This window comes from Enterobacter sp. Res13-Sevr-PEC09-46 (genome assembly GCF_015672585.1).
In the GTDB taxonomy this organism is placed as follows: domain Bacteria; phylum Pseudomonadota; class Gammaproteobacteria; order Enterobacterales; family Enterobacteriaceae; genus Enterobacter; species Enterobacter hormaechei_C.
The window spans coordinates 114,879-228,397 of record NZ_JADABR010000017.1 but is presented as its reverse complement, the minus strand read 5'-3'; the positions used below and the strand labels follow the sequence as shown (position 1 = coordinate 228,397).

General features: G+C 55.4%; 107 protein-coding genes and 7 tRNA genes (2 of these 114 cut by a window edge). 47 read left to right on the top strand and 67 right to left on the bottom strand.

Going from position 1 to position 113,519, the window contains the following annotated elements; genetic code table 11:
• From IMQ56_RS10455 to IMQ56_RS10435, 5 genes are all read right to left on the bottom strand, one after another.
• Positions 1 to 223, bottom strand: the 5' portion of a protein-coding gene (locus IMQ56_RS10455; protein ID WP_015572265.1) for a transketolase family protein. It extends 731 nt beyond the left edge of the window; the window shows 223 of its 954 coding nt (coding positions 1–223); it begins with the start codon at positions 221 to 223; the stop codon falls past the left edge of the window.
• A complete protein-coding gene (locus IMQ56_RS10450) occupies positions 216 to 1,046 on the bottom strand; it encodes a transketolase (RefSeq protein WP_039270261.1) in 831 nt (276 codons plus the stop codon). Before IMQ56_RS10450 ends, IMQ56_RS10455 begins: the two co-directional genes overlap by 8 nt.
• A complete protein-coding gene (locus tag IMQ56_RS10445; RefSeq protein ID WP_017383437.1) occupies positions 1,043 to 2,434 on the bottom strand; it encodes a PTS ascorbate transporter subunit IIC in 1,392 nt (463 codons plus the stop codon). The genes IMQ56_RS10450 and IMQ56_RS10445 overlap by 4 nt, the downstream gene beginning before the upstream one ends.
• Positions 2,435 to 2,455: 21 nt before the next feature.
• Positions 2,456 to 2,728: a PTS sugar transporter subunit IIB gene (locus IMQ56_RS10440; protein ID WP_003861447.1), complete on the bottom strand. Its 273-nt coding sequence runs from the start codon at positions 2,726 to 2,728 to the stop codon at positions 2,456 to 2,458.
• 79 nt (positions 2,729 to 2,807) lie between these two features.
• A complete protein-coding gene (locus tag IMQ56_RS10435) occupies positions 2,808 to 3,251 on the bottom strand; it encodes a PTS sugar transporter subunit IIA (RefSeq protein WP_017383438.1) in 444 nt (147 codons plus the stop codon).
• Positions 3,252 to 3,487: 236 nt separating this feature from the next.
• Here IMQ56_RS10435 and IMQ56_RS10430 point away from each other — a divergent pair, with 236 nt between their 5' ends.
• Complete coding sequence (locus IMQ56_RS10430; RefSeq protein WP_017383439.1) at positions 3,488 to 4,507, top strand: LacI family DNA-binding transcriptional regulator; 1,020 nt, start codon at positions 3,488 to 3,490, stop codon at positions 4,505 to 4,507.
• Between the two features lie 3 nt (positions 4,508 to 4,510).
• Here IMQ56_RS10430 and yfcD read toward each other — a convergent pair whose 3' ends face one another.
• The 3 genes from yfcD to yfcF are packed head-to-tail and all read right to left on the bottom strand — an operon-like array spanning position 4,511 to position 6,385.
• Positions 4,511 to 5,077, bottom strand: coding sequence for an NUDIX hydrolase YfcD (yfcD, locus tag IMQ56_RS10425; protein WP_006811396.1), 567 nt, complete (start codon positions 5,075 to 5,077; stop codon positions 4,511 to 4,513).
• A gap of 55 nt (positions 5,078 to 5,132) precedes the next feature.
• A complete protein-coding gene (gene yfcE / locus IMQ56_RS10420; protein WP_017692997.1) occupies positions 5,133 to 5,684 on the bottom strand; it encodes a phosphodiesterase in 552 nt (183 codons plus the stop codon).
• A 56-nt stretch (positions 5,685 to 5,740) separates the two neighbouring features.
• A complete protein-coding gene (gene yfcF, locus IMQ56_RS10415; RefSeq protein ID WP_017692996.1) occupies positions 5,741 to 6,385 on the bottom strand; it encodes a glutathione transferase in 645 nt (214 codons plus the stop codon).
• A 140-nt stretch (positions 6,386 to 6,525) separates the two neighbouring features.
• Here yfcF and yfcG point away from each other — a divergent pair, with 140 nt between their 5' ends.
• From yfcG to IMQ56_RS10395, 4 genes are all read left to right on the top strand, one after another.
• On the top strand, positions 6,526 to 7,155 hold the full coding sequence (gene yfcG / locus IMQ56_RS10410) for a GSH-dependent disulfide bond oxidoreductase (RefSeq protein WP_003861434.1): 630 nt from the start codon (positions 6,526 to 6,528) through the stop codon (positions 7,153 to 7,155).
• A 75-nt stretch (positions 7,156 to 7,230) separates the two neighbouring features.
• The gene (gene folX / locus IMQ56_RS10405; protein WP_003861432.1) at positions 7,231 to 7,599 is read left to right on the top strand and encodes a dihydroneopterin triphosphate 2'-epimerase; all 369 of its coding nucleotides are present in this window, start codon (positions 7,231 to 7,233) and stop codon (positions 7,597 to 7,599) included.
• A 13-nt stretch (positions 7,600 to 7,612) separates the two neighbouring features.
• Positions 7,613 to 8,506, top strand: a complete 894-nt coding sequence (locus IMQ56_RS10400; RefSeq protein ID WP_017692995.1) for a TIGR01777 family oxidoreductase — start codon at positions 7,613 to 7,615, stop codon at positions 8,504 to 8,506.
• A 44-nt stretch (positions 8,507 to 8,550) separates the two neighbouring features.
• On the top strand, positions 8,551 to 9,051 hold the full coding sequence (locus IMQ56_RS10395; protein WP_017383443.1) for a GNAT family N-acetyltransferase: 501 nt from the start codon (positions 8,551 to 8,553) through the stop codon (positions 9,049 to 9,051).
• Positions 9,052 to 9,191: 140 nt separating this feature from the next.
• Here IMQ56_RS10395 and hisP read toward each other — a convergent pair whose 3' ends face one another.
• The 15 genes from hisP to pdxB all read right to left on the bottom strand — a co-directional run bounded on the left by hisP (position 9,192) and on the right by pdxB (position 23,262).
• Positions 9,192 to 9,965, bottom strand: coding sequence for a histidine ABC transporter ATP-binding protein HisP (hisP, locus tag IMQ56_RS10390; protein WP_003861426.1), 774 nt, complete (start codon positions 9,963 to 9,965; stop codon positions 9,192 to 9,194).
• Positions 9,966 to 9,974: 9 nt separating this feature from the next.
• Complete coding sequence (locus IMQ56_RS10385; RefSeq protein ID WP_003861424.1) at positions 9,975 to 10,688, bottom strand: ABC transporter permease; 714 nt, start codon at positions 10,686 to 10,688, stop codon at positions 9,975 to 9,977.
• Complete coding sequence (locus tag IMQ56_RS10380) at positions 10,685 to 11,371, bottom strand: histidine ABC transporter permease HisQ (protein ID WP_015572256.1); 687 nt, start codon at positions 11,369 to 11,371, stop codon at positions 10,685 to 10,687. Before IMQ56_RS10380 ends, IMQ56_RS10385 begins: the two co-directional genes overlap by 4 nt.
• Positions 11,372 to 11,459: 88 nt before the next feature.
• The gene (hisJ, locus tag IMQ56_RS10375; RefSeq protein ID WP_032619306.1) at positions 11,460 to 12,242 is read right to left on the bottom strand and encodes a histidine ABC transporter substrate-binding protein HisJ; all 783 of its coding nucleotides are present in this window, start codon (positions 12,240 to 12,242) and stop codon (positions 11,460 to 11,462) included.
• Positions 12,243 to 12,468: 226 nt separating this feature from the next.
• Entirely contained in the window at positions 12,469 to 13,251 is a 783-nt protein-coding gene (gene argT, locus IMQ56_RS10370) for a lysine/arginine/ornithine ABC transporter substrate-binding protein ArgT (protein WP_015572255.1), read from the bottom strand.
• Between the two features lie 290 nt (positions 13,252 to 13,541).
• A complete protein-coding gene (locus IMQ56_RS10365; RefSeq protein WP_015572254.1) occupies positions 13,542 to 14,111 on the bottom strand; it encodes a UbiX family flavin prenyltransferase in 570 nt (189 codons plus the stop codon).
• 89 nt (positions 14,112 to 14,200) lie between these two features.
• Positions 14,201 to 15,718, bottom strand: coding sequence for an amidophosphoribosyltransferase (purF, locus tag IMQ56_RS10360; RefSeq protein WP_006811407.1), 1,518 nt, complete (start codon positions 15,716 to 15,718; stop codon positions 14,201 to 14,203).
• Positions 15,719 to 15,751: 33 nt separating this feature from the next.
• Positions 15,752 to 16,240 carry a colicin V production protein gene (gene cvpA / locus IMQ56_RS10355; RefSeq protein WP_000262116.1) on the bottom strand — a complete coding sequence of 163 codons (489 nt, stop codon included), beginning with the start codon at positions 16,238 to 16,240 and terminating at the stop codon, positions 15,752 to 15,754.
• Positions 16,241 to 16,461: 221 nt separating this feature from the next.
• Positions 16,462 to 17,157 carry a cell division protein DedD gene (dedD, locus tag IMQ56_RS10350; RefSeq protein WP_017383444.1) on the bottom strand — a complete coding sequence of 232 codons (696 nt, stop codon included), beginning with the start codon at positions 17,155 to 17,157 and terminating at the stop codon, positions 16,462 to 16,464.
• Positions 17,147 to 18,415: a bifunctional tetrahydrofolate synthase/dihydrofolate synthase gene (gene folC, locus IMQ56_RS10345; RefSeq protein ID WP_045343830.1), complete on the bottom strand. Its 1,269-nt coding sequence runs from the start codon at positions 18,413 to 18,415 to the stop codon at positions 17,147 to 17,149. The genes dedD and folC overlap by 11 nt, the downstream gene beginning before the upstream one ends.
• Before the next feature lie 70 nt (positions 18,416 to 18,485).
• The gene (accD, locus tag IMQ56_RS10340; RefSeq protein WP_014884667.1) at positions 18,486 to 19,391 is read right to left on the bottom strand and encodes an acetyl-CoA carboxylase, carboxyltransferase subunit beta; all 906 of its coding nucleotides are present in this window, start codon (positions 19,389 to 19,391) and stop codon (positions 18,486 to 18,488) included.
• Between the two features lie 154 nt (positions 19,392 to 19,545).
• Positions 19,546 to 20,205 carry a DedA family protein gene (locus tag IMQ56_RS10335; protein WP_196063814.1) on the bottom strand — a complete coding sequence of 220 codons (660 nt, stop codon included), beginning with the start codon at positions 20,203 to 20,205 and terminating at the stop codon, positions 19,546 to 19,548.
• A gap of 28 nt (positions 20,206 to 20,233) precedes the next feature.
• Positions 20,234 to 21,046 (bottom strand): tRNA pseudouridine(38-40) synthase TruA, encoded by an 813-nt coding sequence (gene truA, locus IMQ56_RS10330; RefSeq protein ID WP_048219725.1) that lies wholly within the window; start codon positions 21,044 to 21,046, stop codon positions 20,234 to 20,236.
• Positions 21,046 to 22,059 carry an aspartate-semialdehyde dehydrogenase gene (locus tag IMQ56_RS10325; RefSeq protein WP_015572252.1) on the bottom strand — a complete coding sequence of 338 codons (1,014 nt, stop codon included), beginning with the start codon at positions 22,057 to 22,059 and terminating at the stop codon, positions 21,046 to 21,048. The genes truA and IMQ56_RS10325 overlap by 1 nt, the downstream gene beginning before the upstream one ends.
• Positions 22,060 to 22,125: 66 nt before the next feature.
• Positions 22,126 to 23,262 carry a 4-phosphoerythronate dehydrogenase PdxB gene (pdxB, locus tag IMQ56_RS10320; RefSeq protein WP_047057273.1) on the bottom strand — a complete coding sequence of 379 codons (1,137 nt, stop codon included), beginning with the start codon at positions 23,260 to 23,262 and terminating at the stop codon, positions 22,126 to 22,128.
• Positions 23,263 to 23,372: 110 nt separating this feature from the next.
• Between pdxB and flk the strand changes: the two genes are divergently transcribed.
• Complete coding sequence (gene flk / locus IMQ56_RS10315) at positions 23,373 to 24,377, top strand: flagella biosynthesis regulator Flk (protein WP_017383447.1); 1,005 nt, start codon at positions 23,373 to 23,375, stop codon at positions 24,375 to 24,377.
• A gap of 86 nt (positions 24,378 to 24,463) precedes the next feature.
• On the opposite strand, the gene IMQ56_RS10310 is transcribed toward flk, so the two are convergent.
• Complete coding sequence (locus tag IMQ56_RS10310) at positions 24,464 to 25,642, bottom strand: MFS transporter (protein WP_039270236.1); 1,179 nt, start codon at positions 25,640 to 25,642, stop codon at positions 24,464 to 24,466.
• Between the two features lie 68 nt (positions 25,643 to 25,710).
• Entirely contained in the window at positions 25,711 to 26,928 is a 1,218-nt protein-coding gene (gene fabB, locus IMQ56_RS10305) for a beta-ketoacyl-ACP synthase I (RefSeq protein ID WP_017383449.1), read from the bottom strand.
• 158 nt (positions 26,929 to 27,086) lie between these two features.
• Here fabB and mnmC point away from each other — a divergent pair, with 158 nt between their 5' ends.
• Entirely contained in the window at positions 27,087 to 29,084 is a 1,998-nt protein-coding gene (gene mnmC / locus IMQ56_RS10300) for a bifunctional tRNA (5-methylaminomethyl-2-thiouridine)(34)-methyltransferase MnmD/FAD-dependent 5-carboxymethylaminomethyl-2-thiouridine(34) oxidoreductase MnmC (protein WP_165746921.1), read from the top strand.
• Between the two features lie 58 nt (positions 29,085 to 29,142).
• Here mnmC and IMQ56_RS10295 read toward each other — a convergent pair whose 3' ends face one another.
• From IMQ56_RS10295 to prmB, 6 genes are read right to left on the bottom strand one after another with little or no spacing between them, the layout of a single operon-like run.
• Positions 29,143 to 29,421: a YfcL family protein gene (locus tag IMQ56_RS10295; protein WP_017383451.1), complete on the bottom strand. Its 279-nt coding sequence runs from the start codon at positions 29,419 to 29,421 to the stop codon at positions 29,143 to 29,145.
• Positions 29,422 to 29,434: 13 nt separating this feature from the next.
• Entirely contained in the window at positions 29,435 to 29,980 is a 546-nt protein-coding gene (locus IMQ56_RS10290) for an elongation factor P hydroxylase (RefSeq protein ID WP_003861390.1), read from the bottom strand.
• Positions 29,980 to 30,789 (bottom strand): sulfite exporter TauE/SafE family protein, encoded by an 810-nt coding sequence (locus IMQ56_RS10285; RefSeq protein ID WP_003861386.1) that lies wholly within the window; start codon positions 30,787 to 30,789, stop codon positions 29,980 to 29,982. Before IMQ56_RS10285 ends, IMQ56_RS10290 begins: the two co-directional genes overlap by 1 nt.
• Entirely contained in the window at positions 30,789 to 31,613 is an 825-nt protein-coding gene (gene mepA / locus IMQ56_RS10280) for a penicillin-insensitive murein endopeptidase (RefSeq protein WP_003861385.1), read from the bottom strand. The genes IMQ56_RS10285 and mepA overlap by 1 nt, the downstream gene beginning before the upstream one ends.
• Before the next feature lie 2 nt (positions 31,614 to 31,615).
• Entirely contained in the window at positions 31,616 to 32,701 is a 1,086-nt protein-coding gene (gene aroC, locus IMQ56_RS10275) for a chorismate synthase (protein ID WP_015572247.1), read from the bottom strand.
• 60 nt (positions 32,702 to 32,761) lie between these two features.
• Positions 32,762 to 33,694 (bottom strand): 50S ribosomal protein L3 N(5)-glutamine methyltransferase, encoded by a 933-nt coding sequence (prmB, locus tag IMQ56_RS10270; RefSeq protein WP_003861381.1) that lies wholly within the window; start codon positions 33,692 to 33,694, stop codon positions 32,762 to 32,764.
• Between the two features lie 145 nt (positions 33,695 to 33,839).
• Here prmB and smrB point away from each other — a divergent pair, with 145 nt between their 5' ends.
• The gene (smrB, locus tag IMQ56_RS10265) at positions 33,840 to 34,391 is read left to right on the top strand and encodes an endonuclease SmrB (RefSeq protein ID WP_017692984.1); all 552 of its coding nucleotides are present in this window, start codon (positions 33,840 to 33,842) and stop codon (positions 34,389 to 34,391) included.
• 46 nt (positions 34,392 to 34,437) lie between these two features.
• Here smrB and sixA read toward each other — a convergent pair whose 3' ends face one another.
• From sixA to IMQ56_RS10245, 4 genes are all read right to left on the bottom strand, one after another.
• A complete protein-coding gene (gene sixA, locus IMQ56_RS10260) occupies positions 34,438 to 34,923 on the bottom strand; it encodes a phosphohistidine phosphatase SixA (protein WP_003861375.1) in 486 nt (161 codons plus the stop codon).
• A 209-nt stretch (positions 34,924 to 35,132) separates the two neighbouring features.
• Entirely contained in the window at positions 35,133 to 37,280 is a 2,148-nt protein-coding gene (fadJ, locus tag IMQ56_RS10255) for a fatty acid oxidation complex subunit alpha FadJ (RefSeq protein ID WP_017692983.1), read from the bottom strand.
• Positions 37,280 to 38,590, bottom strand: coding sequence for an acetyl-CoA C-acyltransferase FadI (fadI, locus tag IMQ56_RS10250; protein ID WP_180260655.1), 1,311 nt, complete (start codon positions 38,588 to 38,590; stop codon positions 37,280 to 37,282). The genes fadJ and fadI overlap by 1 nt, the downstream gene beginning before the upstream one ends.
• Before the next feature lie 228 nt (positions 38,591 to 38,818).
• The gene (locus tag IMQ56_RS10245) at positions 38,819 to 39,103 is read right to left on the bottom strand and encodes a YfcZ/YiiS family protein (RefSeq protein WP_017383455.1); all 285 of its coding nucleotides are present in this window, start codon (positions 39,101 to 39,103) and stop codon (positions 38,819 to 38,821) included.
• Positions 39,104 to 39,475: 372 nt separating this feature from the next.
• Here IMQ56_RS10245 and fadL point away from each other — a divergent pair, with 372 nt between their 5' ends.
• Entirely contained in the window at positions 39,476 to 40,759 is a 1,284-nt protein-coding gene (gene fadL / locus IMQ56_RS10240) for a long-chain fatty acid transporter FadL (protein ID WP_017383456.1), read from the top strand.
• A gap of 44 nt (positions 40,760 to 40,803) precedes the next feature.
• On the opposite strand, the gene mlaA is transcribed toward fadL, so the two are convergent.
• The gene (gene mlaA, locus IMQ56_RS10235; RefSeq protein WP_003861365.1) at positions 40,804 to 41,556 is read right to left on the bottom strand and encodes a phospholipid-binding lipoprotein MlaA; all 753 of its coding nucleotides are present in this window, start codon (positions 41,554 to 41,556) and stop codon (positions 40,804 to 40,806) included.
• 314 nt (positions 41,557 to 41,870) lie between these two features.
• Here mlaA and IMQ56_RS10230 point away from each other — a divergent pair, with 314 nt between their 5' ends.
• Both IMQ56_RS10230 and IMQ56_RS10225 read left to right on the top strand, forming a co-directional pair.
• Positions 41,871 to 42,800 carry a formate/nitrite transporter family protein gene (locus IMQ56_RS10230; RefSeq protein ID WP_015572241.1) on the top strand — a complete coding sequence of 310 codons (930 nt, stop codon included), beginning with the start codon at positions 41,871 to 41,873 and terminating at the stop codon, positions 42,798 to 42,800.
• 75 nt (positions 42,801 to 42,875) lie between these two features.
• Positions 42,876 to 42,947 (top strand) — tRNA-Arg (locus IMQ56_RS10225).
• Between the two features lie 13 nt (positions 42,948 to 42,960).
• Here the strand turns inward: IMQ56_RS10225 and IMQ56_RS10220 are convergent.
• A complete protein-coding gene (locus IMQ56_RS10220) occupies positions 42,961 to 44,340 on the bottom strand; it encodes a diguanylate cyclase (RefSeq protein ID WP_023304167.1) in 1,380 nt (459 codons plus the stop codon).
• Positions 44,341 to 44,608: 268 nt separating this feature from the next.
• Here IMQ56_RS10220 and lpxP point away from each other — a divergent pair, with 268 nt between their 5' ends.
• Positions 44,609 to 45,529 (top strand): kdo(2)-lipid IV(A) palmitoleoyltransferase, encoded by a 921-nt coding sequence (lpxP, locus tag IMQ56_RS10215; RefSeq protein WP_026080619.1) that lies wholly within the window; start codon positions 44,609 to 44,611, stop codon positions 45,527 to 45,529.
• Between the two features lie 358 nt (positions 45,530 to 45,887).
• On the top strand, positions 45,888 to 45,959 hold the full coding sequence (gene ypdK / locus IMQ56_RS10210) for a membrane protein YpdK (protein ID WP_099458937.1): 72 nt from the start codon (positions 45,888 to 45,890) through the stop codon (positions 45,957 to 45,959).
• Between the two features lie 60 nt (positions 45,960 to 46,019).
• Here ypdK and alaC read toward each other — a convergent pair whose 3' ends face one another.
• Complete coding sequence (alaC, locus tag IMQ56_RS10205) at positions 46,020 to 47,255, bottom strand: alanine transaminase (RefSeq protein WP_017383460.1); 1,236 nt, start codon at positions 47,253 to 47,255, stop codon at positions 46,020 to 46,022.
• Positions 47,256 to 47,641: 386 nt separating this feature from the next.
• Between alaC and IMQ56_RS10200 the strand changes: the two genes are divergently transcribed.
• Positions 47,642 to 49,378 (top strand): sensor histidine kinase, encoded by a 1,737-nt coding sequence (locus IMQ56_RS10200; RefSeq protein ID WP_165746923.1) that lies wholly within the window; start codon positions 47,642 to 47,644, stop codon positions 49,376 to 49,378.
• Positions 49,353 to 50,084 (top strand): LytTR family DNA-binding domain-containing protein, encoded by a 732-nt coding sequence (locus IMQ56_RS10195; protein ID WP_196063813.1) that lies wholly within the window; start codon positions 49,353 to 49,355, stop codon positions 50,082 to 50,084. Before IMQ56_RS10200 ends, IMQ56_RS10195 begins: the two co-directional genes overlap by 26 nt.
• A gap of 35 nt (positions 50,085 to 50,119) precedes the next feature.
• On the opposite strand, the gene glk is transcribed toward IMQ56_RS10195, so the two are convergent.
• A complete protein-coding gene (gene glk, locus IMQ56_RS10190; RefSeq protein WP_003861352.1) occupies positions 50,120 to 51,085 on the bottom strand; it encodes a glucokinase in 966 nt (321 codons plus the stop codon).
• A 205-nt stretch (positions 51,086 to 51,290) separates the two neighbouring features.
• Between glk and IMQ56_RS10185 the strand changes: the two genes are divergently transcribed.
• Positions 51,291 to 52,526 carry an ion channel protein gene (locus tag IMQ56_RS10185; RefSeq protein WP_032648992.1) on the top strand — a complete coding sequence of 412 codons (1,236 nt, stop codon included), beginning with the start codon at positions 51,291 to 51,293 and terminating at the stop codon, positions 52,524 to 52,526.
• On the opposite strand, the gene ipdC is transcribed toward IMQ56_RS10185, so the two are convergent.
• Complete coding sequence (gene ipdC / locus IMQ56_RS10180; protein ID WP_196063812.1) at positions 52,527 to 54,185, bottom strand: indolepyruvate decarboxylase; 1,659 nt, start codon at positions 54,183 to 54,185, stop codon at positions 52,527 to 52,529.
• Positions 54,186 to 54,371: 186 nt separating this feature from the next.
• On the opposite strand from ipdC, the gene mgrA reads away from it, so the two are divergent.
• Positions 54,372 to 55,370 (top strand): L-glyceraldehyde 3-phosphate reductase, encoded by a 999-nt coding sequence (gene mgrA, locus IMQ56_RS10175; RefSeq protein ID WP_063137133.1) that lies wholly within the window; start codon positions 54,372 to 54,374, stop codon positions 55,368 to 55,370.
• 126 nt (positions 55,371 to 55,496) lie between these two features.
• Entirely contained in the window at positions 55,497 to 55,844 is a 348-nt protein-coding gene (locus tag IMQ56_RS10170; RefSeq protein ID WP_015572233.1) for a DUF2502 domain-containing protein, read from the top strand.
• A gap of 33 nt (positions 55,845 to 55,877) precedes the next feature.
• Here the strand turns inward: IMQ56_RS10170 and IMQ56_RS10165 are convergent, their stop codons facing one another.
• Positions 55,878 to 57,116 carry an Nramp family divalent metal transporter gene (locus IMQ56_RS10165; RefSeq protein WP_023295104.1) on the bottom strand — a complete coding sequence of 413 codons (1,239 nt, stop codon included), beginning with the start codon at positions 57,114 to 57,116 and terminating at the stop codon, positions 55,878 to 55,880.
• 345 nt (positions 57,117 to 57,461) lie between these two features.
• Between IMQ56_RS10165 and nupC the strand changes: the two genes are divergently transcribed.
• Entirely contained in the window at positions 57,462 to 58,649 is a 1,188-nt protein-coding gene (nupC, locus tag IMQ56_RS10160; protein WP_006811440.1) for a nucleoside permease NupC, read from the top strand.
• A 46-nt stretch (positions 58,650 to 58,695) separates the two neighbouring features.
• On the opposite strand, the gene IMQ56_RS10155 is transcribed toward nupC, so the two are convergent.
• The 3 genes from IMQ56_RS10155 to IMQ56_RS10145 all read right to left on the bottom strand — a co-directional run bounded on the left by IMQ56_RS10155 (position 58,696) and on the right by IMQ56_RS10145 (position 61,290).
• Positions 58,696 to 60,885 (bottom strand): EAL domain-containing protein, encoded by a 2,190-nt coding sequence (locus IMQ56_RS10155; RefSeq protein ID WP_196063811.1) that lies wholly within the window; start codon positions 60,883 to 60,885, stop codon positions 58,696 to 58,698.
• A gap of 212 nt (positions 60,886 to 61,097) precedes the next feature.
• A tRNA-Ala gene (locus IMQ56_RS10150) sits at positions 61,098 to 61,173 on the bottom strand.
• 41 nt (positions 61,174 to 61,214) lie between these two features.
• Positions 61,215 to 61,290, bottom strand: a tRNA-Ala gene (locus IMQ56_RS10145).
• A 217-nt stretch (positions 61,291 to 61,507) separates the two neighbouring features.
• Here IMQ56_RS10145 and IMQ56_RS10140 point away from each other — a divergent pair.
• Positions 61,508 to 61,870: a YfeC-like transcriptional regulator gene (locus IMQ56_RS10140; protein ID WP_039270229.1), complete on the top strand. Its 363-nt coding sequence runs from the start codon at positions 61,508 to 61,510 to the stop codon at positions 61,868 to 61,870.
• A 1-nt stretch (position 61,871) separates the two neighbouring features.
• Positions 61,872 to 62,258 (top strand): YfeC-like transcriptional regulator, encoded by a 387-nt coding sequence (locus IMQ56_RS10135; RefSeq protein ID WP_017383469.1) that lies wholly within the window; start codon positions 61,872 to 61,874, stop codon positions 62,256 to 62,258.
• A 51-nt stretch (positions 62,259 to 62,309) separates the two neighbouring features.
• Here IMQ56_RS10135 and gltX read toward each other — a convergent pair whose 3' ends face one another.
• Complete coding sequence (gene gltX, locus IMQ56_RS10130) at positions 62,310 to 63,725, bottom strand: glutamate--tRNA ligase (protein WP_015572231.1); 1,416 nt, start codon at positions 63,723 to 63,725, stop codon at positions 62,310 to 62,312.
• Between the two features lie 258 nt (positions 63,726 to 63,983).
• On the opposite strand from gltX, the gene IMQ56_RS10125 reads away from it, so the two are divergent.
• From IMQ56_RS10125 to IMQ56_RS10105, 5 genes are all read left to right on the top strand, one after another.
• Positions 63,984 to 64,059, top strand: a tRNA-Val gene (locus tag IMQ56_RS10125).
• Positions 64,060 to 64,100: 41 nt separating this feature from the next.
• Positions 64,101 to 64,176, top strand: a tRNA-Val gene (locus IMQ56_RS10120).
• 29 nt (positions 64,177 to 64,205) lie between these two features.
• Positions 64,206 to 64,281 (top strand) — tRNA-Val (locus IMQ56_RS10115).
• A gap of 4 nt (positions 64,282 to 64,285) precedes the next feature.
• Positions 64,286 to 64,361: transfer RNA gene (locus tag IMQ56_RS10110), tRNA-Lys, on the top strand.
• A 137-nt stretch (positions 64,362 to 64,498) separates the two neighbouring features.
• Positions 64,499 to 64,840 carry a FlxA-like family protein gene (locus IMQ56_RS10105; protein WP_017383471.1) on the top strand — a complete coding sequence of 114 codons (342 nt, stop codon included), beginning with the start codon at positions 64,499 to 64,501 and terminating at the stop codon, positions 64,838 to 64,840.
• On the opposite strand, the gene IMQ56_RS10100 is transcribed toward IMQ56_RS10105, so the two are convergent.
• Positions 64,831 to 65,772, bottom strand: coding sequence for a LysR family transcriptional regulator (locus tag IMQ56_RS10100; RefSeq protein ID WP_196063810.1), 942 nt, complete (start codon positions 65,770 to 65,772; stop codon positions 64,831 to 64,833). The genes IMQ56_RS10105 and IMQ56_RS10100 overlap by 10 nt on opposite strands.
• A gap of 89 nt (positions 65,773 to 65,861) precedes the next feature.
• Between IMQ56_RS10100 and IMQ56_RS10095 the strand changes: the two genes are divergently transcribed.
• Positions 65,862 to 66,857, top strand: coding sequence for a bile acid:sodium symporter family protein (locus IMQ56_RS10095; RefSeq protein WP_023304176.1), 996 nt, complete (start codon positions 65,862 to 65,864; stop codon positions 66,855 to 66,857).
• Here the strand turns inward: IMQ56_RS10095 and IMQ56_RS10090 are convergent.
• The 3 genes from IMQ56_RS10090 to zipA form a co-directional block, all read right to left on the bottom strand.
• The gene (locus tag IMQ56_RS10090; RefSeq protein ID WP_003861328.1) at positions 66,854 to 67,069 is read right to left on the bottom strand and encodes a DUF3820 family protein; all 216 of its coding nucleotides are present in this window, start codon (positions 67,067 to 67,069) and stop codon (positions 66,854 to 66,856) included. The two genes, IMQ56_RS10095 and IMQ56_RS10090, sit on opposite strands and share 4 nt — an antisense overlap.
• A gap of 1 nt (position 67,070) precedes the next feature.
• The gene (ligA, locus tag IMQ56_RS10085; protein WP_196063809.1) at positions 67,071 to 69,086 is read right to left on the bottom strand and encodes an NAD-dependent DNA ligase LigA; all 2,016 of its coding nucleotides are present in this window, start codon (positions 69,084 to 69,086) and stop codon (positions 67,071 to 67,073) included.
• 68 nt (positions 69,087 to 69,154) lie between these two features.
• A complete protein-coding gene (gene zipA, locus IMQ56_RS10080) occupies positions 69,155 to 70,150 on the bottom strand; it encodes a cell division protein ZipA (RefSeq protein WP_196063808.1) in 996 nt (331 codons plus the stop codon).
• Between the two features lie 229 nt (positions 70,151 to 70,379).
• Between zipA and cysZ the strand changes: the two genes are divergently transcribed.
• From cysZ to crr, 5 genes are all read left to right on the top strand, one after another.
• Complete coding sequence (gene cysZ, locus IMQ56_RS10075; RefSeq protein WP_006811452.1) at positions 70,380 to 71,141, top strand: sulfate transporter CysZ; 762 nt, start codon at positions 70,380 to 70,382, stop codon at positions 71,139 to 71,141.
• Positions 71,142 to 71,304: 163 nt separating this feature from the next.
• On the top strand, positions 71,305 to 72,276 hold the full coding sequence (gene cysK / locus IMQ56_RS10070; protein WP_006811453.1) for a cysteine synthase A: 972 nt from the start codon (positions 71,305 to 71,307) through the stop codon (positions 72,274 to 72,276).
• Positions 72,277 to 72,593: 317 nt separating this feature from the next.
• Complete coding sequence (ptsH, locus tag IMQ56_RS10065) at positions 72,594 to 72,851, top strand: phosphocarrier protein Hpr (RefSeq protein ID WP_000487600.1); 258 nt, start codon at positions 72,594 to 72,596, stop codon at positions 72,849 to 72,851.
• 45 nt (positions 72,852 to 72,896) lie between these two features.
• A complete protein-coding gene (gene ptsI / locus IMQ56_RS10060) occupies positions 72,897 to 74,624 on the top strand; it encodes a phosphoenolpyruvate-protein phosphotransferase PtsI (protein WP_006811455.1) in 1,728 nt (575 codons plus the stop codon).
• Positions 74,625 to 74,664: 40 nt separating this feature from the next.
• Positions 74,665 to 75,174 (top strand): PTS glucose transporter subunit IIA, encoded by a 510-nt coding sequence (gene crr, locus IMQ56_RS10055; RefSeq protein WP_003861316.1) that lies wholly within the window; start codon positions 74,665 to 74,667, stop codon positions 75,172 to 75,174.
• A 44-nt stretch (positions 75,175 to 75,218) separates the two neighbouring features.
• Here the strand turns inward: crr and pdxK are convergent, their stop codons facing one another.
• The 10 genes from pdxK to IMQ56_RS10005 all read right to left on the bottom strand — a co-directional run bounded on the left by pdxK (position 75,219) and on the right by IMQ56_RS10005 (position 83,565).
• Complete coding sequence (pdxK, locus tag IMQ56_RS10050) at positions 75,219 to 76,055, bottom strand: pyridoxine/pyridoxal/pyridoxamine kinase (RefSeq protein ID WP_032649006.1); 837 nt, start codon at positions 76,053 to 76,055, stop codon at positions 75,219 to 75,221.
• Between the two features lie 5 nt (positions 76,056 to 76,060).
• Positions 76,061 to 76,972, bottom strand: coding sequence for a cysteine synthase CysM (cysM, locus tag IMQ56_RS10045; RefSeq protein ID WP_017383476.1), 912 nt, complete (start codon positions 76,970 to 76,972; stop codon positions 76,061 to 76,063).
• A gap of 118 nt (positions 76,973 to 77,090) precedes the next feature.
• Positions 77,091 to 78,185 carry a sulfate/thiosulfate ABC transporter ATP-binding protein CysA gene (gene cysA, locus IMQ56_RS10040; protein ID WP_032659702.1) on the bottom strand — a complete coding sequence of 365 codons (1,095 nt, stop codon included), beginning with the start codon at positions 78,183 to 78,185 and terminating at the stop codon, positions 77,091 to 77,093.
• Positions 78,175 to 79,050, bottom strand: coding sequence for a sulfate/thiosulfate ABC transporter permease CysW (gene cysW / locus IMQ56_RS10035; protein ID WP_003861305.1), 876 nt, complete (start codon positions 79,048 to 79,050; stop codon positions 78,175 to 78,177). The genes cysA and cysW overlap by 11 nt, the downstream gene beginning before the upstream one ends.
• Positions 79,050 to 79,883 (bottom strand): sulfate/thiosulfate ABC transporter permease CysT, encoded by an 834-nt coding sequence (gene cysT / locus IMQ56_RS10030; protein WP_017383478.1) that lies wholly within the window; start codon positions 79,881 to 79,883, stop codon positions 79,050 to 79,052. The genes cysW and cysT overlap by 1 nt, the downstream gene beginning before the upstream one ends.
• Positions 79,883 to 80,896 (bottom strand): sulfate ABC transporter substrate-binding protein, encoded by a 1,014-nt coding sequence (locus tag IMQ56_RS10025; protein ID WP_032649009.1) that lies wholly within the window; start codon positions 80,894 to 80,896, stop codon positions 79,883 to 79,885. The genes cysT and IMQ56_RS10025 overlap by 1 nt, the downstream gene beginning before the upstream one ends.
• Positions 80,897 to 81,072: 176 nt before the next feature.
• Positions 81,073 to 81,972: a Dyp-type peroxidase gene (locus IMQ56_RS10020; protein ID WP_017383480.1), complete on the bottom strand. Its 900-nt coding sequence runs from the start codon at positions 81,970 to 81,972 to the stop codon at positions 81,073 to 81,075.
• 92 nt (positions 81,973 to 82,064) lie between these two features.
• Positions 82,065 to 82,640, bottom strand: coding sequence for an RpoE-regulated lipoprotein (locus IMQ56_RS10015; RefSeq protein ID WP_040117923.1), 576 nt, complete (start codon positions 82,638 to 82,640; stop codon positions 82,065 to 82,067).
• Positions 82,641 to 82,703: 63 nt separating this feature from the next.
• The gene (locus IMQ56_RS10010) at positions 82,704 to 83,153 is read right to left on the bottom strand and encodes a DUF2919 domain-containing protein (RefSeq protein WP_023304181.1); all 450 of its coding nucleotides are present in this window, start codon (positions 83,151 to 83,153) and stop codon (positions 82,704 to 82,706) included.
• Positions 83,140 to 83,565 carry a GNAT family acetyltransferase gene (locus IMQ56_RS10005; RefSeq protein WP_003861292.1) on the bottom strand — a complete coding sequence of 142 codons (426 nt, stop codon included), beginning with the start codon at positions 83,563 to 83,565 and terminating at the stop codon, positions 83,140 to 83,142. The genes IMQ56_RS10010 and IMQ56_RS10005 overlap by 14 nt, the downstream gene beginning before the upstream one ends.
• Before the next feature lie 212 nt (positions 83,566 to 83,777).
• On the opposite strand from IMQ56_RS10005, the gene amiA reads away from it, so the two are divergent.
• Both amiA and hemF read left to right on the top strand, forming a co-directional pair.
• The gene (amiA, locus tag IMQ56_RS10000; RefSeq protein WP_015572219.1) at positions 83,778 to 84,653 is read left to right on the top strand and encodes an N-acetylmuramoyl-L-alanine amidase AmiA; all 876 of its coding nucleotides are present in this window, start codon (positions 83,778 to 83,780) and stop codon (positions 84,651 to 84,653) included.
• On the top strand, positions 84,653 to 85,552 hold the full coding sequence (hemF, locus tag IMQ56_RS09995) for an oxygen-dependent coproporphyrinogen oxidase (RefSeq protein WP_023295114.1): 900 nt from the start codon (positions 84,653 to 84,655) through the stop codon (positions 85,550 to 85,552). The genes amiA and hemF overlap by 1 nt, the downstream gene beginning before the upstream one ends.
• Before the next feature lie 84 nt (positions 85,553 to 85,636).
• Here hemF and maeB read toward each other — a convergent pair whose 3' ends face one another.
• Positions 85,637 to 87,916 carry an NADP-dependent oxaloacetate-decarboxylating malate dehydrogenase gene (gene maeB, locus IMQ56_RS09990; protein WP_023295115.1) on the bottom strand — a complete coding sequence of 760 codons (2,280 nt, stop codon included), beginning with the start codon at positions 87,914 to 87,916 and terminating at the stop codon, positions 85,637 to 85,639.
• A gap of 286 nt (positions 87,917 to 88,202) precedes the next feature.
• Here maeB and tal point away from each other — a divergent pair, with 286 nt between their 5' ends.
• A complete protein-coding gene (tal, locus tag IMQ56_RS09985) occupies positions 88,203 to 89,153 on the top strand; it encodes a transaldolase (protein WP_015572217.1) in 951 nt (316 codons plus the stop codon).
• 19 nt (positions 89,154 to 89,172) lie between these two features.
• Positions 89,173 to 91,161 carry a transketolase gene (gene tkt / locus IMQ56_RS09980; RefSeq protein WP_048219700.1) on the top strand — a complete coding sequence of 663 codons (1,989 nt, stop codon included), beginning with the start codon at positions 89,173 to 89,175 and terminating at the stop codon, positions 91,159 to 91,161.
• A gap of 87 nt (positions 91,162 to 91,248) precedes the next feature.
• Here the strand turns inward: tkt and IMQ56_RS09975 are convergent, their stop codons facing one another.
• Positions 91,249 to 91,581, bottom strand: coding sequence for a tRNA-binding protein (locus IMQ56_RS09975; protein WP_017692958.1), 333 nt, complete (start codon positions 91,579 to 91,581; stop codon positions 91,249 to 91,251).
• A 138-nt stretch (positions 91,582 to 91,719) separates the two neighbouring features.
• Here IMQ56_RS09975 and ebgR point away from each other — a divergent pair, with 138 nt between their 5' ends.
• From ebgR to ygjK, 6 genes are all read left to right on the top strand, one after another.
• Positions 91,720 to 92,703 (top strand): transcriptional regulator EbgR, encoded by a 984-nt coding sequence (ebgR, locus tag IMQ56_RS09970; protein WP_015572215.1) that lies wholly within the window; start codon positions 91,720 to 91,722, stop codon positions 92,701 to 92,703.
• A gap of 146 nt (positions 92,704 to 92,849) precedes the next feature.
• Complete coding sequence (gene ebgA / locus IMQ56_RS09965; protein ID WP_165467965.1) at positions 92,850 to 95,933, top strand: beta-galactosidase subunit alpha; 3,084 nt, start codon at positions 92,850 to 92,852, stop codon at positions 95,931 to 95,933.
• Positions 95,930 to 96,379, top strand: coding sequence for a beta-galactosidase subunit beta (locus tag IMQ56_RS09960; RefSeq protein WP_015572213.1), 450 nt, complete (start codon positions 95,930 to 95,932; stop codon positions 96,377 to 96,379). The genes ebgA and IMQ56_RS09960 overlap by 4 nt, the downstream gene beginning before the upstream one ends.
• Before the next feature lie 53 nt (positions 96,380 to 96,432).
• Positions 96,433 to 97,869, top strand: a complete 1,437-nt coding sequence (locus IMQ56_RS09955) for an amino acid permease (protein ID WP_047062595.1) — start codon at positions 96,433 to 96,435, stop codon at positions 97,867 to 97,869.
• Positions 97,870 to 97,907: 38 nt separating this feature from the next.
• Entirely contained in the window at positions 97,908 to 98,966 is a 1,059-nt protein-coding gene (gene ygjJ, locus IMQ56_RS09950; RefSeq protein ID WP_015572211.1) for a protein YgjJ, read from the top strand.
• A 15-nt stretch (positions 98,967 to 98,981) separates the two neighbouring features.
• Entirely contained in the window at positions 98,982 to 101,333 is a 2,352-nt protein-coding gene (gene ygjK / locus IMQ56_RS09945) for an alpha-glucosidase (protein ID WP_196063807.1), read from the top strand.
• Positions 101,334 to 101,422: 89 nt separating this feature from the next.
• On the opposite strand, the gene IMQ56_RS09940 is transcribed toward ygjK, so the two are convergent.
• From IMQ56_RS09940 to aegA, 3 genes are all read right to left on the bottom strand, one after another.
• Entirely contained in the window at positions 101,423 to 102,466 is a 1,044-nt protein-coding gene (locus IMQ56_RS09940; RefSeq protein ID WP_017383490.1) for a DUF1176 domain-containing protein, read from the bottom strand.
• A gap of 106 nt (positions 102,467 to 102,572) precedes the next feature.
• Positions 102,573 to 103,166 carry a GDP-mannose pyrophosphatase NudK gene (gene nudK / locus IMQ56_RS09935; protein ID WP_017692952.1) on the bottom strand — a complete coding sequence of 198 codons (594 nt, stop codon included), beginning with the start codon at positions 103,164 to 103,166 and terminating at the stop codon, positions 102,573 to 102,575.
• Between the two features lie 67 nt (positions 103,167 to 103,233).
• The gene (gene aegA / locus IMQ56_RS09930) at positions 103,234 to 105,210 is read right to left on the bottom strand and encodes a formate-dependent uric acid utilization protein AegA (protein WP_159403454.1); all 1,977 of its coding nucleotides are present in this window, start codon (positions 105,208 to 105,210) and stop codon (positions 103,234 to 103,236) included.
• Positions 105,211 to 105,362: 152 nt separating this feature from the next.
• Here aegA and narQ point away from each other — a divergent pair, with 152 nt between their 5' ends.
• Entirely contained in the window at positions 105,363 to 107,057 is a 1,695-nt protein-coding gene (narQ, locus tag IMQ56_RS09925) for a nitrate/nitrite two-component system sensor histidine kinase NarQ (protein WP_196063806.1), read from the top strand.
• 141 nt (positions 107,058 to 107,198) lie between these two features.
• The gene (gene acrD / locus IMQ56_RS09920) at positions 107,199 to 110,312 is read left to right on the top strand and encodes a multidrug efflux RND transporter permease AcrD (protein ID WP_017383494.1); all 3,114 of its coding nucleotides are present in this window, start codon (positions 107,199 to 107,201) and stop codon (positions 110,310 to 110,312) included.
• A gap of 109 nt (positions 110,313 to 110,421) precedes the next feature.
• On the opposite strand, the gene ypfM is transcribed toward acrD, so the two are convergent.
• On the bottom strand, positions 110,422 to 110,481 hold the full coding sequence (gene ypfM / locus IMQ56_RS09915) for a protein YpfM (RefSeq protein WP_015572204.1): 60 nt from the start codon (positions 110,479 to 110,481) through the stop codon (positions 110,422 to 110,424).
• Positions 110,482 to 110,868: 387 nt separating this feature from the next.
• Here ypfM and IMQ56_RS09910 point away from each other — a divergent pair, with 387 nt between their 5' ends.
• The 3 genes from IMQ56_RS09910 to IMQ56_RS09900 are packed head-to-tail and all read left to right on the top strand — an operon-like array spanning position 110,869 to position 112,578.
• Positions 110,869 to 111,225 carry an ArsC family reductase gene (locus IMQ56_RS09910; RefSeq protein WP_015572203.1) on the top strand — a complete coding sequence of 119 codons (357 nt, stop codon included), beginning with the start codon at positions 110,869 to 110,871 and terminating at the stop codon, positions 111,223 to 111,225.
• A gap of 3 nt (positions 111,226 to 111,228) precedes the next feature.
• Entirely contained in the window at positions 111,229 to 112,356 is a 1,128-nt protein-coding gene (gene dapE, locus IMQ56_RS09905) for a succinyl-diaminopimelate desuccinylase (RefSeq protein ID WP_017383496.1), read from the top strand.
• A 24-nt stretch (positions 112,357 to 112,380) separates the two neighbouring features.
• Entirely contained in the window at positions 112,381 to 112,578 is a 198-nt protein-coding gene (locus tag IMQ56_RS09900; RefSeq protein WP_000383991.1) for a YpfN family protein, read from the top strand.
• A gap of 39 nt (positions 112,579 to 112,617) precedes the next feature.
• On the opposite strand, the gene ypfH is transcribed toward IMQ56_RS09900, so the two are convergent.
• Both ypfH and IMQ56_RS09890 read right to left on the bottom strand, forming a co-directional pair.
• Positions 112,618 to 113,313, bottom strand: a complete 696-nt coding sequence (gene ypfH / locus IMQ56_RS09895) for an esterase (protein ID WP_023295120.1) — start codon at positions 113,311 to 113,313, stop codon at positions 112,618 to 112,620.
• Positions 113,314 to 113,386: 73 nt separating this feature from the next.
• Positions 113,387 to 113,519, bottom strand: partial view of a GNAT family N-acetyltransferase gene (locus tag IMQ56_RS09890; RefSeq protein ID WP_040117929.1) — the 3' end only. The gene runs 1,814 nt beyond the window's last position; only the last 133 of its 1,947 coding nucleotides appear in the window; the start codon falls outside the window, past its right edge — the gene reads right to left on this strand; it ends in the stop codon at positions 113,387 to 113,389.

The window sequence follows — 113,519 nt, the reverse complement described above, 5'->3', positions numbered from 1 at the left end:
ACAGCCCGGCGGCCGTCCCAATCACGTTGGCCTCCATAATGCCGCAGTTGATGACGTGCTGTGGGTAATCGCGCGCCACGCCGTCCATCGCCATCGAGCTCATCAGGTCGGCTTCCAGGGCGATAATCTCACTGCCAGCCTCAATCTGTTTTGCCACAAAACCCGCGTAGACCTTACGCATCTCAACGGCATCTTTCTGTCCTGTCGGTGCAACCTTAATCATGTGAAGCCTCCAGTTGGCGAATCGTCTCGTTAAGCGCCGCTTTGCTCTCCTCGGTTAATCGCAGGTGATGCGAGTTGCTGAGCTGTTCCAGGTATGGCACCCCCTGCCCTTTGATGCTGTCGAGGATCACCACCCGCGGACGCGCATCAGCCTCAGGGATCGGCGCGGTCACCTCCAGCAGCGCCGGAATGTCATCCCCTTTCACCGTCACCACGTCAAAACCAAAGGCGCGGAATTTGCCTTCCAGGTCGAAGGCGCTGATGATTTCGTCCAGCTCGCCGTCGAGCTGCTGTTTGTTCCAGTCCACGAATACCGTCAGGTTATTCAGTCGATGGTGAGCGATAAACTGGAAGGCTTCCCAGCACTGCCCTTCATTCAGTTCTCCGTCGCCAACGATGCAAAACACCCGGTTTGGCCTTCCTGCCAGCTTGTGCGACAGCGCCATGCCGCCAGCGATGGAGATCCCCTGCCCCAGTGAACCGGTGGTGGCATCCACGCCGCGTGTTTTCAGGCGATCCGGATGACTTGGCAGACGCGTCCCGTTCTGGTTCAGCGTGCTCAGCTCTTCAATTGGGAAGTAGCCCTTAATCGCCAGCGTGCTGTACAGCGCCGGCCCCGCATGGCCTTTCGACAGCACAAAGTAATCGCGCTCTGGCCAGTCCGGATCGGCCGGGTCAATTTTCATCACCGCGCCGTACAGAACGGCCAGCGTTTCAACGACTGACATGCTGCCGCCGTAGTGCCCAAAACCCAGCTGCGTAAGGGATTTCAGCGTCTCAAGGCGGATCTGACGCGCCAGTTCGGTTATTTCATTCTCATTCATGATTTGGCTCCGGGGTTTTCCTGCGCGTTACCGCTGGCAGGTTTGTTTTTAGCGAAGACGTTGTAGGCCACCAGCAGCGCGAACAACACAACAACCAGTCCGGTGATGGCAAGCGGCGACAGGAAGCGTGCCAGGTTGCCCAGCACAATCCCGACCGCACCAAAATCAGCGTCCGAGAAGGTCGTATTCGCAAAGCCAATTGCGCCCAGAACAGGCAGCAGCAGGACCGGCAGGAAGGTGATCAGCAGGCCGTTAGCAAACGCGCCAATCATTGCCCCGCGGCGTCCACCGGTGGCGTTACCGAACACGCCCGCCGTTGCGCCGGTGAAGAAGTGCGGCACAACGCCCGGGAGGATCAGCACCCAGCTAAACTGACCGCAGATGAACAACCCAACAATCCCGCCGAGGAAGCTAAACAGGAAGCCAATCAGCACCGCGTTTGGCGCATACGGGTAGACTACCGGGCAGTCCAGCGCAGGCCGCGCATTGGGCACCAGTTTTTCCGAGAAGCCGGTAAAGGCCGGGACGATTTCCGCCAGAATCAGGCGCACGCCCTGCAAGATGATGAACACGCCTGCCGCGAAGGTGATGGCCATAATGATGGCGTACACCAGGTAGTTCTGGCCGCCGCTGAAGGTGGCCTCCACGTACTCACGTCCGGCGCTCACCGCCATGATCAGGTAGATAATCATCATGGTCAGGGAGATGGAGATTGAACTGTCACGCAGGAAGCTAAGGTTCTTCGGCAGGTTCATCTCTTCGGTGGAGCGCGAGCCTTTCCCGACCTTGCTGCCAATCCAGCCGGACAGCACGTAGCCCAGCGTGCCGAAATGACCGAAGGCGATCTCATCGTTGCCGGTAATACGCTTCATATAGCGCTGCGCAATCGCCGGGAAGAAGGCCATAATCAGGCCGAGGATCAACGAACCGGTAAAGACCAGCCCGACCCCCTCGAAGCCTGCAACCGTCAGGATCACGCCGATCATGCATGCCATGTAGAAGGTGTGATGCCCGGTGAGGAAGATGTATTTCAGGCGGGTAAAGCGCGCAACAATAATATTCGCCACCATCCCGAAGGCCATAATGAGCGCGGTGGAAGCGCCATATTTCTCCAGGGCAATCGATACAATAGCTTCATTGTTTGGAATAATGCCCTGAATATTAAAGGCGTGCTCAAACATACCGCCGAGCGGATTTAAAGAGCCCACCAGCACAGTTGCGCCGCCGCCCAGTACAATAAAGCCGAGAATGGTTTTAATTGTGCCTTTTACCACATCCGAAAAGGCTTTTTTCTGCGCCACAAGACCAATCAGAGCAATTAAACCTACCAGCACTGAAGGGACTTTTAAAATATCAACAACGAAATTCAGCGTTTCAAGGATAAACATATCCACCTCGCCTTATCAGGATTATTGTCTTTCGAACCAGGCGCGCAGCTGCGCTTCGAGTTCGTTGATATCGATGATATTGTTGATTACCACCAGCTGGCTTTCCGGCACGCTGGCGCTGGCGGCAATGTCTTTCGCCATTACAAACAGGTCCGCCGCGCCCGGCGTGGCCGAGGAGAGATCGGAGTGTTCAACCTCGGCCTCAATTTCCAGTTTTTTGAGCACCTTTTTAATATTCATTTCGACCATAAAACTGCTGCCCAGGCCGGAGCCGCAAATAGCCATGATTTTCATTGTTATCCCCTTTTTTGAGTAGAGTACGCCCCATCACGCTGACGCGTAATGTTGAGATGAATCGGATTAAATAATTAAATCAGAAGCGATCGATAACGGTTTTTATCTCCTCCAGCGTATTCGCCCGATGTAATTCAGCCATATCTTCGTCGCTGGAAAATAATTCCGCTAAGGCTGAGATCATTTCGATATGGCTATGCTTGTCCGGTGCCGCCAGCATCACAATCACATCGACGGGGTCAAACTCACCGGCACCAAAAGAGACGCCCTGTTTCAGCTTTAATAATGACAGGCCAAGTCCTTTCGCCCCTTCTTCCGGTCGCGCATGTGGCATTGCCAGCCCTGGAGCCAGCACATAGTAGGGACCTAACGTCTGGTGCTGCTCGATGATAGCCGTGACATATTCCGGCGCAATGACCTGCAAATCCAGCAGCGGTTTCGCGCACAGTTCCAGCGCCTGGGGCCAGCTTTCAACGCTATCCTGTAGAATGATGGTTGTATCATATATCCACTTTTTGAGCATTTTTCACTCCCGCTAAAGACCAGACATGGGCAAACTCTATTCAACCCATCAATCAATGACTGCGATCGCGATCACAAAGATAGCGCTACCAACGACTAACATGCAGAACTGTGATAGCGCTATCAAATTGCTATCATGGTGCGAAATCACAGCAAAAAAAGGGATTTAAGGCGTATACTGCCTGTCACGTAAAATGAAGGATGAAACTGAATCGCGTCCTGTCAGCAGGAAGATGTATGTCTTTAACCCGAAAACGGCGCAGTACCGGAAAAGTAACGCTCGCGGATGTCGCACAGCTTGCCGGCGTAGGCACGATGACTGTTTCCCGTGCCCTCCGCACGCCCGAACAGGTTTCCGATAAACTGCGTGAAAAAATTGAAGCCGCGGTGCAGGAGCTGGGTTATATGCCCAATCTTGCCGCCAGCGCACTGGCATCGGCGTCGTCATGGACGATCGCGATGGTAGTTCCCAATCTTTCCGAAGCTGGCTGTTCCGAGATGTTCGCCGGGCTACAGCAGGTGCTCCAGCCAGCCGGATACCAGATCATGCTGGCTGAATCTCAGCATCGTCTTGAACAGGAAGAGAAACTGCTCGAAACGCTGCTGGCCTCAAATATCGCCGCAGCGATACTGCTCAGCGTCGAGCACTCCGATACCGTACGCCACTGGCTGAAAAACGCCTCTATCCCGGTGATGGAAATGGGTGCAATGCGTGCCGATCCGATTGATATGAATATCGGGATTGATAACGTCGCCGCCATGTATGAACTTACCGAGATGGTGATTCAGCGTGGCTACCAGAATATCGGCCTGCTGTGCGCTAACCAGGAGCAGTGGATTTTTCAGCAGCATTTGCAGGGCTGGTACAAGGCGATGCTGCGCCACCACCTGTCGCCGAACAGAGTGATTAATGCCGCCATGCCGCCGAACTTCTCCACCGGTGCGGCACAATTGCCAGAGTTCCTGCTGGCGTGGCCGGAGCTGGATGCGCTGGTGTGCGTGTCAGATGAACTGGCCTGCGGCGCGCTGTATGAGTGCCAGCGTCGGCGCATCAAAGTGCCGGACGATTTAGCGGTCGTGGGCTTTGGCGACAGCGACGTCAGCCGCGTCTGTCAGCCGCCGCTGACGACGATGGCAGTACCGCATCGCAAGATTGGGATTGAAGCCGGGAAAGCGTTACTGGAACGTCTGAATGACGGAGACTGGCGCGATCATAAACCCATCGCGTCCAGCCTGTGTCTGCGGGAAAGCTGTTAAGGCTTACTCAGCCTCTTCCTCTTTTTCTGCCTTATTTTCCGGTTTAGCGGATTCGTTTTTGGCGTTGCGGGTCATCCACAGCGCCAGTGCTTTAAGGGAATCTGGCGTGAACTCGTCGCAACGCGCGGTGATCTCTTCCGGCGTCATCCAGCACACTTCGCTCACTTCCTCTTCCTGCAAGGCGAAAGGTCCGTGGGAAACGCAGCTGAACAGCCCGCCCCAGACGCGACAATGCTCATCTTCGAAATAAAACTGTCCGTGCTCGGCAAACGGCACGCCAGCGATACCTAACTCTTCTTCCGCTTCACGACGCGCGGAGTCCAGCAATACTTCATCGGCCTGCACAACGCCACCCGCTGTGGCGTCCAGCATACCAGGAAGAAAATCTTTGGTGTCGGTGCGACGCTGGACCAGAATCTTGCCCATGCCGTCATGAACAACGATGTACGTCGCGCGGTGACGCAGACGCTCCGCACGCATTTGTTCGCGGCTGGCCTGCGCGATCACTTCATTCTCTTCGCTGACAATGTCAACCCACTCAGTACTTGCCAAATGATTCTGCTCCACCATCGGGAAACCTTCTCGTCTAAGCGCTCTTACGGCGCGTTTGCAGTTGTGGTGTAACTTACGGATTAATCGCTATCTGCGCAATAACTTGCTGATCATTAAGTGCGATAACGCTTAATGTCCCGTCCTCATACATGCCGTAGCTTGCCGGGTTGCCGCCTTTAGGAATGCTAACAGACCCGGGGTTAAAGTGATAAAACGCCCCGCGTTTTTCCGCCACCGGAATATGAGTATGACCATAAACCAGGACATCGCCAGCGGCGAGTGACGGCAGGTTATCCGGGCCGAACAGGTGCCCGTGGGTCAGGAACAAACGGCTGTTTTCCATCAACACCTGTTGCCAGGGAGCGGTGATGGGAAAATGCAGCAGCATCTGGTCAACTTCGCTGTCGCAGTTGCCGCGAACGGCGATAATGCGCGAGGCAAAATGATTAAGTTTTTCCGCCACCTGCGCGGGAGCATAGCCTTCCGGCAACGCATTGCGTGGGCCGTGGTTTAACACATCGCCCAGGATCACCAGCCATTGCGCCCCGCTTTGGGCGAACAGAGAAAGCACGCGTTCGGTCGCGGGCAGCGATCCATGAATATCCGACGCAAACATCAGTTTCATCAGTTACTCCTCAGGAATTCAGACTGCCCCTATCATACCTCAAGCGCCCCGTCTTATCAGCCCGCGCGCTTAGCAGAGAGTGCCAGATAGCGCTGTACCGACGCGCGTTGCCACTGGAATGTGGCGTAATCCACCAGCAGCTGTGGGACGTCATCGCCGTTGAGGATCAAGCGATTGAGCATCAGCGCCAGATCGGTGTCGGCAATACACCACTCGCCAAACAGGTTGGGGTTACCCTGCGCCAGCAGCGATGAGGCAGTTTCGATCAGCTTCCGGGCGCTGGATAAGCCTTCCTCGCTGAGGGCGGGCTTTTTGACGCCAGCGAACACCACGTCCGTAGAGCGTTCTGTGCGAATCGGCACCAGGTCGCTACGCAGCCATGCCTGGATCTGGCGAGCGCGGGCGCGCTTTTGCAGATCGTGAGGATAGATGCGTTCCCACTCTGGCGGGGCAAAGCGGTCCTCAAGATACTCGTCAATCGCCGAGGATTCACTCAACTCAAAACCGTCGATCTCCAGCACAGGGACTCGGCGAGTGAGCGCGTAGCCCTGCCACTGGGGCTTCAGATGTTCGCCGCTGTCCAGGTCGACGGTTTTCAGACTAAAAGTAAGCCCCTTTTCTGCCAGCGCCACATAAACGCTCATGACATAAGGAGAAAAAAAGTTCGCATCGGACCACAACGTTATTACAGGCTGGCTCATAACATCCTCATCGGCTGATCGGTTTTCACTCAACATATAATCTCTTTGCCTCGCTGTCACTTGATGAAAACTCACGATTTACAACAAGCACCTATACTGATTTTTTATGGCAACACTATTCGCACTGACAGGAGTTGAGAATGATAGATCTCTATTATGCCCCCACCCCTAATGGCCATAAGATCACCCTCTTTCTCGAAGAAGCCGAAGTGGACTACCGGATCATTCGCGTGGATATCAGTAAAGGCGACCAGTTCCGCCCCGTTTTTCTGGCCATATCGCCCAACAATAAAATTCCGGCCATCATTGATAACCTGCCTTCTGACGGCGGCAAACCGTTAAGCCTGTTTGAGTCTGGAGAGATTTTGCTCTATCTGGCAGAGAAAACCGGCAAGCTCCTGAGCGGTGAATTGCGCGAGCGTCATCACACGCTGCAATGGTTATTCTGGCAGTCGAGCGGCCTGGGGCCAATGCTGGGGCAGAATCACCACTTTACCGCCTATGCGCCGCAGACGATCCCTTACGCCATTGAGCGATATCAGGTCGAAACCCAGCGCCTGTACGGGGTCCTGAACCGTCGGCTGGAAAAATCACCGTGGCTGGGAGGTGAGCATTACAGCATTGCAGATATCGCCTGCTGGCCGTGGATTAACACCCATGAACGCCACCGGATCGATCTGGCCACTTATCCGGCAGTGAACAACTGGTTTGAGCGCATCCGGACGCGCCCGGCCACCGAACGCGCCATGCAAAAAATCCATCAGATTTGAGCCTGCGCCCCGTTGGGTGCAGGTGTTTTCCTCATGTATGATGAGGTGAAAATACTGACACGGAGAAGACCTGCAATGTCCCAGCATGACGCTATTATTCGTATAAAAAACTTACGCTTACGCACGTTTATTGGTATCAAGGAGGAGGAGATCGCGAATCGCCAGGATATCGTGGTGAATGTAGTGATCCACTACCCGGCAGACAAGGCGCGTGCCAGCGAGGACATCAATGACGCGCTGAACTATCGCACGATCACCAAAAGCATCATCCAGTACGTTGAGAACAACCGTTTTGCGCTACTGGAAAAATTAACTCAGGATGTGCTCGACATCGCACGCGAACACCACTGGGTCACTTATGCTGAAGTGGAGATCGATAAACTTCACGCCCTGCGCTACGCCGACTCCGTCTCCATGACGTTAAGCTGGCAGCGCCAGGCGTAAACCTGGAGGTTGTATGAAGATCCTGCTCACCGGCGGTACGGGCCTGATTGGTCGCCATCTCATTCCACGTTTGCAGGCGTTGCATCACGACATTACCGTGGTCACGCGCAGCCCGGAGAAAGCGCGCCAGGTGCTGGGCGCCGGCGTTGAGATCTGGAAAGGCCTGGCGGAAAGGCAGGATCTGAACGGCTTTGACGCCGTCATCAACCTAGCTGGCGAACCTATCGCCGATAAACGCTGGACCGAAGAGCAAAAACAGCGTTTATGCAGCAGCCGCTGGAACATGACCGAAAGGCTGGTTGAGCTGATTCGCAACAGCGAGACGCCGCCTTCGGTGCTGATTTCCGGCTCTGCTACAGGCTACTATGGCGATCTCGGTGAAGTGGTGGTGACCGAAGAGGAGCCGCCGCACAACGAGTTTACCCATAAACTCTGCGCCCAGTGGGAGCGCATCGCCTGCGCGGCGCAAAGCGATCGTACCCGCGTCTGCCTGCTGCGCACCGGCGTGGTACTTGCGCCGAAGGGCGGTATTCTCGGTAAAATGCTGCCGCCGTTTAAAATGGGGCTTGGCGGGCCCATCGGCAATGGTCGTCAGTATCTGGCGTGGATCCATATCGAGGATATGGTCAACGGCATTCTCTGGCTGCTGGATAACGATCTGCGCGGGCCATTTAACATGGTATCCCCTTACCCCGTACGTAATGAACAATTTGCTCACGCCCTGGGGCATGCCCTGCATCGCCCGGCGGTGCTGCGCGTGCCTGCAACGGCGATTCGTCTGTTGATGGGTGAGTCTTCGGTGCTGGTGCTGGGCGGGCAACGCGCGCTGCCAAAACGGCTGGAAGCGGCCGGGTTCACGTTCCGCTGGTATGACCTGGAAGAGGCGCTGGGGGATGTGGTGCAGTGAATATGTTAGAGTTATACGCCATGTCTGGATGAGATGGCGTAACTATGGCAACCATTACCACAACCCGGCTTCACCTCACCCCTTTCGAACCTTCTGACTGGGCGTTCTTCCGCTCTCTGCGTGAAGACCCCGCCATCATGCGTTATATGGCCGCTATCACGCCGGAAAAAGAGACGCGCCGCGTATTTGCCGCGCGCCTGATGGCGGAGCATGTCTTTGTGATCCGTCTGCATAACGACGTTACGCCGCTCGGGGATATCGGCCTGCAAATCAGTGCGGCGAACCGTGAAGAGGCGGATATTGGCTACACGGTTGTGCCTGCCGCGCAGGGAAAAGGCATTGCCAGCGAGGCGCTGCACGCGGTGTGCGAGTATGCATTTAACCAGACGGGCGTGAAGGCGATAAACGCGTACGTGCTGGCAGATAACGTTGGGTCGGTGCGGGTCCTTGAGAAAGCGGGTTTTGTGCGCACGCAGGTGCTGGAGAAGGCGTACGAGATTAAAGGCGTACGGTATGACGACTGGGTGTATCGGCTGGAGTGTTGAATGCCGGGCGGCACTGCGTTTGCCCGGCCTACGGGTTTTGTAGGCCCGGTAAGCGAAGCGCCACCGGGCAATTGGGCGGCTCTGCGGCCTGATGCCCTCACCCCGGCCCTCTCCCACAGGGAGAGGGAGAAAGGCCAAACCTACTTCAACGAGCCTTTCAGGAACTGCTGCAACCGCGGGCTTTGCGGGTTCGCCAGCACCTCATCCGGATGACCCTGCTCTTCAATTTTCCCCTGATGCAGGAAGATAACGTGGTTAGAAACGTTACGGGCGAAGCCCATCTCGTGCGTCACCACCACCATCGTTTTGCCCTCTTCCGCCAGCTTTTGCATGATGCGCAGTACTTCGCCAACGAGTTCAGGATCCAGCGCGGAAGTCGGTTCGTCAAACAGCAACACTTCCGGCTCCATCGCCAGCGCACGGGCGATAGAAACACGCTGCTGCTGCCCCCCTGACAGGTGCACCGGATATTTGATCTGCTGCCGCTCGTCGATACCCACTTTCGCCAGGTATTTGACCGCACGCTCGCGGGCTTCCTGCTTGCTTAAGCCGAGCACCTGAACCGGCGCTTCCATCACGTTCTCCAGCACCGTCATGTGGCTCCAGAGGTTGAAGTGCTGGAACACCATCGTCAGGCGTGTACGCAGCAGGCGCAGCTGGTTTTTATCCGCCACTTTAAGCTGGCCGTCTTTATCACGGACCATGTTGATGTTCTGTCCGCTCACCACAATCGATCCTTCGCTCGGCTTTTCGAGGAAGTTGATGCAGCGCAGGAAGGTACTTTTACCCGAACCTGATGAGCCGATAATACTGATCACGTCGCCCGCGTTAGCCTCCAGCGACACCCCTTTCAGCACTTCATGTTCGCCGTAGCGCTTGTGCAAATCAATTACGTTTAATTTGTTCTCAGCCATCATAAATTCTCAGTGCGTCGACGGTTTTATATGCTGCAACCAGCGTTTTTCAGCCTTACGGAACAGGCTGATCAGGACGTAAGAAATGATCAAATAGAGCACTGCCGCAATGCCAAACGCCGTAAACGGCTGGTAGGTGGCAGAGTTAATATCGCGGGCAATCTTTAACAGATCCGGTACCGTGGCGGTAAACGCCAGTGCCGTCGAATGCAGCATTAAAATCACTTCGTTGCTGTAGGCCGGCAGCGCAATACGCAGCGCCGAAGGCAGAATAATACAGCGGTAGAGCTTCACGGACGAGAAGCCGTACGCGCGCGCCGCCTCGATCTCACCGTGCGGCACAGAACGGATGGCCCCGGCGAAGATCTCGGTGGTATAGGCGCAGGTATTGAGGGTCAGCGCCAGCACCGTACAGTTCAGACCGCTGCGGAAGAACGCGTTCAGCATCTCGGTGCCTTTCACGATCTCCAGCGTGTACATCCCGGAATAGAACACCAGCAGTTGCACGTACAGCGGAGTACCGCGAAACACGTAGGTGAATAGCCAGATAGGGAACTGGATAAATTTATTGTTCGACACGCGGCCAATGGCAAGAAACACCGCCAGAATGCCGCCCATTACCACCGAGGAGATCAGCAGCCACAGCGTAATCGCCACGCCAGTAAAGCGGTAGCCATCCGTCCACAGCAGGGATTTCCAGTACTCCTGAATAATCTCAATCACAGGTCAGCCCTCTTCACACCCACGGAGTAGCGACGTTCGAGCAGAAGCAGCACACCATTGGAGACGGTCGTAAAGACCAGATAAATTACGCCGCAGACCACCGCAAAATAGAACGGTTCCCAGGTGCTTTTACCCGCCAGCTGCGTGGCCTTCACCACATCTTCCAGACCCAGCAGGGAGACCAGCGCCGTTGCCTTGAGAATAACCTGCCAGTTGTTACCGATACCCGGCAGCGCGTAGCGCATCATGGCCGGGAACATGATCCGGCGAAACGTTTGTGAGGAGGTAAAACCGTAGGCGGTCGCCGCTTCAATATGCCCTTTCGGCACGGCCATGTAAGCGCCGCGGAAAGTCTCAGTGAAATAGGCACCGTAGATAAAACCAAGGGTAATAATACCGGCCACCATCGGGTCGATATCGATCTGCTCCATGCCGATGGCATCCGTCACGCCGTTAAGTGCGATTTGCAGGCCGTAAAAGATCAGCAGCATCAGCACCAGGTCAGGCACGCCGCGAATCAGCGTGGTATAGCCTTCAAATATCAGCGCCAGCGGTCTGTTGGCGGATAATTTTGCCCCCGCGCCCGCCAGGCCTATCAGCACCGCCAGCACCACGGAGCTGATAGCCAGCTCAAGGGTGACAAGCGCGCCCTGTAAAATAACGCCAGAAAATCCGTACAGCATACCGCGTGCCCTGTCGTCTCGTGAGTGGTGGAACCGTGTCTTTTCCCCTCCCGCAACGGGAGGGGCCGCACGTTATCAGACGGGGCGATTAGCCGCCGTAAACATTAAAATCGAAGTACTTTTTAGCCAGCTTGTCATAGGTGCCGTCCGCGCGCATCTCGGCGAACGCTTTGTTCAGGGCTTCACGCAGTTCGTTGTCTTCTTTACGCAGGCCCATACCGGTACCGACGCCAAAGAGTTTTTCGTCCTTAATGGACGGACCGCCGAACTTGTAATCTTTACCCACAGGCTGTTTCAGGAAGCCTTCGCTTGCCGCCACTTCATCCTGGAATGCCGCGTCAATACGGCCTGCCGTGAGGTCTGCGTAAATGTTTTCCTGGCCCTGGTAAGAGACAATTTCAATCCCCTTTGGCGCCCAGTGCTCGTTGCCGTAGGTTTCCTGCGTCGTACCCTGCAACACGCCCACGCGTTTGCCTTTCAGAGATTCGAGGGTTGGCTGAATGTCAGAGGATTTGGCCACCACCAGACGGGAATCTGCCGCGTAGAGTTTGTCCGTAAAGGCAATCTCCTGCTGACGTTTCTCTGTGATGGACAGGGAGGACATGATCACGTCAATTTTCTTCGCTTTCAGGGACGGGATCAGCGCATCCAGCGGGTTTTCAACGTAGGTACATTGCGCTTTAATGCGTTTGCACAGCTCGTTAGCCAGATCGATGTCAAAACCGACCAGTTCCCCCTTCGCATTCTTCGATTCGAAAGGTGCATAGGTTGGGTCAGTTCCAATACGAATTTTCTGCGGAATTGCTGCGAATGCCGCGGTGGTGCTGGAAAAAGCCAGTACCAGAGAAAGTGACAACACCAGTTTTTTCATATCTGTCCTCAACAAACTGTCTTAATACGAGATTTTTACGACGACGGGGTGTTGTTAATGTGCCATTAATCCCCTCATTCAAGCAAAGATTAATGCCTTTGAACGGGAATTTTTGCATTTTAAATGCTTAACTATGCACACAGCGATCCAGTATGGTGCATGTGTTGCACCATACTGGAACATAACCCCGTTAAGATGCACCACTTCAGTGCATCTTATTCAGGCATTAATCACCGTAGACGTTGAAATCGAAGTATTTCTTCGCCAGTTTGTCGTAGGTACCGTCTTTACGCAGCTCATTAAACGCTTTGTCGAAGGCGGCTTTCAGCTCGGTATCATCCTTACGCAGGCCAATACCGGTACCGTCGCCAAAGTATTTTTTGTCTTTTACCGACGGGCCAGCAAAGGCGTACTCTTTACCCGCAGGCTGTTTCAGGAAGCCTTCGCTCGCGGCGACTTCATCCTGAAACGCGGCATCCAGACGGCCTGCCGCCAGGTCAGAGTAGATCAGATCCTGATTCTGGTAAGCCACAACATCGACGCCCTTCTCGCGCCAGTTAGCATTGGCGTAACCTTCCTGGGTCGAGCCCTGAAGCACGCCAACATGTTTGCCTTTCAGCGAGTCGATGGTCGGCTGGATTGGCGAGCCTTTCGCGGCAATCAGACGTGAGTCGGCAGCGTAGAGCTTCTCAGAGAAGGCGATCTCCTGCTGACGTTTTTCCGTGATGGAAAGAGAAGAGATAATGGCATCAATTTTCTTGGCTTTCAGCGACGGGATCAGCGCATCAAAGTCACTGCCCACCCATGTGCATTTCACTTCCATGCGTTTGCACATCTCATTTCCCAGATCGATATCAAACCCCACGAAGTCGCCTTTCGCATCCTTGGAGGAGAATGGCGCGTAGGTTGCGTCTGTACCGATACGAACTGTCTGTGGAAGCGCTGCATAGCTACTTGCTGCTGCACTCAAGCCCACGAGCAAAGACAGAGCCAGAACCGTCTTCTTCATACATTTACCCTCAAGAACCGTGATTTTATTATGGTTTATGTTGTGTGTTGTGTTGCAGGCTGTTCTTGCAGGTCTTATGCCACATTGTCGTCGGGTTAAAACTAGGACGTTAAGTATGTTAATAAAACGTTGCGATACTGCCTTAATGGTGAAAGATAGCAGGTCTGCCGAACGAACCGGAAAGAGAAAAAGGGAAAAAGCGAATTAAATGTCGAGGATATGATCGCGGTTGCAGTTTTGCCCTGAAACAGGGCAAATTGTCTTTTCATGCACCTTGTTTGTGCACAGCTTCACGCCCCCTGCCAGCGGGTAAAGAGATCTTCCGGCAGGTCGATATCGAACTGATCCAGTACGCGGTTAACGGTCTGGTTGATGACATCGTCCAGCGTTTGCGGACGATGATAGAACGCGGGGACCGGCGGCATAATCACGGCCCCCAGTTCGGCTGCTTGCGTCATTAAACGCAGATGTCCCAGGTGCAGCGGCGTTTCCCGCACGCAGAGCACCAGAGGACGACGCTCTTTCAGCACCACATCCGCTGCACGCGTCACCAGCGTGTCGGTATAGCTGTTTACAATGCCGGAAAGGGTTTTAATCGAACAGGGCAAAATAACCATGCCGGCCGTTTTAAACGAGCCCGAAGAAATGCTGGCGGCGATATCGCGGGCATCGTGGACAACGTCAGCCAGGGCCTGAACGTCGCGCAGAGAGAGATCGGTTTCAAGAGAGAGGGTCTGACGCGCCGCCTGGCTCATCACCAGATGGGTTTCTACGCCTGCAACGTCACGCAGCACCTGTAACAGCCGGACGCCATAAATCGCGCCGCTGGCACCGCTGATCCCTACAATGAGTCGTTTCATGATTTTCGCCCTTGCTGATTTCAGGGCAGACTGTGCAGGATTTTACGGGGAGTTGCAAGTGAGGGCGAGCGCCCTCACCTGCATACGCATCAACCTTCGTTGTGCATCTCTAAGCTTTCAAGATCGTTTTGCAGCTGGACGGCTTTCGCATCATCGTTACGCAGCGAATCCAGATAGTCGAGATACTGCTGGTCAACGTCTTTCGTTACGTAGATCCCATTGAATACCGAGCATTCGAACTGCTGAATATCCGGGTTCTCGGCGCGCACCGCGTCGATCAGATCGTTCAGATCCTGGAAAATCAGGCCGTCGGCACCGATGATCTGCCGAATTTCGTCTACTTCACGACCGTGAGCAATCAGCTCGTTAGCGGTTGGCATATCAATGCCATACACGTTCGGGAAGCGAATTTCCGGCGCTGCGGAGGCGAGATACACTTTCTTCGCCCCGGCCTCACGCGCCATCTCGATGATCTGCTCAGACGTCGTGCCGCGCACAATGGAGTCGTCCACCAGCAGCACGTTCTTGTCGCGGAACTCGGCACGGTTAGCGTTCAGCTTACGACGTACGGACTTACGACGCAGCTGCTGGCCCGGCATGATAAAAGTGCGGCCCACGTAGCGGTTTTTTACGAAGCCCTGACGGTACGGCTTGTCCAGAATACGGGCAATTTCCAGCGCGATATCACAGGAGGTTTCAGGGATTGGGATCACGACATCAATGTCGAGATCGTCCCACTCGCGGGCAATCTTCTCGCCCAGCTTCGTCCCCATGTTGACGCGCGCGCTGTAAACGGAAATCTTGTCGATGAACGAGTCCGGACGCGCGAAGTAAACGTATTCGAACAGGCACGGGTTGCTCACCGGGTTGTCGGCGCACTGACGGGTAAACAGCTGGCCCTTCTCAGTGATGTAGACCGCTTCGCCTGGCGCGACATCACGCAGGAATTCGAAGCCCAGAGTGTCCAGCGCCACGCTTTCGGAGGCAACCATGTACTCGGAACGGCCATCGCCGAGGTCACGTTTGCCAAGCACCAGCGGGCGAATGCCGTTTGGATCGCGGAAGGCCACCATGCCGTGACCGATGATCATCGCCACGCAAGCATACGCGCCACGGATCAGGCGGTTAGTCGCGGCAACGGCGGCAAAAATGTTGTCTGCTTCCAGCGGATAATGGCGGAAGTTATCCAGTTCGCTGGCAAAGATATTGAGCAGGATTTCAGAATCAGAGGTGGTGTTAATGTGGCGACGTTTCTCTTCGAACAGCTTTTTACGCAGCTCGTGGGCATTGGTCAGATTGCCATTGTGGGCAAGCGTGATGCCATACGGGGAGTTAACGTAAAAAGGCTGAGCCTCAGAGGCGCTGGAACTGCCAGCAGTAGGATAACGAACGTGACCGATCCCCATATTACCTTGCAGACGCTGCATATGGCGGGCTTCAAACACATCGTTTACCAGGCCATTCGCCTTGCGTAAACGGAAGCAGTTGTTTGCATCAATGGTGATGATACCCGCAGCATCCTGCCCACGGTGCTGAAGCACCGTTAACGCGTCATAAATCGACTGGTTTACCGGCATGAAACCGGCGATACCGACAATACCGCACATTCGTCTTTTCCTCGTTAAGCCACATCTCAGGGTTTATGCCCTGGGCAAGAAACTCGACGAGCTTTGCAGATAGTCAAAGAACCATCTGATGATGAAGCTGAACTCCGGAATGAGCTGCGATTTTTGCCAGTCTTCACTTTTGGAGAACCCGGTAAAGGTATCCAGGAAGAACAGGATCGCGGCCACAATGAGCACGCCTCGCAACGCGCCGAAACAGATGCCGAGTACCCTGTCCGTTCCTGACAGACCGGTTTTCTCGACCAGCTGACCTATCACGTAATTGACGATAGCGCCGACAATCAGCGTCGCGATAAACAGCACCGCGATGGCGATTCCGTTTCGGACCAGTTCATCTTCAAAGCCCGTGAACCAGACAGACAGGTAAGTGTAGTAATGACTGGCAACAAAGAAAGCACAACCCCAGGTTACCAGCGATAACGCTTCACGAACAAAGCCACGGATCAGGCTAACCAGACAGGAAAAACCAATCACCGCAATGATGGCGTAATCAATCCAGACCATATGTGTCCCACGATTAAACGCCCTGTCATCCAGTTCGGGGCGAATTCTAACAGAAAAAGAAAACGTTTGCGTAGGGATTTCCTTCCCACGCGTAAATAAAAAAGGCGCTGAAAAAATGCTCAACGCCACCGCACCGTTGACGTTTCTGTGAACGTCTGCCTCCCCCTCACCCCGGCCCTCGCCCCTTTGGGGAGAGGTTTAGGGTGAGGGGGGAATTTCTATCAGTTTGCGCTGTAGTTCATCACCACACCGCTCAGGCCGGAGATTTGCTTCAGCTCGCCAAGCGAACCTTTGAGCTTATCTTTAGACGCATCCGGCCCCACGAGGATACGGGTAATTTTACCCTGTACTGGCGTGGTGGGTGAAGTATAAACACGGTATCCCGCGCCGCGCAGTTTACTCACGATCTCATTGACCTTATCTGCATTTTTCAACGCACCGAGCTGAACGACATAGGCTTTACCCGTAGGGGCGGCCTCCTGCTGGGTCTGTTTGGCCGGTGGCGGCGTTTCCGTTGCCGCAGCCAGCTGCTCGTCGGCTTTGTCACGCTGCGGTTTAGGCTGCGTTTTCTCTACCGGCTTCGGTTTTTCAACCGGTTTGGGTTGCTCTACCGGTACAGGATCGATTTCAACGTTGTTATTCGCGGCCAGACGCGACGGATCAAGAGACGGCGCGGCTGCATCACCTGCGCGCACCTCTTCCGCTGCACCTTCTGGCGGCTGGGCAGGCAGCGCCTGCGTTGCCGCTGGCAGCATATCGGGCTCGTCGCGATCGCCCGGTTTGGGTACCAGCGGAATGGCCGCAAATTCATCCTGGTAATGCTTTTTTTGCCCGTCGAGCAGTCCCGGGAGAATAATCACCCCGAGCGCGACCAGCACAATGGTTCCTGTTAAACGGTTCTGAAACTTACTCGCCACCGGTTCTCCCCGCGTCCATCACTTCCATGACATGTGCCACCGTGTGGAATGACCCACACACCAGCACGGTATCTTCTGGTTTAGCCTCCGCCATCGCGGCACGCCAGGCCGAAACCACACTGTTGTAGATTTCGCCTTTGCCGAGATGTTCCATCAACTGCTCAGCAGTCGCGCCGCGCGGCCCTTCCAGAGGAGCACAATACCAGCTATCGACCACACTCTCCATGCAGGCCAGCGTGCCGCCGATATCTTTATCATGAAGCATACCGATAACCGCCAGCACGCGCCCGGTTTTTGGTAACGATTTGAGACGTCCTGCGAGGTACGCCGCCGCATGCGGGTTATGTGCAACATCCAGAATCAGACGCGGTGACTCACTTACAATCTGAAAACGTCCCGGCAGCAGTGCGTTCTGAATGCCGTCGCGGATCGCCTGCTCACTTACCGCTAATCCGCTGGCGCGCAGGGCTGCCAGCGCAGTCGCCGCGTTAGGCTGTGGCACCTGCGGAAGGGGCAGACTCTCCAGCACGCCCTGCGCATCGCTGAAGCGCCAGCCTTTGTCCTGCACCTCATACTGCCAGTCCACGCCGCGACGCAGCAGACGAGCGCCCTTCTCTTTCGCTACCTCAGCAATGGTATGCGGCATGTCCGGTTCGCCTACCACGGCAGGCTTATTGGCCCGGAAAATACCGGCCTTCTCACGGCCAATGCTCTCGCGGTCCGGGCCCAGCCAGTCGGTGTGATCCAGCGCGATGCTGGTGACGACGGCGACATCCGCATCCACCATATTGGTGGCATCCAGACGCCCGCCCAACCCCACTTCCAGGATCACCACGTCCAGCTGCGCCTGCTTAAACAGCCACAGCGCCGACAGGGTGCCGTATTCGAAATAGGTTAATGAGGTTTCGCCGCGCGCCGCTTCGATAGCGGCAAACGACGCCGTATGGGCGGATTCCGCCAGCTCGGTGTTTTGCACGCGCACGCGCTCGGTATAGCGCACCAGATGCGGCGAGCTGTAAACGCCAACCTTGTACCCCGCCGCCATCAGGACAGATTCCAGCGTGCGGCAGGTGGTGCCTTTACCGTTAGTGCCGGCCACGGTAAATACGAAAGGCGCGGGTTTCAACACGTCAAGACGCGCGGCAACCTGGCTTACGCGCTCAAGGCCCATGTCGATAGTTTTACTGTGCAGGTTTTCCAGATAAGAAAGCCACGCGGCCAGGGGCGACGTGGCTTGAGGAATGCTTTTATTTTCCATGATGCCCGGTTGTCATTAACGGTTTAGAAAGCAAAAGGGCAGCGCCATTCGGCCCTGCCCTTTTCAGTTATCAGGCCTCGGGTTCCTGATCCGGTACCACCACGCCTTCGCGCGGCTCGTCCGGGTTCGGCGCCGGCAGATTCATCAGCTTCGCCAGGACGCTTGCCAGTTTCAGGCGCATTTCCGGACGGCGGACGATCATGTCGATGGCGCCCTTCTCAATGAGGAACTCACTGCGCTGGAAGCCCGGCGGCAGTTTCTCACGTACGGTCTGCTCGATAACGCGAGGACCCGCAAAGCCGATCAGCGCTTTTGGCTCAGCGATGTTCAGGTCGCCCAGCATCGCGAAGCTTGCAGAAACGCCGCCCATGGTTGGATCGGTCAGTACCGAGATGTACGGCAGACCGCGCTCCTGCATTTTCGCCAGCGCCGCAGAGGTTTTCGCCATCTGCATCAGGGACATCAGCGCTTCCTGCATACGTGCGCCACCGGAGGCGGAGAAGCAGATCAGCGGGCAGTTGTCTTCCAGCGCCTGCTCAACGGCACGCACGAAGCGCGCGCCAACCACAGAGCCCATTGAGCCGCCCATAAAGGAGAACTCAAACGCGGCGGCAACCACCGGCATCTCGTGCAGGGTGCCTTTCATAACGATCAGCGCGTCTTTCTCGCCGGTCTCTTTCTGTGCAGAGGCCAGACGATCTTTGTATTTTTTGGAGTCGCGGAACTTAAGCACATCTTTTGGCTCCAGTTCGCTGCCCAGTTCTACCAGAGAACCTTCGTCCAGCAGGCTATGCAGGCGGTTGCGCGCCGACATACGCATATGGTGGTCACACTTCGGACACACCTCAAGATTGCGTTCCAGCTCTGCGCGATACAGAACCTGGCCGCAGCTATCACACTTCGTCCATACCCCTTCAGGAATGCTCGCTTTACGCGTTGGGGTAATGTTGCTTTTAATTCGTTCAATCCAGCTCATTGATAACCTTTCTGCCTGAACCTGGTCGTATGCCAGTTTTGCTGTAAGAGGCGAATAATGCCATTTTTGCCTCCAACAGACCATGAATGTTGCACATTAAAACATAACAGCCCGAAACTTTGGATAAAAAAGTGGTCGAACCGCCAGCGTGCATTTACTTCGCTTGCTTTGCCGCCGCGCGTTTGTGACGGATAATTTCGATGACGCCAGGCAGTACGGAAAGCACAATAATCGCTACAATCAGTAACTTAAGGTTTTCCTGAACCACCGGCAGATCGCCAAACAGGTAGCCTGCATAGGTGAACAGCAGCACCCACAGCAGCGCGCCCACCACGTTGTACATGGCAAAATGACGATAGGACATGTGACCCATTCCCGCCACAAACGGTGCAAATGTACGCACAATAGGCACAAAACGGGCAAGGATAATGGTCTTACCGCCATGGCTCTCATAGAACGCATGGGTCTTATCTAAATAACTGCGGCGGAAAATCTTCGAGTCCGGATTACTGAACAACCGCTCGCCAAACACCCGCCCGATGGTGTAGTTGACCGCATCACCAACAATCGCGGCGATGATCATCAGGACCACCATCAGATGGACATTCAGGTCATTCGTTGGCAGTGCGGATAACGCGCCCGCCACGAACAGCAGTGAATCTCCCGGCAGGAACGGCGTAACCACAAGGCCGGTTTCACAGAACAGAATGAGGAACAGAATGGCGTACACCCAGACGCCGTACTGCGCGACCAGCTCCGCCAGGTGAACATCAATATGCAGGATGAAATCAATCAGAAAACGTATTACGTCCATATTGTCTAAGCCCTAATTGCACCTTTGTTTAGTCCGCTAAAAACAGCGGGCCCATTGGCGGTTTTGGCAGGTCGAACCGGTCCGGATAATCCACCGAAACCAGATACAGACCTTCCGCTTTCGCCGTTGCTGCCGCAAGCGTTCTGTCCTTCGCTGCCAGCAGTTCTGCAATCCAGCTCTCCGGCTGGTGTCCGGCGCCCACATCCATCAGGCTGCCTACAATATTCCGCACCATATGATGTACAAAGGCATTGGCTTTGATATCCACCACCACATACGCGCCATAACGACTGACGTTAATGTGCATGACGTTACGCCACGGCGTACGGGACTGACACTGCACCGCACGAAACGACGTAAAATCATTCTCTCCAATCAGACACTGCGCCGCACGCTGCATACGTTCTGCATCCAGCGGTTCATAAAAATGCGTCACGCCCTGGCTTAACACCGCCGGGCGCAGGCGCTGGTTATAGATGACATAACGGTAGCGCCGCGCCGTCGCGCTGAAACGCGCGTGAAAATCATCCGGCACAGCTTTCACCCAACGCACGGCAATGTCACCAGGCAAATTCGCATTTACACCCAGCGTCCAGGCCGCGTCTTTGCGCACGGCGGTGGTGTCAAAATGCACCACCTGCCCCGTGCCGTGAACGCCGGCATCGGTGCGGCCCGCACAGAAGACGCTTATCGGTTCGTTCGCCACCTGAGAGAGCGCTTTCTCCAGCTTCTCCTGGACGCTGCGCACCTCATTCTGCCGCTGCCAGCCATAGTATTTACTGCCATCGTATTCAATGCCGAGGGCAATTCTGTGGACCGGCTTTTGTTCCACATCTGACATCAGTACAGATACTCCTGCACCAGTTTTTCCGCGATTTTGACCGCCATCAGCGCGCCGCCAAAACGCACGTTGTCGGCAACGGACCAGAACTGCACCTGCTCCGGCATACCGTAATCGTTACGCACGCAGCCCACAGAGAGATGCGCGCTGCCGGTGGCGTCGCCCACCTGCGTCGGGAATTCGCTCTCTTCGGACAGGACAATGTCCTCACCGCGGCCAAACGCGTCGCGGGCTTCTTCAGCCGCCAGCGGACGCAGGGCTTCAAACCCGACCATCTGCGCGTGGCCGTAAAAGACCGGAGACTGCACGACATTCGCGGAGATCATCAGCCCGTCATCCTGCAAAATTTTGCGTGCTTCATCGACGATACGACGCTCTTCCCGCACCGAACCTTCACGATCCGGCAGCAGCGGCAGCATGTTGAACGCCAGCTGGCGGCCAAAGAAATCATCTTCGTCGATCGGGATACCGTTCAGCAGCTTCGCGCTCTGCCCTGCCAGTGCGTCTACGGCTTTTTTACCGTTAGCGGAGGCTGAAAGCAGGCTGGTCACGGAAATACGCGACAGGCCACCGTCGTCGATCAGCGGCTTCAGCGCGGTCAGCAACTGGCTGGTGAGACTGTTCGGTACTGCAATGATGTTGCGGTTGCGGTAGTCAGCCAGCACAAACGGGTTGACGTCCGGCACCACCAGCGGCACATCCGGCTCCAGGGAGAACAGGCCGCTCAGGTCGATCACCAGACAGCCTGAATTTGTCGCTTCTTCAATGTAAGACGCCGTGGCTTCCGCCCCTGCGGCAAAAAACGCCAGCTGAGCCTGCGTCCAGTCAAACGCGGCGGCATCCTGCACCATCACGGATTTGCCGCCGAAACGCAGATGTTCTCCTGCGCTGTCGGTACGCGCCAGTGCGTAAATCTCACCCACCGGGAACTGACGCTCAGCAAGGGTTTCAAGCAGGGCTTCGCCCACGGCGCCAGTGGCACCCAAAATGGCAATGTTCCAGCCTTCAGACATGGTGGTTTACTCCAGAAATAAAAAGCGTCCCTGCCGGAGCATCCGACAGGGAGCATTAAGAAGACATTAACGTGCCGGGTGGTGAACGGCGTTAAATCCCAGTTTATGCAGCAGCCCCGCCGCTGACGCGTCATCGCACATGACATACAGGGAAGACCACTCGCGGCGCTCAAGGTAATTTTTGCGCAGCTTGTCAAACTCACCCGGAATACCCGCCACTTTACGCAGCAGCGCATCATCGCGGCGCACATCATACACCAAATGCACCAGTCTTTTCAGCGTTGCCTCATCCAGCGGGCCATGAAGGGTAATGCGGCCGAATTCCGGGGCGGGCAGCAGCGTATCCAGCGCCACCTGCTGCGGATGGCCGATAAAGGCGCTGTAAGCCTCAAACACCTGGGTTGTGCCACGCGCTTTGCCTTCAAGGGTATAACCCGCAATATGCGCGGTACCCACGTCCACCTTATTCAGCAAGGCGACGTTGAGATCCGGCTCTGGTTCCCAGACGTCCAGCACGACGCTAAGCTCTTGTCCTTCGTCGAGACATGCCAGCAGCGCCGCGTTATCCACCACCGGTCCCCGGCAGGCATTTATCAGAATAGTGCCAGCCTTCAGACGGCGGATCAGCTTTTCGTCGGCCAAGTGCAGAGTCTTGTACGGCCCCTCTTTAAAGAGCGGCGTATGGAAGGTGATGACGTCGCACTCGTCGACCAGCTCATCCAGCGTGCGGAAGTCGCCTTCATCGCCGTTATCCTTACGCGGCGGATCGCACAGCAGGGTGTGGATGCCCCAGGCTTCCAGACGCTTTTGCAGACGTCCGCCCACGTTGCCCACACCCACAATCCCGACGGTGCGGTCTTTCAGCGCAAAACCATCGCGCTCGGCCAGCATCAATAGCGAGGAGAAAACATATTCCACGACGGCAATGGCGTTACAGCCTGGCGCCGCGGAAAAACCAATCCCCGCCTGCTTAAGCCACTGGTCATCCACATGATCGGTCCCGGCCGTTGCCGTCCCGACAAATTTAACCCCTTTGCCGGTGAGCAGTGCCTCATTTACTTTGGTCACCGAGCGCACCATCAGGGCGTCTGCATCGTCCAGTTCGCTGACCGGAATCGGGCGACCAGGGACAGCCTTAACCTCACCCAGGCGGCTGAACAGCTCACGGGCGTAAGGCATATTTTCATCAACGAGGATTTTCACGTCTGAGTACCTGTTTGAGAGGAAGTAAACCTGCCAAGTGTGCCATAATCTCGCCGCCGGGCATATATCTCCGCCCGGTTACGCAGAGTTTGACTTTAAGGATTTTGACGATGCAGCCCATTTCAGGTACGCCTCCGCGCCCTCCGGGTGAAGGCCCCGTTACGCCCAACACGCCAGGCGAACAACCGCTCTCCACGCAGCAACGCACCGTACTGGAGCGTCTGATCACGCGTCTTATTGCGTTAACCTCACAGCAAAACGCAGAGGTATGGGCCGGCGTTAAGCACGATTTGGGCGTCAGAAACGATGCGCCGCTACAGTCGCGCCATTTTCCTGCCGCCGAACAAAACCTGAACCAGCGTCTTACAAGCGCACAGCAGCAACATACTACCCGCCAGATTATCTCGCAGCTGACCGAGCTGTTGGGCCAGGGGAATAATCGCCAGGCGGTGAGTGATTTTATCCGTCAACAGTACGGTCATACCGCCCTGAGCCAGCTTTCGCAAGAACAGCTGAAAACCGTGTTGACCCTGCTGCAAAGCAATCAGCTTTCTATCCCGCAGCCGCAACAGCGCCCGTCTACAGAACGGCCATTGCAGCCTGCGGAGCATAATACGCTCAAGCAGATGGTCACTAAACTGGCTGCCGCTACCGGCGAACCCACAAAGCTTATCTGGCAATCCATGCTGGAACTTTCCGGTGTGAAAGCGGGCGAGATGATCCCGGCAAAACAGTTTACCCATCTGGTCACCTGGCTCCAGGCGCGTCAGACGCTCAGCACCCAGAGCGCCCCGACCCTGCACAGCGTACAGGCGGCGCTGAAACAACCGCTGGAACCGCACGAGTTCGATATGATTCGGGATTACGCTCAGCAGAGCTGGCAGGCTACGCCGCAAACGGTGCTGACCACCGCGCAGGTGCAGGATGTGCTCAATCAGATCTTCATTCGCCGCGCCGAGCGGGAAGGCGGCGTGCCGGAGGTAAGAAACATTCAGCCGATCTACAACCCGCTGTTTGCCCCCGTAGTTGATACGTTCAAAACGCTTTCTGCCCGTCCGGGATTGATGTTTATCGCGTTGGTGATTGCGCTGGCGATTTTCTGGCTGGTTGCGTGAGGATTTGCCCGGTGGCGCTTCGCTTACCGGGCCTACAACGGCTCGAACAGTAGGCCCGGTAAGGCGTAGCCGCCACCGGGCAAAAACTACGACCTGCGAAACGCCACCAGCGTCACCACAATTCCCACCACCGCTGACACCGCACCGGCCAGGAAGACGGAAGGATAGCCAAACGACGTTGCAAGCAGCCCCGCGAGCGGCCCGGTGATGCCGTATGAGATATCCTGAAACGCCGCATAGCCGCCCAGCGCCGTGCCGCGCACCTGCGGAGCGACGCGCTTCACCACTTCAACGCCCAGCGCCGGGAAGATCAGCGAGCAGCCGCAGCCGGTTAACGCCGCACCCAGCAGCGCAACGGATGCAGAGGGCGCCTGCCAGAGCAGTACCAGACCCATGGTCTCAATGACAAGTGACGCCACGGCCACCTTCACGCCGCCAAAGCGATCCGGCATCCAGCCAAACAGCACGCGCATCAATACAAACGCGCCGCCAAAGGCCGTCAGCGTAAAGCCCGCCATCGCCCAGCCGCGGCTCATGAAATAGAGGGAGACAAAGGTACCAATAACCGCGAAGCCCACCCCCTGAAGCGCCAGCCCAAGCCCCGGCTGCCAGATTTGCCCCACCACGCTCCACAGCGAAGGACGCTCGCCTTTATGGGCGGGCACCTTACGTACCGAACCGTTAAACGCCCACGCCAGCAGCGGCAATACCATGGTGGTGCCTGCCAGCGCCGCAAAACCAAACTGGCTGTGGATCAGCAGCCCCAGTGGAGCGCCTGCCGCCAGCGCGCCGTAAATCGCCATTCCGTTCCAGGACATCACTTTTCCGGAACGCGCAGGCCCCACCAGCCCCATTCCCCAGGTCAGGGTGCCGGTCAGCAGCTGGCTTTCGCCAAAGCCGAGGATCAGGCGCCCTGCCACCAGCAGCGCGAATTTATACGCTGCATCTATCGGCAACAGCGCCGCCAGCAGCCAGGCTCCCCCCGCCAGCCCGCAGGCAAACATGCCCTGCAACGCCGAGCGTTTTGCGCCGTGCTGATCCGCCAGGCGACCGGCGTAGCCCCGGGTTAATACCGTCGCTAAAAACTGAATGCCCACCGCAATGCCGACCATGGTGTTGCCATAGCCCAGCTCCTGGTGAACGAACAAGGGGATCACCGGCAGCGGCAGGCCAACGGTCATATAGGTCAGAAACACCGCAAAGGCGATGCGGAAAAGGGAAAGGTTCCCGGAAGGAGCGCTCTTCTCAGGGGTAACAGCCTTCATGCATAACTCCGTGTTCAGGCATAAAAAAAGGGAGCCGCGCGGCTCCCTTCTACTATACCTTCAAACGCTTACGCTTTCAGCTTACGCATCACCAGCGTGGCGTTGGTGCCGCCGAAACCGAAGCTGTTGGACATAACGGTCGTCAGCTCACGTTCGGTGGTTTCGGTCACGATGTTCAGGCCAGCCGCCTGCTCGTCCATCTCTTCGATGTTGATGCTTGGCGCGATAAAGCCGTTTTCCAGCATCAGCAGAGAGTAGATCGCTTCCTGCACGCCCGCCGCTCCCAGAGAGTGACCGGTCATGGCTTTGGTTGCAGAGATAGCCGGGCTATTGTCGCCGAACACTTCACGAATCGCACCCAGCTCTTTCACGTCGCCTACCGGCGTTGAGGTGCCGTGGGAGTTCAGGTAGTCGATTGGAGTATCAACACCGTGCATCGCCATCTTCATGCAGCGCACCGCGCCTTCACCAGATGGAGCAACCATGTCAGCGCCGTCAGACGTTGCGCCGTAGCCCACGATCTCAGCATAGATGTGCGCGCCACGCGCCAGCGCGTGTTCCAGCTCTTCAACCACAACCATACCGCCGCCGCCAGCGATAACAAAACCGTCGCGGTGTGCGTCATAAGTACGGGACGCTTTGTCTGGCGTTTCGTTGTATTTGGTGGACAGTGCGCCCATCGCGTCGAACTCACAGGCCATTTCCCAGCCCAGCTCTTCGCCGCCGCCAGCAAATACGATGTCCTGTTTGCCCAGCTGGATCTGCTCAACCGCATTACCGATACAGTGTGCGGAGGTCGCACATGCAGAGCTGATGGAGTAGTTCACACCGTGGATTTTGAACGGCGTTGCCAGGCACGCGGAAACCGCTGACCCCATGGCTTTGGTCACAACATATGGACCGACCGCTTTCAGGCCGCGCGGGCTGCGCATGGCGTCAGCACCGAACACCTGAGCTTTAGAGGAACCGCCGGAGCCTGCAATCAGGCCCACGCGTGGGTTGTTCTGGTAAGCGTCTTCGCTCAGACCAGAATCCTTGATCGCTTCCTGCATGGAAAGATAGGCGTAGATAGAGGCATCGTTCATGAAACGAACCACTTTACGGTCAATTAAACCGGTGGTGTCCAGTTTAACGTTACCCCATACGTGGCTACGCATTCCAGAATCTTTAAACTCTTCAGAGAAAGTGATCCCGGAGCGTCCTTCACGCAGAGATGCCAGGACTTCCTGCTGGTTATTACCGATGCTGGAAACGATGCCCAGGCCAGTAATCACTGCACGTTTCATTCAATACCTCTGTAAGTCGCACTATAAAAAGTTTCGAGTCGCACAATAGCGTACACTTGTACGCCGAACAAGTCCGATCAGCCATTTTCTGTGGAAATTTGCACCGATGGGCTCACATCGCTAAGATCGTGCCACTGCCTGTCGGACGAGTAACTTACGTGAAACAAAACGCCATACAACCTGCCAACCTCGAATTCAACGCTGAGGGTACACCTGTTTCCCGAGATTTTGATGACGTCTACTTTTCTAATGATAACGGACTGGAAGAGACGCGCTATGTTTTCCTCGAAGGAAATCATCTCAGCACCCGCTTCCCTGAGCATCCGCGCAGCCTGTTTGTCGTAGCGGAGAGCGGTTTCGGCACCGGGCTGAATTTTCTGACCCTCTGGCAGGCGTTCGACCAGTTTCGCACTGCACACCCCGAGGCTACCTTACAAAGATTACATTTCATCAGTTTCGAAAAATTTCCGCTTACCGCGCACGATCTGCGGCTTGCCCATCAGCGCTGGCCGGAGCTTACCCACTGGGCGGAACAGCTTCAGGCCCAGTGGCCTCCGGCTATCGGTGGCTGTCATCGTCTGATTCTGGACGACGGACGCGTCACCCTCGACCTGTGGCTGGGCGACATTAACGACCTGACCGATAAGCTTGATGACTCAATGAATCAGAAGGTGGACGCCTGGTTCCTGGATGGTTTTGCGCCCGCCAAAAACCCGGACATGTGGAGCCCGCACCTGTTCAGCGCCATGGCACGTCTGGCGCGCCCGGGCGCGACGCTTGCTACCTTCACCTCGGCGGGATTTGTTCGCCGTGGGTTGCAGGAGGCGGGGTTTACCATGCGGAAAACCAAAGGCTTTGGCCGCAAACGCGACATGCTGGTCGGGGTGATGGAACAGGATCTGGCGATCCCGGCGCAGGACCCCTGGTTTGCCCGTCGCGCCAGCACCTCGCGTGAGGTCGCCATTGTGGGCGGGGGTATCGCCAGCGCCCTGCTCTCGCTGGCGCTGCTGCACCGTGGCTGGCAGGTGACGCTCTACTGCGCTGACGAGGCGCCGGCGACGGGCGCATCAGGCAACCGTCAGGGCGCGCTTTATCCCTTATTAAGTTCACACGATCCGGCACTGTTCCAGTTCTTCCCGGCGGCGTTTACGTTTGCTCGCCGCCTTTACGATAGCCTGCCGGTTGCGTTCGACCACAACTGGTGCGGCGTGACGCAGCTCGGCTGGGACGAGAAGAGCCAGCAGAAAATCACACAAATGCTGTCGCTGGGTCTGCCGGAGGCCATCGCCCATGCAGTGACGGCACAGCAGGTTGCAGAGACCACTGGCGTCGACACCGGCTGCGGGGGCATTCAGTATCCACTCGGCGGCTGGCTGTGTCCGGCTGAACTGACTTCTGCGGCGGTAGCCCTCGGGCAGTCGCGTGGGTTGACAGTGCATTATGCCCATAAGGTTCAATCGCTAAGCCGCACTGCGCACTGGAAACTGCGTTTCGCTGACGGCAAAGAGGCGCAGCATGCCAGCGTTGTGCTGGCCAACGGGCATCATATCAGCAAGTTTACCCAGACAGCATCATTGCCGGTTTATCCGGTCGGCGGCCAGGTGAGCCATATTCCTGCCGCCCCCCAACTGAGCAAACTGCGTCAGGTGCTGTGTTACGACGGCTACCTGACGCCGCAAAATCCGTCCAACGGCCATCACTGCATCGGTGCCAGCTACCATCGCGGTGAAACAGATATGCAGTACAGCGAAGCGGATCAGCAGCAAAACCGCCAGCGCCTGCTCGACTGTTTCCCGGATGCGTCGTGGGCAAAAGAGGTGGATGTCAGTGAGGGTCAGGCGCGCTGCGGCGTACGCTGCGCGACCCGCGATCACCTGCCGATGGCGGGAAACGTGCCGGACTATGACGCCACGCTTGAAGTCTATCAGGATCTTGCTGACAACAAAGAAACGGCGGTAAGCGCGCCCGTTCATCCCGAGCTGTTTATGCTGGGTGGCTTAGGCTCGCGGGGATTGTGCTCCGCGCCGCTGCTGGCTGAAGCGTTAGCCGCGCAAATGAGCGACGAGCCGGTTCCGCTGGACAGGGTTACGCTCGCGGGGTTGAATCCAAACCGACTGTGGGTGCGGAAATTGCTGAAGGGGAAAATGGTCAAGTAGGGTGCGGTCTGGTGCCCTCACCCCCGCCCTCTCCCTGTGGGAGAGGGCGGTGATACACTTACTTCGCTTTCGCCTGCTGGAACAAATTGTCCCACATGCCCAGCACTAAAGACTGGTCGCGCGGAGAGAGTTCCCCGGCCAGAATGGCTTTTTCCAGGCTGCGAGTGACTTCCGCGTGAACGGCGTCGGCAGAGTGATCGTCCCCGGCTTCCAGCGCGGCTACCGCCAGCGTCAGGTGACCACGCAGATAACCGCTGGCGAACAGCTCATCATCACTGGCGTGTTCCACCATGTCATCAATTAACGCCAGAATGCGTGATTCAAATTCTGCGATCATCTTCTTTCCTCTGTTAAAGATCTTCCGGCCACGGGAAGCATTCCGCCGTGATCTCCGGCGTGTGGTAATAATTCTGTAAAGCCTCGATCAGGCGTGCCGGACGTGCCGGGATGCCTTTCTCAAGATATTCCATCACCTGCGCATGAACGCGGCGCTGGAAGACGATACGGTCTGGCTCGAAGTCGCCTTCGAGATTGTCACAGCTTACGTTGAACGGGAAACCCGCCGCTACGCAGAACAGCCATTCCAGCGCCTGAGGTTTCACCTCCACATCTTCGAACTGCCCCTGGGTGGCGGCGTCGCGCCCGTCCGGGCAGTACCAGTAACCAAAGTCCACCAGCTCGCGACGCGCTTTCCCGGCGATACACCAGTGCGAAATTTCGTGCAAACCGCTGGCGTAAAAGCCGTGGGCAAAGATGATGCGGTTATACGGAACCTCGTCATCAGCTGGAAGATAGATCGGTTCGTCGTCGCCTTTAATCAGACGGGTATTAAAATCATCAGCGAAACAGCTATCGAAGATCTCAATCAGCTGTTCGTAGTTATGCGTACTGTTCATTAGTTCATCCCCAACCAGGTGAGGATCTCCTGTCCATGGCTGTCATAAAGAAGTTTGGCGCTCATCACCGCCGAGACGACAACAATCATCGGGCGGATCAGCTTTTGTCCTTTGCTTAATACCAGACGCGAGCCTGCGCGCGCGCCCAAAAACTGCCCTGCCATCATCACAAACCCGGTTGCCCATATAACCTTGCCGCCAATGATAAACAGCAGCAGACCGCCAACGTTGGAGGTCGCGTTGAGGACTTTGGCGTGGGCGGTGGATTTGGCGAGGTTGAATCCGGCCAGCGTCACGAATGCCAGCGCGTAAAACGAGCCTGCCCCCGGGCCAAAGAAGCCATCGTAAAAACCGACGCAGCCACCGGCAATCAGCGCAAACGGCAGGCCGTGAAGACGACGCTGTCGATCTTCTTCCCCGAGCTTTGGCATGAGTAAGAAATAGAGGCCAATACAGATAACCAGCAGCGGCAGGATCTGGCGCAGAATGTCGGACTGTACGTGCTGGACCAGCAGTGCGCCCGCCGTTGAGCCAATAAACGTCATCAGGATATTGAGCTTCTGATCGGCGAGATTCACCACTTTGCGGCGAATGAAATAGAGCGACGAGGAGAGCGAACCGCCACACGCCTGGAGTTTGTTGGTGGCAAGCGCCTGGGCAGGGCTCATGCCTGCCGCCAGCAGCGCCGGAACGGTGAGCAACCCGCCGCCGCCCGCCAGGGCATCGATAAATCCGGCTAACATCGCAACAAAAAAGAGCACCGCCAGCAGTAGCGGTGACACCATGAACAGATCGACGAAATTATCCATTAAAGTACATGCTCATCCAGTAGCGCCTGGCAGGAAGGCGGCAACGGAGGCGGTGTCTTCTTCTCAGGCTTAGAGGTTCCAGGCTTGGCTGGTTCAAACCAGCTTTGCAGTTCGTAACCACAACCATCGCCAGGCGGTGGCAGCGGCTGATCTTCACATTCCAGGCTGTTCGCCGGACAGCGCAGGCGAACATGCATATGCGCCCGGTGCTGGAACCAAGGGCGCACTTTACGCAACCAGTCGCGATCCGTTCCCGCATCCAGGCAAAGCTGCTGCTTGATGGCCGGATTAACAAAGATCCGCGTGACGTCGTTATCCTCTGCCGCCAGCTTAATCATGCTGGAAATTTCCGGCGACCAGCGCGAGGCGACGACCCGTTTACCGTCGGCCGAGACCAGATCCAGCGCCTGCGGTTTCAGCAGCTGCGCTGAGCTCCAGCGCGTTTTCGGCAATTGCAGGAAGATATCCACATCCAGTCCGGTCTGGTGGCTGGCGTGACCGCCGTTGAAGCGACCACCGGCAGGCATCCCCATATCGCCAATCAGCATCGTCCCCAGCCCCAGGTTATGCACCTGGTTGCCAAGACGCTGAATAAACAGCACCAGGTCAGGATGGCCGAAATAACGGCGCTGGTCGGTGCGCATCACCTGATAGGTATCCGATTGCAGCGGAAGTTCCTGCGCGCCGACGATACACCCGTTGGAGAAAGCGCCAATGGACTGCGCGCTCCCCGCTACCGGGTGGGTGATTTTCTGCCACGGCGTAGCGGCCAGGCTTGCTCCACTGGCCAGCAGCGCCAGCAGAGCGATTGCGGTTTTTTTCATAGTTACCAGCGTGGAATGGTGGTCGTCACATCCGCATTCTGCGCGCGCTGGCGCAGGAAGTGATCCATCAGCACGATCGCCAGCATCGCTTCTGCGATCGGCACCGCGCGGATCCCCACGCACGGATCGTGACGCCCTTTGGTGATCATCTCAACTTCATCGCCAGCGCGGTTAATCGTGTGGCCCGGGACGGTAATGCTGGACGTTGGCTTCAGCGCAATATTGGCAATAATTTGCTGCCCGCTGCTGATGCCACCCAGAATGCCGCCCGCATGGTTGCTCTGGAAACCCGCCTTCGTGATTTCGTCGCGGTTCTGGCTGCCGCGAAGCTTGACCACGTCAAAACCGTCGCCGATTTCAACGCCTTTCACCGCGTTGATGCTCATCAGCGCGTGGGCGATATCGGCGTCAAGGCGGTCAAATACCGGCTCGCCCCAGCCAGCCGGCACGCCGTCGGCCACCACGGTGACTTTCGCACCAATGGAGTCGCCCTCTTTTTTCAGGCCACGCATCAGCTCATCCAGCGCGTCCAGCTTGTCGGCATCGGCGCAGAAGAACGGGTTGAGCTCTACTTGATCCCAGTCTTTGATTGCCAGCGGAATGTCGCCCATCTGGGACAGACAGCCGCGGATAACGATGCCGAATTTCTGCTGGAGATATTTTTTGGCAATTGCCCCTGCCGCCACGCGCATCGCGGTTTCACGCGCGGAAGAACGTCCGCCGCCGCGATAGTCGCGAAAGCCATATTTTTGTTCGTAGGTATAGTCGGCGTGACCAGGACGGAAAACGTCCTTAATCGCGCCGTAGTCCTGAGAACGCTGATCGGTGTTTTCAATCAGCAGGCCAATGCTGGTTCCTGTGGTACGGCCTTCAAATACGCCGGAGAGAATTTTGACCTGGTCCGGCTCGCGACGCTGCGTGGTGTAGCGAGAGGTACCCGGACGACGACGGTCAAGGTCATGCTGTAAATCGGCTTCGGTCAGTTCGATGCCTGGCGGGACGCCATCAACGATACAACCCAGTGCCAGACCGTGCGACTCGCCAAAGGTGGTCACACGGAATACCTGTCCAATACTGTTTCCTGCCATCACGGCTCCGATGTTGTTGTTTGTGTTTGAGCGTTGTGAAACGGGCCGAAGCCCGCTGGATTAATCTTTGTAAATGCTGAAGTATTCGCGTGCATCAAGCAGTTGCGCCTTGGTCAGCATAAAGACGCCGTCACCGCCGTTGTCGAACTCAAGCCAGGTGAACGGCACATCCGGGTACTGCTCTATCAGATGTACCATGCTGTTGCCTACTTCACAAATCAGAACGCCGTCGTCGGTCAGATAATCCGGCGCGCAGGCCAGGATGCGGCGGGTCAGCTTCAGCCCGTCAGAGCCTGACGCCAGGCCCAGCTCCGGCTCGTGACGATACTCGTTCGGCAGGTCGGACATATCTTCTGCATCCACGTACGGCGGATTGGTGACGATCAGGTCGTATTGCAGCGTCGGCAGGTCGCGGAACAGGTCAGAGCGGATAGGCGTGACGTGATGAATCAGCCCGTGCTCTTCAATGTTGTGTTCGGTGACGGCCAGCGCGTCGGTGGAGATATCGACGGCGTCCACTTCCGCTTCCGGGAAGGCGTACGCGCAGGCAATGGCGATGCAGCCGCTGCCGGTGCACATATCAAGAATGTGCTGCGGCTGATGGTTAATCAGGCCGTCAAAATGGTTGTTGATCAGCTCGCCAATCGGCGAACGCGGCACCAGCACGCGCTCATCAACATAGAATTCGTGGCCGCAGAACCAGGCTTTGTTGGTCAGGTAAGCCACCGGAATGCGCTCGTTTACGCGACGGATCACGCGCTCAACGATGCGGTGTTTTTCACTGGAGGTCAGGCGCGCGGTGCGCATGTCTTCCGGAATATCCAGCGGCAGGTAGAGAGACGGCAGCACCAGCTGCACGGCCTCATCCCACGGGTTGTCGGTACCGTGTCCGTACCAGATATTGGCGGCGCTGAAGCGGCTAACCGACCAGCGCAACATGTCCTGTATGGTATGCAGCTCGTTTACTGCTTCATCGACAAAAATTTTATCCACTCTTTCCTCCAGGGCATGCTCGCATAATTTTCGGCGGCTAGTTTGCCATGAAGACGGCGATAAATCAGCAATGACGCGTACCGCTTGAGGTTAAAAAATGCGTTTAGTCGGGTACACTATCGGAAATACGAGATGAGAATGACGAATGAAAAAGAAAACATCGCTCAGCGAGGAGGATCAGGCTCTCTTCCGCCAGCTGATGACCGGGACGCGTCAAATCACGCACGACACCATTGTCCATCGCCCGCAGCGTAAAAAAGTCAGCGAGGTACCGGTCAAACGGTTGCTCCAGGAGCAGGCCGATAACAGCCACTATTTTTCAGATGAGTTTCAGCCGCTGCTAAATACGCAGGGTGCGGTGAAATACGTGCGCGAAGACGTCAGCCATTTTGAACTGAAAAAATTACGCCGGGGAGATTACTCGCCGGAGCTGTTCCTCGATCTGCATGGGTTGACCCAGATGCAGGCGAAACAGGAGCTGGGGGCGTTGATCGCGGCATGTCGTCGCGAGCATGTTTTTTGCGCCTGCGTGATGCACGGCCACGGCAAACATATTCTTAAGCAACAGACACCGCTGTGGCTGGCTCAGCATCCATACGTGATGGCTTTTCATCAGGCGCCAAAAGAGTACGGCGGAGATGCCGCATTGCTGGTATTGATTGAGGTCGAGGAGTGGCAGCCGCCAGAATTGCCCTGACAGGATGGCGGGAGGCACGCTGCACCCCGCCATATCGCACGTCACGTCAGATGGCTTTTGCCATCTTCAGGTTGCACGGACTCATTTGCCAGTTAAAGACCCCTTTGCCGGTTTCGTCGAGGGTGACGTTGGCAATGGCGGACGTTGTGAACATCGGTGGCGTTTCGCCCGGGCACAGCTCAGATACCAGATAGCCGACCAGCGGCAGGTGGGAAATGACCAGTGCGGAAGCGACACCTTCATTGCACAGCGCCTGAAGGTAAGCACTGACAAGGCCAACATCGCCACACGGCGTGAGTTCAGGGAGAACATCCACACTGGATGGCAGGTTCATACACTCTCCTACCACATCCAGCGTCTGTTCTGCCCGCAGGAACGGACTCACCAGAACGCGTTCAATGTCCACTTTTTGACCTTTAAGCCATGTCGCCATCTGACGGGATTCGTCGCAGCCACAGACGGTTAAAGGACGTACTGAGTCACTGGCGGCATCGAGTGCCGCGTCGCCGTGACGCATGATAAAAACTTGCATATTGCACCGCTTTTGTTAACCAGAATCACCGGCGTTAACTACCCGCGATTAATGCTCTGAGGTAGAAAACCCGATGGCCGGGCATTGTGCCTGATCCATTCGGTGAATGAAACGCTGTTTTTTACCTCAATGGCGTAAGTATAGTCAATCTCTGTTTACAATTTCGCCAGAACAGGTTCCATCACCTCAGGATTTACCCTTCTTTGACTTCAGTTTACGCAATCAGTTTCCCTTGCGGGCCAGAATGTCTGACCCCATTCCGCCATCTGCAATAATTCGTCACAAGGTGTAAACCGTGGACCGTATTGCGAGGCCAGACGTTGCAGGATCGCAACCACTTCACCCGCCCCGAGGGTATCCATATACCGGAACGGGCCGCCAAGGAATGGCGGAAAACCGATACCAAACACGGCGCCGATGTCGCCGTCGCGCGCGCTTTTGATCACCTGCTCACCAAAGCAGCGCGCCGCTTCATTGAGCATCATCATCACGCAGCGCTCAGCACACTGAACCGCCGACAGTTTTCCCTGACCCGTGACAGGAATAAGCGTATAAACTGAAGGGTCGACCTGTTTCTTGCTTTTACGCCCTTTCGCGGCGTAAAGATAGAAACCGCGTTCATTTTTTCTGCCTTTGCGATCGTCCTTCAAAATTGCAGAAACAAAGTTTGCAGGCGGCGCAAAACGATCGCCATAAGCCGCTTCCAGCACAGGGATAATCTTAGTCCCCGTATCAATTCCTACCTCATCCAAAAGTTGGATTGGGCCGACGGGGAAGCCAAACTTCACCAGGGCGTCATCGACGTGCTCAATTTTCTCCCCTTCCGTCAGCAACCGCATCGCTTCGTTAATGTACGGCGCCAGAATGCGGTTGACGTAGAAGCCGGCTTTGTCCGCGACCACAATCGGGGTTTTGCCCTGTTTTTTCGCCAGTTTCACCACGGTGGCAATAGTTTGCGGGCTGGTTGTGGCATGCGGGATAACCTCCACCAGCGGCATTTTTTCGACAGGGCTGAAATAGTGCAGCCCTATCACCTGCTCCGGGCGCACGGCTTTCGCCGCGATGTCGCCGATCGGCAAAGACGAGGTGTTTGATGCGAAAATGGTGTGCGGCGCGCAATGCTGTTCAACGTCCGCCACCATCTGCTGCTTAAGGGCCAGATCTTCGAACACGGCTTCAATCACCAGATCGCGGTGTGCAAACCCACTGTAGTCGGTGGCGCCAGTGATCATCGCGAGGGTTTTATCACGCTCACTGGCCTTGATATGGCGGCGCTTCACTTTGCGATCAAGGTTCTGCCAGCTGTACTGCAACGCGTGGTTGATACCTTTAGGATTGATATCTTTGATACGTACGGGCAATTTGCCTTTGCTGGCGGTGACAAATGCAATGCCGCCGCCCATCAGCCCACCACCCAGAACGCCAACGGCGCGCAGCGGAGCCGGTTCAGCTTCACTGCCCGGATCTTTTTTAACCTCCGTGCTGGCAAAGAAAATGCCGCGCAGCGCCTGCGACTGCGGCGTCATCGCCAGCTCGCCAAAGGCTTTCGCTTCCGCAGCATAACCGCTGCTGCTGCCCTGCGATAAACCGGTTTCAATCACCTTCAGAATGCGCGTCGCTGCCGGATAGTTCCCTTTGGTTTTTTGCTCGGTTTTTTTACCCACCATATTGAACAGCAGCGTGCGCCCCAGCGGCCCGGCGAGGATACGCTCGCGCACCGGCAGGGGGCGTTTCGCCTGACGACCTTTCAGCGCCCGCTCAACGGCGGCTTCAAGCAAGATGGCGTGCGGAACGACCTCATCAACCAGACCCGCCTTTAACGCCTGACGGGCGCGCAGCTGTTTACCGGTTAAAATCATCTCCAGCGCCGTACTGACGCCCACCAGACGCGGCAGGCGCTGCGTGCCACCTGAACCGGGCAGCAATCCAAGCTGTACCTCCGGCAGTCCGAGTACGGTTTTCGCATCGTCGGTACAAATGCGGCTGTGACAGGCCAGCGCCAGCTCAAGCCCACCGCCCAGGCAGGCCCCGTGGATCGCAGCAACAACGGGTATCGACAGCGCATGGATCTCCGCCATGACCTGCTGCCCCTGACGCGCCAGGTCCTCTGCTTCCTGAGCGCTTTTCGCCCGGGCGATCATGTTGATATCGGCCCCGGCAATAAAGTTATCCGGCTTTGCCGAGATAAATACCAGGCCACGTATCGCTTTGTTTTCACGGATCTGTCTGAGCATCGCACGCACCTGAACGCCGAACTCGGCCTTCAGGGTGTTCATCTTTTCGTCGGGTACATCAATGGTGATAACAGCCACGTTATCAAGGCGAACAGCCAGGTTAAATGCAGATGTCGTTTCCATTATTCAGCCTCCAGAACCATTGCTGCACCCAGGCCGCCCGCCGCACAGGCGGTAACGAGACCAAAACCGCCGCCGCGGCGACGCAGCTCGTGCAAGGTCTGGGTTATCATTCTCGCGCCGGTCGCCGCAAACGGATGACCGTAGGCAATAGAGCCACCCAGCACGTTGAATTTACTCTGATCCACTTCGCCTGTGGCATGCGTACGGCCCAGCACGTCGCGGGCAAAACGTTCGCTCGCCATAAGCTGCACGTTTGCCAGCGTTTGTGCGGCAAAGGCTTCATGCATATCAATCAGCGTGAGATCGGAGAGCGTCAGCCCTGCGCGGTCCAGCGCCAGCGGCGTGGACCAGGCCGGACCGAGCAGCATGTCCTGCCAGACATCAATGGCGGTAAAGGCGTAGCTACGCAAATAGCCCAGCGGTGTGATGCCAAGCTCTTTTGCCCGGGATTCGGTCATCAGGATCACGGCGGCGGCACCATCCGTCAGTGGCGTACTGTTAGCTGCGGTTACCGTACCGTGTTTACGGTCAAAGGCCGGGCGCAGCTTCGCATAATCCGCCAGCGTGGAGGTGCCGCGAATGTTGTTATCTTCCGCGAGCGGTTCGCGGTAAGGCGGCACATAGGCGGTCATCACTTCGTTGGTCAGTTTGCCCTCCGACCAGGCTTTCGCTGCCAGCTGATGCGAGCGATGCGCCAGTGCATCCTGCTGTTCGCGGGTAATACCGTAGGTTTTTGCCATCTGCTCGGCAGTGTCGCCCATACGCAGGCCGGTGGAGTATTCAGCAACGGCAGGTGGCACGGGCATGAGGTCGCGCAGACGTAAACGCGAGAAGAGTTTGAGCTTCGCACCGGTGGTCCGGGCTTTGTTGGCATCCACGAGGATGCGGGCCAGCTGTTTGCTAACACCGATGGGCAGCACGGATGAGGAATCCGCGCCGCCGGCGATCCCCGCGCGAATGGTCCCCGCCATCAGGCTTTCCGCCACGTTCGCCACCGCCTGGAAACTGGTGGCGCAGGCGCGGCTGACGCTGTATGCGTCGGTGTGAACATTCATGCCGGTGCCCAGCACGATTTCACGTGCGATATTGGGCGCTTCCGGCATTTGCACCACCTGGCCGAAAACCAGTTGCTCAATAACCTCTGGCGGGATCTCGCTGCGAGCCAGCATCTCCCCCACCACCATTTTTCCCAGATCGACAGCCGGTATACCGTGAAACGCGGTTGCCTGACGCGCAAACGGCGTACGTAACCCGCTGACAATGGCAATGCGGTCACCGTGTCGGGTGATAAGCGGTAATGCCTGACTCATAACACTCCCCTGTAAAAAAATTTTGCGCACACATTAAGTGGTCTGACCTGATAATAGTCTTAACTATTTTTTTACATTGAGCCAATCGGGGAAGCGAAAAATTGCGAGCTAAGGCACAGAGAAGAAAAAGAAAATGCCCCTGCATGGCAGAGGCATTTGTGAGATTTGTTGCCGGGTTGCGGCGTTGCCTTACCCGGCCTACACGATCGTAGGCCCGTGCAAAAAGTATTAACGCAGGCCCAGCTGGAAGATCAGCGTTTCTGCTTCGCAGGCGAACACAAAGTCGATATCCAGCCGCACGCCGCCTTCCACTTCCGTGAAGGTGGATTTGATTTCACACGGATCGGATTCGACTTCACGCGCGCGCTGGCTCAGCGCGGCCAGCGTCTCTTCCGCTTCAGCGCGGTTAGGGAATACGCGGCTGTAAGAGGCGGTGCAATCGGTGTTGTCCATAATGGTGCCAACATCCATACAGCAGCAAACCGGGGTTTCATCAGCACTGCATTTACTCATAGCTCAATTTCCTCTGTATTCGCGCAGGGCGCGAGATAAACACGATGCGTCTATTTTACGCCCCCGGACGAGCCCCCTCCAGCCGTTAATGGCGCAAAATCGGATAAGTGAGCAATATCACACTAAAAAATGATCTAAAACAAAATTCCCCTTTTCAGAGGAATCGCACTGGTCACAATTTTGCCAACCAGATCTCGTTTCAAGAAACATATCTGAAAATATTAATAAACAAACTTGCAACATCCCAGCTGGTCAGACCTATACTCTCGCCACTGGTCTGATTTGTAAGTCATACCTCAGACCCTACACTTCGCGCTCCTGTTACGGTATGTAACAATTATTGAATAAAAATAACTCAATGAGGTTATGGTCATGAGCCAGAAAACCCTGTTCAAACAAACTGCTTTAGCAGTTGCAGTGGCAATCGTCTCAACGTCCGCCTGGTCAGCGGGCTTCCAGTTAAACGAATTTTCTTCCTCTGGCCTTGGCCGTGCGTATTCCGGGGAAGGTGCGATTGCCGATGACGCAGGCAACGCGAGTCGTAACCCGGCACTGATCATGATGTTTGATCGCCCTACCTTCTCTGCCGGTGCGGTTTACATCGATCCTGATGTCAATATTTCTGGCAAATCTCAGTTCACCGGCGCAGATCTGAAGGCGGATAACATTGCGCCGACCGCGTGGGTGCCTAACCTGCACTTTGTTGCGCCAATCAATGAACAGTTTGGTTGGGGTGCCTCTGTCACCTCTAACTATGGCCTGGCAACGGAGTTCAATAACAACTATCCGGCCGGGGAATACGGCGGTAAAACCGACCTGACGACCCTGAACCTCAACCTGAGCGGCGCATATCGTCTGAACGATAACTGGAGCTTTGGTCTGGGCTTTGATGCTGTCTACGCCGATGCAAAAATCGAGCGTTACTCCGGGGAGCAAACTGCTGCACTGCCGAAAAACAGCAATAAAATTGCCAGCCTGAAAGGTGATGAATGGGGTTACGGCTGGAACGCCGGTATCCTGTATGAACTGGATAAAAACAACCGCTGGGGTCTGACCTATCGCTCAGAAGTGAAAATTGATTTCGATGGCGATTACAAAAGCGGCATCCTGAGCCCAGTCAACGGTATGGTCCCAGGCGCGGGCACCACCATTCCATGGGGTACCTCGAATCAAACCGTACCGGGTTCACTGTCGCTGCATCTGCCAGAAATGTGGGAAGTGTCAGGTTATAACCGCGTTGCGCCGCAGTGGGCAATTCACTACAGCCTCGCGTATACCAGCTGGAGCCAGTTCGAGGAGCTTAAAGCCACCGGCAGCAACGGCCAGACGCTGTTCTATAAAGACGAAAGCTTCCACGATGCTTACCGTATCGCGCTTGGTACGACCTATTATATGGATGACAACTGGACGTTCCGTACCGGCGTGGCATTTGATGACAGCCCGGTACCGGCCGATAAACGTTCTATCTCCATTCCGGATCAGGACCGTTTCTGGGTGAGTGCGGGGGCAACCTACGCGTTCAACGAGAATGCCTCTATCGACGCGGGCGTGTCGTACATGCATGGCCAGAAGGTGACCTTCCAGGAAGGCCCGTACGAGTTTTCCTCTGAAGGTAAAGCCTGGCTGTTTGGTACCAACTTCAACTACGCGTTCTAATCCCAACACGATTAAAAAAGGTGAGCATTGCTCACCTTTTTTATTTATTCCGAATCGATATCTTTTAATTCGTTCTCGATGGCTTTCGCGTTCGGATTATCTTCCGGCTTCAGCTTACCGCCGTTGGCAATAAAATCATGGTTCTGGAAGTAGGCCTCGCGGACCATGATGTACGGATCGGAAGACTGACGCAGCAGACCATCAGAATCCAGCAGTTGCGCACGCGTTTCAATTCCTTCCACGGTCCATTTACCAATCGACAGCGGCCAGGTGAGCCATGACAGTACAGGATACAGCGTATCCACCATGTCGCCGCCATCATCACGCACGGTAAAGCTGCCGTAGAATGGCAGGTGCACATACGGACCATAACCTACGCCATAATGACCCAGCGTGCTGCCGAAACGGTGCGGCTGTTCACGCTGTAATTTCGGGTTCGCCATGCCTGCGACATCAATTAAGCCGCCCATACCCAGCAGGGAGTTCAGGAAGAAGCGGGTGAAATGCACCATCCCCTGATACGGGTCGCCCTGAAGGAAGTAGTTGACCATAACCGCTGGCTCTTCCAGGTTACTGGTAAAGTTGCTCAGCCCGTTACGCGCCGGCTGCGGAACATAGTCACGCCATGCCACGGCAACCGGACGAACCAGATATGGATCCAGCACATTATAGTTAAAGCTGTACATTGAACGGTTAAATCCTTCGAGAGGATCGGAGCGTCCCGTTTGCTCGCCAGAGCTGGCGCAGCCCACAAGCATTGTTACGCCCAGCGCAAGCGCCGACAGCCGAAGCTTCATAAATTTCTCCCTGTTCAATATGGCTATCGTTGAATGCCATCTGTGACGGAGCCGGTGATGCTCCGCCTGAAACGTGCAAGTGATTGTAACAGCACGCTTACCGATGTCTACGAGGACAATGTCGACCCGCTCGCGTCATCACGCTAATTTCAGCATAGCCTGTCTTTCGGAATTCGTTTCGCTGGCAATTTTATATTGGCTTTGAAAGAGATGTCTCACCTTTATTGCCATTTTCAGCAATTTAAGAGCATCCCCACGGGGAAAGCGCTAAAAGCCGCTACGCTTAAATGAGCAATTACCCCGAAGGAGCTGTTATGAAAGACATTAGCGAAGAGAAAATTGGTGAAAGCAAAGAGGAACATGAGATTGAAAGCGAGGAGAAAGACCGGGGAGAAGAGATAGAAGTCGATGAAGAGCGCCTGCCGTCGCGCGCCATGGCTATTCATGAGCATATTCGCCAGGACGGGGAAAAAGAGATGGAGCGCGACGCGATGGCCCTGCTGTGGTCAGCCATTGCAGCCGGTCTGTCGATGGGTGCCTCTCTGCTCGCCAAAGGGATATTTCACGTTCAGCTGGAAGGCGTACCGGGCGGGTTTTTGCTTGAAAATTTAGGCTACACGTTCGGCTTTATTATCGTCATTATGGCGCGACAGCAGCTTTTTACGGAGAATACCGTCACTGCCGTACTGCCCGTCATGCAAAATCCGACCCTCGGTAATTTCGGTTTACTGATGCGCCTGTGGAGCGTCGTGCTGCTGGGGAACCTGATCGGTACGGGCATAGCCGCCTGGGCATTCGAGTATATGCCAATATTTGATGAACCGACCCGCGACGCATTTGTGAAAATTGGCATGGATGTGATGAAAAACACGCCGGTTGAAATGTTCTCTAATGCCATAATTTCCGGCTGGATCATCGCCACTATGGTCTGGATGTTCCCGTCAGCGGGTAGCGCGAAAATCGTGGTAATTATCCTGATGACCTGGCTTATCGCACTCGCCGATACCACACACATTGTTGTCGGAACTGTTGAAATCCTTTATCTGGTATTTAACGGCACACTCCACTGGAGCGACTTTTTCTGGCCGTTCGCCCTGCCTACCCTAGCAGGCAACATTTGTGGCGGGACCTTTATCTTTGCGCTGCTGAGCCATGCGCAAATCCGTAACGACATGTCCAACAAGCGTAAGGCCGAGCTTAAGGCTCAGGAAAAAAAGGATAAAACTGCCGAAAAATCGGCGTGAACGGTGACTCTTTGACCAGTCAGGCGGCAATGCGCTTAACGAAAAGTGTAAATAACGCTATACTCTTGCCGCTTCGTCCCCTTAGTTAAATGGATATAACGAGCCCCTCCTAAGGGCTAGTTGCAGGTTCGATTCCTGCAGGGGACACTTCTGTCTTTCCTTACGCCCCCTTCCAAAGCTCCACGCAGTTTCGGCCACGCCGTTTCGCGCCGTATAAGGCTTCATCCGCCGCCTGAATCAATCGCTCGTAATCGGGATGCCCGTTGAACATCGCAACGCCTATCGAGAGGGAGAGCGGGATAATATCGCCGGTTGGGGAGTTAACCTTGATTTTTTCCACCCGCCTGCGGATACGCTCGGCAATTCGCAGCGCGTCCACCTCTGAGATTTCCGTTAGCACAATCAGAAATTCATCGCCGCCGTAGCGAAAAACGTAATCACAGGTTCGCACGTTGTCGTAGAACGCGCCGGAGACTTTTCGCAGGATCTCGTCCCCGGTATTGTGCCCCCAGGTATCGTTGATTTGTTTAAATTTGTCGACGTCAATCAGCAGCGTCGAGAGCTTTGTTCCCGCCCGGGTGGCGTGCAGGATTTCGCGTTTGAAGATGGTTGGCAGGAAACGGCGATTCAACAGGCGGGTCAGGACATCAACCCCCACCTCGTGTCGCGACACTTCGTCAAACAGTTCGCGCAAAAGCGTGATGATTTGCGAGAGGGTATTACGCATTCGCTGCAAGAATTTATCCCGCTGCGCTTTATCACTCAGACCCTGCCCTGCAAGACGGACCTCGTTAAAAAGGTCATCGAATTCCTGAATCAGACGAGAGATATGACCGGCCTCAGCGATGCCGCTGAAATAGTGCCGACCTTTATGGCTAAACCACAGTCCAAATTCAGACTGCCCCAGCGGCAGACTGTTGCCGATACTGGAATTAAGCGTGATCTTATACAGAAGCACCATTTCCCATGACAGCAGCGCCGCGGTCTGTCTCTCCTTCTCCTCTTCTGCGTTCTCCATTAAGGAAAAGATGCGATAATTTTCGTCCTCTTTCGCCGCATTGTTCTCGCTAAATACATAGGCCCGCGACATCACTTCCATGGCCAGATCGATACTGTTTATCGCGTAGTGATAAATATGCAGCTTCACCTCAGGCGAATGGGCGCTGGTAGTAATGACAGGTAACAGCAGCTTTTTCAGAACACGGAAGCCCATTTCAACTAAATCAACCGAAATACCAATACGGGCATGAACATCCGCAGCGCGCTGCTGCGCCCGCATCTGCTCTTCAACCTGCTCCACACGGCATGAGAGCACATCAATAAGCCAGCGACGAAGCGCCTCCTGAAGCTGCCTCTCCACCTGTTCGGTGGTCAGGAATTCAGCTGCCGATGGATCTGCCAGCACAACACGATAGAATTCAGCGACCAGTGGCATTGCATTATCCCTGGCAAGCTCAGTCGCAAGCCGATGCACATCGGGATCGGTTTCATTAATCAGCTTCACCCACTCTTCTTTCACCGTTTGCAGGTAGGTTTCCATGGTCTGCACCTTCAGGAGACATGCGGGAACGCAGATTTAACAATAGCAAAATCAAACCACTCCGCAATTGCCGCTTTTTTAAACAAAAACGAGTGATAGCTCATAATGTATAACGGTGCTACATTATGCCGCCCACCCAAGTCAGCAATGGCCAGGCAACGTCGTAAAGAACGGTAAAGCCTGCAACCATGACCTCGTCCTATGGTCTCAATGGCACGTGGTATCGCGAAGTCTGCGCTACCTTCACAGGCTTCACATAGGTTCCACTATTTTGTCTCAATCCAAATTTCAGCGGGCGTTTCTGCACCCGCGCTACTGGTTTACATGGTTCGGCCTTGGCGTGCTTTGGCTGCTGGTTCAACTTCCATATCCCGTGATCCGTTTCCTGGGTTCTAAGCTCGGCAGCGCATCGCGTTACTTTCTTAAGCGCCGTGAATCCATTGCCCGAAAAAATCTCGAACTTTGCTTTCCGCATTACAATGCCCAGCAGCGCGAAACGCTGATTGCGGAAAACTTTAAATCTATCGGTATGGCGCTGCTTGAAACCGGTATGGCCTGGTTCTGGCCAGATGAGCGTGTCCGTAAATGGTTTGACGTGGAAGGCCTGGATAACCTGAAACGTGCTCAGATGCAAAACCGCGGCGTGATGGTTGTGGGTGTGCATTTTATGTCGCTTGAGCTGGGCGGCCGCGTTATGGGTCTTTGTCAGCCAATGATGGCAACCTATCGCCCGCATAACAGCGCGCTGATGGAATGGGTACAAACGCGGGGCCGCATGCGTTCAAATAAGGCGATGATCAGCCGTAACAATCTCCGCGGTATGGTTGGCGCCCTGAAAAAAGGGGAAGCCGTCTGGTTTGCCCCGGACCAGGACTACGGTCCTAAAGGCAGCAGTTTTGCCCCTTTCTTTGCGGTTAAAGATGTCGCTACGACGAACGGTACCTTTGTGATTTCACGTCTCTCAGGCGCCGCGATGTTGACGGTGACCATGGTCAGAAAAGCGGATAAGTCAGGCTATCGTCTGCATATCTCCCCAGAGATGGCGAACTATCCTGAAGATGAGAGTGAAGCCGCGACCTTTATCAATAAGGTGATTGAGTTTGAGATTATGCGTGCACCTGAGCAGTATCTGTGGATGCACCGCCGCTTTAAAACCCGTCCCCTGGGCGAAGCCTCACTCTATATCTGACCCCTGCCGAAGGTTAGTTTCGCTAAGAAACTAACCTTTTCAAACACCTGTAATCGCAGTGCGTAACGGCTTTTTCGACCGTCGCTCAACAGGCATTTATTGCGTACCGAAATCAAACTGTCGCCGTTACACGACACTCGTAAGTGTAGGAAATTATTTAAAAAAATGCCTCTTGTCACTCCTGAAATTTAGGCGTACATTAGCGCCGTCTGGCGACAGGAAAGCACAGAATTCAGAGCTGAAGTTAGCGACGTCACGGGATAATTCCGATTTCCCCTTTCGCATGATTTCAACTCTCTATACTCAGTTGGACTCTGTTTTTTTAATGCGTACCGGAAGATACGCGGAGCGATGAAACGTGAAATATTTCTTTATGGGCATTTCGGTTATTGTTTTAGTTTGGGCCGGAACGTTTGCTCTGATGATCTAGTTAAGAAAATGCAGTCAAAAAAACAGGCGCCGTTGGCGCCTGTTTTTTTTTTGGTGTCCGTTACGACTCGGGTTGTTCCGCAACGCTCTTCGCTGCAAGCAGGCCATCCGCGCGGAACATGCTTTTAATGCCCCGCACTGCCTGACGGATACGGTCGCTGTTTTCAATCAGCGCGAAACGCACATGCGTGTCACCGTAGTCACCAAAGCCAATGCCTGGAGAGACGCAAACCTTCGCGTCCTGAAGCAGTTTTTTGGCAAATTCCAGAGAACCCATCGCCGCATACGGCTCAGGAATTTTCGCCCAGACGTACATAGAGGCTTTAGGCATTTCCACCATCCAGCCTGCTTCATGAAGCCCTTTTACCAGCACATCTCGGCGGCGTTTATACTGAGCGGCAATATCGAGCACGCATTGCTGATCCCCTTCCAGCGCCGCGATGGCCGCGACCTGTAACGGCGTAAAGGTGCCATAGTCATGGTAGCTTTTAATACGCGCCAGGGCGCTCACCAGCGTTTTGTTTCCCACCATAAAACCAATTCGCCAGCCCGCCATGTTGTAGCTTTTCGACAGGGTGAAAAACTCAACCGCCACATCGCGGGCACCGGGTACCTGCATAATTGACGGCGCTTTCCAGCCATCATAAACGATATCGGCGTAGGCGAGATCGTGTACCACCAGCACGTCGTAACGCTTAGCCAGCGCGACCACTTTCTCGAAGAATTCGAGTTCAACGCATTGTGCTGTTGGGTTTGACGGGAAACCGAGGATCATCATTTTCGGCTTCGGATAGCTTTCACGAATCGCCCGTTCCAGCTCGTTAAAGAAGTCGACGCCTTCCACCAGCGGGACAGAACGCACCTGCGCGCCGGCAATCACCGCCCCATAGATGTGAATCGGGTAGCTCGGATTCGGCACCAGTACGGTATCGCCGTGATCCAGCGTCGCCAGCATCAGGTGGGCCAGCCCCTCTTTGGAGCCAATGGTCACAATCGCTTCACTTTCAGGATCGATATCGACCTGATAACGATCCTGATACCAGCGGGAGATCGCCCGACGTAAGCGTGGAATGCCGCGTGAGGTGGAATATCCATGAGTATCGGGACGCTGGGCAACCGTGCAGAGTTTCTCAACAATGTGCGGCGGCGTTGGGCCGTCAGGGTTACCCATACTGAAATCGATAATGTCTTCGCCGCGCCGACGCGCAGCCATTTTCAGTTCAGCAGTGATATTGAAAACATAAGGGGGGAGACGATCGATACGCGTAAAACGGCGTTCAGGACTGAATTCAGCCATAGATTCCTCAGAGTCACGTTAGCGCCCGGACCGTCCGAGCGACGCTGCCACCTGTGTGGCGTGCTTAGAAAATAACCTGAAGAAAAAGACGCTGTCGAGAGGATAACGGCAAAACAATATTTTGCGCTAAAACGGGAATGTGATTGCAGTGAAAAGCGGAACTCTTATCGCGAACAGGCAGTTTTAAGCGCTACGATTTAACACAATATTCTCAGTATCGTTACCTGACGTTTCTCCCCAAACGGAAAAGCACCGGCTTTCAGTCAAAAGCCAGCAATCCCCTTTGAGAATTATGGTTTTTCCCCATTTGATAAATCTGATGGATAGCTGGTCATCTGGCCCTATGTTTTCTATCATAGATTTTTCCCGTTTTCCCAGGCCTGACCGTGCACGAAATCTTCAATATGCTCCTGGCGGTGTTCGACCGCGCGGCATTAATGCTGATCTGTCTCTTTTTCCTTATCCGCATCCGCTTGTTCCGCGAACTGTTGCATAAATCTGCCCATTCGCCAAAAGAGCTGCTGGCCGTCACGTTTATCTTTTCGATGTTTGCCCTGTTCAGCACCTGGTCCGGGGTGCCGGTAGAAGGCTCGCTGGTGAACGTGCGCATCATCGCCGTCATGTCGGGCGGGATCCTCTTTGGTCCCTGGGTTGGGATTATCACAGGCATCATCGCCGGCACCCATCGATACCTGATTGATATTGGCGGCGTGACGGCAGTCCCCTGCTTTATCACCAGCATTATTGCCGGGCTGCTCTCGGGCTGGATTAACCGCAAAATCCCGAAAAAGCAGCACTGGCGTGCAGGGATTATCGCGGGGATGGTCTGCGAAACGCTGACCATGATCCTGGTCATCGTCTGGGCGCCAACCGTTGCGCTGGGGCTGGATATCGTCTCGAAGATCGGTATTCCTATGATCCTCGGGAGCGTCTGTATCGGTTTTATCGTGCTGCTGGTGCAAAGCGTGGAGGGCGAAAAAGAGGCCAGCGCCGCGCGTCAGGCCAAGCTGGCGCTGGATATCGCCAACAAGACGCTGCCGCTTTTCCGACACGTTAACGCCGAATCTTTACGTCAGGTTTGCGATATCATCCGCCGTGATATTCACGCCGATGCGGTCGCCATCACCAATATTGACCACGTGCTGGCTTACGTTGGCGTCGGGGAGCACAATTATCGCGACAGCGACGATACCATCAGCCCGACCACCAGACAGGCGATTAACTACGGAAAAATCATCATTAAAAACAATGATGAAGCCCACCGGACGCCAGAGATCCACTCAATGCTGGTGATCCCGCTGTGGGAAAAAGGCGTGGTCACGGGGACGCTGAAAATTTACTACTGCCATGCGCACCAAATCACCTCTTCGCTCCAGGAGATGGCGATTGGCCTGTCGCAGATTATCTCCACTCAACTTGAGGTTTCGCGTGCAGAGCAGCTGCGCGAGATGGCAAATAAGGCAGAGCTGCGCGCCCTGCAAAGCAAGATCAATCCCCATTTCCTGTTTAACGCGCTGAACGCTATCTCCTCTTCCATCCGTCTGAATCCGGATACCGCGCGGCAGCTGATATTTAATCTGTCGCGCTATCTGCGCTACAACATTGAGCTAAATGACGACGAGCAGATCGACATCAAAAAAGAGCTGTATCAAATCAAGGATTACATCGCCATCGAGCAGGCACGCTTTGGCGATAAGCTCACGGTCATTTACGATATTGATGAAGAGGTCAGCTGCGTGATCCCAAGCCTGCTGATCCAGCCTCTGGTGGAAAACGCCATTGTTCACGGTATTCAGCCGTGTAAAGGCAAAGGCGTAGTAACGATTAGCGTGACGGAAAGCGGTAACCGCGTGCGCATCGCCGTGCGCGATACCGGGCACGGCATCGATCCGCAAGTCATTGAGCGCGTCAAATCAAACGAAATGCCGGGCAACAAGATCGGACTGCTGAATGTGCATCACCGGGTCAAACTGCTGTACGGTGACGGGCTGCATATTCACCGTCTTGAGCCGGGCACCGAAATTGCCTTTTATGTTCCGAATGAGCGAACGCCCGTGAATGCCCCGATATCCTTGTTGCCGCAGGCCGGAGTAACAGATGAAAGTCATCATCGTAGAAGATGAAATTCTGGCTCAACAGGAGTTGAGCTGGCTGATCAAAACCCACAGCCAGATGGAGATTGTTGGCTGTTTTGAGGATGGTCTGGACGTGCTGAAATTTTTACAGCATAACCGGGTCGACGCGATATTCCTCGATATTAATATTCCGTCGCTGGACGGTGTCCTGTTGGCGCAGAATATCAATCAGTTCGCCCACAAGCCGTTTATTGTGTTTGTCACCGCGTGGAAAGAGCATGCCGTGGAGGCCTTCGAGCTTGAGGCGTTTGACTATATTCTCAAGCCGTACCAGGAGTTGCGTATTATCAGCATGCTGCACAAGCTGGAAGCCGCGTGGCAGCAGCAGGCATTACCCGCCAGTGCCAGCCCGGTAGCGCGGGAAAACGACACGATTAATCTGGTGAAGGACGAACGGATCATCGTCACGCCTGTCGACGATATTTACTATGCCGAAGCGCATGAAAAAATGACGTTTGTCTATACGCGGCGTGAATCCTACGTCATGGCGATGAACATCACCGAATTCTGCAATAAACTCCCGACCGCTCACTTCTTCCGCTGCCACCGCTCGTTCTGCGTCAACCTGAACAAGATCCGCGAAATCGAACCCTGGTTTAATAACACCTATATTTTGCGTCTGAAGGATCTGGATTTCCAGGTGCCGGTAAGCCGCAGCAGGGTGAAAGAGTTCCGCCAGCTCATGCACCTGTAGCGCGTTCCCTCTCCCGCAGGAGAGGGGAATGAGCATCAGAGTATCTGACCCAGCACCTGACGCAGATGCGCCCCGGAGCCCAGTAAGCCTGGGTTGTCGTGGACAATCAGGTAAACAGGAATGTCCTGGACATAGCTCCTGAAGCGGCCTTTGTCTTCGAAGCCGCCACGGAAGCCGGAGGCGGTAAAGAAATCGAGGAAGCGCGGCACGATCCCGCCCGCAATATAGACCCCGCCAAAGGTGCCAAGGTTCAGCGCCAGGTTGCCGCCAAAACGCCCCATGATGACGCAGAACAGCGACAAAGCACGGCGGCAGTCAATACAGCTGTCGGCCAACGCGCGTTCGGTCACATCTTTAGGTTGCAGATTTTCCGGCAGACGACCGTCTGATTTTACAATCGCCCGATACAGGTTCACCAGGCCCGGGCCAGAAAGCACCCGCTCGGCCGACACGTGCCCAATCTCGGCGCGTAGCTCCTCTAGAATAATGCCCTCTTCTTCGCTGTTCGGCGCAAAATCCACGTGACCGCCCTCGCCCGGCAGGCTGACCCAGCGTTTGTCGACGTGGACCAGGTGCGCCACCCCCAGGCCGGTGCCTGCGCCGTAAACGGCAATCGGTTTGCCTTCAACCGGGGCCGTACCGCCGAACTGAATCAGATGCTCTGGTTTAAGCATTGGGATAGCCATGGAAACCGCAGTGAAGTCGTTGATTATTTCAAGGTGCGAGAAGCCGAGGTTTTTCCGCATTTCGGCAATTGAGAAGGCCCACGTGTGGTTGGTCATCGCCACCCAGTCGCCGGTGATCGGACAGGCGATGGCGATACAACCGTCTTCAACGCTCACTTTATGCTCTTCCAGATAGACGCGAACCACAGCTTCCAGGCTTGGGTAATCCAGCCCTGAATAGGTTTTCGCCTGAGAAATTTCACCGCTGTTCACATCGCACAGGGCAAGGCGCGCGTTGGTGCCGCCTACATCACCTACCAAAGCATACTTTGTCATTCTTCTACTGCTCCGCTAAAGTCAGAATAAATCTTTGGGACACTGTAAATTCAAGGCGTGATAACAACAACGACCAGAAGGTGACTGCCCATGGATTATCGATCTTCGTCACATTATAACTTTACCGTTTCAGCACCTTTTGCACTATTGCCACAATGCTGATTGTGCAAAGTAACGTTAAGCCGTTTTGTACAAGGAAATCATCATGCTCCATCCGCGAGCCAGAACCATGCTGTTATTGGCTGTCCCGGCGCTGATTATTGGCGTGGCGTCGAGCCTGGTGCTCATCGTCGTCATGAAAGTGGCGGCGGTGCTGCAAACGATTTTATGGACCGCGCTTCCGGTAAAATTCGGCATCAGCATTGACTCGCCGGGCTGGATCATGATGATGCTGACCCTGACCGGGATTGCCGTAGGGCTGGTGATCCGCTATAGCCCGGGTCATGCCGGGCCGGACCCGGCACTGGAACCCTTGATTGGCGCCCCTGTCTCTCCCTCTGCTCTGCCGGGGCTTATTATCGCGCTGATTATCGGTCTTGCGGGCGGCGTAAGCCTCGGGCCTGAACATCCCATTATGGCGGTTAATATCGCGCTGGCGGTCTTTCTGGGGGCGCGTCTTTTTCCGCGCGTTGGCGCGCTGGACTGGACGATCCTGGCGTCAGCAGGCACCATCGGGGCGCTGTTTGGCACTCCGGTCGCGGCTGCGCTCATTTTTTCGCAAACCCTCAGCAGTGATCATGAAGTACCGCTGTGGGATAAACTCTTCGCGCCGCTAATGGCCGCCGCTGCGGGAGCCCTCACCACCAGCCTGTTTTTCCATCCCCATTTTTCACTCACCATCCCCCACTACGGCCAGATGCAACTCACCGATATTTTCAGCGGTGCCGTCGTCGTCGCGATCGCCATTGCGCTGGGGATGGTCGCGGTGTGGTGTCTCCCTCGCCTGCATCGCCTGATGCACAGGCTGAAGCATCCGGTGCTGATTCTGGGCATGGGGGGGTTTATTCTGGGCGTTTTAGGCGCCATCGGCGGGACGGTTACGCTGTTTAAGGGTCTGGACGAGATGCAGCAGCTGGCCTTCAGCCAGGTCTTTAGCGTCTCCGATTATCTGCTGTTCGCGCTGGTAAAACTGGCGGCGCTGGTGGTCGCTGCGGCCTGTGGTTTCCGGGGAGGTCGTATCTTCCCGGCGGTATTTGTTGGCGTCGCGCTGGGGCTGATGCTGCATGAGCACGTTGACGCTGTCCCTGCGGCGATTACCGTCTCCTGTTCCATTCTGGGGCTGGTACTGGTGGTCACGCGCGATGCGTGGCTGAGCCTGTTTATGGCGGCCGTTGTCGTGCCGGATACCACGCTTCTGCCGCTGCTCTGTATCGTGATGTTGCCCGCCTGGCTCCTGCTGGCGGGCAAACCGATGCTGATGGGATGGCGAAACGACAGGTAATCAGGCGTTATTGCGCGCCTCCAGCGCTTTGGTCAGCGCGCTCAGCAGCGGCGGAATATCGGCTTTCGGCAGCATCACCTCAATCAGCGAAAGCCGCTCATGGTGTGCCACTTTATCCAGCACCTCCGCCAGCGCTTCCGCTTCGCTGACGCGCCAGCATTCTGCCTGAGGCGCCAGGCTCAGCGCCTGCGGGATCTGCGTCCAGTTCCAGAGGGCAATGTCGTTATAGCGCTGCTCCGGCCCGTGGATGGCCCTTTCCACCGTGTATCCTTCGTTGTTAAGCACCAGAATAATCGGGCGCTGCTTGTCGCGCAGCATCGATCCCAGCTCCTGAATGGTCAACTGCGCGGCGCCGTCACCCGTCAGGACAATCACGCGTCGGTTCGGACACGCCGTTTGCGCGCCAAACGCCGCCGCCAGCGTGTAGCCAATCGATCCCCACAGCGGCTGGACGATAAAGTTCACGTCCGCGGGTAAACGCAGATCGATAGCGCCGAAAGCAGACGTCCCCTGGTCAGCCAGAATAATGTCTCCGGGGCGGATAAACGTTTGCAGGGTACGCCAGAAGCTCTCCTGAGTCAGCGCCCCTTCGATAGTCGGGAACGAAAAGCCGCTGTGATCCAATGGCGTTCGCGTATCATGAACATAGGTTTTACACAGCGCTGTCAGCGTTTCAATGGCCTCCCTCATCGGGATACCCGTAAACCAGACGTCGCCGACGCGGGACGCGTGTGGCTGAACCTCTATCGTCTGGTCTGGCGTCAGCTGGTGGGTAAACCCGGCAGTGAGCGTATCGGTAAAGCGCGTGCCAATACACAGCACCGTATCAGCCCCCTCGATGGCCTCTTTGACCGGCGCGGCGCTCGCCGATCCGCTGTAGGTGCCGTAAAAACCGCTCTGTCGTTCGTCAAAAATGCCCTTGCCCATCAGCATGGTGGCGTGTGCCATCGGCACCTCTTTCACCCACGTCTGAAGGGCCGTGCGCAGACCATGGCGGAGTACCAGGAAGTCCGCTAACAGCGCGGTGCGTTTGCTCGTGGACAAGCGCTTTTCGGCAGCCTCACGGAACGCCTGCAAGCAGGCTGAATCAGCCGGTGCGGGGTTAACAGTGAGAGCGCTTACAGGGGGCGTAGCGGCTTTTTTCGCCACATCAGCGGGCAGCATCAGGTAGCCCGGACGGCGCTCCCGCAGCATAGTGGTCAGGACTCTGTCAATTTCATAGCAGGCGTTTTGTTCGGTAAGTACCGCCTGTGCAACGGTGATGGGTTCGCTCATATGATAGAAATGGCGGAACTCGCCGTCGCCCAACGTATGGTGCAATAACTCTCCTCGCTGCTGCGCCGCCATACCCGGGGCCCCCACAATATGGAGGACGGGAACATGTTCGGCAAAGCTGCCCGCCACACCGTTCATGGCGCTTAACTCCCCAACGCCGAATGTCGTCAGGAGCGCGGCAAAGCCCTTACAGCGGGCATAGCCGTCTGCGGCGTAAGACGCGTTCAGTTCATTGGCACAGCCCACCCAGCAGATGTCCGGGCTGTCTATCACGTGATCGAGAAATTGCAGGTTATAGTCGCCTGGCACGCCAAACAGATGATCGGCACCACAATCTGTTAGTCGGTCCAGCAGGTAATCGGCGACGCAATAGGGGGTACGCATATTATAAGTGTCCTTCTGACGTTGACCTCACTCTGAGTATTAAATAAGCGTGAAGCGTGTCCAGAATTGGCGACAATCAGGGTCTGGAAAGAATGCTTTACGAAAAAAGCTGAGCTATGCTCATTTTCTTCAGGTTAGTGTAAACGTATACACTGATGTTTCTTTCCAGCGCCAGAGGTCTCGCCAATGGGTTATCAGCCTGACAAAAATCGTTATCAGACAATGCAATATCGCCGCTGTGGGCAAAGCGGCCTTAAGCTTCCCGCCATCTCGCTGGGGCTTTGGCATAATTTTGGCGACGCGACGTTACTCGAAAACAGCCGTCAACTTTTACAGCGTGCTTTCGATTTGGGTATTACGCATTTTGACCTTGCCAATAATTACGGCCCGCCTCCTGGTTCGGCCGAACGTAATTTCGGGCGCATTTTGCAGGAGGATTTCCTGCCCTGGCGCGATGAGCTAATCATCTCCACCAAAGCGGGCTACACCATGTGGGACGGGCCTTACGGCGACTGGGGCTCACGTAAATATCTGATCGCCAGCCTGGACCAGAGCCTCAGGCGTATGGGGCTGGAGTATGTCGATATTTTCTATCACCACCGCCCGGATCCACAAACGCCGCTACGTGAAACCATGAAAGCGCTTGACCATGTGGTACGTCAGGGCAAGGCGCTGTACATCGGTCTGTCCAACTACCCGGCAGAAGTGGCAAGGCAGGCGATTGAAATACTGGAGGATCTGGGCACGCCATGTCTGATCCACCAGCCGAAGTACTCCATGTTTGAACGTGCGCCTGAAGAGGGGTTGCTGGACGTGTTGCAGCATAAAGGGGTGGGATGTATCCCCTTCTCCCCCCTGGCGGGCGGACAGTTGACCGATCGCTATCTGAACGGTATCCCGGCGGATTCTCGCGCAGCAAGCGGCAGTAAGTTCCTTAACCCGGAGCAGATCACCGACAAAAAGCTGGAGAAGGTACGCAAGCTGAATGCGCTGGCGGAAAAACGGGGGCAAAAGCTTTCGCAAATGGCGTTGGCCTGGATCCTGCGCCACGATACAGTGAGTTCAGTGCTCATCGGCGCAAGCAAGACCGGACAAATTGAAGATGCAGCAGGCGTGCTTGAAAATTGTCGGTTCACGGCAGAAGAGCTGAAGACGATAGATACGATCCTGTCCAGTTCAGATTAAAAACACTTTTAGCAAAAAGTGCTCTCGTTCATGATTTAGGAGTTGAGGCGATGAAACGAATGTTTACCAACTCGTAAAATTGCGTTAACAGGTCGCACAGCGGCCCCGATCGTGAAGGAGAAGAGTATGTTCAGGTCACTGATTCTTGCAGCGGTATTACTGGCTTCGGCCCCGCTGGTCGCCAGTGCGGGCGAAATCACCCTGTTGCCATCGATTAAATTACAAATTGGCGATCGTGATGACTACGGCAGATACTGGGACGGTGGCTACTGGCGCGACCGTGACTACTGGCACCGCCATTATGAATGGCGTCAAAACCGCTGGTGGAAACACGATAACGGCTATCACCGTGGCTGGGATAAGCGTAAGGCTTACGAACGCGGCTACCGCGAAGGCTGGAACGATCGTGACGACCGCCGTGGCGGCTGGGGTCATGGAAAAGGCAGAGGCCACGGTCACGGCCATCACCATTAACAACAAAAAGGAGCCTTCCGGCTCCTTTTTCTTTTACAGGCCTGCGGCTGTGCCTATCAGCAACCACAAGTTTAACGCCACCACCACGACCACAATGGCCCACCCGGCGCGCTTCACCCACGTCGAATTCACCAGTTCGCCCATCAGCGATTTATTACTGGTGAAGATCAGCAGTGGCACCAGCGCCAGCGCAATCCCGAAACTTAGCAGTACCTGACTCATCACCAGAATGCGGGTCGGATCCAGCCCCATCAGGATCACAACAAAGGAAGGCAGCATCGTGACCGAGCGGCGAACCCACAGCGGAATATGGAAACGTACGAACCCCTGCATCACCACCTGCCCGGCCAGTGTCCCCACAACCGTAGATGAAAGACCCGCAGCAACCAGGCTTAAACCAAAAATAGTGGCAGCGGCATGGCTCAGCAACGGCTCCAGCGTCAGGTAAGCCTGGTCGAGATCGGCAACCCCGGTATGCCCGTTAAAGTGGAACGCGGCGGCGGCGGTCGCCATCATCGCCAGATTCACAAATCCGGCAATGGTCATCGCGATAGTCACATCCCATTTCGAGGCGGAGTAGCGCTCTTTACTCGTCCCGCCATGCAGATTCTGGGTTAATGAAGAGTGCAGATAAATGACGTGCGGCATGATGGTCGCCCCCAGCACCCCGGCAGCCAGAAAAACGGCTTCAGAAGTGGGTAACGACGGGATCACCATCCCTTTCGTCAGCTGCGCCAGATTCGGCTGGGAGAAAATCAGCTCAACAATATAGGCGGCAGCGACGAACAGCAGCAGGCCGCCGATGACTTTCTCCAGCGGTTTTTGTCCCCGCCGCTGGAGCATCAGAATCAGGAAAGTGGCGATACCGGTCAGCACCGCCCCCTGAAGCAGGGAGACGCCCAGGATAAGCTTAAAGCCGATCGCCGCCCCGATAAACTCGGCGAGATCGGTGGCCATGGCGATAATTTCTGCCTGAACCCAGTAAAACCAAACTGCCGGACGTGGATAATGATCGCGGATTTGCTCCGCCAGGTTTTTTCCGGTAGCAATACCCAGCTTCGCAGAGAGCATCTGAATCAGCATCGCCATCAGATTGGCCCAGACCACAACCCACAGCAGTTTATAGCCGAAACTGGCCCCGGCCTGAATGTTGGTCGCAAAATTACCCGGATCGATGTAGCCAATCGCGGCAATGAATGCCGGTCCCATTAATGCGAACCGCAGCTTGCGTGCCGCTCTGCCGCTGCTACTCTCTACGCGACTATTCGTCATTTCTGCCTCTGGAAATATAGCCTTTGCTATGTTTTATGCTATCAAAATGAGAATGATTATCAAGTTCATTTGTAACGGTTAACATGATTTCTCTGATAGTCAGGAACGATAGACAGGCAGGTGGAGCAAGGTCACAGAATGTGAAAATGCGCAGACATTTGTGAAGCGTAGCACACAAACTTAACTTTTCACTCATTTACCTAACATAACAAAAATGTCTTGTTGATCACTATTTTTGAGACTCGTCACAGGATGTAACTATAGTGTGGGCTTGATCTCGTTTTCTTTGTGCTTGTTACATAGAATGTGCACGGAAATTAAACCTGCCTCATATTTGGAGCAAATATGGACCGCGTCCTTCATTTTGTCCTGGCACTCGTTGTCGTTACTGCACTTGCATTGCTGGTCAGCACAGACCGCAAAAAAATTCGTATTCGCTATGTTGTCCAACTGCTGGTCATTGAAGTTTTACTTGCGTGGTTCTTCCTGAACTCCAACGTAGGCCTGGGCTTCGTGAAAGGCTTCTCCGAAATGTTCGAAAAACTGCTCGGATTTGCCAACGAAGGGACAAACTTCGTCTTTGGCAGCATGAACGATCAGGGTCTGGCCTTCTTCTTCCTGAAGGTGCTCTGCCCTATCGTCTTCATCTCTGCCCTGATCGGTATCCTTCAGCACATCCGCGTTCTGCCGGTGGTTATCCGTGCGATCGGCTTCCTGTTATCGAAAGTTAACGGCATGGGCAAACTGGAATCCTTTAACGCAGTCAGCTCGCTGATCCTGGGTCAGTCTGAGAACTTCATTGCGTATAAAGATATTCTCGGCAAGATGTCCCGTAACCGCATGTACACCATGGCGGCAACCGCAATGTCTACCGTTTCCATGTCTATCGTGGGCGCGTATATGACCATGCTGGAACCAAAATACGTAGTTGCGGCGCTGGTTCTGAACATGTTCAGCACCTTTATCGTGCTTTCGCTGATTAACCCGTACCGCGTGGATGCCAGCGAAGAGAACATTCAGATGTCAAACCTGCACGAGGGACAGAGCTTCTTCGAAATGCTGGGTGAATACATTCTGGCGGGTTTCAAGGTTGCAATTATCGTCGCCGCGATGCTGATTGGCTTTATCGCGCTGATCGCTGCGCTGAACGCCCTGTTTGCGGCCGTACTCGGTATCTCCTTCCAGGGTATTCTGGGCTACATCTTCTACCCGATTGCCTGGGTGATGGGCGTGCCCGCTCACGAAGCGTTGCAGGTGGGCAGTATCATGGCAACGAAACTGGTTTCCAATGAGTTCGTGGCGATGATGGATCTCCAGAAGATTGCCAGCACACTCTCCCCTCGTGCGGAAGGGATCCTGTCCGTCTTCCTGGTCTCCTTCGCGAACTTCTCTTCCATCGGTATTATCGCAGGTGCGATTAAAGGCCTGAACGAAGAGCAAGGTAACGTCGTTTCTCGCTTTGGCCTGAAGCTGGTTTACGGTTCAACGCTGGTGAGCGTCCTGTCTGCCTCTATTGCAGCACTGGTTCTGTAATTCATACCGTGCAATAAAAACCGGGAGCCATCGCTCCCGGTTTTTTTTATGCCTCCAGCGCCGTCAGGGGCAGTGGTTTACCAATCAAATAGCCCTGCAAATAGTCCACGCCAAATCGCAGCAACATCTCGCGTTGTTCAGCCGATTCCACATATTCAGCCACCACACAAAGCGATTTCGTTTTGGCCATGTTGCAAATGGACTGCACGATCATCGCATCCATGCTGTCGGTGCAGATATCTTTCACGAAGCAGCCATCGATCTTAATGATATCGGCCTCCAGCCGCTTCAGGCGCTCAAAGTTGGCATAGCCGGTACCAAAGTCATCAATAGCAATCCGGAAGCCGTAATCCCGCAGCTGCTGGATATTGTTGATGCTGCTTCCCGAGTCAGAGAAAGCCTGTTCCTCGGTGATCTCAATGACGATATCTTGCGGCGCAATGGCGTAGCGTTCAAAAAGCGCGATGATCTCAGCCGCTATCTCATTTTGCATCAGCGTCAGCGGCATCAGATTGACGGAGAACCGCGTTCCGGCCCGTTCGGACGGATGGCTGCGCATCCACTTCAGCAATTTTTCCATCACGTTCAGGTCAAATCGGTGGCTCAGGTTAAACTGAGCAATCAGCGGAATAAAGCGATCAGGTGTAATGATTTCACCCTCGCTTTCAAGCCTTGAGAGTATTTCAAAGTACCCTTCCCCACGCGCGTTATGGATTGGCTGGGCGTAAAGGTGAAGCCCTCCGACATCAAGGGCGCGTTTTATGCGGGCCAGCATCAGCACTCTGTCCGTCGTCTGACCGGAGACATCATCCAGACTGTTGGTTAACGCCAGGACGTTATGCCCGGCACAGGACTGCTCGGAGAGCCAGCTCAGCTGACCCAGCGTGTGATGCAGGCTTTCTCCATCCGGCACTTCGCCCCAGGAGGCGCCAAACTCGATGTCGAGCTCAGTCTTGTTCCAGACAATCTTACGGCTGTTCAGATGATCAACCATATATTGCAGACGTTCAGCCGTGCCCGGCCCCAGCAAGACCACTACCAGCTCACTGCCCGGCAACTGGAAGAGCTTCTCGTCTTTTTGCAATAACGGTTGCAGCGACGCGGTTATCATCTTTTTACAATGTACACGCATGAGGATGCCGTAGTGACGGCTCAGGAATTCGAGATTATCCAGGCGCAGGCAGCAGACTTTGGCCTCGGGATGGTGCTGTAAAAACACTTCCAGCGCACGAATGTTAGGCAGACCGGTGAGCGGATCGGTAAGCGCCCTCTCCTGCCACCCCTGTTTCAGCCATTCACTTTTCTGATAGATCCGCGACATGTAAAGCAGGCAGATGGCGAAAGAGATTAGCACCGACAGGATAAAAGAGAGCGAGTGGCCCGATTCAACGCCATTAAGAAAATTATAATTATAGGTCAACAGCATGAGCGCCGAGGCCGCCCAGAATAAAGAGATGAGCGCATAGCTCAGACGACCAATCCCCAGGGTGAAAAGAATGAAAACGATTGGCATCAAATAACCCGCAATAAACTGCGACTCAAAAGGCGCGCATAAAATAGCGATCATCGAGATCAACAGCATCAGCCACACAACGATAAATAACGCTTTTTTGTGACAAAAGAGGGGCTTCACGCTTCGCCGCCAGAATGTTCGGGCATAGCGAGGATTAATAATCATTCTTAACGGATAATAGAACATCATGGTGAAAATCAGGGCGGCACAAATCAGACTCTGAATATCGATAACGTTATAAATTGCAGAGCCTTCGCCGAAATAGGAGGAGATTGTCACCGGGAAATCAAATAAATATCCCGCCAGATACATCGATAATTTGATGCCCACAGGCACCATAAATCCGAGCCAGAAAATACGTATGCCAATGTACTTATTCGGTATGCTGTGTCGCCAGCGCTTGCCCAGCACCAGACGGATGACGCCACAGGCGGCGAAGACGGTAAACGTCTGACAACATAATAATACGGCTGATTGTAGCGGCGTTAAATCAAGGTTATAAATGTTAGTAACGCTAAAACCAAACAGCAAAGGAATGATTGCCCGTCGTCCAAATAACAACACGATGGCGAGCATGGCACTTAAGGGCAACCACGCCAGATAAACATCATTTTCGCTGACGATGGCCCGTGGAGAGATATAACGAGAAAAAGGAATCGCAATCAGGCTTAGCGCCAGGGCAATCATAAATATCTTTACATTATTGTAAATTTTTCTATTCATTAATCCGGATAATCTATTTTACCATCGTCTCATTGACCGCATGGATAATAGGTTTATTAATAACACGAATCAAGTTCAGGTCTATTTATAGACTTGTTTATTGATTTGGATTGAGGTGAGGTGTAGAAAACGACGTTAATTGCAACAAAAACAGTCTAAAATATTTTACAAGATATAAAAAAACCCCCGTCTTGCGACGAGGGTTTAAATTTTGGTGGAGCTAAGCGGGATCGAACCGCTGACCTCTTGCATGCCATGCAAGCGCTCTCCCAGCTGAGCTATAGCCCCACATGTTACTTTACCTACCGCACTCTGTTGGGTTCAGAGTTTGGTGGAGCTAAGCGGGATCGAACCGCTGACCTCCTGCATGCCATGCAGGCGCTCTCCCAGCTGAGCTATAGCCCCGTCGTAAAGCTGTCATGTTGACGGGCGGCATAATATGAATTCCGCCGCAGAGTGTCAACGGCAAATTCAGTCTCCGCCTTTCAATCGCCGAAAAATCATGCAAATGAATCACTTTGAGAGCCTGCTCGCAGCCAGGAGTTAAGCTTGTCACGTTTTCACGTAAAACGGTGCTATAAAATGAACCACTAATTAACCCCACAGATATTCAGGAAATTGTATGATCAAGGAACGAATGACGCCAGAAGAGTTAGCCCTGCTGACTGGCTATAGCCGACAGACCATCAATAAATGGGTACGCAAAGAGGGTTGGATTACATCGCCAAAGCCAGGCGTTCAGGGTGGCAAAGCGCGTCTGGTACACGTCAATGAAAAAGTGCGCGACTTTATTCGCAGCGCGCGTAGGGCAACAGAGACGCCAGAACTGCCAGGTAAGGCGTACCACGAGGGCTCGCTTCATGCCCTGCTCCTGACGCTGGCGAATGAAATGACGCCGGAAGAGCAAAAGCAGATGACATCGCTGTTACTGCGGGAAGGGATTACCGGCTTGTTACAACGTTTAGGGATTCGCGACCAACGCTGATATGAAAAGATTACGCAGCAAAATGACCACGGAAGAGCTGGCGGACAGTCTGGGCGTAGCCCGACAAACCGTTAATCGCTGGATACGACAGAAGGGATGGAAAACGGAGGGTATCAACGGTGTAAAAGGCGGAAGAGCGAGGGTGATATGTATTGATGCGCACGTTAAGGAGCACATCATTAGTCTTCCCGCCATTCGTAACCGTCGGGCTGTTTACCATGTGGCGGAAAGCCCTTCCCACTACGGCGTGGCAACCTCATCCAGCCTGCTTCCACAAATTATCGACTCGCTGGAAAACATGACGACTGTCGAACAGGAACGTTTGCACAAGTTGCTCGCTCGTGAAGGGTTGCAGGGTTTTCTCACGCGTCTTGGTATTGCTGAATAACAGGCATAAAAAACGGCAGGGTAACCTGCCGTTTTTTGTATTACACGAGTATTACTGCTGGCTTTCACGCTCAGCAATAAAGCCCAGCGCTTTGTTGATACGCGCAACGCTACGTGATTTGCCGATGGCATGAACGGTCACGTCCAGCGCCGGAGACTGGCCTGCCCCCGTCACCGCAACGCGCAGCGGCATACCGACTTTACCCATGCCAATTTCCAGCTCATCAGCGGTAGCCTGAATCGCGTGGTGAACATTTTCCGCAGTCCATTCGGTAATGGCTTCGAGTTTATCACGCACCACTTCCAGCGGCTGACGCGCAACCGGACGCAGGTGTTTCTTGGCCGCGTCGGCGTCGAACGCGTCAAACTCTTCATAGAAGTAACGGCAGCTTTCAGCAATTTCTTTCAGCGTTTTGCAACGCTCGCCAAGCAGCTTCACCAGATCCGCCAGTTCAGGGCCCGTACGGGTATCGATGTTTGCCTGTTCAATGTGCCATTGCAGATAAGTCGCCACATATTCTGGCTGCATGGTATTGATGTAGTGATGGTTCAGCCACAGCAGTTTGTCAGTGTTGAACGCGCTGGCTGATTTGCTGACCGAGTTCAGAGAGAACAGCTCGATCATCTCTTCGCGGCTGAAGATCTCCTGGTCACCATGAGCCCAGCCCAGACGCACCAGGTAGTTCAGCAGCGCTTCCGGCAGATAGCCGTCATCACGGTACTGCATCACGCTCACCGCGCCATGACGTTTGGACAGCTTTTTACCGTCGTCACCGTTGATCATTGATACGTGCGCATACACCGGTACAGGCGCGTTCAGCGCTTTCAGAATGTTGATCTGACGCGGGGTGTTATTGATATGGTCTTCACCACGGATCACGTGAGTGATTTCCATATCCCAGTCGTCCACTACTACGCAGAAATTATAGGTTGGCGATCCGTCAGTACGACGAATGATAAGGTCATCCAGCTCCTGGTTGCTAAATTCGATCGGGCCGCGGATCTGGTCATCAAAGATAACAGAGCCATCCTGTGGGTTAGCAAAACGCACTACGCAAGGCTCATCCGCAGCATGCTCGCTGTGGTCATGGCGGCAACGACCGTCATAACGCGGTTTTTCGCCTTTTGCCATTTGCTCTTCGCGCAGCGCATCCAGACGCTCCCTGGAGCAGTAGCACTTATAGGCCGTGCCTGCCACCAGCATCTCGTCAATTACGGCGTTATAGCGGTCAAAACGTTTGGTCTGGAAGTATGGGCCTTCGTCCCACGCCAGATTCAGCCAGTTCATCCCATCCATAATGGCTTCAATTGCTTCCGGCGTTGAGCGCTCCAGATCGGTGTCTTCAATACGCAGCACAAACTCACCGTTGTTGTGACGTGCGAAAAGCCAGGAGTAGAGAGCGGTACGTGCACCACCGACATGCAGATAGCCTGTCGGGCTCGGCGCGAAGCGAGTTTTGATTTTCATGAAATGGCCTTACGTTATAAAGATGCCGGTAATCGGCAAATTCCGGGAAGAAAACAATGGGCAATATTCTATCACTGTGGGCCGATTCCTCAATGTCGATCACTTTATCCGGTTCGAGATTGCTGTTTTTGTTTATAAATCATGCGCCACAGTCCGTTTTGCGATCGTTTTGACTAATTTTACGACGAACGAATAAAAACTTTAGAAAATGCGTTGACTCATTTTCAACTCTCCCTATAATGCGACTCCACACAGCGGGGGTGATTAGCTCAGTTGGTAGAGCATCTCCTTTACACGGAGGGGGTCGGCGGTTCGAGCCCGTCATCACCCACCATCTACTTCGGTAGACTCGCAGTGTAGATAAGCATTGAGATTGGGCGATTAGCTCAGTTGGTAGAGCATCTCCTTTACACGGAGGGGGTCGGCGGTTCGAGCCCGTCATCGCCCACCATTCTCACCTTATCGCAGCAGTTCCGAAATGGGCGATTAGCTCAGTTGGTAGAGCATCTCCTTTACACGGAGGGGGTCGGCGGTTCGAGCCCGTCATCGCCCACCATTTCGGGTCGTTAGCTCAGTTGGTAGAGCAGTTGACTTTTAATCAATTGGTCGCAGGTTCGAATCCTGCACGACCCACCAATGTAAAAAAGCGCCCTAAAGGCGCTTTTTTGCTATCTGCGATATAGCACATCCCCATTGCAGCCAGACCGCTTGTTTTACTCAAGCTCACGCCTTCTTTGCCGATACCTCTATTTTATGGCGAAAAGGATCTCAATATGACAACTCTTAAGCCCGTTTCTCTGTCGGCGATGGAAATCGGCAGCGTAGATAACAGCTCCGGCGGAAACGACATTGCTTCTCAAATCACCCGTCTGACCAAACAGATAACGAAAGTCACTCAGCAGCTCAAAGAAGTGGCCATGGGTGATGCCACAGCAGAAGAGAAGCAAAAGCAGCAGGAATTACTCGAATCCCAGCTGGCTATGTTGCAGGCACAGCTGGCGCAATTGCAGCGTCAGCAGGCAGAAGAGGCGATGCCAAAACAGGAAAAAGGTCAGGCAGTCGCGGAAGGCATCAATAAGCCCTCCGCGGAGCATCAGATTAATATCTACATCTGATTATTGGTTTCGTTAAAAAGTGGATCGCGTGTGCGGGCCTCCATCAAACGTTCGGCCTGCATACGCACCACATCCCAGCAGGCATGCGCCGCGCCGGAAAGTGACCTGTTTTTACGGCGTACCAGCATCAGCTGGCGTTCGACACAGGGTACGAAACGCTTCACCGTTAAACGACTCCCCTGCGGCAGTGGCAGCGCCAGCGCCGGCAGAACGCTGATGCCAATCCCCGCTTCGACCATCGGGAAGAGCGTGGCAGGATGCCCGATCTCCTGCACAATGGTTGCCTTAACACCCTGCGCGGCCAGTGCGGCATCTATCAGCGGACGGCTGCCTGATGCATAATCCTGTAACACCAGGTTTGCCCCCTGCAAGGCCTGCCAGGCCACCTGTGGCATCGATGCCAGCGGATCATCATCGCGGCAGAGCAATAAAAAGGGCTCCGAGAGCACCACTTCACATTCCAGGTCGCTTACCGCTCCGGGATCAATAACGATGCCAAAATCCACATCCCCCTGACGGATACTCTCCAGTACCCACTGCTGCGGCCTGTCGTGCAAAACAAAATCGATATCCGGATAGCGGTGATTACTTTCAGCGATACACTGGGGAATAAGATGCGCTGAAATCGTCTGGCTCGCCGCCACTCTCACGGTACCGGAAAGCTGTTGTCCGAGCCGGCCAACATCCCTGAGCGTACTGTTCAGTTCATCCAGCAGCCTTTCCAGTCGCATTGCCAGCTGCTGTCCCGCTTCGGTGAGTACCACTTCTCGCGTCGTACGGTCGAGCAGCTTCACTCCCGTTTGCGTTTCAAGCTCCTTAACGCTATGGCTCACCGCCGACTGGCTGAGGCCAATCATCTCCCCTGCCCGGCTAAAGCTGCGGGCCTGCGCGACGGTGACGAAAACGCGAAGCTGACGTAACGAATAATTCATCTGTTTAATTCATGAATGGATGCAATAAATCAATTTTATTTCTCAAAGGGAAGAAAGCACAATAGCGGCATCTGTTTTCAGGAGTGATTATGAAACTTTTTCGTATCCTTGATCCGTTTACGCTGACCCTGATTAGTGTCGTCTTGCTGGCCTCGTTCTTCCCGGCGCGGGGCAGTTTCGTTCCGGTTATTGAAGGACTGACCACGGCAGCCATTGCCCTGCTGTTCTTTATGCATGGCGCCAAACTCTCCCGGGAAGCCATTATTGCAGGCGGTAGCCACTGGCGACTGCACCTGTGGGTAATGTGCAGCACCTTTATCCTCTTCCCGGTTTTGGGCGTGCTGTTCGCCTGGTGGGCGCCGGTGAATGTCGATCCGGCGCTGTATACCGGTTTCCTTTATCTGTGCATTTTACCGGCCACCGTGCAGTCTGCTATTGCCTTTACCTCGCTGGCGGGCGGTAACGTCGCGGCGGCGGTCTGTTCTGCTTCTGCTTCCAGCCTGCTGGGGATCTTTGTTTCACCGCTGCTGGTCGGTCTGCTGATGAACATGCACGGGGCGGAAGGCAATCTGGAGCAGGTGGGTAAAATTTGTCTGCAACTGCTGCTGCCGTTTGTGCTCGGACACTTATCCCGTCCCTGGATTGGGGCGTTTGTGGCGAAACATAAAAAATGGATCGGGAAAACGGACCAAAGCTCAATTCTGCTGGTGGTTTACACGGCCTTCAGCGAAGCCGTGGTGAACGGTATCTGGCACAGGGTGGGCGCTGGATCGCTGCTGTTTATTGTGGTGGTAAGCATCGTTCTTCTGGCCATTGTCATCGCGGTTAACGTCTTTGTGGCCCGCAAATGCGGCTTCAACAAGGCCGATGAAATCACCATTGTATTTTGCGGATCGAAAAAGAGCCTGGCCAACGGGATCCCGATGGCCAATATTCTGTTCCCGACGTCCGTCATTGGGATGATGGTGTTGCCGCTGATGATTTTCCATCAGATCCAGCTGATGGTGTGTGCGGTACTGGCGCGGCGTTACAAGGCGCAGACTGAAAAGCTGGCGCAGGAAGAGACCCGCGCCGCGAAAGTTTAAGGACGTTTCAGGGGCTGAACCAGCTGGGTCAGCCCCTCCGTTTTGATCAGTAACGTGATAGCCATCAGCTCGCCCAGACGCCCGGCGGGGAACTCATCCTTACGGGCAAACCACAGCAGATACTCTTCCGGTAGATCAATCAGCCTGCGACCCTTATATTTACCGAACGGCATCTCCGTATTGGCGATCTCAACGAGCTGCTCTTTTTCCACGTCACTCTCCTAACAGGCGCATCATTTCCGCTTCGTCGATTACCTCGATGCCAAGCTCCTGCGCTTTTGCCAGCTTCGAACCGGCCGCTTCCCCGGCAATCACCAGGTCGGTTTTCTTCGATACGCTGCCCGCCACTTTTGCCCCCAACGCCACCAGGCGCGCTTTCGCGTCATCGCGCGAGAGCTGGCTCAGGCTGCCGGTCAGCACCACCGTTTTACCGGCAAACGGGCTGTCGATCTCTTCGGCATTAACCACTACCGGTGCAGGCCAGTGAATGCCCTGTTCCAGTAATTTACCGATCACTTCACGGTTGCTCTCTTCGGCGAAGAAGTTGAAAACGTGGGTAGCGACCACAATGCCGACATCAGGGACTTTCTGTAGCTCGTCGATGGTGGCTTTCTCCAGCGCGTCCAGCGTGCCGAAATACGCCGCCAGCCCTGCCGCCGTCGCCTCTCCGACTTCACGAATGCCAAGCGCGTAAAGGAAACGGGCAAAGGTGGTGTTTTTGGCCGCCTCGAGCGCGTTAACGATGTTCTGGGCAGATTTCGGCCCCATACGATCAAGACCGGTCAGCTTACCTGCCGTCAGGGTAAAGAGGTCCGCTGGCGTATGGACGTACTCTTTCTCAACTAACTGGTCGATAATCTTGTCACCCATTCCGTCGACGTCCATCGCCCGGCGGGAGACAAAGTGCTTCAGGGACTCTTTACGCTGCGCGCCGCAGATTAACCCGCCCGTACAGCGCGTTACCGCTTCACCTTCCACGCGCTCAACGTCCGAACCACATACCGGACAGTGGGCTGGAAACTCGATGGCACGGGTATCGGCAGGACGTTCAGACTCCACAACGTTAACCACCTGTGGGATCACGTCGCCCGCGCGGCGAATCACCACTTTGTCACCAATGCGCAGGCCCAGGCGGGCAATTTCATCGGCGTTATGCAGCGTGGCGTTACTTACCAGCACGCCAGCCACCTGCACAGGCTCCAGACGCGCCACAGGCGTAATCGCCCCCGTACGCCCTACCTGAAACTCCACGTCGCGAACGAAGGTCATCTGCTCCTGCGCCGGGAACTTAAAGGCTACCGCCCAGCGCGGCGCACGGGCCACAAATCCTAACTGTTCCTGCAACGCCAGCGAGTTAACCTTGATCACCACGCCATCAATATCAAACCCGAGCGTGGGACGATCCTCTTCAACCTTGTGATAGAACGCCAGCACCGCCTCCGGAGAGTCGCAGAGCTGCACGCGGTTGCTAACCGGTAACCCCCACTCTTTGAACTGCATTAAACGACCCAGGTGGGTATTTGGCAGGTCGCCGCCTTCCAGGATCCCGACGCCGTAGCAGAAGAAAGTAAGCGGCCGCTTCGCGGTGATTCGTGGATCGAGCTGACGCAGCGAACCTGCCGCCGCGTTACGCGGGTTTGCAAACACTTTCCCACCGGTACGACGCGCTTCTTCGTTGATCTTCTCGAAGCCCGCCTGCGGAAGGAACACTTCCCCGCGCACTTCCAGCCGGGCGGGAATGTTATCGCCACGCAGTTTCAGCGGGATCGCACGAATAGTGCGCACATTAGTGGTGATGTCTTCCCCGGTAGTGCCGTCGCCGCGCGTTGCGGCACGCACCATCACGCCGTTCTCATAAAGAATGCTAACGGCCAGACCATCCAGCTTTAGCTCGCAGCACCAGCTCAGATTGTCGATGCTCTTCAGGCGATCCTGCACACGCTTGTTGAAAGCCAGAAAACTCTCTTCATCAAACACGTTATCCAGCGACAGCATCGGCACTTCATGGCGCACCTGGCTGAAAGCGCCCAGCGGTTCCGCGCCGACGCGCTGCGTTGGGGAATCGGGCGTAATCAGTTCGGGGTGCTGCGCTTCCAGCTCGCGCAGTTCACGCATCAGGCGGTCATATTCCGCATCCGGCACTTCCGGTGCGTCCATAACATGATAGAGATATTCATGATGGCGAAGCGTGGTTCGCAGTTCAGTAAGTTGTTGTTCGATTGAGTCCATATCGCACCATCAATGAGAAAAACCCCCGACGGGCGGGGGTTGAGGAGGAGGTGAAGTTAACGCGACGATTACGCGTTCGCTTCCTTAACTTCGCGGATGCGGTCCTGATACTCGCGCAGTTTCTGCGGCGTCATCATTCGACGCTGATCGTCGAGCACCACACCGCCCACTTCGTCGGCGATGTGCTGAGCGGACTGTAGCATCAGCTTAAAGTTTTGCAGCTCGTCACCGTAGGACGGCACCTGCATAAAGATCGTAACCCCCGGCGTGACGAAATCACCGGTCATTTCCGGGTCAAACGTGCCTGGATTGACCATATTGGCCAGGCTAAACAGCGCCGGACCGCTACCGTCAGGACTCAGGTGGCGATGGAAAATATTCATGTCGCCGAACTTGAAGCCTGCCTGTTGGATGCTGTTAAGCAGCACGTCACCGTTTAGATGGGTGCCATGATGAGCAGCCACGTTCATGATGATCACCGCTTCTTTACGCTGCGGCTTTTCAACAACCGGTTCTGGCTCTGCAACCGGCTCTGGCTCAATACGCGGAGCGGGCTGCGGCGCAGGCGGTTCAGGCTGCGGCTGCGGTTGTTGTACCGGCTGCGGCTGCTGAACAGGCTGTGGCTGATGCACTGGCTGTGCAGGCTGTTGCACAGGTTGCGGCTGTACAGGCTGTGGCGCAACGGGCTGCTGTTGCACAGGCTGCTGCGGCGGATGACGAACAGGTTCTTCCACTGGCGGCGGCGCTGGCTGGCGCGGCTGGGCAGAGGCATACGGTGGTTGATACTGGTGCTGCGGAGCGCGGGGGGCTTCATGCTCTCCATGCGCTGCGCCGGGCGCAGTATTGACCCGATGAACACGAACTTCACCCACGCCGTCGTCGTCAGGACCGTCGATGTCGTCTTCAACGTCATCGTCGTCACGACTGGACTTCATGCGCTTCAGTGGACGATCGCGAAACATAGAGGAACGCTCTTTACGGCTGGTCCAGAAACCATGTACCAGTAAAGCGATTATGGCGATCGCGCCAACAATGATTAATATCAGACGCAAATCCTGCATCATTATATTCTCTGTTGTTCTAACACCTTGCCACCACGGCAAACATTTACTCACTAAGAGTATTTGCCGTTTACGTCAAGTGCAAGTGTATGCAGAGCATTCACAGCATAAAGATGAACTAAATCGTGCTTTTTGCTGGTTTTTCGAACATTTCCGAACTGGTCATTGGCCCGTAACTGGATAATATAGGCGGGCAATTCCACTGGTTGTGTAAAAAGGAGTACAGCCTGGTATGGTTTCAACATCTTCTTCTGCCCCACGCAGCGGGGTCTGGTACTTTTCTCAGGGCTGGAAACTGGTCTCCCTGCCGGGCATTCGACGCTTCGTTATTTTGCCGTTACTGATCAACATTATTCTGATGGGCGGGGCCTTCTGGTGGCTGTTCACCAGACTGGAAAGCTGGATCCCTTCCCTGATGAGCTATGTGCCGGACTGGTTACAGTGGCTAGACTACCTGCTCTGGCCGATTGCGGTTATCTCCGTGCTGCTGGTTTTCGGTTATTTCTTTTCGACGATAGCAAACTGGATAGCCGCGCCGTTCAACGGTCTGCTGGCCGAACAGCTGGAAGCGCGCCTTACCGGTGCGACGCCACCTGACACGGGCGTACTGGGGATCGTGAAAGATCTCCCCCGCATCATGAAGCGTGAATGGCAGAAGTTCGCCTGGTACCTGCCGCGGGCGATTGTGCTGCTTATTCTTTATTTTGTACCCGGGATTGGCCAGACGGTCGCACCCGTGCTGTGGTTCCTGTTCAGCGCCTGGATGCTCGCTATCCAGTACTGTGATTATCCGTTCGATAACCACAAAGTGCCGTTTAAAGAGATGCGCACTGCCCTGCGCACTCAGAAGGTTGCCAACATGCAGTTTGGCGCGCTGACCAGCCTGTTCACCATGATCCCTTTCCTGAATTTGTTCATCATGCCCGTTGCCGTTTGCGGCGCGACGGCGATGTGGGTGGACTGCTACCGTGCTAAGCACGCGTTATGGAAGTAATGCAAAAATGTGTAAAAGAGGGGTGGCTTATGCCGCCCCTTATTCCATACTGATCCCCATTATTTCCTTGCAGCATATAGATATGCGATTTCCTTACTTCCCCATACCTGTTCAACAGGTATGCTGGGTCGGTATCCCAATTTCATACAGTTAAGGACAGGCCATGAGTAAGATTTATGAAGACAACTCGCTGACTATCGGTCATACGCCCCTGGTTCGACTGAACCGTATCGGTAATGGACGCATTCTGGCGAAGGTCGAATCTCGTAACCCAAGCTTCAGCGTTAAATGCCGTATCGGTGCGAATATGATTTGGGATGCTGAAAAGCGTGGCGTGCTGAAACCTGGCGTTGAGCTGGTTGAACCCACCAGCGGCAATACCGGTATCGCTCTGGCCTATGTTGCGGCGGCGCGTGGCTATAAGCTGACGCTGACTATGCCTGAAACCATGAGCATTGAGCGTCGTAAGCTGCTGAAAGCGCTGGGTGCGAACCTGGTCCTGACCGAAGGCGCAAAAGGCATGAAGGGCGCGATTCAGAAGGCCGAAGAAATTGTTGCCAGCGATCCGGCAAAGTATCTGCTGCTCCAGCAGTTCAGCAACCCGGCCAACCCGGAAATTCATGAGAAAACCACCGGCCCGGAAATCTGGGAAGATACCGACGGTCAGGTTGATGTGTTTATCTCCGGCGTAGGCACCGGCGGTACGCTGACCGGTGTGTCTCGCTATATTAAAGGCACGAAAGGTAAAAAAGATCTGATTACCGTTGCCGTTGAGCCAACCGACTCACCGGTTATCGCTCAGGCGCTGGCAGGCGAAGAGATCAAACCTGGCCCACACAAAATCCAGGGTATCGGCGCTGGCTTTATTCCAGGCAACCTGGATCTGAAGCTGATCGATAAAGTCGTCGCCATTACCAATGAAGAAGCCATCTCCACGGCGCGTCGCCTGATGGACGAGGAAGGCATTCTGGCGGGTATCTCTTCCGGTGCGGCGGTTGCGGCAGCCCTCAAACTGCTGGAAGATGAAACCTTTACCAATAAGAACATTGTGGTTATCCTACCGTCTTCGGGTGAGCGTTACTTAAGCACAGCACTGTTTGCCGATCTCTTCACAGAGAAAGAACTGCAACAGTGATGCCAGCATGTTAAAAACGCGTAAAAAAGCACCTTTTCAGGTGCTTTTTTGTGGCCTGCTTCAAAGTTTTACCCCTCCTGGCATTGCTTCACCCCGTTGGGTCTGGTATTTAAACCAGCAATTATTTTGATGCGCGAAATTAATCGGTGAACGAAATAGCGCTGCTGAATCGATTTTATGATTTGGTTCAAGTCTTGCTTTCACTGCATAATGTTTAATGACGATTGAAACGTCAGCGCTAACTATACAGGCTAAAGTTAAGTCGCCAGGCTAGACTTTAGTTCCACAACACTAAACCTATAAGTTGGGGAAATACAATGTTCCAGCAAGAAGTTACCATTACCGCTCCGAACGGTCTGCACACCCGCCCTGCTGCTCAGTTTGTTAAAGAAGCGAAAGGCTTCACTTCTGAAATCACTGTGACTTCCAACGGCAAAAGCGCTAGCGCAAAAAGCCTGTTCAAGCTGCAAACTCTGGGCCTGACTCAGGGTACCGTTGTTACCATCTCCGCTGAAGGTGAAGACGAGCAGAAAGCAGTTGAGCATCTGGTTAAGCTGATGGCTGAACTCGAGTAAGTTTACCGGGTTCTTTTCAATATCAGTCACAAGTAAGGTAGGGTTATGATTTCAGGCATTTTAGCATCCCCGGGTATCGCTTTCGGCAAAGCATTGCTGCTGAAAGAAGACGAAATCGTCATTGACCGGAAAAAAATTTCTGCCGACAAGGTTGATCAGGAAGTTGAACGTTTTCTGAGCGGTCGTGCCAAGGCATCTGCGCAACTGGAAGCGATTAAAACTAAAGCTGGCGAAACTTTCGGTGAAGAAAAAGAAGCCATCTTCGAAGGGCACATTATGCTGCTCGAAGATGAGGAGCTGGAGCAGGAAATCATAGCCCTGATTAAAGATAAAGGCATGACGGCCGACGCGGCTGCGCATGAAGTTATCGAAGGTCAGGCATCTGCCCTGGAAGAGCTGGACGATGAATACCTGAAAGAACGTGCGGCTGACGTACGTGACATCGGTAAGCGCCTGCTGCGCAACATCCTGGGTCTGGCCATCATCGATCTGAGCGCGATTCAGGACGAAGTCATCCTGGTTGCCGCTGACCTGACGCCGTCTGAAACCGCACAGCTGAACCTGAACAAGGTGCTGGGTTTCATTACTGATGCAGGTGGACGTACCTCCCACACCTCAATCATGGCGCGTTCTCTGGAGCTGCCAGCCATTGTGGGTACCGGTAGCGTTACCTCCCAGGTTAAAAACGACGACTATCTGATTCTGGATGCCGTAAACAATGTGGTTTACGTCAACCCAACTAACGATGTGATCGAGCAGCTGCGTTCCGTTCAGGAGCAGGTTGCTACCGAGAAAGCGGAACTCGCTAAACTGAAAGATCTGCCAGCTATCACGCTGGACGGCCATCAGGTTGAAGTGTGCGCTAACATCGGTACCGTACGTGACGTTGACGGCGCTGAGCGCAACGGCGCGGAAGGTGTAGGTCTGTATCGTACTGAATTCCTGTTCATGGATCGCGACGCTCTGCCAACGGAAGAAGAGCAGTTTGCAGCGTACAAAGCGGTTGCGGAAGCGTGCGGCTCGCAGGCTGTAATCGTCCGTACTATGGACATCGGTGGCGACAAAGAGCTGCCGTACATGAACTTCCCGAAAGAAGAGAACCCGTTCCTGGGCTGGCGTGCCGTGCGTATCGCCATGGATCGCAAAGAGATCCTGCGTGACCAGGTTCGCGCTATTCTGCGTGCCTCCGCTTTCGGTAAACTGCGCATCATGTTCCCGATGATCATTTCTGTTGAAGAAGTGCGTGCACTGAAGAAAGAGATCGAAATCTACAAACAGGAACTGCGCGACGAAGGTAAAGCATTTGACGAATCCATTGAGATCGGCGTGATGGTGGAAACACCGGCAGCCGCGACCATTGCGCGTCATTTAGCCAAAGAAGTTGATTTCTTTAGTATCGGTACCAATGATTTAACGCAGTACACCCTGGCAGTTGACCGTGGTAATGATATGATTTCACATCTCTACCAGCCAATGTCACCGTCCGTACTGAATTTGATCAAGCAAGTTATTGATGCTTCTCATGCAGAAGGTAAATGGACTGGCATGTGTGGTGAGCTTGCAGGCGACGAACGTGCTACACTTCTGTTGCTGGGTATGGGTCTGGACGAATTCTCTATGAGCGCCATTTCCATCCCGCGCATTAAGAAGATTATCCGTAACACGAACTTCGAAGATGCGAAGGTGTTAGCAGAGCAGGCTCTTGCTCAACCGACAACGGACGAGTTAATGACGCTGGTTAACAAGTTCATTGAAGAAAAAACAATCTGCTAATCCACGAGATGCGGCCCAATTTACTGCTTAGGAGAAGATCATGGGTTTGTTCGATAAACTGAAATCTCTGGTTTCTGATGACAAGAAAGACTCCGGAACTATTGAGATTGTTGCTCCGCTCTCCGGCGAGATCGTCAACATCGAAGACGTGCCGGATGTAGTGTTTGCTGAGAAAATCGTTGGTGATGGCATTGCTATCAAACCAACTGGCAACAAAATGGTTGCTCCAGTTGACGGCACCATCGGTAAAATTTTTGAAACCAACCATGCGTTCTCTATCGAATCCGATAGCGGTATCGAACTGTTCGTTCACTTCGGTATCGACACCGTTGAACTGAAAGGCGAAGGCTTCAAACGTATCGCGGAAGAAGGCCAGCGTGTTAAAGTTGGCGACCCGGTAATTGAATTCGATCTGCCGCTGCTGGAAGAAAAAGCGAAGTCTACCCTGACTCCGGTTGTTATCTCCAACATGGACGAAATCAAAGAACTGATCAAACTGTCTGGCAGCGTCACCGTGGGTGAAACCCCGGTTATCCGCATCAAGAAGTAATTCTTGCCGCACAGAAAAATGGCGCCTTCGGGCGCCATTTTTGTTTATGCCGGCAGAATAAGCTCGTCATAGCCTTTCGACTGCGTGTAGATCATAACGTCAGTCACCCGATCGCCCGCCATGCGAATGGCATCGGCAACGGTCTTCCCTCCCACAATGCCGCTGACCAGCTCTGAACAGAACAGATCGCCCGTTCCTTTCAGATCCGTCTCTACGCGCGGGTGCGCGCTTACGGTAACACCTTCTTCGCTCACCAGCACGACGTGGATATTCTGCGGATCGTCAGCCACTGGCGCGCTGGTGATCGCCACCCATTTCAGCGTGTCGGACAGCAGCCCCTGCGCGGCGGCAATGGCGCTCTCCGGCGTACGGCACGGTTTGCCGCTCAGCACTTCCAGTTCATACACGTTGGGCGTAATGCCCTGGGCCAGCGGGAGCAGATGCTCACGGTAGGCTTCAGGAATATCCGGCTTCACGTACATCCCGCTATCGATATCCCCAATTACCGGGTCAACCAGCACCAGCAGATCGGGATGTTGCACTTTGATTGCCTTCAGCCACTTCGCCAGCAGCGCGATCTGGCTGGCGCTGCCCATATAGCCGGTGGTGACCGCTTTAAGCTCGCGCAGGATCTCGCGCTCTTCCAGCGCCTTAAGGTAGCCGCTGAACCACTCGTCCGGGATCACCCCGCCGTAGAAGGTGTCGTAGTGCGGCGTATTGCTGAACAGCACCGTTGGCACGGCGGTAACGTTCAACCGGTGGGTTCGAATATTCGGCACCGCGATGCTGTTTCCCACGCTGCCGTACACCACCTGCGACTGTACGGCGACAATATCGGTTTGCTGCGCCCGGGTGTTATCCCGGAATAAAATCATCTCCATGACGCTTAAATCCCCGCCCCCTGCGAATAACTCTCTTCACCAAAGACGCCGGTAGACAGATAACGGTCGCCGCGATCGCAAATAATCGCTACGACCACCGCCCCCGGCGTGGACTCAGCCACCCGGATCGCACCCGCTACGGCACCGCCAGAGCTGACGCCGCAGAAGATACCTTCACGCACGGCCAGCTCACGCATGGTATTTTCCGCCTCGCGCTGATGAATATCCAGCACCTGGTCCACAAGCTGCGCATTAAAGATGCCCGGCATATACTCCGCCGGCCAGCGGCGGATGCCCGGAATGCTGCTCCCCTCTTCCGGTTGCAGGCCGACAATCGTCACCGGCTTCTCCTGTTCGCGCAGAAAGCGTGACACACCGGTGATCGTGCCCGTGGTCCCCATGCTGGAGACAAAGTGGGTGATGCGCCCGTCGGTTTGCTGCCAGATTTCCGGGCCGGTGGTGGTGTAGTGCGCGTACGGGTTGTCCGGGTTGTTGAACTGGTCGAGAAGCTTGCCTTCCCCGCGCTCCGCCATCGCTAACGCTAAATCTCGCGCCCCTTCCATCCCCTGCTCTTTGCTCACCAGAATCAGCTCGGCTCCATAGGCGCGCATGGCGGCGCGGCGCTCCTGGCTCATGTTGTCCGGCATCAGCAGCTTCATGCGGTAGCCTTTCAGGGCGGCAATCATCGCCAGTGCGATACCGGTGTTACCGCTGGTGGCTTCGATCAGCACGTCGCCGGGCTTAATTTCACCGCGCTTTTCGGCCTGGACAATCATCGACAGCGCCGCCCGGTCTTTCACCGACCCCGCCGGGTTATTGCCTTCGAGTTTGACCCAGATTTCGCTGCCGTTATCAGGCCCCATGCGCTGAAGTTTGACCAGAGGGGTGTTGCCGATGGTGTGTTCGAGTGTATTCACGATTTTTACTCAATAAAAAAGCCGGGTGGCGCTTAGCTTACCCGGCCTACAAGACGCAGTGATAACTGTAGGCCCGGTCAGCGCAGCGCCACCGGGCGATAAACATACTAATAACCTATCAGGCTGACTCCGCCAGAGCAATATCCTCGCGCGTTTCAATGCGCTCGTTACCGTGATAAATGCGCGCGTGTTGCAGCCCGACAAAAAGACGCTCCCCCCGGTGCGGCGGCTCGTCGTCACGCATAACCACGGTCAACGGCTCGGTGTACCAGCCCAGGGGCTGTACCACCAATTGGGTGTAGTGCCCTTTAGGGCTAGCTTCCAGCACCTGCACCGGAAGCGGTGAATCCAGGCTGGTACGGCGGCTGACGTCCACTTCCCACGGACGCAGGAACAGATCCACCGGCCCCTGATGCGCGGAGGTATACCCCAGCGGCCAGCGGTGCGCGCCAACGTGGAACTGACCGCCGCGAATGGTGCCCTGAAGGCGGTTTACTTCCCCCATAAACTCCAGCACAAAGCGGGTCGCCGGTTCACGCCAGAGCTGCTCTGGCTCGTCAACCTGCTCAATGTTGCCCTGACTCATCACTACCACGCGATCGGCCACTTCCATCGCCTCTTCCTGATCGTGGGTCACGAAAACGCTGGTGAACTGGAGTTCCTCATGCAGCTGACGCAGCCAGCGGCGCAGCTCTTTTCGCACCTGCGCATCCAGCGCGCCAAACGGTTCGTCCAGCAGCAGGATTTGCGGTTCAACGGCTAACGCACGCGCCAGCGCCACGCGCTGCTTCTGCCCGCCGGAAAGTTGAGCCGGGAAGCGGTCCGCCAGATGCGCAAGCTGCACCATCTCCAGCAGTTTGGTCACTTTCGCTTTGATGGCGGCGGCATCTGGACGTTCACGACGCGGCAGCACGGTCAGGCCAAACGCGATGTTGTCGAATACCGTCATGTGGCGGAACAGCGCATAATGCTGAAATACAAAGCCCACTTTACGGTCGCGGGCGTGCAGGCGGCTAACGTCCGTACCGTGGAAGCGAATATGTCCGCTGGTCTGGTGTTCAAGCCCGGCGATAATACGCAGCAGCGTGGTTTTACCGGAGCCAGACGGCCCCAGCAGCGCCACCATTTGTCCGGAAGGGATATCCAGCGAGATATCATTCAGCACCTGGGTGCGACCAAAAGACTTCTTAATATTGGCAATCTCAATGCTCATGATTTCCCTCCTGATGCTGACGTTTTTCCTGATTCTCTAAACGCCACTGCACCACACTCTTCAAAAACAGGGTCAAAATCGCCATCAGCGTCAGCAACGCTGCGGCAGTAAAGGAACCGACGGTGTTGTAGTCCTGTTCCAGTAATTCAATCTGTAACGGCAGCGACAGGGTTTCGCCGCGAATCGAGCCGGATACCACCGACACCGCACCAAACTCACCGATCGCACGGGCGTTGGTCAGCACCACGCCGTAAAGCAGTGCCCAGCGGATATTCGGCAGCGTGACGCGGCGGAACATCTGCCAGCCGGAAGCGCCGAGCAGCACCGCGGCTTCATCTTCATGGCTGCCCTGGCTGAGCATCACCGGCACCAGCTCGCGCACCACGAACGGACAGGTGACAAAGACGGTCACCAGCACCATCCCCGGCCAGGCGAACATGATTTGCAGGTCGTGCTCATCCAGCCAGCCGCCCAGCGGGCCATTGGAGCCGTAGAAGAGCAGATAAACCAGACCCGCCACCACCGGAGACACCGCAAACGGGATATCCAGCAGGGTCAGCAGCAGCTGACGCCCCGGGAAGTTAAAGCGCGTTACCAGCCAGGCCAGCAATACGCCAAACACCAGATTCACCGGGACGGTGATCAGAGCAATCATCACCGTCAGCCAGATGGCGTGGAGCATGTCCGGATCGGCCAGGTTTTGCAGCGCGGGCATAATCCCTTTGCTGAAGGCCTGCACGAAGATGTACACCATCGGCACGACGAGAATGAATGCGGAGACCAGCACGCCGGTACCAATCAGAAACCATTTGCCCCAGTTGATGCGGGGCGCGTCATAGCGCTTCAATTGCGTAACTTCCGCCATCAGTGACCTACCACACGTCGACCAAAGCGACTTTGCAGAGTGTTAATCGAGAACAGCAGCAGCAGCGACGCGGCAAGGATCACCGAGGCAATCGCGCTCGCCGCCGGATAATCAAACTCCTGCAAACGGACAAAAATCATCAGCGAGGTCACTTCGGTTTTCCACGCGATGTTCCCGGCGATAAAAATGACCGCGCCAAATTCACCGAGGCTGCGGGTAAAGGAAAGCGCCACCCCCGCCAGCAAGGCCGGAGAAAGTTCCGGCAGCACAACCTTACGGAAACTCTGCCAGCGCGTGGCGCCCAGAGTTTCCGCGGCCTCTTCGTATTCGGGGCCTAACTCTTCCAGCACCGGCTGCACGGTACGCACCACAAACGGGATGCTGGTAAAGGCCATCGCCACCGCGATACCGATCCAGGTATAGGTCACTTTAATATCAAACTTCGCCAGCCATTCGCCGTAAAAGCCGTTCACGGAGAACAGCGACGCCAGCGTCAGACCGGCCACCGCCGTCGGCAGGGCAAACGGCAGATCCATCAGGGCGTCGAGCAGCGTGCGGCCCGGGAAGCGATAGCGGGTTAAGATCCATGCCATCAGCAGGCCAAACACGCCGTTAAAAATCGAGGCCACGAATGCAGACAGCAGCGTGACCTTGTAGGCCGCCACCACCTGCGGGTTGGTGACCACTTCCCAGTACTGGGACCAGCTCATCTCAGCGAGCTGCATCACCAGAGCGCTGAGCGGTAACAATAAAATCAGACAGACGAACAGCAGGCTGGTCCCGAGGCTTAAGGTAAAACCCGGCAGCACACGTCTTGTTGATCCTGCAAACATTACTTACGCCCCGCCGCCAGCAATTTGTCTAACTCACCGCCGCTGGCAAAATGCGTTTTCATCACCTCAGGCCAGGCGCCGAAATGATCTTCCACGCGGAACAGCTCGGTCTGCGGGAATTTGTCTTTCAGCTTGTTCATCACGTCCGGATTATTAACGCGGTAGTAATAGTCAGTAATCACCGTCTGCGCCTGCGGGCTGTACAGATAGTTGAGATAGGCTTTTGCCGCTTTCTCAGTGCCGTTGGCTTTGACGTTTTTATCCACCCACGCCACCGGGAACTCGGCCAGAACGTTGGTTTTCGGGATAACCACTTCGAAGCCCTGCGCTTCGTACTGTTTACGAATATTGTTCACTTCGGATTCAAAGCTGATCAGCACATCGCCCAGCCCGCGCTCGGCGAAAGTGGTGGTTGCGCCCCGGCCGCCGGTGTCAAACACTTCGACGTTTTTCAGGAACTGGGTCATAAACTGTTCGGTTTTCGCTTTATCGTTACCGTCAGCTTTGTCCGCCGCGCCCCACGCCGCCAGATAGGTATAACGCGCGTTGCCGGAGGTTTTCGGATTCGGGAAAATCAGCTTGACGTCAGAACGCACCAGGTCGTTCCAGTCGTGAATGTTTTTCGGGTTGCCCTTGCGCACCAGGAAGCCCATGGTGGAATAGAACGGCGAACTGTTGTTCGGCAGGCGGCTTTGCCAGTCCGCCGGGATCAGCTTGCCTTTGTCGTGCAGGATCTGCACGTCCGTGACCTGGTTGTAGGTCACCACATCCGCTTTCAGCCCCTGCAAAATGGCCAGCGCCTGCTTGGATGAGCCAGCGTGCGACTGTTTGATGGTCAGCTTGTCGCCGTTGTTCTCTTTCGCCCACTGCTGTTCAAATGCGGGATTAAGGGCGGCAAACAGCTCGCGTGAAACATCATAAGAACTGTTCAGCAACTCGGTTGCCTGCGCCTGCGCCACCAGCAGTAAACCTGCCAGTGCCAGCGATCCTTTTTTCAGTACAGTAACGGCCATTGCGCACCCTTATAAATGTGATGACTATCTTATAGTCATAATATTTATAACGGAGTCTAAAGGAGTAACGGTTTTATATACCGTTTGGTGATTTAGAAGCAGAAAAGGGAATAAGGGGTGCGGGAGAAATTGCCGGGTGGCGCTAACGCTTACCCGGCCTACGAATGGACAGCGATTTACAGCGCCAGCAGGCGCTCAACGGACGGCGCAAAGTAGTAGCCGCCGGTCACCGGACGGGTGAAGCGCAGCATGGCGTCACGCTTGCCGTCGGTATCGCCAAACATGCTCAGCAGCTGCTGTTCGATGTTGTAGAGGCGTGCACAGTAAGCGCAGAAGTACAGGCCGTGCGTACCGCTCGCGGTGCCGTACGGCAGGCTCTGGCGAACAATCTTCAGCCCCTTACCGTCTTCTTTAAGGTCAACGCGGGTCAGGTGGGACGTGACCGGACGCGCATCGCCGTCAATCTCTTCATTGGCGTCTTTGGTGCGGCCAATCATCATCTCCTGGTCATGCACGCTCATGCGGTTAAGCTGCCTGAGGTTATGCTCCCAGCGCTGGACGAACACGTAGCTGCCGCCTGCGTCCACGCCATCCTTGATTACAGCCACCTCGCGACGCGTCTCTTCCCCGGCCGGGTTTTCGGTGCCGTCGACGAAGCCGCTCAAATCGCGCTCTTCCACCCAGCGGAAACCGTGGATCTCTTCCTGCACGTCGATGCTGTCACCAAAGGCCTCAATCGCTGCCTGAGCGACGGAGAAATTCACGTCATGGCGCAGGGAGAGGATATGGATCAGGACGTCATACTGGGTGGCGGGCGCAAGACCTTTGCCATAAGGAATAAAGTCTTTCAGCTCTTCTGCGCCTTCGCCGCCGCTCAGCTGACGCCAGACGGTGTTGCCAAAGGCAACCACCGCGCCCAGATGGGCTTCGGGGAATTTGGCCTGAAAGGTGGCCAGTTTATCAACGAAAATTTTGCTGGCCGCGCGCAGGGCATCCACGTCCCCTTTGACGTTGGCTTCAATCCAAATCGCCGCGCGGCAATGTTCTGGCAAAATGCCACTCTGAACCTGAGACATCGCTCCTCCTGAAAAAAAGATGCCACGACAGCGTGGCATTGATGGCGGCTATTATACCTGGATTTCAGCGAGGCGGCTTGCTCAGGCGCAAATTACTGCTTCCAGATAATTTTGCTCACTTTCCACTTTTTCAGGGTGTCGTCAGAGGGCATTAACCCTTCCGGACCGTTCCAGCTGCCGCTGAATACATAGCTAATGTGCTGGCTGCCGTCGGCCTTACACTCGACCGCCACGCTATCATCCGACGGCACGCTGGCGCAGTGGCCAAACGCTTTCTGGTAGAGCTCGCCAAACGGCGTACCTACCTTCACGCCACCTGAGGTCGGGATCTCTTCATCCATCACCGCAATGCGGTTGACCGTACCTTTATCGCCGTTGATGACCATCGCCACCTTGTCGTCTTTCAACGCTTCGAAATAGCGCACGATGTTGCCGTTCTCGGTTTTCATGCCGCTGCGCAGGCGATAATCACTGCCGATGGCCTCCTGAATGGCATCCTGATCCAGCGCCGTCGAGGCGGTGATTTTGCCCACGCCCTGCTCGGTCACTTCCGTTGAGGAGCCAAACCAGTTCCACGGATAGGCCGCAGACCAGTTGATGGATGAGAGCGTGGAACAGCCGGTTAACGCCAGCGGGAGAGCGCATAAAAGTAAACGCAGCGATTTCATTGAGACGTCCTTACGTAATAAATCAACGCTTGTTGGAGTGCAGTATCGGCAAAAAGTGCCGTTTTAATCTGACTCTTGCGTAAAACAGGCGCGTAAACGGGGGTTCGTGACCAGCCACAGCAGCGCGACAATATCCGCCACCACCAGCGCAATCCCGATACCGGAAAGCGGCTCGCCGTACAGCCAGAGCACGGGCTGCCAGATCAGGAGCACAACCTGCGCCAGAATCAACAGCCAGCGAAGCGCGCGCCAGAAGCGCGGGAGGAACTGCCGCCGACCGCTGCACAGGAACGCCAGCACCGCCGGTACACCGGGCAGTAACCCCAGCCAGAACGCATCGTGATCGGGATAAAAGAGATTCAGTAGCGTATCGCCCTGCCCGCGTGACGCGCCAGCCATCACGAACAGCACCCAGGTGCGGGCCTGCAACAGCAGAACGCACCAGAATAAAAAAGGCAGACGCAGACGACCGTGAACATCATAGTCGCCAGGGTGGAACTCAGTACTCTTCATCTTCGATCAGGCGCTTACCCAGCGTCAGTACATCCGCGTGCTCGTAGCCCAGACGTTCATACATGCCCAGCACCACGTCGTTATCTTCCCGCACCATAATCTGGATTTTCGGGCAGCCACGGGCGATCAGTTTCTTTTCCAGACGGTTAAGCAGCGCGTTGGCGATGCCGCGCGCGCGATATTCCGGGTGCACGCCCAGATAGTAGGCCGACCCGCGGTGGCCGTCGTACCCGCCCATTACCGTCCCGACCACCTCGCCGTTGACCTCAGCGACCAGAAACAGACTGACGTCGTGATTCACCTTCCGTTCGATGTCCATTTCCGGATCGTTCCACGGACGCAGCAGATCGCAGCGCTCCCAAAGGGTGATCACCTCTTCGAAATCTTCCTGGCGAAACACGCGTATCTCCATGGTATTAACCGCCTTTTCGGGTTTAAAAACAGTGATTATGGCGTGAACAGGGCATTTAGCCAATAACCGGGGAAAAACTCGCCAAAATTTGGCATAATGTCACTTTGTCACGTATTGAAATGAAAAGTAAAACAATTCTCAATAAGGAATGTCGTCACGCAAAACGCGATACGATATAACACCAGGACCCCAATTTTTACAATTCAGGCCGCATGAGCACATTCAAACCATTAAAAGCACTCACATCGCGTCGTCAGGTTCTCAAAGCGGGGCTGGCGGCCTTAACGTTAACAGGCATCGCAAAGCAGGCTCAGGCAAAAGAAGAGAGCTCGCTTAAAACCAGTAACGGACACAGCAAGCCGAAAACCAAAAAAGCCGGGGCAAAGCGTCTGGTCATGCTCGATCCGGGCCACGGCGGGATCGACACCGGCGCCATTGGCCGAAACGGGTCGAAAGAAAAACACGTCGTGCTGGCAATTGCAAAAAATGTGCGCGCAATTTTACGCAGCAACGGCATTGACGCCCGCCTGACGCGCACGGGCGACACGTTTATCCCGCTGTACGATCGCGTGGAAATTGCCCATAAGCACGGCGCCGACCTGTTTATGTCCATTCACGCGGATGGCTTCACAAACCCTTCCGCCGCAGGCGCATCGGTGTTCGCCCTCTCCAACCGTGGCGCCAGTAGCGCCATGGCGAAATACCTCTCCGATCGCGAAAACCGGGCGGATGAAGTGGCCGGGAAAAAAGCCACCGACAAAGACCATCTGTTGCAGCAGGTTCTGTTTGATCTCGTGCAGACCGATACCATCAAAAACAGCCTGACGCTCGGCTCGCATATCCTTAAACGGATTAAGCCCGTGCACCGTCTGCACAGTAAAAGCACCGAGCAGGCCGCGTTTGTGGTGCTGAAGTCCCCGTCCATTCCGTCCGTGCTGGTGGAAACCTCGTTCATTACCAACCCGGAAGAGGAGCGTTTACTCGGCACCACGGCGTTTCGTCAGAAGATCGCGAACGCTATCGCCTCCGGGGTTATCAGTTATTTCAACTGGTTCGATAATCAAAAAGCGCACTCCAGGAAACGTTGATGAAACCGAATGCACAGCTGGTCAAAACTTTCCTGATGCAGCTACAGGACGCGATTTGCCAGAAACTGGCCGCCGCAGACGGCGGTGAATTCCAGGAAGATGCCTGGCAGCGCGAAGCGGGCGGCGGTGGACGCAGCCGCGTGCTGCGTAACGGTGGCATTTTTGAACAGGCCGGGGTCAACTTCTCCCACGTCCACGGTGATGCAATGCCGGCGTCCGCCACGGCGCATCGGCCTGAACTGGCGGGCCGCAGCTTCGAGGCGATGGGCGTCTCGCTGGTGGTGCATCCGCATAACCCGTTTGTGCCAACCAGCCACGCCAACGTGCGCTTTTTCATCGCGGAAAAACCGGGGGCCGATCCGGTCTGGTGGTTTGGCGGCGGTTTCGACTTAACGCCTTACTATGGCTTCGAAGAGGACGCCGTGCACTGGCACACCACCGCGCGCGACCTCTGCCTGCCGTTTGGCGAAGACGTTTACCCGAAATACAAAAAGTGGTGCGATGATTATTTCTATCTGAAGCATCGCGACGAGCAACGCGGCATCGGCGGGCTGTTCTTTGACGATCTCAACACGCCGGATTTTGATACCGCGTTCAGCTTTATGCGCGCAGTGGGTGAAGGCTTTACCGATGCCTATCTGCCGATTGTCGAACGCCGCAAAAACACCGACTACGGCGTTCGCGAGCGTGAGTTCCAGCTGTACCGCCGCGGGCGTTACGTGGAGTTTAACCTGGTATGGGATCGCGGGACGCTGTTTGGCCTGCAAACCGGTGGGCGCACGGAGTCCATTCTGATGTCGATGCCGCCGCTGGTGCGCTGGGAATACAGCTTTGAACCCAAAGAAGGCAGCCCGGAGGCTGCCTTGCGTGATTTTATTCGGGTTCGGGACTGGGTGTAACCCCCTCACCCCTGCCCTCTCCCAAAGGGAGAGGGAGTATAAATTCCCTCTCCCTTTGGGAGAGGGTTAGGGTGAGGGTAAAAATTACAGCGGCTGCGTCTGCGCCTCAACCACCGCCAGCGCCACCATGTTGACGATACGACGCACGGAGGCAATCGGCGTTAATACATGTACCGGTTTTGACACCCCCATCAGCACTGGCCCTACGGTCACCCCTTCAGAACTCGACACACGCAGCAGGTTATAGCTGATACGCGCCGCTTCCACGTTCGGCATAATCAGCACGTTCGCGGAGCCTTTCAGCGGGCTGTCCGGCATACGTTCATTACGAATGCTCTCCACCAGCGCGGCGTCGCCGTGCATCTCGCCGTCGATCATCAGTTCCGGCGCACGCTCGCGCACCAGGTCCAGCGTCTGGCGCATTTTGCACGCCGCCGCGGATTTGGATGACCCGAAGTTAGAGTGCGACAGCAGCGCCACTTTCGGCTCGATACCAAAGCGGCGCACGGTTTCCGCCGCCATCACGGTTATTTCCGCCAGTTCGTCCGGGGAAGGATCGTCGTTGACGTAGGTATCGGCGATAAAGGTGTTCCCGCTTGGCAGAAGCAGCGCGTTCATTGCGCCGGCAGTATGGACACCCTCGCGATAGCCGAAGATCTCCTGCACCACGCTGAAATGCTCATGGTACTCGCCGATGGTGCCGCAGATCAGCGCATCCGCCTCACCGCGGTGAACCATGATCGCGCCGATCACCGTGGTGTTGCTGATCACCGCCCGCTGCGCCTGCTCCTGGGTGATCCCACGACGCTTCATGATCGAATAGTATTCGTTCCAGTACTCTTTGAAGCGCGGATCGGATTCGTTATTGACGATCTCAAAGTCGACGCCCGGCTTAATTTGCAGGCCCAGCTTCTGGATACGCATCTCGATCACGCTCGGACGACCAATCAGGATCGGTTTCGCCAGCCCTAAGGTGATCAGCTCCTGCGTGGCGTGCAGCACGCGCGCCTCTTCCCCTTCCGCCAGCACCACGCGCTTCGCGTCAGCGCGCGCCTGGGAGAAGATCGGCTTCATAAACAGGTTGGTTTTGTAGACGAACTCGGTGAGTTTATCGACGTAGGCATCGAAATCTTCAATCGGCCGCGTCGCCACGCCAGAGTCCATCGCCGCTTTGGCCACCGCTGGCGCGATCTTCACGATCAGACGCGGGTCAAATGGTTTAGGGATAATGTAGTCCGGGCCGAAGCTCAGATCCTGATCGCCGTAGGCGGAGGCCACCACTTCGCTCTGCTCGGCGTGCGCCAGCTCTGCGATAGCATGAACGGCGGCAAGCTTCATCTCTTCGTTGATTGCCGTAGCGCCAACGTCCAGCGCACCGCGGAAGATGAACGGGAAGCAGAGCACGTTGTTCACCTGGTTCGGGTAGTCCGAACGTCCGGTACAGATGATCGCGTCTTCACGCACTGCCTTCGCCAGCGGCGGCAGAATTTCCGGCTCCGGGTTCGCCAGGGCCAGGATCATTGGCGCGCGCGCCATCTTCTGCACCATTTCCTGGGTCAGTACTTTCGGGCCTGAACAGCCGAGGAAAATGTCGGCACCTTCAATGACGTCTTCTAGCGTGCGCTTGCCGTCGTCTTCCACCGCATAGGCCGCCTTGGTTTCAGCCATGTTTGGCTCGCGGTCTTTGTAAATCACGCCTTTGGAGTCGCAGACCACGATGTTGTGTTTCTGCATGCCCAGCGCCACCAGCAGGTTCATACAAGCGATGGCCGCGGCGCCAGCGCCGGAGACCACCATGCGCACGTCGGAGAGGTTTTTCTCCACCACACGCAGACCGTTCAGAATGGCGGCGGTACTGATAATCGCCGTGCCGTGCTGGTCGTCATGGAACACGGGAATGTTCATACGCTCGCGCAGCTTCTGCTCGATATAGAAACATTCCGGCGCTTTGATGTCTTCCAGGTTGATGCCGCCGAAGGTCGGCTCCAGCGCCGCCACCACGTTGATGAATTTATCCGGGTCCAGTTCGTCCACTTCGATATCGAAGACGTCGATACCGGCAAATTTCTTAAACAGAACGCCCTTCCCTTCCATCACCGGCTTACCGGCCAGCGCGCCAATGTTCCCTAACCCCAGTACCGCCGTACCGTTAGAGATAACGGCCACCAGGTTGCCACGGGCGGTGTATTTGTACGCTGCCAGCGGATCTTTTTCGATTTCAAGGCACGGGGCAGCTACGCCTGGCGAGTAGGCCAGCGCCAGATCGCGCTGGGTCGCCAGCGGTTTGGTCGGGGATACCTGGATTTTACCCGGAACAGGAAACTCGTGAAAATCGAGAGCGCTTTGTTTTAACTGATCATCCATCTTGTTATTCCTTTCACGTTTCGGTCAAAAAGGGTGATGTTGACGTTCCTATGCACACCCTGGTGTGCCGCATAGTATCGCCGCAGGCAGGCTCCTAAACTTTGAAGGCTGCCAAACTCTCACCATTGCAGAATAAAAATTGTTATCAATTTATAACAGCCATGTTACCCGTCTCAGACAGCAATGCCTCCCCCGTCTGCTATGCTTTTTTGTTAAGTCCATCATGATTTTCTCAGAAGTGTGACCTGACGCACTCGACTAACTCTTTTATTTCCAAGGAGTAATTATGAACCAGCTAGACGGCATCAAACAATTTACCACCGTGGTTGCAGACAGCGGCGACATCGAATCGATTCGTCACTACCAGCCTGAAGACGCGACCACCAACCCCTCGCTGCTGCTCAAGGCGGCCGGTCTTGCGCACTTTAGTCATCTGATTGATGACGCCCTTGCCTACGGCAAACAGCGCGGGAAAACGCAGGAGCAGCAGGTCGCCGAAGCCAGTGACAAGCTGGCGGTCAATATCGGTGCGGAAATTCTTAAAAGCATACCGGGACGCGTCTCCACCGAAGTGGATGCCCGCCTCTCATTCGACCAGGAAAAGAGCATTAGCAAGGCTCGCCGCCTGGTGGAACTCTACCAGGAGCAGGGGATCGATAAATCACGCATCCTGATCAAGCTTGCCTCCACCTGGGAAGGCATCCGCGCGGCGGAAGTGCTGGAGAAAGAGGGGATCAACTGTAACCTGACGCTGCTGTTCTCCTTCGCCCAGGCGCGTGCCTGCGCCGAAGCGGGCGTGTTCCTGATTTCACCGTTTGTCGGACGTATCTACGACTGGTATCAGGCGAAACAGCCGATGGATCCGTATGTGGTGGACGAAGATCCCGGCGTGAAATCGGTGCGTAATATCTACGATTATTACAAGCAGCACCGCTACGAGACCATCGTGATGGGGGCCAGCTTCCGCCGCACCGAGCAGATCCTCGCGCTCGCGGGCTGCGACCGGCTGACCATCTCCCCTGACCTGCTGAAAAAGCTTCAGGAGAGTGAAGAGACGGTGATCCGCAAGCTGGTGCCAACCTCCACCGTTCTGCCAAAACCAAAACCCATGACCGAAGCGGAATTCCGCTGGGAGCACAATCAGGATCCAATGGCCGTGGAAAAACTGGCGGACGGCATCCGTCAGTTCGCCGTCGACCAGCGCAAACTCGAAGATCTTCTCGCCGCCAAACTTTAACCTTGCCACGGAGTGAACTATGTCCCGTAAAGAGCTCGCCAACGCCATTCGCGCCCTCAGCATGGATGCCGTACAAAAAGCCAATTCCGGCCACCCTGGCGCCCCCATGGGTATGGCTGATATCGCCGAAGTGCTGTGGAACGACTTCCTGAAGCACAACCCTACCGATCCGACCTGGTACGACCGCGACCGTTTTATTCTTTCCAACGGGCACGCCTCGATGCTGCTCTACAGTCTGCTGCACCTTTCCGGCTACGATCTGCCGCTTGAGGAATTAAAAAACTTCCGCCAGCTGCACTCCAAAACGCCGGGCCACCCGGAGATCGGCTATACGCCGGGCGTTGAAACCACTACCGGCCCGCTGGGCCAGGGGCTGGCGAATGCCGTTGGCCTGGCGATTGCCGAACGTACGCTGGCCGCGCAGTTCAACCAGCCCGACCACGAGATTGTCGATCACTATACCTATGTCTTTATGGGCGACGGCTGTCTGATGGAGGGGATCTCTCACGAGGTCTGTTCTCTGGCGGGCACCCTGGGGCTGGGCAAGCTGATTGGCTTCTACGATCACAACGGTATCTCCATTGACGGGGAAACCGAGGGCTGGTTTACCGACGATACGGCGAAACGCTTTGAAGCCTATCACTGGCACGTGGTGCACGAGATCGACGGTCACGATCCAGAGGCGGTGAAAAAAGCGATTCAGGAAGCGCAGAGCGTGAAGGACAAACCGTCCCTGATCATCTGCCGCACCACCATCGGCTTCGGCTCGCCGAACAAAGCGGGCAAAGAGGAGGCGCACGGCGCGGCGCTGGGTGAAGAGGAAGTGGCGCTGACCCGCCAGAAACTGGGCTGGAAACACCCGGCCTTTGAGATCCCAAAAGAGATCTACAAGGCCTGGGATGCTCGCGAAACAGGTGAAAAAGCGCAGCAGGCCTGGAACGAGAAGTTTGCCGCCTACAAAAAAGCGTATCCGGAGCTGGCGGCTGAGTTTACCCGCCGCATGAGCGGCGGCCTGCCGGAAGACTGGGAAGAGAAAACCCAGGCGCTGATTGAAAACCTGCAATCCAACCCGGCGAAAATTGCCACCCGTAAGGCATCACAAAACACCCTTAACGCGATTGGCCCAATCCTGCCCGAACTGCTGGGCGGCTCGGCGGATCTGGCGCCAAGTAACCTTACCATCTGGTCCGGCTCTAAATCCCTGAAGGAGGACATTGCCGGGAACTACATCCACTACGGCGTGCGCGAGTTTGGGATGACCGCCATTGCCAACGGCATCGCCCACCATGGCGGCTTCGTGCCGTACACCGCCACCTTCCTGATGTTTGTCGAATATGCCCGTAACGCGGCGCGTATGGCGGCCCTGATGAAGGCGCGGCAAATCATGGTGTACACCCACGACTCTATCGGGCTAGGTGAAGATGGGCCGACGCACCAGGCGGTAGAGCAGCTGGCGAGCCTGCGCTTAACGCCAAACTTCAGCACCTGGCGTCCTTGCGATCAGGTGGAAGCGGCAGTGGGCTGGAAGCTGGCCGTAGAGCGTCATAACGGACCCACGGCGCTGATCCTGTCGCGCCAGAACCTGGCGCAGATCGAGCGCACGCCGGAGCAGGTGAAAAATATCGCCCGCGGCGGGTACATCCTGAAAGACAGCGGCGGCAAGCCAGACGTGATCCTGATCGCCTCCGGTTCCGAGGTGGAAATCACTATAAAAGCGGCGGAGAAACTGACCGCCGAGGGTCACGCGGTGCGCGTGGTTTCCCTCCCTTCAACGGATATCTTTGATGCTCAGGATGAGGCGTACCGCGAATCGGTGCTGCCTTCAAACGTCGCGGCGCGCGTGGCGGTTGAAGCTGGCATTGCCGACTACTGGTACAAATACGTGGGCCTGAAAGGGGCAATTGTCGGGATGCATGGTTACGGTGAATCCGCCCCGGCCGACAAGCTGTTCCCATATTTCGGCTTTACCGTTGAGAACGTGGTGGAGAAGGCGCTAAGCGTGCTGTAGTGCTTTTGCCGGGTGACGCTGTCGTTTACCCGGCCTGCGGTTCGAGGCTTTGTAGGCCGGGTAAGGCGTAGCCGCCACCCGGCTTTTTCACACCACTCTTACCCCTGCCGCCATCACCCGCTCCGGCGTTAATAACACACTTTCTCGGGCGTCATCGGTTTCCGCGCAGAGCAACATGCATTCAGATGTTTCACCGCGCATTTTAGCCTTTGCCAGGTTACACAACACCACCACCGTTTTGCCCATCAGCTCCTCTTCCCGGTAATACGGCACCAGGCTGGTGACGGTTTGCAACGTTCTGTCTCCCACCTCTATCTGCGCAATATAGAGCTTGTCCGCATTGGCGTGACGTTTAACGTCAACAATCTTCCCCACGCGGAGCTCGAGCTTTGCAAAATCATCGTATGCTACCGTTTCCACTTTTGCCTCCTTGGTAAAATTTTACTAAATACTAACACGGTAACTGGCGAGGGCAACAGGGATGTTATTTACTAAAAATTAATGCATGTCCGAACGCATCCTTTACAATAAGCTATCTCGTGGGGAATAAGGACAAACATGGCAACGCTGAAAGACATCGCGACGGAAGCTGGCGTCTCGCTGGCAACGGTATCCCGGGTTTTAAACGATGACCCGACGCTGAATGTGAAAGAAGAGACGAAACACCGCATTCTGGAGATTGCCGAGAAGCTGGAATACAAAAGCACGACCTCCCGTAAAATGCAGTCTGTCGCTGCCGGTCAGCAACATATTCTGGCGCTCTACAGCTACCAGCAGGAACTGGAGATCAACGACCCTTACTATCTTGCCATTCGCCACGGCATTGAGACGCAGTGCGAAAAACTGGGGGTCGAACTGAGTAACTGCTACGCTAATGCCACCCTGCCGGAGCTGAAAAAGCTCACCGGGGTGTTGATTGTAGGCAAACCCTCCCCTGCGCTTCGACGTGCGGCAATGTCGTTGACCGACAACGTCTGTTTTATCGACTTTCACGAGCCAGGCAGCGAGTACGATTCTGTCGATATTGACCTTTCGCGCATCAGCAAGCAGATAGTGGATTTCTTTATTGCTCAGGGAGTTAAGCGGATTGGCTTTATCGGCGGCGAAGATGAGCCAGGCAAGGCTGATATTCGGGAAGCCGCCTTCGTGGAGTACGGGCTCCTGAAAGGGGTGGTATCGGAACAGGACATCTGGCGCGGCGGTTTTTCCAGCTCGTCCGGTTATGAACTGGCAAAAATCATGCTGGCACAACAGTGCTGGCCTTCCGCCTTGTTCGTGGCCTCCGATTCCATCGCCATCGGGGTGTTACGCGCCATCCACGAAAAAGGGCTGGCGATCCCGGAAGATATTTCACTGATCAGCGTGAACGACATTCCAACCGCCCGCTTTACCTTCCCGCCTCTTTCCACCGTGCGCATTCACTCTGAAATGATGGGCAGCCAGGGCGTTAATCTGCTGCTGGAAAAGGCCCGCGATGGCCGCGCGCTACCGCTTCAGGTCTTTGTCCCGAGCGTACTGAAGCTGCGCGGCACCACCCGCTGATTTCCACCTGTTAACTCTCCCGCCGGGCACGCCCGGCTTTTTTAATTTCGTGATCGAGTTAAAGCAAATCGGTTTTACTGATTTTATTTAGTAAAATATTTACTAAAATCTCCAGCAATGATGTTTTACCCCTACAGGGAGATCACATGAATCGCTGGGAAAATATTCAACTCACGCATGAAAACCGGCTCCCGCCGCGTGCGTACTTCTTCTCTTATGACACCGTTTCCCGGGCACGCACGTTTGCGCGTGAAGCCAGCAGCCACTTTCTGTCGCTAAGCGGAAAGTGGAACTTTCGCTTCTTCACGAACCCGCTGCTTGTCCCGGAAAACTTTACCTCAGAATACATGGCCGACTGGGGCGATATTACCGTGCCGGGCATGTGGCAGATGGAAGGTCACGGCCAGTTGCAGTACACCGACGAAGGCTTTCCTTTCCCGGTGGACGTACCATGGGTGCCGTCAGACAACCCGACCGGGGCATACCAGCGCTGGTTTACGCTTTCTGAAAGCTGGCAAGAGAAACAGACCCTTATCAAGTTTGACGGCGTCGAAACCTATTTCGAAGTCTACGTGAATGGCCGCTATATAGGCTTTAGCAAAGGCAGCCGACTGTCTGCCGAGTTTGATATCAGCGATGCGGTACACAGCGGGCAAAACCTGTTGTGCGTGCGGGTTATGCAGTGGGCAGATTCCACCTACATTGAGGATCAGGACATGTGGTGGACGGCGGGGATATTCCGCGACGTCTACCTGCTGGGAAAATCACTCACGCATGTCCGCGATTTCACGGTTAAAACCACCTTCGACGAGGCATACCGGGACGCCACCCTCTTCTGTCAGCTTGAGCTGGAAAACCTTGCTGCACGCCCTGGCTGTGTTCAACTGGATTATACCCTGTACGACGGCGAGACAGTGCTGCACAAGGGAACAACCGACAACCTGACCGTCAGCGAGCGTGCGGAAACCGCCTTCAGCATTGAGGTGAGGCAACCCCGCCAGTGGTCCGCTGAATCGCCGGATCTTTATCATCTGGTCATGACTTTAAAAGATAACCATGGCCAGACGCTGGAAATCATCCCGCAGCGCATCGGGTTTCGGGATATCAAGGTGAAAGACGGCCTGTTCTACGTTAACAACCGTTATCTGAAGCTGCACGGCGTCAATCGTCATGACAACGATCATCTGAGGGGCCGCGCGGTGGGGATGGATCGCGTGGAGCGCGACCTGATCCTGATGAAGCAGCACAATATCAACTCGGTACGTACCGCCCACTACCCGAACGACCCGCGCTTTTACGAGCTTTGCGACCTGTACGGCCTGTTTGTAATGGCTGAAACGGATGTGGAGTCTCACGGCTTCGCCAACGTCGGCGACCTGAGCCGCATTACGGACGATCCGGTGTGGGAGCCGGTCTACGTTGAGCGTATCGAACGCCATATTCACGCGCAGAAAAATCATCCGTCGATCATCATCTGGTCGCTCGGAAACGAGTCCGGCTACGGCTGTAACATCCGCGCGATGGCCCGTGCGGCAAAAGCGCTGGATGATACTCGCCTGCTTCACTACGAAGAAGATCGCGACGCCGAGGTGGTGGACATTATCTCCACCATGTATACCCGCGTACCGCTGATGAATCTGTTTGGCGAATACCCGCACGCCAAACCGCGCATTATCTGCGAATACGCCCATGCGATGGGCAACGGTCCCGGCGGGTTGACCGAGTATCAGAACGTGTTCGATCGCCACGACTGCATTCAGGGGCATTATGTCTGGGAGTGGTGCGACCACGGTATTCAGAAAACAGACGCCAGCGGCAACATCTGGTACGCCTATGGCGGCGACTTCGGTGATTACCCCAATAATTACAACTTCTGCCTCGACGGGCTGATCTACTCCGATCAAACGCCCGGGCAAGGTTTGCGTGAGTACAAGCAGGTGATCGCCCCGGTCAAACTGCGCTGGCAAAACGGTGAGCTGCACGTTGATAACCGCTTATGGTTCACCAGCCTGGATGATTACACCCTCCTCACGGAGGTGCGTGCGGAAGGTGAAACGCTGCACAGTGAGCCACTGAACATCACCGGGTTGGCCCCCAACAGCTCCCGCAGCGTCAGTCTGCACGTGCCGGAACTGGACGAGCGCGAAGCGTTCCTGACTGTACGTATTATCAAAAACAGTCCCACGCGCTACAGCGAGGCCGGGCACGAGATCGCGGTGTATCAGTTCCCGTTAAAAGACCGCACGGCACGCCCGACATCGTTTATCAACACCAGTGCCACTCCGCTGCGTCTGGAGGAAGATCGCCTGAGCTGCACCGTGACCGGGCATAACTTCCGCGCGAGCTTCTCTAAAGTATCGGGAAAACTCAGCGCCTGGCAGGTGAACGGTGAGGAATACCTTACCCGTGAGCCGAAGATTAACTTCTTCAAGCCCATGATTGATAACCATAAGCAGGAGTATGAAGGGCTGTGGCAGCCGTATCATTTCCAGATCATGCAGGAGCATCTGCGCGGTTTCGAGGTTGAGCAGCATAACGATGCGGTCATCGTCACCACCCGTACCCTGATTGCCCCGCCAGTGTTTGATTTTGGCATGCGCTGTACCTATCGCTGGCGCATCGCCGCCGACGGGCAGATCAACGTTGAGCTATGCGGTGAGCGCTACGGCGAGTACCCACACATTATTCCGTGCATCGGCTTTACACTTGGCATCAACGGCGGTTTCGATCAGGTGAGCTACTACGGGCGAGGGCCGGGTGAAAACTATCCGGACAGCCAGCAGGCCAGCACCATCGACCTGTGGCACACCACGGTTGATAAGATGTTTGAAAATTATCCGTTCCCGCAAAACAATGGCAACCGTCAGCAGGTGCGCTGGGCCTCCCTCGCGGATCGTCATGGCAGCGGCGTGCTGGTCGTACCGCAACAGCCTCTCCACTTCAGCGCCTGGCACTACACGGCTGAGAATATTCACGCCGCACAGCACTGCAACGAACTGCGCCGCTGCGATGACATCACGCTTAATCTTGACCACCAGGTGCTGGGCTTAGGCTCCAATTCCTGGGGAAGTGAGGTACTGGAGAGCTGGCGCGTCTGGTTCAGTCCGTTCCGCTACGGCTTCACATTGCTCCCGCTCAATGGCGGCCGCATCGCCTCGATGGCGCTGGCACGCCAGCAATTCGGCACCGGTTTCTTCTCCATGGATTTGCACAGCGAGGCAGACAAATGATCGTTCTTGAGAGCCTGGAACAGTTTCAACAGCATTACCGCACGGGTCGCAAATGGCAGCGCTGCTCAGAAGCCATTAACAATATCGATAATATCTCGCCCGGCGTAGCCCATTCGATTGGCGATTCGCTGGCCTACCGTGTGACCAATGATGCCAGCACCGACGCGCTGTTTGTCGGGCATCGCCGCTATTTCGAGGTGCATTACTACCTTCAGGGCGCGCAGAAAATTGAATATGCCGCCAAAGATGCGCTTCAGACAGTGGAGTGCTACCGCGATGAGACCGATCGAGAATACCTGAAAGGCGTGGGTACCACCGAACAGGTGCGCGAGGGGCAGATCGTAATTTGTGAGAACCATGAGGCGTATCGCTTTATCAGCGAGGAGCCGGTCAAAAAAGTCATTCTCAATGTGACCATCGAAGACGGTTATTTCCATAACAAATAAAAAAACGAGCGGTGCCAATGAAGCACCGCTAGCCTCTTACCCGGAGAAACGTTATGTCTGAAACCACCAAACGCAATACCATCGGCAAATTCGGCCTGCTGTCGCTGACCTTTGCCGCCGTGTTTAGTTTTAACAACGTGATCAATAATAATATCGAACTCGGACTTGCCTCCGCGCCGATGTTCTTTTTAGCAACCCTGTTCTATTTTATCCCGTTCTGCTTAATTATCGCTGAGTTTGTCTCGTTGAATAAAAACTCAGAAGCTGGAGTTTATGCCTGGGTAAAAAGTTCACTCGGCGGGCGCTGGGCATTTATTACCGCTTATACATACTGGTTCGTGAATTTATTCTTCTTCACCTCGTTATTACCGCGCGTCATTGCCTATGCCTCTTATGCCTTTCTTGGCTATGAGTACATTCTCACACCATTTGCCACAACGGTGCTAAGTATGGTGCTGTTCGCCTTCTCAACGTGGGTCTCCACCAACGGGGCGAAGATGCTGGGGCCAATTACGTCTGTAACCTCCACGCTGATGCTGCTGCTGACGCTCTCTTACATTCTGCTGGCGGGCGCGGCGCTAATGGGTGGGGTGCAGCCCGCTGATCCGATTACCGTCGACGCGATGATCCCGCATTTTAACTGGGCATTCCTCGGCATTACCACCTGGATATTTATGGCTGCCGGGGGCGCGGAATCCGTCGCGGTGTACGTAAACGATGTGAAAGGCGGTTCGAAATCTTTCGTTAAAGTGATCATCCTGGCGGGGATCTTTATCGGCGTGCTGTACTCCATCTCCTCGGTACTGATCAACGTCTTTATCAGCAGCAAAGCGTTGAAGTTTACCGGGGGTTCGGTGCAGGTGTTCCACGGTCTGGCGGTGTGGTTTGGCCTGCCGGAAGTGTTGATGAACCGTTTCGTCGGTCTGGTTTCCTTTACCGCCATGTTCGGCTCCCTGCTGATGTGGACGGCGACGCCGGTCAAAATCTTTTTCTCGGAGATCCCGACCGGCATTTTTGGTCCGAAAACCGTGGCGCTGAACGAAAACGGCGTACCGGCGCGCGCGGCCTGGATCCAGTATTTGATTGTGATCCCACTGATGATTATCCCGTCCATGGGCTCCAGTACCGCGCAGGAGCTGATGAACACCGTCATCAATATGACCGCTGCGGCCTCCATGTTACCGCCGCTGTTTATTATGCTGGCCTACCTCAACCTGCGTCGTAAGCTCGATCACCTGCCGCGCGATTTCAGGATGGGTTCACGAACCACGGGTATAACCATAGTGTCGATGCTGATTGTTATTTTCGCCATTGGTTTTGTGGCATCCACTTTCCCTACCGGTGCCAATATTCTGACGATTATTTTCTATAACGTCGGTGGCATTGTTTTATTCCTCGGATTTGCCTGGTGGAAATACAGCAAATACGTAAACGGATTATCAAAAGAACAACAAAAAATTGAAGCATCACCTGCCTCGAATATTAACTGAAATAAAAGGCATGGATTTTATCTCATTGGGATGAGTTTATGAAAATTAAACAAAAAACATTGTGGGCACTCGCTGCCCTCTCTTTCTGCTGCCCTGCTATTGCCGCAGAAGATGCCCGGCCCGCTGAACATGACGATACCAAAACACCGGCAATAACCTCCCCGTCATTTCGTTTTTATGGCGAGATGGGCGTCGGTGGGTATATGGATTTAGAAGGTCAGGATAAACATAAATACAGCGACGGCACTTATATTGAGGGCGGTCTGGAGATGAAACAGGGGAACTGGTTCGGCCTGATTTACGGCGAAGGCTGGACCGTACAGGCGGATCATCAGGGCAACGCCTGGGTGCCCGATCACAGCTGGGGCGGGTTTGAAGGTGGGATTAACCGCTTCTACGGCGGTTACAAAACCGATAACAGCACCGAGATCATGCTCAGCCTGCGCCAGGACTCGTCTCTCGATGACCTGCAATGGTGGGGCGATTTTACGCCGGATCTGGGTTATGTGATCCCCAACACCCGCGACATCTTGTACGCACTAAAGGTGCAAAACCTCTCCGGCAACCTGCGCTATAGCGTCACCGCCACGCCAGCGGGTCACCATGACGAAAGCAAGGCCTGGCTGCACTTCGGCAAATACGATCGTTATGACGACAAATATACCTATCCGGCAATGGCGAATGGCTATATTCAGTACGACATCATGAAAGATGTCACCTGGATGAACGGTCTTGAAATTACCGACGGCACCGGCCAGCTCTTTTTAACAGGCGTTTTGACACCCAACCTGGCGGCACGCGCGTGGCATCATACCGGACGGGCAGATGGACAGAACGTCTCCGGCACGGAGAGCGGATTTATGGTCAGCGCCATGGTGGAAGCCCTGAAAGGCGTTTATCTCTCCACTGCTTACAGCTACGCGAAACATCGTCCGGACGATGCGGCTGAAGAAACTACCTCGTTTATGCAGTTCGGGATCTGGTACGAGTACGGCGGCGGGCGTTTTGCCACCGCTGCCGACAGCCGCTTCTATATGAAAAATGCCTCCGGCGACCCGAGCGATCAGGTCTTCCTGATGCAATACTTCTACTGGTAAAAAGGATCTACCACCATGAAATACGTCCTCACGCCGCTGGCATGCGCGCTGGCGCTCAGTTTTTCGGCTCACGCCGCCACCGCAACTGACTTCAAAAACGTCATCAACCGTACCGGCGCGCCGCTCTTCATGCAGGATTTCGACTACGACGACCACCAGCGGTTTAATCCCTTTTTTGATATGGGTGCCTGGCATGGGCATTTGCTGCCGGACGGGCCGCAGACCCAGGGCGGATTTCCCGGCGTAGCGCTGCTCACCGAAGAGTACATCAACTTTATGGCGACGAATTTTGATCGCCTGTCCGTGTACCAGAACGGCAAAAAAGTGGATTTCACCCTTGAAGCCTACAGCCTCCCTGGCGCGTTGGTGCAGAAACTGAGCACCAGGGATGTTCAGATCGTGATGACGCTGCGCTTTGCTTCTGCGCGTACTTCGCTGCTTGAAACCCGTATTACCAGCAAAACGCCGCTGGAGCTGGTGTGGGATGGCGAGCTGCTGGAAAAACTGGAGGCCAAAGAGGGCAAGCCGCGTTCGGATAAAACCATCGACAGCGCATATCCTGATTATCAGCGTAAAATTGTAGCCACGCGCGACGGCCTGAAGGTGACCTTCGGCAAGGTACGCTCCACCTGGGATCTGCTCACCTCCGGCAGTTCCGAATATCAGTTACACCGCTCTCTTCCTGCCGAGACCACCGTTGACGGACATCGCTTTACCAGCCGGGCACAGATTTCCGGCAGCACCACGCTGTACACTACCTACTCCCATCTGCTGAACGCCGATGACGTCGCGCGTGAACAGCCGCAGATCCGCGACATTCTGGCGCGTCCGGCCTACTTTATGGCCGCCTCGCAAGCGCGCTGGGAGAGGTATTTACAAAAAGGGTTAACCAACCCGCACGCGACTCCAGAACAAACGCGCGTGGCGGTGAAAGCCATCGAGACGTTGAACGGTAACTGGCGTTCGCCAGGCGGCGCGGTGCGTTTTAACACGGTGACGCCCTCCGTAACCGGACGCTGGTTCTCCGGCAACCAGACCTGGCCGTGGGACACCTGGAAACAGGCATTTGCCATGGCGCATTTCAACCCGGAGATCGCCAAAGAGAACATCCGCGCGGTCTTCTCCTGGCAGATCAAACCCGACGATCCGGTGCGCCCGCAGGATACCGGATTTGTGCCGGATTTAATCGCCTGGAACCTGAGCCCGGAACGAGGCGGCGACGGCGGTAACTGGAACGAGCGTAACACCAAGCCGAGCCTGGCGGCATGGTCGGTGATGGAGGTGTATAACACCACGCAGGATAAAGCCTGGCTTGCCGAGATGTATCCAAAACTGGTTGCCTATCACGACTGGTGGCTGCGTAACCGCGATCATAACGGCAACGGCGTGCCGGAGTACGGTGCGACGCGTGATAAGGCCCATAACACCGCTACCGGCGAGATGCTGTTCACGGTGAAAAAAGGTGATAAAGAAGAGTCGCTTTCCGGCCTGAATAACTACGCACGGATAATTGATAACGGCCAGTACGACAGCCTGGAGATCCCCGCGCAGGTGGCCGCCTCGTGGGAGTCCGGGCGCGATGATGCCGCCGTATTCGGATTTATCGATAAAGCGCAGCTGGATAAGTACGTTGAAAACGGCGGGAAACGCAGCGACTGGACGGTTAAATTTGCCGAAAACAGGAGTAAAAAAGGCGATCTGTTAGGGTATTCCTTATTACAGGAGTCCGTTGACCAGGCAAGCTATATGTACAGCGACAATCACTATCTGGCGCAGATGGCGAGCCTGCTGGGTAAAGAGCAGGAGGCCAGCCACTATCGCCAGCTGGCAGATAAGCTCGCAACCTATATCAACACCTGCATGTTCGATGCGAAAAGCGGGTTTTACTATGACATTCGTATCGAGGATAAGCCGCTGGCGAACGGCTGTGCGGGCAAACCTATCGTCGAGCGTGGTAAAGGGCCGGAAGGCTGGTCTCCGCTGTTTAACGGTGCCGCGACGCAGGAACATGCGGATGCCGTGGTCAAGGTGATGCTGGATCCGAAGGAGTTCAATACCTGGGTACCGCTCGGCACCGCCGCGCTGACAAACCCGGCGTTCGGCGCAGACATATACTGGCGCGGCCGGGTCTGGGTCGATCAGTTCTGGTTTGGACTAAAAGGCATGGAACGTTACGGCTATCGTGAGCAGGCGCAAACCCTGGCCGAAACCTTCTTTAAGCATGCGAAAGGGTTAACCTCGGACGGCCCGATTCAGGAGAACTATAACCCCCTGACCGGAGCACAGCAGGGCGCACCTAACTTCTCCTGGAGCGCGGCGCATTTGTATATGCTGTATAACGACTTTTTCCGTAAGAGCGATCGGTGATGCCCTCGTGCCCGGTGGCGGCTACGCCTTACCGGGCCTACGGTTCTAAAAAGTAGGCCGGGTAAGCGACAGCGCCACCCGGCAAAACCCTACCTTGTGATCCACAGCGTGGGCCAGGCATCTGGCCCATTCCAGTTATCACAGCTTGGCTCTTCCGCGTAGCGTACCAGGCGGAAGCGCTGGCCGTTAAAACGCCAGCGGGTCTGGATCCCACAGTCGCCAATCCCGCGTCCCAGCGCCAGCGTGGTCAGCTCGCGCGTTTTTTCGTCGAAGCTGGCATTCATCAGCTCCATGTCGCTAGTCTGGCTGGAAGGGGTAAACGGCAGGCGCAATCTCACGCTCCTGGCCGAAAATGGTTTTTTACGCGACACCAGCCACGCCAGGTCGACGGTGTTGTACGCCCCCGCCTCACAGCTGATGATCATCAGCGCTTTGTCATCGGTCAGCGCGGTCACGCGCACTTCACGCCGGTTCGGATCGAGAGAGCACTGGCTGTGGTTCATGCGCCAGGTACCGTAATCCAGCAGATCGTTGAGTTCGTTATGCGTCAGCGGCGTTGGCGTGGGGTTCACCACCGCCACCTTTTTTAATGCCGGCGCAGGCGGCACGCTCAGCGGTGGACTATCCCCTTTTTTAATCCACGCCGTTTCACTTCCGACGCGTTTTTGCTGGGCATCGATAAACAGCAGCGCCGCTTTCAGACCGGCCAGAGAAATTGTCTGCTTCCCCCCGCGCAGGGTCAGCGCCTGCCCTTCCTGAATGGTTTTCAGAAACGTGGTGATGGTGGCCGTATCGTCTGTTTTAAGATGCCAGGGGGCTAACTGCCAGTGTTGCGACGTGAGTTTAAGCGGCACATTGTCGAGTAGCAGGCGCGGGGCGATGTCAGGCTCTTTAACCGGAGGCGCCGAAAGCCCGCCGAGATCGATGCGCAGGCTGGCGTCCGTTTTTGCCCCCGCACTGCGGCTCAGCGTCATGACCAGACCGCGATGCTCGCCGGTATTGCGCGCTACGCAGAAGTTCTGGTTATTGCAGGTCACCTGCCAGTCTGAAAAAGACTGCTGCGCAGGCGCAGCCCACACCAAAGGCGCGGGAAGCACGCAAATGAAGAAGAGAAGATAAACGCAGTAGCGCATGAACGGCACAGCCCCGGAAACGAATAGGTCAATCTGGGGCGTATCTTCGTGCCCTGGGCGGGCTGGCTCAATCGGATTTATCGGATAGATTTATCTGAAATACAACTTATCGCGCTTCCGCCGCCGCATTCATCAGCCCGCTGGTTTGCAGATACTGCAACAGGATCACCGCTTTACCGTCGCGGATCTCACCGCGTTTCACCATGTCGACAGCCTGAGCGAAAGGCATTTCCAGCACTTCAATGTCTTCATCGTCCACGCCGCCGCCCCGGTGCGTGCGCTGAGCATCGGTATATTCCGCAATGAAGAAGTGAACCAGCTCGGTAACCCCGCCAGGGGACATAAACAGCTCAAAGACTTTCTGCACCGCACCCACTTCAAAACCCGTCTCCTCAATGGCTTCTTTGCGGATACACACTTCCGGCTCATCGTCATCAAGCAGACCTGCACAGGTTTCAATCAGACGTCCGTCCGCGTTGCCATTGACCCATGTCGCGATGCGAAACTGGCGGATCAGCACCACGCTTTGCTTTTCACGGTTATACAGCAGGATGGTTGCACCATTGCCCCGGTCGTAGACTTCGCGTTTATGGCGAATGACGTCCCCGTTCTTACGGGTGAGATCGTAAGTGATGTTACGCAGGACAAAGTAATTTTCAGAAAGGATTTTGTCTTTAATAACGGTAATGTTCAGGGACATACGGGCTCCACGGCAAAATGAGTCTGTTTATACTACGCCGTGATGCCCGCTTTGTCGCCCGTCTGCATTAATGCAAGTTGCGCGGCGGCACGCCAAGCCAGTCCATGATCCCCTGCGCGGCATGGCGCCCTTCCGCCATCGCGGTGACCACCAGATCCGCACCGCGTACCGCATCACCGCCAGCAAAAATCTGCGGATTCGAGGTCTGGTAGCGATAACGGCTCTCCACGGAGGCCCTGATGCGCCCCCAGTCGTCGGTGTCGACGCCCTGCGCCTGAAGCCACGGCATGGCGTGCGGATTAAAACCAAACGCCATGATCACCGCATCCGCTGGCATGACAAACTCACTGCCCGCCACCGGGACAGGACGCCGCCGCCCCTGCGCATCCGGCTCGCCCAGCCTGGTGCGCAGCATCCGGATACCGTTAACCTTCCCGTCGGTATCCAGCGTGAGCTCAACCGGCTGAACATTAAATTCAAACGCTGCGCCCTCTTCTTTCGCGTTTTTAACCTCTTTCTTTGAGCCCGGCATGTTGGCCTCGTCCCGCCGATAGGCGCAGGTGACTTTCGCCGCGCCATGCCGCAGCGCGGTGCGCACGCAGTCCATCGCCGTATCGCCCCCGCCGAGTACCACCACGTTTAAACCCTGTGTGTCGATAAACGGTTCGTCTGCGGCAGGATCAAGGCCCATCACGTTCCGCGTGTTTGCCACTAAAAACGGCAGCGCGTCGTACACGCCCGGCGCGTCTTCGTGAGGGATACCCGCTTTCATGGAACGATAGGTCCCTACGCCGATGAACAGGGCATCGTAGTCGTTTTGCAGTTGGGCCATCGACACGTCTTTTCCCACCTCGCAGTTCAGCTCGAAGCGGATGCCCATCGCGCTGAATATCTCTCTGCGCCGCGCTAACAGGGATTTATCCAGCTTGAAGGCCGGAATACCAAAGGCCAGCAATCCGCCGATTTCCGGATGGCGGTCGTAGACCGTCACGCCGACGCCGCTGCGCACCAGCACGTCGGCGCAGGCCAGCCCTGCCGGACCGGCGCCGATGATGGCGACGCGCTTACCGACCGGCTTAACGTGGCTGACGTCCGGCGTCCAGCCCATCGCCAGCGCCCGATCCGAGATATACCGTTCGATATTACCGATGGTTACTGCCCCTGACGCATCCCGCAGGGTGCAGGCGCCTTCACATAATCGATCCTGTGGGCAGACGCGGCCGGTAATTTCCGGTAAACAGTTAGTCTGGTGAGAAAGCTCAGCCGCACCGACGATATCCCCCGCCCCGATCCGCTCAATCCACTGGGGAATGTGGTTATGCAGCGGGCAGGTCCACTCGCAAATGCTATGCTCGCCACATTTCAGGCACCGGGATGCCTCACGCTGCGCCTGTTCCGGGCGAAACGGCAGGTAGATCTCGTTAAAATGGTATGCGCGTGCTTCGGGGCTGAGCTTATCCGGCTCACCGCGCGCCGGGGTGTTTTGCATCTGTTGCCGTTTGGTTTGCGGAGGGGCTGACTGAACCGCCTCGCTGTGCCACGGCAGCGCGTCCAGCCTTGCGCTGCGCTGTCGGCGCTGCTTAACCAGCTTATCCAGTACGGCTGGGGTGGCGAGCGTAAGCACCTCCGCCGGGCAGTTTTCCACGCAGGCCGGGCCTTGCGGCCTTTCCAGGCAGAGGTCGCATTTGTGCGCCGAGGCCTTTACGCTGTCGTTTTCCAGCGGGGCGATCAGCATGTCCATCGTGCCAAACGGACAGGCCACCACGCAGGCTTTACAGCCAATGCATTTTTGTTGATTGACCTGTACGCTGTCGTTGTGTTGCGTGATGGCTCCGTTCGGGCAGCTTTGCGCGCAGGGCGCATTTTCACAGTGGTGGCAGGTCACGGGACTTTTTCGCAAGCCAGAGGCAAGGACCGTAATGCGAGGATGAAAATGGCGCTCGCTCAGTGCGTGCTGTTCCCCGTTGTGCGCCATCACACAGGCGACTTCGCAGGCGCGACAACCGATACACTGCTGAGCATTGGCCATAATAAAACGATTCATAACAACACCTGTTTTTGGTTCAATAACCTTATTCTTTCTATTGTTATCGTATTTACCCACAGCGGCATGGCGACGCAATGTTCAAATGCCCAGGAAGCCGAACTATTTCCAGTGAACCTGTGGCAGATCAATTTAATTCAGGAAGCTGATGAGTGACCGTTAAACGCCCCGTATCGGGAAGCCTGGCTCGGGCTTTCTTTTCGATGATTGTCTTGTCCGTTCTGATCAGCGCCATTGCGCTGGTCACACTCGCCAGCAGCCAGCGCGACGCCGAGGCGATTAACATCGCCGGCTCGCTGCGTATGCAGAGCTACCGCCTGGGCTACGAAATGCAGCGCGCCGACCCATCGCTGGCAGAGCACCGCGCGGTCTGGCAAAAAACGCTGAGCGCGCCTGCGTTGCAGAAGCTAAACCGCTGGTATGTGCCAGAGGACGTCAAACAGCGTTACCAGCAGTTGCACCTTGGCTGGCAGGAGATGGACACGCGCATCGCCAGCGGCGATACCGGATGGTATCAGAACCACATAGAGGATTTCGTGGGCCGGATAGATGCCTTTGTGCTGGCGCTACAGCACTACACCGAACATAAAATTCAGCTGGTGATTTTCATGTCGCTGACGGGTGGCCTGGGCATCCTGCTGCTGGCGGTGGTGACCCTGCGGCGCATCCGCCGTCAGGTTGTGCTGCCGCTGAATAATCTGGTGGCGGCGAGCGAGCGTATCGAACAGGGGCAATTCGACACTCCCGCGCCGGATACTACGCTTCCCAACGAGCTGGGCCAGCTTTCCCGCGCCTTCAACCATATGTCGGCGGAATTACACACCCTGTACCGTTCACTTGAGCGCTCCGTTGCTGAAAAAACCCGCCACCTGAATGAAGCGCATCAGCAGCTCGAAATGCTGTTTAAATGCTCACAGGCGTTGAATACCGGGCAGATAGACAGCCACTGTTTCCGGCATATTTTGCAGATTGTGCATGACTATACGCAGATGAATTACCTGCAATTGCGCACCAGCGACGACTGGCAGCTTTACGAAGGACAGGAGTCCCCGGGCGAGAAAATGCACAATTTACCGGTGTTAATGCAGGACACCCTGTACGGCGAACTGCGCTGGCAAAGCGCGACCGGGGATGTTCCGCTGCCGCTCATGGAAAGCGTGGCGACGATGCTGGGCCGGGGGCTCTATTTCAATCAGGCGCAGAAACATTATCAGCAGTTGCTGCTGATGGAGGAGCGCGCCACCATCGCGCGCGAGCTGCATGATTCGCTGGCGCAGGTGCTCTCCTATTTGCGTATTCAGCTTACGCTGCTGAAGCATGCCGTGCCGGGCGACAATGCTCCGGCGCAGACCATCATTACGGACTTCTCCCGCGAGCTGAATAATGCCTGGCATCAGCTACGCGAGCTGCTCACCACCTTCCGCCTGACGCTCAATCACGCCAATCTTCCTGCCGCGCTACAGGAGTCTCTCGACGGGTTGCAAAGCCAGACCCGCGCGAAGCTGGTGCTCGACTGCCGTCTCTCATCGCTGGCGCTGGACGCACAAAAACAGGTGCACCTCTTACAGATTGTGCGTGAGGCAGTGCTGAATGCGATTAAACATGCCGACGCCAGCGAGATTGTGGTCAGCTGCGTCACCACCGCGGACGGCACTCACACGGTCACGATCCGCGACAACGGCATTGGTATCGGCGACGCCAGTGAACCGCCGGGGCATTACGGGCTGAATATCATGCGCGAACGCGCGGGACGGCTCGGGGGGACATTACACTTTTCTCAGCCGCCACAGGGCGGCACACAGGTCAGCGTGACGTTCCGGACGCCTGCGGCGCAGGCTGAAAAATAGCGAGAAAGAAGGCGCGCTGAAAAAAGCGCATGATAATTTACATTATCTCCTTTATTTCTCCACGTTTGACCTGGGCCTTACCGCTAAAGTTAGGCGGGCAATAAACAATAATGACGTGCAGCAAAACGAGGTCACACTTTAATGGCGAATTTTTTCATCGATCGCCCCATTTTTGCCTGGGTGCTTGCAATCCTGTTGTGTCTGACGGGTGTCCTGGCGATTACGTCCCTTCCTGTTGAGCAATACCCTGACCTCGCGCCCCCCAACGTGCGTATCACGGCGAACTACCCTGGCGCCTCGGCACAGACGCTGGAAAATACCGTCACCCAGGTTATCGAGCAGAACATGACGGGTCTCGATAACCTGATGTACATGTCCTCGCAGAGCAGCGCCACGGGCCAGGCGACGGTAACCCTGAGCTTTACGGCGGGCACGGATCCGGATGAAGCGGTGCAGCAGGTGCAAAACCAGCTGCAATCGGCCCTGCGTAAACTGCCTCAGGCGGTGCAGAACCAGGGGGTGACCGTGCGTAAAACCGGTGACACCAATATTTTGACCATCGCGTTTGTGTCAACCGATGGCTCGATGGATAAGCAGGACATCGCGGACTACGTCGCCAGTAATATTCAGGACCCGCTCAGCCGTATCAACGGCGTGGGGGATATCGACGCCTACGGCTCGCAGTACTCCATGCGTATCTGGCTGGATCCCAACAAGCTGAACAGCGTGCAGATGACCGCCAAAGATGTCACCGACGCTATCGAATCGCAGAACGCCCAGATTGCCGTGGGGCAGCTCGGCGGTACGCCGTCCGTGGATAACCAGGCGCTTAACGCCACCATCAACTCCCAGTCGCTGCTCCAGACACCTGAACAGTTCCGCAATATCACGCTACGCGTGAATCAGGACGGTTCGGAAGTGCGTCTGGGGGATGTCGCCACCGTGGAAATGGGGGCGGAAAAATATGACTACCTGAGCCGCTTCAACGGCAATGCCGCGTCCGGGCTGGGGGTGAAACTGGCCTCCGGCGCCAACGAAATGGCGACCGCGCAGCGGGTGTTGGAGCGTCTGGATGAGCTGTCGCATTTCTTCCCGCACGGACTGGAGTACAAAGTCGCCTACGAAACCACCTCGTTCGTAAAAGCCTCCATCGAAGATGTGGTGAAAACCCTGCTCGAAGCTATCGCGCTGGTGTTCCTCGTGATGTACCTGTTCCTGCAAAACTTCCGCGCTACGCTGATCCCCACTATTGCGGTGCCGGTGGTGCTGCTGGGTACCTTTGCGGTGCTGTATGCCTTCGGTTACAGCATCAACACCCTGACCATGTTCGCCATGGTGCTGGCCATCGGCCTGCTGGTGGATGATGCCATCGTGGTGGTGGAAAACGTTGAGCGCATCATGAGCGAGGAAGGGCTTTCGCCCCGCGAGGCCACGCGCAAATCGATGGGACAGATTCAGGGCGCGCTGGTCGGTATCGCCATGGTGCTGTCGGCGGTATTTATCCCGATGGCGTTTTTTGGCGGCACCACGGGCGCGATTTATCGCCAGTTCTCGATCACCATCGTCTCTGCAATGGTGCTCTCCGTACTGGTGGCGATGATCCTTACCCCTGCCCTGTGCGCGACGCTGCTGAAACCGCTGCATAAGGGCGAACATCACGGTCAAAAAGGCTTCTTCGGCTGGTTTAACCGCATGTTTAACCGCAATGCGGCGCGCTATGAAGCGGGCGTGGGTAAAGTACTGCACCGCAGCGTACGCTGGATGGTGGTTTATGTTCTGCTGCTCGGCGGCATGGTCTTCCTGTTCCTGCGGCTGCCAACCTCGTTCCTGCCGCTGGAAGATCGCGGCATGTTTATCACCTCCGTACAGTTACCGAGCGGCTCGACCCAGCAGCAGACCCTGAAAGTGGTGCAGAAGGTTGAAAACTACTTCCATACTCAGGAGAAAGATAACGTGGTCTCCGTCTTCTCCACCGTCGGCTCTGGCCCTGGCGGTAACGGGCAGAACGTGGCGCGTATGTTTGTGCGCCTGAAAGACTGGGACCAGCGCGACAGCGATACCGGCTCCTCCTTTGCCATCATTGAACGTGCAACCAAAGCGTTCAACAAAATCAAGGAAGCGCGCGTTTTCGCCAGCAGCCCGCCCGCCATCAGCGGCCTGGGCAGCTCAGCCGGGTTTGATATGGAGCTTCAGGATCACGCGGGTGCCGGGCATGACGCGTTGATGGCTGCTCGCGACAAGCTGCTGGAGCTGGCCGGGAAAGATCCGCAGCTTACCCGCGTTCGTCATAACGGTCTGGATGACAGCCCTCAGCTACAGGTGGATATTGACCAGCGTAAAGCGCAGGCGCTGGGCGTCTCCATCGACGACATTAACGACACCCTGCAAACGGCATGGGGCTCAAGCTACGTGAATGACTTTATGGATCGCGGCCGCGTGAAGAAGGTCTACGTTCAGTCTGCCGCCAAATACCGCATGCTGCCGGACGATATCAACCGCTGGTATGTGCGCAATAACACCGGCGGCATGGTGCCGTTCTCGGCATTTGCGACGTCACGCTGGGAGACCGGTTCACCGCGTCTGGAGCGTTACAACGGCTATTCGGCGCTGGAGATTGTTGGTGAAGCCGCGCCGGGCGTCAGTACCGGTACCGCAATGGATATAATGGAAAAACTGGTTCAGCAGTTACCGACCGGCTTTGGCCTGGAGTGGACGGCGATGTCCTACCAGGAACGGCTTTCCGGCGCTCAGGCGCCTGCCTTGTATGCCCTTTCGCTGCTGGTGGTGTTCCTCTGTCTGGCGGCGCTGTATGAAAGCTGGTCAGTGCCGTTCTCGGTGATGCTGGTGGTGCCTCTCGGGGTCATCGGAGCGCTGCTGGCAACCTGGATGCGCGGCCTGGAAAATGATGTCTATTTCCAGGTCGGACTCCTCACCGTAATCGGATTGTCGGCGAAAAACGCCATTCTGATCGTCGAATTTGCCAATGAGATGAATGCCAAAGGTCACGAACTGATGGCCGCCACGCTGCACGCCTGTCGTCAGCGCCTGCGTCCGATCCTGATGACCTCTCTGGCGTTTGTATTTGGCGTCCTGCCGATGGCCACCAGCTCCGGCGCAGGCTCCAGCAGCCAGCACGCGGTGGGAACGGGCGTTATGGGGGGAATGATTTCGGCGACGATTCTGGCTATCTATTTCGTACCGCTGTTCTTTGTGCTGGTACGCCGTCGTTTCCCGCTGAAGGATAAGCCGGAATAACACGTTGAAATAAAAAAGGCGGCTTTACAGGCCGCCTTTTTATTGTGTGATTCTTTCACACTATGGTTATTTTAGTTAATTAAGTGCTCTTGCATTTCTTACCGGAAATTCATTTACGAAGCATGCCTTCGATAAAATCTTTCCAGTTCCCCAGTTCACGTTCAATCATAACAACCTCTCTTATTATTATGCGCATTCTACGAAAACGTATCATCATTGTGAAGCCACTTTAACCGATTGCTGTGATTGAGCCCCGCTGTGTTGGTAGGTTTAGGATCACTATGAGCGTTGTCGGGTAAATTTTATGTGACCTACAGCAATATTTTGAAATAGTCGGAAAAATGACAGCATTTTTAATTTCCCCCTGAGTTTATTGGCAATTTAAACAGGGTGGACAACTATGCTTAAAAGATGAAAGACTATTCAGCTTACAGCTGTTCGTTGAATTATGGAGAATTGTAAATCCCGAAAAATTCCGAATGTGTTATATTCCACTTAAGGATATATCTTCGAAAATATTGAACATTTAACCCACAAAAGAACAAAAGGATTCACTATGGTTGTGATGTACGGCATTAAGAATTGCGACACGATTAAAAAAGCCCGCCGCTGGCTGGAAGCACACAACATCGACTATCGCTTCCACGATTACCGTGCCGACGGGCTTGACCCCGCGTTTCTCCATTCCGCCATCAACGAACTGGGATGGGAAGCGCTACTGAATACACGCGGGACCACCTGGCGAAAACTGGATGAATCTCTCCGGGCCACGATCAACGACGCCGACAGCGCAGCCAAACTGATGCTTGAAATGCCGGCAATCATCAAACGCCCATTGCTCTGCAAGCCAGGTCAGCCTATGCTGCTGGGTTTCAGTGAAACCCTTTATTCAGATTTATTCGTTGAGGTGTAGTCTATGTCATGCCCGGTCATTGAGCTGACTCAGCAGCTTATTCGCCGTCCTTCCCTTAGCCCGGACGACGCAGGTTGTCAGGCATTAATGATTGAGCGCCTGCGTGCCATCGGTTTTACCGTGGAGCACATGGATTTTGGCGATACGCAGAACTTCTGGGCATGGCGCGGTCAGGGAGAGACGCTGGCGTTTGCCGGACATACTGACGTAGTTCCCGCAGGCGACGCAGACCGCTGGATCAACCCGCCTTTTGAGCCGACCATCCGCGACGGCATGCTTTTCGGACGCGGCGCTGCGGACATGAAAGGTTCTCTGGCTGCGATGGTCGTGGCGGCAGAGCGTTTCGTCGCCCAGCATCCGAACCATAAAAACCGTCTTGCGTTTTTGATTACCTCCGATGAAGAAGCCAGCGCCCACAACGGCACCGTGAAGGTCGTTGAGGCCCTGATGGCGCGCAATGAACGTCTGGACTACTGTCTGGTGGGCGAACCGTCCAGCACCGAAGTGGTGGGCGATGTGGTGAAAAATGGCCGCCGTGGATCCCTGACCTGTAATTTGACTATTCATGGCGTGCAGGGCCACGTTGCCTATCCGCACCTGGCGGATAACCCGGTACACCGCGCCGCGCCGATGCTGAACGAACTGGTAGGCATTGAATGGGATAAAGGCAACGAATTTTTCCCGCCAACCAGCATGCAGATAGCCAACATCAAGGCTGGCACCGGCAGCAACAACGTCATTCCCGGCGATCTCTTCGTCCAGTTTAACTTCCGCTTCAGCACCGAACTGACCGACGAGATGATCAAAGCGCGCGTGATTGCGCTGCTCGAGAAATATCAGCTGCGCTATACCCTCGACTGGTGGCTGTCTGGCCAGCCGTTCCTGACGCAGCGCGGTAAACTGGTGGATGCGGTGGTGAACGCCATTGCGCACTATAATGAAATTAAGCCACAACTGCTGACAACGGGCGGCACGTCTGACGGACGCTTTATCGCCCGCATGGGCGCACAGGTTGTCGAACTGGGTCCGGTTAACGCGACGATTCACAAAATCAATGAATGCGTGAACGCTGCCGATTTACAACTGCTGGCCCGCATGTATCAACGTATTATGGAGCAGCTCGTCGCCTGACGGGTGCTTAAAGAGGATTAGCGAATGGACTGGCTTTCAAAGTACTGGTGGATTCTGGTGTTGGTATTTCTGGTAGGCGTGCTGCTTAACGTGATTAAAGATCTCAAGCGCGTTGACCACAAAAAGTTCCTTGCCAACAAACCGGATCTTCCGCCGCACCGTGATTTTAACGACAAGTGGGACGATGAAGACGACTGGCCGAAGAAGGACCAGAAGAAGTAATCGCTCTGTTTCCCCTCTCCCTAAAGAGAGGGGGACACCTCACATAAACTCGACGATATCATCGTCATTCGGCTTACCGCCGCTGAGCGCTTCATCAAAGTAGTGCTTCGGTACGGTATAACGCAGATGATCGAGCGCGAACTGCATGCTGCGATCGTCAATGGCATGCCCCAGATCGTCTACGATATCCAGCGTCACATCTCCGCCCTCGCGCATCAGCGTCTCCTGGGCAGCAACCGCATGCGAAAGCTCAATTACCCGGTCTTCCCCCCCATGAATGAGATGGATCGTGGTCTGCGTGGTCGCGCTTTGCGGTAACGTCGCAAAACGCCCGTTAAAGGCAATCACGCGGGACACCAGTCCGGGCTGCGCTTTTACGCTTTCCAGCGACATGATTGAGCCCTGAGAGAAGCCAATCAGCGCCGTTGCGTCGGCGCCTACGCCGCTCTGCTGCTGCCAGTAACGCACGGTATCGATAAAGGCTGGCATAGCGGCATCAATACGCGCCTGACGATTCTCCTCCGTCACGCCCTCGACGGAAAACCACTGCCGCCCGTCCGGACCGCACGGCTCCACGCCGCCGATGCTGACGATCAGCGCGTGTGGGAAAACGGGTGCAAACCAGCTGCCAATTTGTCCCATATTGACGGCATTGTCGCCCACGCCATGAAACAGAAGCAGGAGCTGTTTAGCAGGTGTATCCGGGCTTTGCACAACAAAATGGTCATGTTTCATGGCGATCTCCTTAATTGATAAGCAGGATTTTACGCCTCCGCGGGGTAATGACCATGCCACTTTACTGAAGAACTCATTGAAAAAATTGCCATTGCAAAATGTCGGCTTTCAGCTGCTGGCTACGGGAGTAATCAAGCCTTTCAAGCGCGTGAGCGGTTTCCTCGCGTAGCTTCGCCAGCAACGCTTTGCGCCCGAAATCGTGCATA

What these genes read in the sequence shown, in the direction of transcription:
- IMQ56_RS10450 (WP_039270261.1), bottom strand. Translation starts at nt 1,046, where the DNA reads ATGAATGAGAATGAAATAACCGAACTGGCGCGTCAGATCCGCCTTGAG.
- IMQ56_RS10445 (WP_017383437.1), bottom strand. Translation starts at nt 2,434, where the DNA reads ATGTTTATCCTTGAAACGCTGAATTTCGTTGTTGATATTTTAAAAGTC.
- IMQ56_RS10440 (WP_003861447.1), bottom strand. Translation starts at nt 2,728, where the DNA reads ATGAAAATCATGGCTATTTGCGGCTCCGGCCTGGGCAGCAGTTTTATG.
- IMQ56_RS10435 (WP_017383438.1), bottom strand. Translation starts at nt 3,251, where the DNA reads ATGCTCAAAAAGTGGATATATGATACAACCATCATTCTACAGGATAGC.
- IMQ56_RS10430 (WP_017383439.1), top strand. Translation starts at nt 3,488, where the DNA reads ATGTCTTTAACCCGAAAACGGCGCAGTACCGGAAAAGTAACGCTCGCG.
- yfcD (WP_006811396.1), bottom strand. Translation starts at nt 5,077, where the DNA reads ATGGTGGAGCAGAATCATTTGGCAAGTACTGAGTGGGTTGACATTGTC.
- yfcE (WP_017692997.1), bottom strand. Translation starts at nt 5,684, where the DNA reads ATGAAACTGATGTTTGCGTCGGATATTCATGGATCGCTGCCCGCGACC.
- yfcF (WP_017692996.1), bottom strand. Translation starts at nt 6,385, where the DNA reads ATGAGCCAGCCTGTAATAACGTTGTGGTCCGATGCGAACTTTTTTTCT.
- yfcG (WP_003861434.1), top strand. Translation starts at nt 6,526, where the DNA reads ATGATAGATCTCTATTATGCCCCCACCCCTAATGGCCATAAGATCACC.
- folX (WP_003861432.1), top strand. Translation starts at nt 7,231, where the DNA reads ATGTCCCAGCATGACGCTATTATTCGTATAAAAAACTTACGCTTACGC.
- IMQ56_RS10400 (WP_017692995.1), top strand. Translation starts at nt 7,613, where the DNA reads ATGAAGATCCTGCTCACCGGCGGTACGGGCCTGATTGGTCGCCATCTC.
- IMQ56_RS10395 (WP_017383443.1), top strand. Translation starts at nt 8,551, where the DNA reads ATGGCAACCATTACCACAACCCGGCTTCACCTCACCCCTTTCGAACCT.
- hisP (WP_003861426.1), bottom strand. Translation starts at nt 9,965, where the DNA reads ATGGCTGAGAACAAATTAAACGTAATTGATTTGCACAAGCGCTACGGC.
- IMQ56_RS10380 (WP_015572256.1), bottom strand. Translation starts at nt 11,371, where the DNA reads ATGCTGTACGGATTTTCTGGCGTTATTTTACAGGGCGCGCTTGTCACC.
- hisJ (WP_032619306.1), bottom strand. Translation starts at nt 12,242, where the DNA reads ATGAAAAAACTGGTGTTGTCACTTTCTCTGGTACTGGCTTTTTCCAGC.
- argT (WP_015572255.1), bottom strand. Translation starts at nt 13,251, where the DNA reads ATGAAGAAGACGGTTCTGGCTCTGTCTTTGCTCGTGGGCTTGAGTGCA.
- IMQ56_RS10365 (WP_015572254.1), bottom strand. Translation starts at nt 14,111, where the DNA reads ATGAAACGACTCATTGTAGGGATCAGCGGTGCCAGCGGCGCGATTTAT.
- purF (WP_006811407.1), bottom strand. Translation starts at nt 15,718, where the DNA reads ATGTGCGGTATTGTCGGTATCGCCGGTTTCATGCCGGTAAACCAGTCG.
- cvpA (WP_000262116.1), bottom strand. Translation starts at nt 16,240, where the DNA reads ATGGTCTGGATTGATTACGCCATCATTGCGGTGATTGGTTTTTCCTGT.
- folC (WP_045343830.1), bottom strand. Translation starts at nt 18,415, where the DNA reads ATGGAAAATAAAAGCATTCCTCAAGCCACGTCGCCCCTGGCCGCGTGG.
- accD (WP_014884667.1), bottom strand. Translation starts at nt 19,391, where the DNA reads ATGAGCTGGATTGAACGAATTAAAAGCAACATTACCCCAACGCGTAAA.
- IMQ56_RS10335 (WP_196063814.1), bottom strand. Translation starts at nt 20,205, where the DNA reads ATGGACGTAATACGTTTTCTGATTGATTTCATCCTGCATATTGATGTT.
- truA (WP_048219725.1), bottom strand. Translation starts at nt 21,046, where the DNA reads ATGTCAGATGTGGAACAAAAGCCGGTCCACAGAATTGCCCTCGGCATT.
- IMQ56_RS10325 (WP_015572252.1), bottom strand. Translation starts at nt 22,059, where the DNA reads ATGTCTGAAGGCTGGAACATTGCCATTTTGGGTGCCACTGGCGCCGTG.
- flk (WP_017383447.1), top strand. Translation starts at nt 23,373, where the DNA reads ATGCAGCCCATTTCAGGTACGCCTCCGCGCCCTCCGGGTGAAGGCCCC.
- IMQ56_RS10310 (WP_039270236.1), bottom strand. Translation starts at nt 25,642, where the DNA reads ATGAAGGCTGTTACCCCTGAGAAGAGCGCTCCTTCCGGGAACCTTTCC.
- fabB (WP_017383449.1), bottom strand. Translation starts at nt 26,928, where the DNA reads ATGAAACGTGCAGTGATTACTGGCCTGGGCATCGTTTCCAGCATCGGT.
- IMQ56_RS10295 (WP_017383451.1), bottom strand. Translation starts at nt 29,421, where the DNA reads ATGATCGCAGAATTTGAATCACGCATTCTGGCGTTAATTGATGACATG.
- IMQ56_RS10290 (WP_003861390.1), bottom strand. Translation starts at nt 29,980, where the DNA reads ATGAACAGTACGCATAACTACGAACAGCTGATTGAGATCTTCGATAGC.
- IMQ56_RS10285 (WP_003861386.1), bottom strand. Translation starts at nt 30,789, where the DNA reads ATGGATAATTTCGTCGATCTGTTCATGGTGTCACCGCTACTGCTGGCG.
- mepA (WP_003861385.1), bottom strand. Translation starts at nt 31,613, where the DNA reads ATGAAAAAAACCGCAATCGCTCTGCTGGCGCTGCTGGCCAGTGGAGCA.
- aroC (WP_015572247.1), bottom strand. Translation starts at nt 32,701, where the DNA reads ATGGCAGGAAACAGTATTGGACAGGTATTCCGTGTGACCACCTTTGGC.
- smrB (WP_017692984.1), top strand. Translation starts at nt 33,840, where the DNA reads ATGAAAAAGAAAACATCGCTCAGCGAGGAGGATCAGGCTCTCTTCCGC.
- sixA (WP_003861375.1), bottom strand. Translation starts at nt 34,923, where the DNA reads ATGCAAGTTTTTATCATGCGTCACGGCGACGCGGCACTCGATGCCGCC.
- fadJ (WP_017692983.1), bottom strand. Translation starts at nt 37,280, where the DNA reads ATGGAAACGACATCTGCATTTAACCTGGCTGTTCGCCTTGATAACGTG.
- fadI (WP_180260655.1), bottom strand. Translation starts at nt 38,590, where the DNA reads ATGAGTCAGGCATTACCGCTTATCACCCGACACGGTGACCGCATTGCC.
- IMQ56_RS10245 (WP_017383455.1), bottom strand. Translation starts at nt 39,103, where the DNA reads ATGAGTAAATGCAGTGCTGATGAAACCCCGGTTTGCTGCTGTATGGAT.
- fadL (WP_017383456.1), top strand. Translation starts at nt 39,476, where the DNA reads ATGAGCCAGAAAACCCTGTTCAAACAAACTGCTTTAGCAGTTGCAGTG.
- mlaA (WP_003861365.1), bottom strand. Translation starts at nt 41,556, where the DNA reads ATGAAGCTTCGGCTGTCGGCGCTTGCGCTGGGCGTAACAATGCTTGTG.
- IMQ56_RS10230 (WP_015572241.1), top strand. Translation starts at nt 41,871, where the DNA reads ATGAAAGACATTAGCGAAGAGAAAATTGGTGAAAGCAAAGAGGAACAT.
- IMQ56_RS10220 (WP_023304167.1), bottom strand. Translation starts at nt 44,340, where the DNA reads ATGGAAACCTACCTGCAAACGGTGAAAGAAGAGTGGGTGAAGCTGATT.
- alaC (WP_017383460.1), bottom strand. Translation starts at nt 47,255, where the DNA reads ATGGCTGAATTCAGTCCTGAACGCCGTTTTACGCGTATCGATCGTCTC.
- IMQ56_RS10195 (WP_196063813.1), top strand. Translation starts at nt 49,353, where the DNA reads ATGAAAGTCATCATCGTAGAAGATGAAATTCTGGCTCAACAGGAGTTG.
- glk (WP_003861352.1), bottom strand. Translation starts at nt 51,085, where the DNA reads ATGACAAAGTATGCTTTGGTAGGTGATGTAGGCGGCACCAACGCGCGC.
- IMQ56_RS10185 (WP_032648992.1), top strand. Translation starts at nt 51,291, where the DNA reads ATGCTCCATCCGCGAGCCAGAACCATGCTGTTATTGGCTGTCCCGGCG.
- ipdC (WP_196063812.1), bottom strand. Translation starts at nt 54,185, where the DNA reads ATGCGTACCCCCTATTGCGTCGCCGATTACCTGCTGGACCGACTAACA.
- mgrA (WP_063137133.1), top strand. Translation starts at nt 54,372, where the DNA reads ATGGGTTATCAGCCTGACAAAAATCGTTATCAGACAATGCAATATCGC.
- IMQ56_RS10170 (WP_015572233.1), top strand. Translation starts at nt 55,497, where the DNA reads ATGTTCAGGTCACTGATTCTTGCAGCGGTATTACTGGCTTCGGCCCCG.
- IMQ56_RS10165 (WP_023295104.1), bottom strand. Translation starts at nt 57,116, where the DNA reads ATGACGAATAGTCGCGTAGAGAGTAGCAGCGGCAGAGCGGCACGCAAG.
- nupC (WP_006811440.1), top strand. Translation starts at nt 57,462, where the DNA reads ATGGACCGCGTCCTTCATTTTGTCCTGGCACTCGTTGTCGTTACTGCA.
- IMQ56_RS10155 (WP_196063811.1), bottom strand. Translation starts at nt 60,885, where the DNA reads ATGAATAGAAAAATTTACAATAATGTAAAGATATTTATGATTGCCCTG.
- IMQ56_RS10140 (WP_039270229.1), top strand. Translation starts at nt 61,508, where the DNA reads ATGATCAAGGAACGAATGACGCCAGAAGAGTTAGCCCTGCTGACTGGC.
- IMQ56_RS10135 (WP_017383469.1), top strand. Translation starts at nt 61,872, where the DNA reads ATGAAAAGATTACGCAGCAAAATGACCACGGAAGAGCTGGCGGACAGT.
- gltX (WP_015572231.1), bottom strand. Translation starts at nt 63,725, where the DNA reads ATGAAAATCAAAACTCGCTTCGCGCCGAGCCCGACAGGCTATCTGCAT.
- IMQ56_RS10105 (WP_017383471.1), top strand. Translation starts at nt 64,499, where the DNA reads ATGACAACTCTTAAGCCCGTTTCTCTGTCGGCGATGGAAATCGGCAGC.
- IMQ56_RS10100 (WP_196063810.1), bottom strand. Translation starts at nt 65,772, where the DNA reads ATGAATTATTCGTTACGTCAGCTTCGCGTTTTCGTCACCGTCGCGCAG.
- IMQ56_RS10095 (WP_023304176.1), top strand. Translation starts at nt 65,862, where the DNA reads ATGAAACTTTTTCGTATCCTTGATCCGTTTACGCTGACCCTGATTAGT.
- ligA (WP_196063809.1), bottom strand. Translation starts at nt 69,086, where the DNA reads ATGGACTCAATCGAACAACAACTTACTGAACTGCGAACCACGCTTCGC.
- zipA (WP_196063808.1), bottom strand. Translation starts at nt 70,150, where the DNA reads ATGATGCAGGATTTGCGTCTGATATTAATCATTGTTGGCGCGATCGCC.
- cysZ (WP_006811452.1), top strand. Translation starts at nt 70,380, where the DNA reads ATGGTTTCAACATCTTCTTCTGCCCCACGCAGCGGGGTCTGGTACTTT.
- cysK (WP_006811453.1), top strand. Translation starts at nt 71,305, where the DNA reads ATGAGTAAGATTTATGAAGACAACTCGCTGACTATCGGTCATACGCCC.
- ptsH (WP_000487600.1), top strand. Translation starts at nt 72,594, where the DNA reads ATGTTCCAGCAAGAAGTTACCATTACCGCTCCGAACGGTCTGCACACC.
- ptsI (WP_006811455.1), top strand. Translation starts at nt 72,897, where the DNA reads ATGATTTCAGGCATTTTAGCATCCCCGGGTATCGCTTTCGGCAAAGCA.
- crr (WP_003861316.1), top strand. Translation starts at nt 74,665, where the DNA reads ATGGGTTTGTTCGATAAACTGAAATCTCTGGTTTCTGATGACAAGAAA.
- pdxK (WP_032649006.1), bottom strand. Translation starts at nt 76,055, where the DNA reads ATGGAGATGATTTTATTCCGGGATAACACCCGGGCGCAGCAAACCGAT.
- cysA (WP_032659702.1), bottom strand. Translation starts at nt 78,185, where the DNA reads ATGAGCATTGAGATTGCCAATATTAAGAAGTCTTTTGGTCGCACCCAG.
- cysW (WP_003861305.1), bottom strand. Translation starts at nt 79,050, where the DNA reads ATGGCGGAAGTTACGCAATTGAAGCGCTATGACGCGCCCCGCATCAAC.
- cysT (WP_017383478.1), bottom strand. Translation starts at nt 79,883, where the DNA reads ATGTTTGCAGGATCAACAAGACGTGTGCTGCCGGGTTTTACCTTAAGC.
- IMQ56_RS10025 (WP_032649009.1), bottom strand. Translation starts at nt 80,896, where the DNA reads ATGGCCGTTACTGTACTGAAAAAAGGATCGCTGGCACTGGCAGGTTTA.
- IMQ56_RS10020 (WP_017383480.1), bottom strand. Translation starts at nt 81,972, where the DNA reads ATGTCTCAGGTTCAGAGTGGCATTTTGCCAGAACATTGCCGCGCGGCG.
- IMQ56_RS10015 (WP_040117923.1), bottom strand. Translation starts at nt 82,640, where the DNA reads ATGAAATCGCTGCGTTTACTTTTATGCGCTCTCCCGCTGGCGTTAACC.
- IMQ56_RS10010 (WP_023304181.1), bottom strand. Translation starts at nt 83,153, where the DNA reads ATGAAGAGTACTGAGTTCCACCCTGGCGACTATGATGTTCACGGTCGT.
- IMQ56_RS10005 (WP_003861292.1), bottom strand. Translation starts at nt 83,565, where the DNA reads ATGGAGATACGCGTGTTTCGCCAGGAAGATTTCGAAGAGGTGATCACC.
- amiA (WP_015572219.1), top strand. Translation starts at nt 83,778, where the DNA reads ATGAGCACATTCAAACCATTAAAAGCACTCACATCGCGTCGTCAGGTT.
- hemF (WP_023295114.1), top strand. Translation starts at nt 84,653, where the DNA reads ATGAAACCGAATGCACAGCTGGTCAAAACTTTCCTGATGCAGCTACAG.
- maeB (WP_023295115.1), bottom strand. Translation starts at nt 87,916, where the DNA reads ATGGATGATCAGTTAAAACAAAGCGCTCTCGATTTTCACGAGTTTCCT.
- tal (WP_015572217.1), top strand. Translation starts at nt 88,203, where the DNA reads ATGAACCAGCTAGACGGCATCAAACAATTTACCACCGTGGTTGCAGAC.
- tkt (WP_048219700.1), top strand. Translation starts at nt 89,173, where the DNA reads ATGTCCCGTAAAGAGCTCGCCAACGCCATTCGCGCCCTCAGCATGGAT.
- ebgR (WP_015572215.1), top strand. Translation starts at nt 91,720, where the DNA reads ATGGCAACGCTGAAAGACATCGCGACGGAAGCTGGCGTCTCGCTGGCA.
- ebgA (WP_165467965.1), top strand. Translation starts at nt 92,850, where the DNA reads ATGAATCGCTGGGAAAATATTCAACTCACGCATGAAAACCGGCTCCCG.
- IMQ56_RS09960 (WP_015572213.1), top strand. Translation starts at nt 95,930, where the DNA reads ATGATCGTTCTTGAGAGCCTGGAACAGTTTCAACAGCATTACCGCACG.
- IMQ56_RS09955 (WP_047062595.1), top strand. Translation starts at nt 96,433, where the DNA reads ATGTCTGAAACCACCAAACGCAATACCATCGGCAAATTCGGCCTGCTG.
- ygjJ (WP_015572211.1), top strand. Translation starts at nt 97,908, where the DNA reads ATGAAAATTAAACAAAAAACATTGTGGGCACTCGCTGCCCTCTCTTTC.
- ygjK (WP_196063807.1), top strand. Translation starts at nt 98,982, where the DNA reads ATGAAATACGTCCTCACGCCGCTGGCATGCGCGCTGGCGCTCAGTTTT.
- IMQ56_RS09940 (WP_017383490.1), bottom strand. Translation starts at nt 102,466, where the DNA reads ATGCGCTACTGCGTTTATCTTCTCTTCTTCATTTGCGTGCTTCCCGCG.
- nudK (WP_017692952.1), bottom strand. Translation starts at nt 103,166, where the DNA reads ATGTCCCTGAACATTACCGTTATTAAAGACAAAATCCTTTCTGAAAAT.
- aegA (WP_159403454.1), bottom strand. Translation starts at nt 105,210, where the DNA reads ATGAATCGTTTTATTATGGCCAATGCTCAGCAGTGTATCGGTTGTCGC.
- acrD (WP_017383494.1), top strand. Translation starts at nt 107,199, where the DNA reads ATGGCGAATTTTTTCATCGATCGCCCCATTTTTGCCTGGGTGCTTGCA.
- IMQ56_RS09910 (WP_015572203.1), top strand. Translation starts at nt 110,869, where the DNA reads ATGGTTGTGATGTACGGCATTAAGAATTGCGACACGATTAAAAAAGCC.
- dapE (WP_017383496.1), top strand. Translation starts at nt 111,229, where the DNA reads ATGTCATGCCCGGTCATTGAGCTGACTCAGCAGCTTATTCGCCGTCCT.
- IMQ56_RS09900 (WP_000383991.1), top strand. Translation starts at nt 112,381, where the DNA reads ATGGACTGGCTTTCAAAGTACTGGTGGATTCTGGTGTTGGTATTTCTG.
- ypfH (WP_023295120.1), bottom strand. Translation starts at nt 113,313, where the DNA reads ATGAAACATGACCATTTTGTTGTGCAAAGCCCGGATACACCTGCTAAA.